Here is a 110186-nt window from a genome sequence, read left to right as displayed (position 1 = left end):
GGTCATGATTTCCTGATATCCGGTCATCGCGGTGTTGAAACACAGCTCGGCCACGGTTTGTCCCGTGGCGCCGAACCCGGTTCCGAAGAAGAGTGTTCCGTCGGCCAGAGCCAGACATGCGGTGGGCTTGGACGTGGCTTGATGGGCCATGGCGCGACTCTCCTATCGGGTAAATCGGCGCATAACTAAGGGGGTTGGTGCCTCGGGTCAACCCTGTTCAAATTTTGGGCTATTGTTGTTTTTCAATGATTTAGCCTTATCTGTCTGCTGTTGTGCCTCGGATTTTGTTTAGATATGTTCGGGGTTCCGTTGCCATGGGGATGGACAGAACAGATGGATATGCGAACTCGGGTGACCACTGCCCTGAAGCAAGCAATGAAGGACAAGGATGCCGAGCGTCTGTCGACGCTGCGGCTGGTCAATGCCGCGATCAAGGATCGGGACATCGCGCTGCGCGCGGCCGGAAACGAAGAGGCCAAGGGCTGCGATGACGCGGATGTTCTTGAGATTCTTGGGAAAATGAGCAAGCAACGCAAGGAAAGCGCGCGGGCCTATGAGGAAGGCGGTCGTTTGGACCTGGCCGAGCGCGAACTGCGCGAGGTGAAGATCATCGAGGAATTCCTGCCCAAGCAGTTGGATGATGATGAGGTCGCAAAGGCCATCCAGACGGCGATCACGGCGACCGGTGCCGGGTCGATCCGGGACATGGGCAAGGTCATGGGCGAGCTCAAGGCCAACTACACAGGCCAGATGGACTTTGGAAAGGTGGGGCCGCTGGTCAAAGACCACCTGTGCGCAGCGTCGAACGGCGACTGCTGACGCGCTTTATTCAAGCGCCGGTTCGCGCAGCCGTTTTACCAGATCATCATACAAGGCAATGCGTTCCTCCTCTGAGAGGAACGCGCCAATCTCGACCACCCGTCCTTCACCCGACAGGGTCACATAGTTCGGGACGGGTCCGCCGGCCTTGTGCATTTCCGGACGGGCCCAGTATCGATTGCAAGTCCATTCCTGCTGGCCGGTCCGGGCGCTGTGATGGATCAGGCGTGCTTGGGTTCCGGTAAGCGTCAGGACCTCAAACACGTTTCGGGACCGATAGTTTGCCTGGATCGCAAGCCATAGGCCTGCCACCGTCAACAGAAGGAACGGCAATAGCCCCCACAGCAGAACCGATCCCAGAACTGCCAGCAGGGGTATCAGTCCAAACAGGAAAACCGATAGCACGACGGCTATCGCGCCGCGCGGTGGCAGGGAATTGTGCGGCCAAAGGCGCAATTCCTGTTCCGAGTTCGAGCTGTCGTTCCAATGGTAGGGCATATTGCAAAAATAGCGCCTGCTGATCCGGTGTCGATTGCCAATTTCAAACGACGTGTCCGACCCTCGCCCAGGACAGCGCGTCCTCAAGCCGGTCGTCGCCCCAGAACACTTCGCCCCGCGTGACAAAGCTGGGCGCGCCGAATACGCCCAGGCCAACCGCCGTTTCGGTTTCAGCTTTCAACGCGGTTTCGATTTCGGGGCTGCGCGCGCGGGCTAGGACCGGCAGCGGGTCCAGCTGGCAGCGGAACAGAGCCTCGGACATGGCGGTTTCACTGCCGGCTTCGATACCGTCCTCAAACCAGATCCTGTAAAGGTTTTGGGTAAAGCTCTTGCCCCATCCTTCCCGGATTCCCAGCAGCGCGACCTGGTTGGCCAATTCGAGGTTCGAAATCGGATAGGGGGCCGGCAGCTTGGCGTGGATATGGTACTTGGCTGCCCGGCGTTCGATGTCGCGCCACATATAGGCCGACTTGACGGGTTTGCCCGCAAACGGAATGTTTTTCTGTTCAGACATGACCGCGCGCACGTCGAAAGGGCGCCAGTTAACCTGCGCCTGATGTTCTGCGCACCAGTCGTCCAGACGCATGATGGTCAGGAAACTGTAAGTGCTGCCGATGGAGTACCAGAAATCAATATCGGGCATGGTGACCTCGGAGATTGGCCGGACATTCGGCGCGCCAAGGATACCCGATTTTCAACGATATTGCGACCGCCCGCGGAATGCGATGGCCGGTAGAGCGCGAACAGAAAAAGAAAAACCCCGCCGTGAAGGCGGGGTTTCCTATTTTCGGGAAGGGATCAGTGCGCGTGGCCCTTGTCCCAGTCTTCCTGCTTGGGCAGCTGCTCAAACGTGTGTTCGGGCGGCGGCGAGGGCAGGGTCCATTCCAGCGTATCCGCGTATTCGTTCCACGGGTTCGGGCGTGTTTCCTTGGCGCCCCGGAACAGGGCGTAGAAAACGATCCCGAAGAACAGCAGGAACGAAGCGAACGAGACGAACGCACCGATCGACGACACGAAGTTCCACTGAGCGAAGGCTTCGGGATAGTCGATATACCGGCGCGGCATGCCCTGACGGCCCAGGAAGTGCTGCGGGAAGAAGGTCAGGTTTGCACCGATGAAGAACATCCAGAAGTGCACCTTGCCCCAGAACTCCGAGTACTGACGGCCCGTCATCTTCGAGAAGTAGAAGTACACACCTGCAAAGATGGCGAAGACTGCACCCAGGCTCATCACGTAGTGGAAGTGTGCGACGACATAGTAGGTGTCGTGGTAGGCACGGTCGATACCGGCCTGCGACAGAACCACACCGGTCACACCGCCGACGGTGAACAGGAACAGGAAGCCGAAGGCGAACAGCATCGGCGTCTTGAACTCGATCGAGCCGCCCCACATGGTGGCGATCCACGAGAACACCTTCACGCCCGTCGGAACCGCGATGACCATCGTGGCCAGCATGAAGTAGGCCTGCTGACGCAGCGACATGCCGACGGTGTACATGTGGTGTGCCCACACGACGAAGCCCAGCGCGCCGATCGCGATGATCGCCCAGACCATCGGCAGGTAACCGAAGATCGGCTTGCGCGAGAAGGTGGCGATCACGTGGCTGATGATGCCGAAGCCTGGCAGGATCACGATGTACACTTCGGGGTGTCCGAAGAACCACAGGATATGCTGGTACAGGATCGGGTCACCGCCACCGGCCGGATCAAAGAAGGTGAAGCCGAAGTTGCGGTCCATCAGCAGCATGGTGATCGCGCCCGCCAGAACCGGCAGCGACAGCAGAATCAGCCACGAGGTGACGAAGATCGACCAGCTGAACAGCGGCACCTTGAACAGGGTCATGCCCGGGGCACGCATGTTCAGGAAGGTGGTGATCATGTTGATCGCGCCGAGGATCGAGGAGGCGCCCGATACGTGCACGGCAAAGATCGCCAGGTCCATGGACATGCCGCCTTCGGTCGTCGACAGCGGCGGGTACAGAACCCAGCCCACGCCCGAGCCGGCCTGGTCGTTGCCGCCTGGGGCCAGCAGCGAGGCGATGCCCAGCGAGGTACCGGCGACATACAGCCAGAAGGACAGGTTGTTCATCCGCGGGAACGCCATGTCCGGCGCACCGATCTGCAACGGCATGAAATAGTTGCCAAAACCGCCGAACAGGGCGGGGATGACCACAAAGAACATCATCAGGACACCGTGATAGGTGATCATCACGTTCCAAAGGTGTCCGTTGGGCGTGCAGGGGTCGGCCATGAAGCCTTCCAGGCACATGTACTGAACGCCCGGATGCATCAGTTCAAGCCGCATGTAGATGGTCATCGCGACCGAGATGAACCCGGCAAAGGCCGAGAAGATCAGGTAAAGGATCCCGATATCCTTGTGGTTGGTCGACATGAACCACCGGGTAAAGAACCCGCGCTGGTCTTCATGATCGTGACCATGAATGGCTGCGTCTGCCATTTAGGTGCCTCCTGTTGCAAATAGACCGCGCAGCCGGACCTCTCCGGCGCGCGGGATTCCTGCTGGTTTTAGAATGCAAGGGGGCGGCCTTCAATGGCCGAGTTTGATCTGGATCAAGATTAATTGTCGCGGGGCAGGAGGACACCCGCGCGATTTCGGCCTTGGATGACCGGTATCTGGGGATGATCAGGCGAATTGCAAGGACAGGGGCCGCTCAAGGGCGGAATCACGCCTTGACCCGCTGCGGGCTTGGCCGCAGAACAACACGCAGCCCCTTTGTCGGAGACCCACCATGACCGCTTATGATCCCGAAAACATCTTTGCCAAGATCCTGCGGGGCGAGATTCCCTCGACCCGCGTCTACGAGGATGAGGACACGCTGGCTTTCATGGATATCATGCCGCGTGCGGACGGGCACCTTCTGGTGATCCCGAAAACGCCTTGCCGCAACGTGCTGGATGCCACACCCGAGCAATTGGCCGCAGTCATGACCTCGGTTCAGAAACTGGCGCGTGCGGTCATGCGCGCCTTTGACGCCGAAGGGGTGACCATCCAGCAGTTCAACGAGACGGCCGGAGGGCAGGAGGTGTTTCACCTGCATTTCCATGTCCTGCCCCGGCACGAGGGCGTCTCTCTGCGCCCGCCCGGAAAGATGGGTGATTTCGACGAGATCGCGAAACACGCCGAGCGCATCAGGGCTGCGCTGGCGTGACGGGTGGGGGCGCCTGATGCGTCCCTGAACAGGCATCGTGATCCCCAAACGCCTGCAAGACTGAGCAGACGTGGTCGTGATGCCCGTCGCAGGCGGCTGCGATCCGGGCAAGTTCGGTCTCGAGCCGGCGCAGCTTTGCAATCCGATCTTGCAGGTCCGCCAGTTGCCGCTCGGCGATTTCGTGTGCCCGGTTCAGATCGGCGCCTTGGGCGCCTTCCAATGACAGCAGGGCCTCGACATCGGCCAATGGCAGTCCAAGATCGCGCGTGTGTTTGACAAAGTGCAGCCGCTCGAGCGCGGCGCGGTCATAACGCCTTTGGTTGCCGGCGGTCCGTTCCGGCGGTGGCAACAGGCCCCTTTCTTCGTAAAACCGGATCGTGGCGACTTTGACGCCTGTGCGCCGGGACAAATCCCCGATCGAGAACATTTTCCGAAATCCCCCTTGAACCTCTAGTCACTAGAGGAATTAGGTATGGACCATGACCCAGACAAGGACACGACATCATGGCGCATGATCATTCCCACGCCGGACACAAACAACACGCCCATATCGACGCCAATGCCGGAGACGCGCGGGTGGCATGGGCCATCGCGGTCAACATGTTTCTGACGCTGGCACAGGTGGTCGGCGGGATCTTTTCGGGGTCGCTGGCGCTCATCGCTGACGCGCTGCACAATTTTTCCGATGCAATTGCACTGATCATCGCGTTCTTTGCCCGCAAGATTGCGCGGCGCCCAGCCGACCCGCGCATGAGCTTCGGATACGGTCGGGCCGAAGTGGTCGCGGCGCTGGTCAACTATACCACACTGATCGTCATCGCCGTGTACCTGATGTACGAAGGGGTGACCCGGTTCTTTCAGCCCGAGCCGATTGACGGCTGGCTTGTGGTCTGGATTGCCATGCTGGCGTTGGTGGTGGATCTGATCACCGCGCTTTTGACCTATAGCATGGCCAAAACCAGCATGAATATCCGCGCGGCTTTTCTGCACAACGTTGCTGACGCGTTGGGATCGGTTGCAGTGATCGTGGCCGGGGTGGCTGTGATCCTGTTCAACTGGACCTGGGTCGACCCGGCCGTCACCATTCTGATTTCGCTGTACATCCTTTGGCATGTCCAAAGCGAGATCGGAGAAACGATCCGTGTTCTCATGCTTGGCGCGCCGCCCGATCTGGACCCCGAGGAGGTCGCCTCGGCCATTGAGGCAACGGATGGCGTGCGCGAGGTTCACCATGTCCACTTGTGGAGCATGCAGGAAAACCAGCCCGCTCTTACCGCGCATCTGGTGGTCGAAGACTGCGCCTGGTCGCAAGCTGAAGAGGTGCGCGGTCTGGTGAAACAGGCAATGCGCGACAGTTTTGGGATCGGCCACCTGACGCTTGAGGTGGAAATGGCTGGTCGGGCCTGCCCACAGACCATGCGGTTCGGCCATGCCACGAACCAATCAGGCGAAAACTGAGGCCCCAAAAACGAGAATTGCCGTTCCGATATGGGGTCGGAACGGCAGACTCGTAACCAAACACTTGATCGATTTTCGCGGGCTTGCCGCGATCACCGGTTAACATACCACTCACTCTTGAACGGTATATTCATGATACCTCAAACTGCGGCTGTTGTGTGGAAGGAAGAAGGAGATTCCCTAAATTTTAAGGCAATTCGCGGCAATCTTCGGAAATTTGCGACCGTATTGAGAAACAGAAGAACCCTGCATCGAGGATTGTCGTTCCGCAGGGTCAGATTCTGCGATTCGAGAACATGGTCGACGCGAAGGGGTCAGGCCACCTCGGGGCCAAAAGCCTCAGTAAAAGTTTTGCGCAGCGCCACATCGACATCGGCCATTGTCACCGGCAATCCCAGATCCACCAACGAGGTCACGCCAAACTCCCGGATACCGCAGGGAACGATGCCCGAAAAATGCTCCAGGTCGGGTTCCACATTGATCGAAATGCCGTGGAAGCTGATCCATTTCCGCAAGCGGATGCCGATGGCGGCGATCTTGTCCTCGGCCGGTTTGCCGCTGACGGTCAGCGGCTTGTCCTTGCGCGGCACCCACACACCGACACGGCCTTCGCGGATTTCTCCGTGGACGTTGAACTCGGCCAGTGCCGAGATCACCCAGGTTTCCAGCTGTTTGACAAAGCGGCGGACATCATGGCCGCGCTTTCCGACATCCAGCATGACATAGACGACCCGCTGGCCTGGTCCGTGATAGGTGTATTCGCCCCCGCGCTTGCTGGCATAGACCGGAAATCGATCCGGGTCGGTCAGGTCTTGGGGTTTGGCTGATGTTCCGGCCGTATAGAGCGGGGGATGCTCCAAGAACCAGACGCACTCATCCGCAGTTCCGGCCGCAATCTCGGCCGCCCGCGCCTCCATGAAGGCGACGGCGGTGTCATAGTCGGTCAGTCCGTCGGTGATCTTCCATTCCATGCGCGCCTCATAGCCGTCCTGCTGTCCAAGCGAAAGAGGTTAGGCGGCTTCGGCTAGGCATCGCTGCAGGACCTGAGTGTAGGTCTCGGTGCCCTGCGCACCCGTCAGCAGGTACTTGCCGCCGAAAACCATTGCCGGAACTCCGGTGATGCCTCGGCTGGTCCAGAATTGTTGCTTTTGCCGTACCGGGCCTGTATGCGCGCCCGACTCCAACGCCGCGCGGGCGGCGTCTGGGTCGAGGCCAGCGGTCTGAGCGGCATCCAGCAATACCTCAATTTTCGAAACATCCCGCTGATCTGTGAAATAGGCCTTGAACAAGGCCAGCTTCAGCGGGTGTTGCCGGCCTTGCGTCTCGGCCCAGTCCAAAAGTTGATGCGCAGCAAAGGTGTTCACTATGCGGCTGTCATCATTGAAATTGAACGTGAAACCCAAATCTGCACCCAGCGCGGTCAACCGGTCTCGGGCCTGCTGACTCTGCTCGGCGGTCGAGCCGTACTTTTCCATGATGTGCTCTCGCAGGTTCTGGCCATCCGGACCCATAGTGGGGTTCAGCTCGAACGGGTGCCACCGGAGCTGCGCCAGCACGTTCTCCTGCTCCAGCGCCAGATCAAGCTGACGAAACCCGACGATGCACCATGGGCATACGACATCGGACACGATGTCGACTTGGATGACGGGGCGGGGATCGGGTGTGGGCATCGGATGCTCCTGCTGCGATGTGGCATCGGGTTTCGTGACCCCACAGATATGGTTGCGGGCCGGGAATTCCAATGCGGTTGCTTTTGCCTCTTCACATCCTTTTGCCAAGCGTCTATACGCCGCCTACCAAGTCACAGGCAGTGCGGCCGTGGCGGAATTGGTAGACGCGCAGCGTTGAGGTCGCTGTGGGGTAACACCCGTGGAAGTTCGAGTCTTCTCGGCCGCACCATTTTCTTCAATATCAATTCACCCGTCGTTCCGTTTTGGGCGAGGGGCATCTTTGTGGCGAATCGTAAAATCTTGCCTGCGGTTTAAACGCGCCAAAAACGGGCACTTGATTTCGTCTGTAATTCGAATATCCATGAATTATGGAAAAAGTGATTCCCGACCGCCTGTCCACCTTGGGTCATCCGGCTCGGTTGGCCGTTTTCCGGCTGTTGATGCGCCGGTATCCCGATCGCATACCCGCGACCGAGATTGCCATGGCGTTGGACCTCAAGCCGAATACGCTGTCCAACTACGTAAACGCGCTGATGCAGGCCGGCCTTGTGACGCAGGAAAGGGTCGGGACGTCCTTGCGCTACTCGGTGGATATGGACGCCGTGCGGCAGACGTTCGATTACCTTCTGCTGGATTGCTGCCGTGGGCGTCCGGAACTCTGCGCGCCCAGTCCGCTCAACGGCGTTGACGCGCATGCGGCCAAGGCCCCGCGTACCTACAACGTATTGTTCATATGCACCGGGAATTCCGCGCGCTCGATTTTCGCCGAGGCCCTGTTGAAGCAGCTTGGCGGCGACCGGTTCAACGTGTTTTCTGCCGGTACACGTCCGCAGTCCCAGTTGAACCCAGCGGCGCTTGAGGTGCTGCGGCAGAATGGGCACGAAATCTCGGACTTGCGCGCCAAGAATGTAGGCGAGTTCCAGGCCCCGGGCGCGCCGAAGTTCGATTTCGTGTTCACCGTATGCAATCAGGCTGCGAACGAAGATTGCCCCGCCTGGCCCGGGCAGCCGGTCAGCGCGCATTGGGGTATGCCCGATCCGGTGAAGGCTGAGGGGACAGAGGCCCAAAAAAGCCTTGCCTTCCAGCAGGCCTACGGCGCGTTGCGCAACCGGATCCTGACCTTTTCCTCGCTGCCGCTCGAAACCCTAGACCGTATGTCCCTTCAGAAGGCCGTGGATGACATCGGCCAGACCCATACCGGAGAAACCGCATGACCGTCTACGCTCTCAACGGCCTTGGCCGCATCGGCAAGTTGGCCTTGAAACCCCTGCTTGTGAAAGGGGCGCAGATCGCCTGGATCAACGACGCGGTGGGGGACCCCGCGATGCACGCGCATCTTCTGGAGTTCGACACCGTGCATGGCCGCTGGGCCGCCGACTTCAGTCATGACGAAAACTCGGTCACCATCGACGGCGTTCGGTTGCCCTTTGTCGGAACCCGCAACCTGTCGGATCTGCCGCTTGAGGGCGTCGACGTCGTCATCGACTGCACCGGGGTCTTCAAGACCGAGGCAAAACTGACCCCTTACTTTGACGCCGGTGTGAAGAAGGTGGTGGTCTCGGCGCCGGTCAAGGATGGTGATGCGGCCAATATCGTCTTCGGCGTGAACGAGGGCACCTATGATCCGGCGCGCCACCGCATCGTGACCGCGGCCAGTTGCACCACGAACTGCCTGGCCCCTGTGGTCAAGGTGATCCACGAGAGCCTGGGCATCCGGCACGGCTCGATCACCACGATTCATGACGTGACCAACACGCAGACGATCGTGGACCGTCCGGCCAAGGACCTGCGCCGTGCGCGCTCGGCGCTGAACTCGCTGATCCCCACGACAACCGGCAGCGCCACGGCGATCACCCTGATCTATCCCGAGTTGACGGGGCGGCTGAACGGGCATGCGGTGCGGGTACCGCTGCTGAATGCCTCGCTGACCGATTGCGTGTTCGAGGTCGAACGCGAAACGACGGCCGAAGAGGTGAACGCCATGTTCAAGGCCGCGGCCGAGGGGCCTCTGGCCGGCATTCTGGGCTATGAGGAGCGTCCTCTGGTCTCGACCGACTATACCAATGACACCCGGTCCAGCATCGTGGATGCACCGTCGACCATGGTGGTGAACGGAACGCAGGTAAAGGTCTATGCCTGGTACGACAACGAGATGGGCTACGCGCACCGTCTGGTGGATGTCGCGATGATGGTCGGGGCATCGCTTTGACAAGCGCTTCCCAACGTCCGGACGGGCTGTCGGCCTATATCTCCGTCACGGCAGCCTATTGGGCCTTCATGCTGACCGACGGCGCCCTGCGGATGCTGGTGCTGCTGCATTTTCACACGCTGGGCTTTTCGCCGGTTCAGCTGGCCTATCTGTTCGTACTGTACGAGATCGCCGGGATGGCCACCAACCTGGCCGCCGGGTGGATCGCCGCGCGGTTCGGTCTGACCGCGACCCTGTACGCGGGGCTGACGATACAGGTGCTGGCATTGCTGGCGCTAGCGCAGTTGGATCCGGGCTGGACCATCGGTGCGTCCGTCGCCTTCGTGATGGTCGTGCAGGGCGCCAGCGGCGTGGCCAAGGACCTGACCAAGATGTCGTCGAAATCGGCGGTCAAGCTGTTGGCCCCCACCGAAGGTGGCGGGTTGTTCCGCTGGGTCGCGGTGCTGACCGGGTCGAAGAACGCGGTCAAAGGGGTGGGCTTCCTGCTGGGAGCGGCCTTGTTGGCAGGGTTCGGCTTCACGGGTGCCGTGGTGGGCATGGCGGGGGTGTTGTTCCTGATCCTGGTGGCGGTGCTGCTGGCGATGCCGCCGGGGCTGCCCAAGGGGCGCAAGGGCGCGAAGTTTTCCGAGGTCTTTTCGAAATCGGCCAATGTGAACTGGCTGTCCGCGGCGCGGGTCTTCCTGTTCGGCGCGCGCGACGTCTGGTTCGTCGTCGGCATACCGATCTATTTCTACGCCGTGCTGTCGGATGGCAGCGAAGCGGGCAACCGCTCGGCCTTTTTTCTGATCGGCGGGTTCATGGCCTTGTGGATCATTCTGTACGGCATTGTTCAGGCTGCCGCCCCGCGTCTGCTGCGGGCAGGGGCGCGGGATGAGGCCGATCTTCTCGCAGCAGCGCGCAGCTGGGCCTGGGGGCTGGCCTGCGTGCCGGCCGTCCTGACGGTGGCTGCGCTGATGTCCTCTGGGCCCGCGCCGTGGCTGACGCTGACGCTGGTGGGTGGCCTGCTGGCCTTTGGCGCGGTCTTTGCGGTGAATTCCTCGCTGCATTCCTATCTGATCCTGGCCTTCACCCGGGCCGAGCGGGTGACGATGGATGTGGGTTTCTACTACATGGCCAATGCGGGCGGGCGGCTGTTGGGTACGCTGCTGTCTGGCCTGACCTATCAATGGGGCGGGTTGCCCTTGATGCTGGGGACGGCGGCCGCCATGGTCGCGCTTTCCGCCTTGGCTGCGGGGCGCTTGCAGCCCCACACAACTTCGGAGATCTCTGCATGAGTGTATTTGAACGGTATCTGTCCCTGTGGATCGCGCTGGCCATGGTCGCCGGGATCGCCATCGGCTCATTCGCGCCGGGTTTGGTCCAGGCCATCGCGGCGGCCGAGGTGGCCAATGTCAACCTGGTGGTGGCGGTGCTGATCTGGGCCATGGTCTATCCGATGATGGTGGGGGTGGACCCAAGCAGCCTGCGCGACGTGGTAAAACAACCCAAGGGGCTGGCGATCACCCTGGTGGTCAACTGGCTGATCAAGCCCTTCACCATGGCCGCGCTGGGCGTGCTGTTCTTCGAATACGTCTTCGCCGACCTGATCGCGCCCGCCGATGCCCAGCAATACGTCGCGGGGCTGATCCTGCTGGGTGCCGCGCCCTGTACGGCAATGGTGTTCGTCTGGTCGCATCTGACCAAGGGGGACGAGAACTATACCCTGCTGCAGGTGTCGGTGAATGACATCGTCATGGTCTTCGCCTTCGCTCCGATCGTGGCTTTCCTGCTGGGCGTGACCGACATTTCGGTTCCGTGGCAGACGCTGGTCCTGTCGGTTGTCCTGTTCGTGGCGCTGCCCCTGGCGGCGGGTGTCTGGACGCGCAACCGGCTGGGCTCGGCCGAGCGGATCGAGGCGTTCCGCGACCGGGTCAAGCCTTGGGGCGTTGTCGGACTGATCACGACCGTCGTCATCCTGTTCGGCCTGCAGGGGCAGGTGATACTGGACCGGCCCGCGGTCATCGCGCTGATCGCCGTACCGATCCTGATCCAGTCTTACGGGATCTTTGCGGTGGCTTATGCGGCGGCCTTTGCCCTGCGCGTGCCGCACCGGATTGCGGCGCCCTGCGCACTGATCGGCACGTCGAACTTTTTTGAACTGGCGGTGGCCGTCGCCATCAGCCTGTTCGGCCTGAATTCGGGGGCGGCTCTGGCCACGGTGGTGGGTGTTCTGGTCGAGGTGCCGGTGATGCTGTCGCTGGTGGCTTTCGCCAACCGGACGCGCGGCAGTTTTGCCCAGCGTTCGGAACAATCTCCAACGGACGTCCGGGCCTAGCAATCCGACGGTGGAAATCTGGCGTCAAACAGTGGTAGACGCCTAGCGCGGACCCAGCTTGGCCGGTCGCCGCACTTTTGTCTGGGCCACAAAAAGGAACGTGCACTGATGGCTGGGTCTCAATCTCGGGCACTTGCTGATCGCAGCGAAGTCACTCGCGCTGCGCGCTTGTCGGTTGCGCCGATGATGGATTGGACCGATCGGCACTGTCGGTATCTGCACCGTTTGCTCAGTGCTGAAACGCTTTTGTACACGGAAATGGTGACGGCCCCTGCTCTGGTACGGGGTGGAGCGCTGCATCTTCTGGACCATAGCCCCGAGGAACATCCCGTCGCTTTGCAATTGGGTGGATCTGACCCGCAGGAGCTGGCTCAGGCGGCCGCATTGGGGGCTGAGGCCGGATATGACGAGATCAACCTGAACTGCGGCTGCCCGTCGGATCGGGTTCAATCAGGAACGTTTGGGGCCGTCTTGATGAAAGAGGCGGGCCGGGTCGCCGATTGCGTGGCCTCCATGCGGGATGCTGTTGACGTCGATGTCACGGTCAAGTGCCGGATCGGCGTGGATGACCAAAACCCAGAGGACGTATTGCCTGACTTTCTGGATCGGATTCGCGCCGCCGGCTGTCAGCGCGTGACGATCCACGCCCGCAAAGCGTGGCTTCAGGGGCTTAGCCCCAAAGAAAACAGAGACATACCGCCGCTGGACTACGATCTGGTCCACCGGATGAAAGTCGGTTTTCCGGATCTCCACATCTCGATCAACGGAGGCATCACGACACTGGCCCAAGCCCAGGTGCATCTGGACGCCGGACTGGACGGGGTGATGATCGGCCGGGCTGCTTATCATCAGCCAACCGATATTCTGGCCGATGCCGACCCGCTGATCTACGGGTCGGGGCAAAAGGCGGATCCGGTTGAAGTCGTGATGAAAATGCTGCCCTATATCGATCGGTATCTTGCCGGCGGGGGGCGGTTGCACCAGATCACCCGACATATGCTGGGATTGTTCGCAGGACGCCCGGGCGCTCGTGGTTGGAGGCGCGCTTTGTCCGAAGGCGCGGTCAAAGACCATGCCGGACCCGAGGTGGTTCTGGACGCGCTGTCCCGCGTGGCACCGGATGCCGAGGCGGCGCAGGTAGTTTAAGACGGCCCGAGGGCCGGGGACCAAGGGGGACGGATGCCCGATACGATGTTGCTGGCCCAGATGCTGGGCCTTTTGCTTGTGATCGGCGCGCTGGCCGGTGTTCTGGCTGGCCTTTTGGGAGTCGGTGGCGGGATTGTTCTGGTGCCGGCCTTTTTCTACGCGTTTCAAACGCTGGGATATGATGGCCCGCAGCTGATGCAGCTGTGTCTTGCGACGTCACTGGCCACGATCATCGTGACTTCGGTTCGTTCGGCGCTGAGTCACAACAAGAAAGGCGCCGTCGATTGGGATATTCTACGCGGTTGGGGTCCGGGTATCGCAGTCGGTGCAATAGTGGGTGTACTGGTCGCCTCGGCCCTGCGCACCGAAGCGTTGCAGGCGCTGTTCGGTATCCTAGGCATGGTGATTGGCGCTTATCTGGGACTTGGCAAGTCCGAATGGCGACTGGGTGATGCCATGCCCGGCGGGCTGAAGCGGTTGGTGATTTCGCCGTTGGTCGGGTTTCTGTCGGTGCTGATGGGAATTGGCGGCGGCAGCTTTGGTGTGCCCCTGATGAGCCTCTACAACACACCGATCCATCGGGCCGTTGCGACCGCCGCGGGGTTTGGCGTGATCATCGCCGTACCCTCGGTACTGGGCTTTCTGTTTCTGCCGATCGCAGCTGAACATCGTCCGCCGCTGACCATCGGCGCCGTCAATCTTGTGGCCTTTGGCGTGGTTGTTGCGATGACGATGATCACCGCGCCCTGGGGGGTGAAACTGGCCCATGCGATGGACCCCAAGCCGCTCAAACGCGTGTTTGCCGTGTTCCTCACGTTGGTGGCGCTGAATATGCTGCGCAAGGCAGTAGGGTGGTAAGGCCTTTCTGGTCACGGGGTTGGGAAGTATTCCCCTACGACCAACCCATAGCCGACTGGGTGGCCCACGCCCTGCCACTGGCGCAGCAGGCCGCCAGTGACCCAGCCCACCGGCAGTGGTTGGATTGCGAAGGCACCTGGTTTATCGGCGTCGATGCTCTGCCCAATGACGGGGCAGGGCGTGTCGGCGCCTCAGCCCCATTGAGCGGGCAGGCTGTCGCGTTTCTGGTTGAACAATATGGTACGATCGAATTGCACAAGGGGCAGGTCTCGGTCGTCTATCCCGGCTATCCGCGCCCGCGCAGGGGCGAGAACGAGGCGGCGGCCCGATACCGGGCCAAGCGCGACGCGGCGCATGTGGATGGTCTGAAACCCGGCGGCCCGGACCGTCGGCGCAAGATCGACGAACCTCACGCATGGGTCCTGGGTATTCCACTGACACAGGCGAGCGCAGATGCCGCGCCTCTGGTCGTTTGGGATGGCAGCCACAGGATCATGGGCGCGGCATTCCTGGCTGCGTTGGCCGGTGTTCCTCGCGCTCAGTGGGCGCAGACCGATATCACCGAGGCCTATCAGGCCGCTCGTCGCGAAGTGTTCGAAACCTGCCCGCGTATCGAAGTGTCGGCCTCGCCCGGCGAAACCTACGTGTTGCATCGTCATTGTCTGCATGGGGTCGCGCCTTGGGGGGCGGGGGCAACAGCGGGGCCGGACGGACGGATGATTGCCTATTTCCGGCCCGAGCTGCCGGGCGGTGTGGCCGAATGGATCGAATCCCCGTAACCTTCTGCCATTCTTTGGCTTTGGAGGCTCAAAATGATTACGGTCCACAAGAATTCCGACGGCGCATTGATCGAAATCGAATTGTCGGGCGAAGTAACCAGCGCCGATTACACAAGCACTCTGGTTCCCGCAATCGAGGCTGCGCTGGCGGAACATGACGCCGTCCGCCTGCTGGTTATCGTCGGCCCCGAGTTCAAAGGCTACGATTTGGGCGCTGCTTGGGAAGATACCAAGCTGGGCCTAAGCCATTGGCGCGGGTTCGATCGCGCCGCGGTCGTCGCAGACAAGGGATGGGTCCAGACCAGCGTGCGCCTGGCTGCGCCGCTGATGCCCTGTCCGGTGCAGGTATTCGAGCTGGCCGAGCTGGAAGAAGCGCGCCGCTGGATCCGTGAATCTCTGGGCGCGATCCACATTGTGGATTTGGGCGGGCCATGCGTTCAGGTCAGCCTGATGGGTAAGCTGGACCCCGAGGAATACGAAAAGGCCGAAGCCGATCTGGATGCCATCCTGGGCGACCGGGATGCGTTCCGGTTGCTGATCGATCTGAGGGAGTTCGATGGCTGGCAAGGGTTGACCGCTCTGGCCGCGCATTTCCGTCTGGCCCGCGGTCACGTGGGAATGCTGGATCGGGCAGCCATCGTCGGCGACAAGGCATGGCAGAACATCGCGCAGCGCGTGGGTGGCCACATTCTGGGTACACGGACCCAGTTTTTCCCGTCCGAAGAGATTGAAAACGCCAAGGCGTGGCTGGCTGCCGGATGACGATGGCGCGCGGCCCGAAGGAATGGGCCGCGCTGCGCGTCCGGGGGCAAACCCTGGATTGACACCTGACGCTGTCGCGGGCCGGTCCAACTTGTTACGTTACGTCTTTTTCGCCCAGCCGCGGGGCGTGAAGGCATTGTAACTGTTGAGTCTCTCCGGCTGATTTGTCTAATTGGTAAAAAAATTGAAGCGCGACGGCAGGTTTTCCCCCTTTCTCAAAAGCCTGACTCCGGTATGCGCAAATCGTCGCTGCGGGCCGCCACTCACTCACGCATAGTCATACGGCTCGATCCCCCTTTTCCCGAGCTCTCGACCGGCCCGCAGCGACGCAGATTTATTCGGGAAGGCTCGTATGCGGCTGATCAAGTTTTTGAAAAGAAAATCCATGACCAGCGCGGCTGTCGAAGTTGATTTTCAGGAATCCAGTCTTCGGCGGTCGCAGACCAGCAAGTCGGAAATCACCCGTTTGTTCCGCAGTGAATTGATGGCCGGGCAACGGTCCGGTGTGAAGACATGCGCAGACACAGCGAAAGATGAAGAAGACAGCCGGAAGACCGACATAGCCCTTTGAAGGTCAGGATTTGTCCAGACGGGCCGCGCGACCACCCCGTCTCTTGGCCAAGCGAGGCTTGCGGGCAGGCAGGTCATTCATGATTTCGGCGCGTTCCGAACTGTCCATTTTCGACCAGCGCGTGATTTCATCGATGGTGCGATAGCAGCCGGTGCAGATACGCTCGGTCGGATGCACGACGCAGATCTGGACACAGGGGCTTTCAACCTCGTTCCTTTTCCAAATCATGTTCGTCATCGCCGGTCTCCGGGCTCGTTAGAGAAAGCGCAGCCTGTCCAGCGCTCCTTGCAGGATATAACCCGCCGCGACGTGGTCGATAACCTGTCCGCGACGTTTTCGTGTCGTATCCGCCTCCAAAAGTGCCTTTTCTGCCGCAACTGTGCTCAGACGCTCGTCCCAGAACCCGATCGGGATGTCGGTCAGTTGGGACAGGTTGCGGGCAAACGCGCGGGTTGATTGGCACCTTGGACCCTCGGATCCGTCCATATTCATGGGCAGGCCAAGAACGATCCCTCCGATCTCGCGGTCGGCAGCGATTTCCAGCAGGCGGGCAGAGTCCAGCTTGAATTTCTTGCGGCGCACGGTCTCAAGTGGGCTGGCCACACCGCGCATGCGGTCGGAAACAGCCACGCCGATCGTCTTTTCGCCCAGGTCCAGACCCATCAGCGCCTGCATCGGGGGCAGTGCGGCTGCGAAATCCTCGAACACGTCCAGGATCATTGCGACAGGCCGGCCTGCTGCGCGGCCGAGTTGATCAGTTCAAGCGCGGCAGGGTCTTCGGCAAACTTGGTCGCGGCTTCATCGCGGATCGCGGCGGCCTGCTCGGTTTCTCCCAGCACCCCAAGCGCCGAGATCAGTCGAGCCCATTCCTGCGGAGAACCACCTTCGGTCGCCAGCCGGTCCGACAAGCCGTCAACCATGCCGCGGATCATCTCTTGACGCTCCTCGGGCGTCATTTCCGCCGCGGCTTCCATATCCGACTGGCTGGGGCCCGGACCTGCCGGAGCATCTGCCATTTCGGGCGCGTTGAACACGCCGGCGCGCCAGGCAAGTTCGTCGATCTGGGCGCGAATGGCGTTGGCCCAAGGCGCCCCCGGTGGCGACGTGCGCAGCGTGTCCATCCAGACGCGATAGGCCTGGTCCGGCCGTCCGATCTGCAGCAGCATCTGGCCCCAGTAATAGCGCGCCGGTCCCGATTGCGGGTCGCGTTCCAGTGCCTGACGCAAGGCCGCTTCGGCTTCGGGCGAGACATAGCCCCCCGCCGCCAGGATCAGCATTTCTGCCAGGTTCGAATAGGCGTCCGCCGGGGCCTCGTCCCCCATCAATTCGATTGCACGGCGTTGGGCCGCATAACCGGCTTGAAAATTGCTCGCGTTGGTTTCGTGCTGCGCCAATAGAATGTGACCCTGAAGATCGTCCGGTCGGTCGGCCACGGTCGTGCGCAGCTGGTTCAGAAGGTTGGCATAGCTGTCTTCAAGCTGAGGCGCTTCGACGGGCGGGGCCATCTGCTCGGCCTCTTCCTGGCCGGGTCTGTTCTCACGCAGTTCGGCGGCCATCTCCATGCGCGCTGAAAGCGGTTGATCAGGGTATCCGGCGGCACCCAGCTGGCGGTACAGAGCAAACGCTCCGCCGATCAGCACGAGGGCAACGAACCCGATGGCGGCCACCCGAGCAGTGGTCGACGGCCCGGTCGTCGCGTCACCGGTACGGATTTGCGCGTCGGCGGCCAGGATACGGCGCGAAATCTCGGTCCGAACTCGCTCGGCGTCGGCTTTGGCGATCACTCCGCGGGCCAGATCGCGGTCAACGCTGGCAAGCTGTTCCTTGTACACCCGCAGATCGTAGGCCGCCGGATGTTCCTGTCGCCGGCGGGTTCGGGTCAGGCCAAAGGCCAGGAATGCGGTGATCGATAGCGCAAAGAGCAGAAGCAGAACCCAGAATGTCATGATCTCTCCGGAATTGTTGCCCTCACTTAGACCTGCGCGCGCCCGGAAAAAAGGGACAAATGGCCGCGAATGGCCTACATGTCGCAATAGTGCGATATTGCGGCGCTGTACGGCAGGGGTAATCTGTCGCCGCACGGCATATCTTCGGCCAATCACGAACCGGACGGATTCGCTCATGAAACACTATTCAGCCTTTGCCGTAGCGCGAGAGGCGCTGCGCTATCACACCGGATGGGAGCGCGCGTGGCGTTCGCCAGAACCTAAGAAACGGTATGATGTGATCATCGTCGGTGCCGGCGGGCACGGTTTGGCGACGGCGTATTATCTGGGCAAGAATTACGGTATCCAGAACGTCGCAGTGATCGAAAAGGGCTGGCTGGGCGGCGGCAATACCGGGCGGAACACGACCATCATCCGCTCGAACTATCTGCAGGACCCGTCGGCGGCGATATACGAAAAATCGCGCAGCTTGTACGAGGATCTGAGCCAGGATCTGAACTACAACGTGATGTTCAGCCCGCGCGGCGTGATGATGCTGGCGCAAACCCAGCACGAAGTGCGCGGCTATCAGCGTACGGCGCATGCCAACGCCCTGCAGGGGGTCAAGACCGAATGGATCGAGCCCGAGCGCGTAAAGCAGCTGGTCCCGATCATCAACATCGACGGCCCGCGCTATCCGGTCCTTGGCGCGCTGTGGCAAGAGCGCGGCGGCACCGCACGTCACGATGCGGTGGCCTGGGGCTATGCCCGGGCCTGCTCGAATATGGGTATGGACATCATCCAGCAGTGTGAGGTTACGGGCGTCCGGTCTGAAAACGGTCGCGTCACAGGGGTCGAGACGACCAAGGGCGCCATCGAATGTGACAAGTTGGGCATCGTTGTCGCGGGTCACTCGGGCCAACTGGCCGAGATGGCGGGCTTCCGCCTGCCGGTCGAGGCACTGGCCCTGCAGGCGCTGGTGTCCGAGCCGATCAAGCCCTGCATGGACGTGGTGGTGATGGCCAACACCGTGCATGGCTACATGTCGCAATCCGACAAGGGCGAGATGGTGATCGGCGGCGGCACCGACGGGTTCAACAATTTCACCCAGCGCGGTTCGTTCCATCATATCGAGGAAACCGTCCGCGCCCTGGTCGAGACCTTCCCGATGATCTCGCGCCTCAAGATGCTGCGCCAGTGGGGTGGCATCGTGGACATGACCGGCGACCGCTCGCCCATCCTGTCCAAGACGCCGCTGGGCGGTTGCTTCATCAACTGCGGTTGGGGGACCGGCGGGTTCAAGGCAATCCCGGGCTCGGGCTGGGGCATGGCGCAGCTGATGGCCACCGGGCATTCCCCGCTGACCGAGGCATTCTCGCTGGACCGGTTCAAAGAGGGCCGCTTCATCGACGAAAGCGTCGCCGCCGGGGTCGCGCACTGATGTCAGTCGCCCCAATGTGCTCCGTGAATGGTCTCAGAACTTTTCGGGCTGTCGGATTTTGGCTTGATGGCCTTCTTTTCCTCAGACCGGAAAATGAAAAACGCGATCAGCCCAAAGAAGGCAAGCGTGCCTGCAACGGTCAGAATTATGGTCAAAATATCCATACCCTCGACTTGGGCGTGTGGTCGAAAGAATTCAAGCAAGGAGTAGCCACATGCTGATCCTGAAATGCCCTTATTGCGGCGTCGACGCCGAAGAGACCGAACTGACCGCCGGTGGCGAAGCGCATCTGAAACGCTTCGGTCCCGGGTCGTCGGACGACGATTTCCATGACTATCTCTTCATGCGCGAAAACCCCAAGGGCGTGCATTTCGAACGCTGGCGCCACAGCAACGGCTGCGGCAAGTGGTTCCATGCCGCGCGCTGCACCGCCACGCTCGAGGTGTTCGGCACCTATTCGGCCCAGGTCACCGAGCCGCCGAAGGAGATCCGCGATGCGATTTCGGCCAAACGGCCGGGTTGGACGTGGAGAGAGTTCTCCTGATGCTTCGTCTTTTCAAGAACACATCTGCCGGAGGCCTTGGCGCCTCCACCTGCGAAAGGTCCGCAACATGAGCACCCGTCTCGCAAATCAAGGTCGCCTGATCGACCGGTCGAAACCGGTCACGTTTTCATTCAACGGTACCGCGATGCACGGCTATCAGGGCGACACGCTGGCCTCGGCCCTGCTGGCCAACGATCAGATGATGGTCGGCCGGTCATTCAAATACCACCGTCCGCGCGGCGTCGTGGCCAGCGGCGCCGAGGAGCCCAACGCGCTGGTCGGTTTGGGGCAGGGCAACCGGTTCGAGCCGAACCAGCGCGCCACTACGACCGAGCTGTTCAACGGCCTGACCGCGATCTCGCAGAACCACTGGCCCAGCCTGGAATATGACATCGGCGCGGTGAACACGGCTCTGGCGCGGTTCCTGCCGGCGGGGTTCTACTACAAGACGTTCATCCACCCCAAGCCGTTCTGGAAACATGTGTACGAGCCGTTCATCCGCCAGTCCGCCGGTCTGGGCAAGGCGCCCGATAAGGACAGCCGCGACGCGGATACCTATGAACACTTCTATGCCTTCACCGACGTATTGGTGATCGGCGGCGGTGTTGCGGGCCTGCAGGCGGCCAAAGCCGCCGCGCAATCGGGCGCCAAGGTCATGCTGATCGAGCAGACCGCCTATTGGGGGGGGCGCGCGCCTGTCGACGGCGGCACCGTCAACGACGAGCCTGTGGATAAGTTCGTGGAACAATTGGTTTCCGAACTCGAAACAATGGGCAACGTCACCATGCGGTCGCGCTGCATGGGGGCTGGGGTCTATGATCACGGTTACGTGCTGGGACACGAGCGTCTGAACGACCACAAACCGGGCACCCAGGGCCCGCGCCACCGCCTTTGGCGCATCCGCGCCAAACAGGTCGTTACGGCGACCGGTGCGATCGAGCGCCCGCTGTCCTTTGCCGGCAATGACGTGCCGGGGGTGATGTTGGCCTCGGCCATGCGCGACTATGTGGTCAACTGGGGCGTGACCCCGGGCGAGCGCGTGATCGTCGCCACCAACAATGACGACGCCTACCGCACCGCGATCATCCTGAAACAGGCTGGCGTGGATGTGTTGCGCGTCGTCGATGCCCGTCCCTCGGCCGGGCCGCTGGCGGACGAGGCGCGCAGCCTCGGTATCCGGGTCGATCCCGGCAAGGCCATCGCCAAGGTCAAGGGCGGCAAGCGGGTCAAGAAGGTCGCGATCTGCAACCAGGAAGGCATCGGCGGCGCTCGGGAAGAGGTCGAATGTGATGCGGTCGCTATGTCGGGCGGCTGGTCTCCGGTGGTGCACATGTGGTCCCATTGCGGTGGCAAGCTGATCTGGGACGAAGCCAACGCCCATTTCCGCCCCGACCCCGACCGTCCGCCGCTGGGCGCGAATGGCGAAGGCTTTGTCGTGGCCGCAGGCTCGACAAGCGGGCCGCTGGCGCTTGGCGAGGTGCTGGCCGACGCCCACGCCGCGGGCAAGGCCGCGGCCAAGGCCGCCGGGTTCAAGCCGAAGAACACCAAGGCACCGCAGGGCGAGGCCGAGACCGAAGCGCCCATGCAGGCCGTCTGGCTGATGCCTGCCAAGGCCGAGGTGCAGCTGCGCATGAAGTCGTGGCTGGACTTCCAGAACGACGTGAAGGTCTCGGATGTGCAACTGGCCGCGCGCGAAGGCTATGAAAGCGTCGAGCACACCAAGCGATATACCACGCTGGGCATGGCGACGGATCAGGGTAAGCTGAGTAATATCAACGGCCTGGCGATCCTTGCTGATGCGCTGAAATCCGAGATACCCAAGGTCGGCACGACCACATTCCGCCCGCCCTATACGCCCATCTCGATGGGCGCCATCGCGGGCGAGGCGCGCGGCGAGGTGTTCCAGCCGATCCGCCGCACGCCCATGCATGACTGGCATGACCGGAATGGTGCCGATTGGGAGCCGGTGGGCCACTGGCGTCGTCCTTACGCCTATGTCCGAGCCGGGGAAACCGTGCATGACGCGGTGAACCGCGAGGTCAAGAACACCCGTGAAAACCTCGGGCTGCTTGATGCCTCGACCTTGGGCAAGCTGATTGTCAAAGGTCCGGACGCGGGCAAGTTCCTGGACATGATGTACACCAACATGATGTCCACGCTGAAGGTCGGCAAATGCCGCTATGGCCTGATGTGCTCGGAAAACGGCTTCCTGATTGATGACGGCGTCGTGGCCCGCATCGACGAGGACACCTGGCTGTGCCACACCACCACCGGCGGGGCTGAGCGCATCCATGCCCACATGGAGGAATGGCTGCAGACCGAGTGGTGGGACTGGAAGGTCTATGTCGCCAACGTGACCGAGCAATACGCCCAGGTCGCCGTGGTCGGCCCCAATGCCCGCAAGGTGCTGGAGAAGCTCGGCGGCATGGATGTCAGCCGCGAGGCGCTGCCCTTCATGGAGTGGCGCGACGGCCAGATCGGCGGCTTTGATTGCCGCGCCTACCGCATCTCGTTCTCGGGCGAGCTGTCCTATGAAATCGCGGTGCCCGCCAGCCAGGGGCAGGCGTTCTGGGACGCTCTGATGGAAGCCGGGAAAGAGTTCGGCGTGATGCCTTATGGCACGGAATGTCTGCACATTCTGCGGGCCGAGAAGGGCTTCATCATGATCGGGGACGAGACCGACGGCACCGTGATCCCGCAGGATCTGGGGCTGCACTGGGCGATCTCAAAAAAGAAAGAGGATTTCCTGGGCAAGCGCGCGCAGGAACGCTCTCACATGACCGATCCGGACCGCTGGAAGCTGGTGGGTCTGGAAACTGTGGATGGTTCCGTTTTGCCCGACGGCGCCTATGCGGTGGGCGAGGGCGTGAACGCCAACGGTCAGCGCAACATGATCGGGCGCGTCACCTCGACCTATTACTCGGCCAACCTGGGCAGGGGCATCGCCATGGGGCTGGTCAAAAACGGGCCGAACCGCATGGGAGAGGTGATCGAGTTCCCGGGCACCGACGACAAAATCTACAAGGCCAAGATCGTGGACCCGGTGTTCTACGACAAGGACGGGGAGAAGCAGAATGTCTGAACCCATCAGCGCACTGAACTACGCCAGCTTTGACGGCATCGCCTGGATCGAGGAATGTGGCCTGCAGGGGATGATCACCCTGCGCGGCGATCTGTCCGACAAGCTGGTGACCAAGGCGGTCAAGGATGCCACCGGCCAGAAGATGCCCGGCCAGCGCGAGGCTTTCGTCGATGGCGAAACCGGCGTCTGCTGGATGTCGCCGGACGAGCTGCTGGTGCTGGTTCCTTACGCCGAGGTCGAGGCCAAACTGGCCGCCATGCAGGACGCGCTGAGCGGTGTGCATGCCTTGGCGGTCAATGTCTCGGACGCGCGGGCGGTGTACCGGGTCTCGGGACCGACCGCGCGTGAGGTGCTGGGCAAGGTTGCGCCCGTCGATTTCTCGTCCGATACGTTCCAGCCCGGCCAGATCCGGCGCACGCGCCTGGCGCAGGTTGCGGGGGCGTTCTGGATGGACGACGAGGAATCCTTTCGCGTGGTGTGCTTCCGATCGGTGGCGGATTACGTGTTCAAGCTGTTGAAGGTTGCGGCGCAGCCCGGCAGCGAGGTCGGATTCTACTGAACCCGACCCCACCTTGGCAGAAAGAACAAGCCCCGGACATCACCGGGGCTTTTCATTTTTTGACGGCCTCGCATCTGCCGGTTCCGTAGGGTTTGTTCGATGCCCCTACATTCACGAAACTGCCGCTCACCTTCAGCCCACCGTCTGTTGCAAGATTCGCCTGATAGCGCATGCGAATGGCCTGACCTTCGGTGCTTTTGAGCGTCACGTTCCAGATCATCCGATAGCCCTTGGACCCACGATCCCGAAGCTGCGCGTTGGTCCAGTCATGGTAGTTGCTGGCGGCTTGGGCCGTGCCGGCCTCGGGGTCGATTTGAAAGGCATATTCGGGTGCAACCCAGCCGTGGATATCCTTTTTCGTGATCGTGCACTTGTAAGCCATGGGGGATGCGGCAGCCGCCTGTGCTGTCAGGACCGCAGCGAGAAACGGAATAAGTCGCAAGTCAATTTTCCTGTAATTTCAATGATCAATACAGGAAAATGAACACCGCGTCGTCGGGTGTTCAAGGGCAAACTCTCGTTTGGATAGAGTTTCCTTTACGGAACTCTATTCCGTGAACAGGACGCTGCGGTACTGGGTCAAAGCGCACGGGCTCAGCAAGTCCTCGGCCGAGATTGGGCGCCCGGCTTCATCGTACATGTTCGAGTAGAAAGACAACGTCGCAAGCAGGGCTTCGACCCGTTCGGCGCGGTTGTTTTCGTCCAGTAGGGGCGCGTGCAGCGACAGATACAGGGCTGGCTTCTGCTCCTGCAGCCAGTCGGCGAGCGTCGGCAGAACCGCAAACTCCGCCCCTTCGATGTCCATTTTGACCAGCGAAATCCCTGTCAGGTCCGTCGCTTTAGCGAACTGGTGCCACGCGATGGTCAGGGCATCGGTGCCATGCGCGCCGTCATGCAGCAGCGAACTGGTCGAGTCGCCGCGCTCGCCCCTGACTGAAGCCATGCGGGCCACGCCGAACCGGTCGGACAAAGCCACGCCAAAGGCCGAGACGTTGCGGATGTCGTTCAGATCGAGGTTCCAGGCCAGGTGGCGATAGGCGGTCGGGTCGGGTTCGAAACACCAGACATGCCGGGCCTTGCGCGCGCCATACAGAACCGTCGGCCCGATCCATGCGCCGATGTCCAGATAGTCGCGGTCTGGCGAAAGATGGCGGTCGAGCACGGCGAAGGTTTCGGGCTCCCAGTTGCCGGCCGAGGCCTTGCGCCAGAATTTCGAATGGTAGGGGTCCAGCCGGAACACCTCGCCATTCAGGTTGCCTGCATAATGACCGCGAGCACGGTAGAACATCTTGCGCGCCTGCGTCAGCATCGCGGACCTCCGGGTTTTCTGCGCTCGGGCCTTGACCTGCGGCGGTTGCCAAAGCATTTAACCTTGGGAACGCAACACAAATTTACAGGGGGCCGAGATGGCTTTTGAACTTCCTGATCTTCCTTATGCACATGACGCGCTGGCAGCCAAGGGCATGTCGGCGGAAACGCTGGAATATCACCATGATCTGCACCACAAGGCCTATGTCGACAACGGCAACAAGCTGATCGCCGGGACCGAGTGGGACGGCAAGTCGCTGGAAGAGATCATCGTCGGCACTTATGACAAGTCGGCCGTCGCACAGAACGGGATCTTCAACAACATCAGCCAGCTTTGGAACCACAACCAGTTTTGGGAAATGATGGGTCCGGGCGAATCGAAGATGCCGGGCGAGCTGGAAAAGGCGTTGGTTGAAAGCTTCGGTTCGGTCGAGGAGTTCAAATCGCAGTTCAGCGCGGCGGGAGCCGGTCAGTTCGGTTCGGGCTGGGCGTGGCTGGTCAAGAATGCCGACGGCTCGCTGGCGGTTACCAAAACCGAAAACGGTGTGAACCCGCTGTGCTTCGGCCAGACGGCACTGCTGGGTTGCGACGTGTGGGAGCACTCCTACTACATTGACTTCCGCAACAAGCGCCCGGCTTACCTCTCGAACTTCCTCGACAACCTGGTGAACTGGGAAAACGTTGCATCGCGGATGTAACTCTTGACCCGACGAGGGTTCATCAAGGGCCTGCTGGCGGTGACGCTGGCAGGCCTTGTTGTTTCGCTGTACGGGTTCTTTATCGAACCGGCTATGCGGCTGCGGGTTCGCAAATGGAAGCTCAAGCGCGCGGACTGGACGGCGCCTCCGCTGCGGATCGCGGTCATCGCCGACCTTCATGCCGGCGAGCCATTCGTTACCGTAAAGCGTATCAAGCAGGTCGTAAGGCGCACAAATGCGCTGGATGCCGATCTGGTCTTGCTGCTGGGGGATTTCACCGCCAGCCACAGGATGGTTTCGAAACCTGTCGCGATGGCGGACATCACCCCGGTTCTTGCCGGACTGACCGCGCGCCATGGGGTTTTCGCGGTGCTGGGAAACCATGACTGGTGGGATGATACGGCCGCTCAACGCCGGGGCGGTGGGCCCAACTTATATGCCGATGCGTTGGCCGCGAGTGGCATCCCGGTCCTGTCCAATTCTGCGCAGAAACTGGATGGTCCGGGAATCTGGCTGGCGGGCCTCGAAGACCAACTGGCCATCGTGGAGGGCAACGGGCGATACCGCGGCCTGGACGATCTGTCCGGCACGTTGCGGCAGATTACCGATGACGCGCCCGTCATCCTGATGGCGCATGAACCGGACATATTTCCCCAAGTGCCAGATCGCGTTGCCTTGACACTGTCCGGTCACACGCATGGTGGGCAAATCAGACTGTTTGGGTGGTCGCCCGTGGTGCCCTCGCGGTTTGGCAATCGCTATGCCTACGGCCCGGTGCGCGAAGGTGAAAAGGATCTGGTAGTTTCCGGCGGCATTGGGTGCTCGATCCTTCCGGTCCGGTTTGGTGTTACACCCGAGATTACGCTTGTCGAAATTTCGGCCTGATCTGCGCTTCGGGTGGAAACTTGCCGATACGTCAACTTTTGCGCGCATGCGCCGTTGCAAGACGCCAAAGAGTGATTAGCTGATAGTTGCGGGAGGAGAGAACCGCCAAAACCAAAACAATGAGGGAATAGCTGCCGGATTGTGCCGTGGGTGCAAGATGTTGGCTGTTCTTGTTCGGGCGGGGGACGGCCACGAAAACCACAACGGGAGATCGCAATGGTCGCACTTGCACAGGGTACTTGGGTCATCATCGCCGACGGGGAAAAAGCACTGTTCACTGAAAACGTGACGGATGCCGAGAACCCCAATCTGGTGGTCGTATCGGTTGAGGAACATGATCATCTCGCCGCGCGGAGCAAGCCCTCGGATCGGGCGGGACGGCGAAATGATACCGGGCCGAACCAGAAATCTGCGGTGGAAGAAGACACCTGGCGCACTCACGCCAAATCCCTGTTCGTCCAGGATGTGGCCAACCTGCTCAACAAAAAAGGGCTGAAGGGCGCGTACAAGCGGCTTGTTCTGGTTGCCAGCCCACAGGTCCTGGGCCTGCTGCGCCGGCGCCTTCACAGCGAAGTTCTGGCCAAAGTCGTAGCCGAAGTCGACAAGACCCTGACCAATCATCCACTGCACAAGGTCGAAAAGGTGCTGCAACGCCAACTGCGCACCTCGACCGCCTGATCTAGCTAGTTCGGGACTCACGGGCGGGGAAGCCGCCCGTGACGCCTATTATTTCAATAACTTGCGCAATTCGTCCATCGCGGACTCGGCGTCGTCGACCCAGGTAATGAAACGGGCCAAGGAGGCATCCGCAAAACCTGCGTCGATCACCTGATCCAAAAGCGTGTGAAGCGCGTCCCAGTATCCGTCCACATTCATCACCAGAATGGGTTTGTCATGCAGGCCCAACTGGCGCCAGGTCAGTGCCTCGAACAACTCGTCCAACGACCCGGGTCCGCCGGGCAGCACGACCACGGCATCCGCATTCATGATCATGACTTTCTTGCGCTCGTGCATCGTTTCGGTGACCACGAAACGCGTCAGATCTGTTTTTCCCACTTCCCGCCGGAGCAGATGAACCGGTATCACGCCGAAGGTTTCGCCTCCGGCCGCTTGCGTGGCCCGGGCGACTTCGCCCATCAGGCCCACGTCACCCGCACCGTAGACCAGCCGCCAGCCTTCGGCGGCCAGCAGCCGTCCAAAGGTGCCTGCGGCCTTTGTGTAGGCCGAATTCGCGCCATTGCGTGACCCGCAATACACACAGATCGATTTCTGGGACATCAAACAGCGACTCCGGGGTTGTGTCAGAGGTTTTGACCCGTGATAGCGGGATTGGTAAATTGGCTCAACCGTTCGGCGGAAAGCTTTTGAGTCAAGGCATTTGCGCTGCGGAGTGAAGGAAAAAACATGGACGCCAAATCGGGAAGCGGTAGGTCGGGTGCATTCGTCTGGGGTATCCTTGCGGGTATCTTGGCTGTAATTGGCGCCGGGGGCTTGTATCTTTCGGGTGTCTTCGGTCCTGCGCCACAGTCTGAACAGTCCACTACGAAAGAGGCCGTCGCCGCAAGCGCCAGCGAAGTGACGACTGAGCCAGCCGCCGCACCGGCACCAAGCCCGGATGCAGAGGACTCGCAGGTCGTTGCGGAACCTGACAACGCGGACGAGGTTCAGACCTCGACCGAGACCGAAGAAACAACCGCGGCGGAAGCCGAAGAGACAACTGCGACCGACGAGCAGACTGCGCAGGACGCGACGGTTGAAGAACAGCCGGCAGAGGCTACTCCCACACCCGAGGCTAACGCGGCCCCAATTGCTCCGACGCTCGACCAGATATTCGTGGAGCCCGACGGCAATGCGCTGCTGTCCGGCAAAGGCGACCCGGGCAGTCAAATTCGTATCCTGCTGGATGGAGAGCCGATCCACAGCTTCACGGTCGATGGCAGCGGCCAGTTCGCCGAGTTCGTCACCATCCCCTTCAGCGAGGCCGCGCGAGGTCTGGTTCTTGAAGCCGGTGACGGTACCCGGTCTGCGCAATCGGATGACTATCTGATTGCCGCGTTGCCCAAGCCGCCTGCGCCACCCGCTACGGACGAGCAAGTCGCCAGCACGGACACCGAAGCGCAGGACGAAACGGCGGAACAGCCGTCTGCGGCCGCAGTCGCAGAGGACACCGAGGTCGCGCAAGCGGACGAGACCGTTACCGGGGCGCAGGACGAAGAAGCAACCTCACCCGAGGCCACGACCGAGACTCAATCCAGCGAAAGCCAGCAGGTGGCCGTTTTGCGGTCCGGTGAGGAAGGGGTTGAGCTTGTCCAGTCGCCGTCGTCCGAAGACGCGTCGCCCGAGCAGGTTGCGCTTGATACGATCGGCTATTCCGACGCTGGCGATGTCCAATTGTCCGGCCGTGTGTCCGAGGGTGCTGCGGTTCGGCTCTATCTGAACAACAAGCTGGTGGCCGATATCACGCCAGGGCAGGACGGTGATTGGCGCGGGGAAATCCAAGAAGTCGATCCCGGTGTCTATACGCTGCGCGTTGACGAAGTCGACACGGACGGAACGGTGCTGAGCCGTCTGGAAACGCCGTTCAAGCGCGAGCCGGTTGAAATTCTGCAGGCGGCCGAGGCGCAGGATGCGGTGCCGGGCGCCGACCAGAGCACGCCGATCCGGTCCGTTACCGTGCAAAAGGGCGATACCCTGTGGGCGATCTCGCGAGAGCGTTTTGGCGACGGTGTTCTGTATGTCCGCCTGTTCGATGCGAACCGCGACCTGATCCGAGACCCCGACCTGATTTATCCAGGTCAGGTCTTCACCATCCCGGAATAAAGGCTTAGGTCTTGCGGGGCCGGGTTTTCGCCCGGCCTCGAAGCTTTCCGGGTCAGACATGAGAAGACTTGCGCCTATGCATTCCGCAGACATGCCACAGATGGACGAACGCAAGTCGGGTTGGCTGACCATCCGAAAAGTGGCTCCGTACCTGTGGCCCGAAGATGAGCCGTGGGTCAAACGGCGGGTGGTCTTCGCGATGGCCATGCTGGTTTTGGCCAAGTTGATCGCGGTCTATACGCCGATCCTGTACAAGGGCGCGGTTGACGCGTTGGCGGGCGAGGGCGTGCCGCCGCTCGCGCTGGGCGCCGTAGGGCTGACCGTGGCCTATGGCGTGGCGCGGATGATGACGGTGGGGTTCCAGCAGTTGCGCGATGCGCTGTTCGCGCCGGTGGGGCAACGCGCGCTGCGGGCGCTGGCGCTGGAAACCTTCCAGCACATCCACCAGCTGTCGATGCGCTATCATGTGACCCGCCGTACGGGCGGCCTCAGCCGGATCATCGAGCGCGGGGTCAAGGGCGTGGAGTTCCTGCTGCGCTTTCTGCTGTTTTCGATTGGCCCGTTGATCCTGGAACTGCTGCTGGTGGCGGTGGTTCTGATGTGGCTGTTCGACGTTTGGTATCTGGTCGTGGTGGCCGTCACCATCGCGCTGTACATCTGGTTCACCTTCACGGTCACCGAATGGCGTGTGAAGTTGCGGCGCGAGATGAATGATCAGGACACCGAGGCCAACCAGCGTGCCATCGACAGCCTGCTGAATTTCGAAACCGTCAAGTATTTCAACGCCGAGCGGCGCGAAGCTGAACGATATGACGTGTCGATGAAAGCCTATGCGCAGGCCGCGTTGAAAACGGCATACTCGCTGGCCTTCCTGAATTTCGGTCAGTCCTTCCTGATCACCTGTGGCCTGATCGGGGTGATGGTTCTTGCTGCGATCGGCGTGCAGAACGGGCAGTTGACGGTGGGCGATTTTGTGATGGTCAACGCCTACATGATCCAGATCACCGTGCCGCTGAACTTTCTGGGCACCGTCTATCGCGAGATCCGTCAGGCCTTGGTTGATATGGGCCAGATGTTCCAACTGCTGGAGCAGCCGGCCGAAGTGGTGGACAAGCCAGACGTCAAACCGCTGCAGATCACCGAAGGCCGGGTCGAACTGGACGATGTGCATTTCGGGTATGATCCGGACCGCGAGATCCTGCGCGGTGTCTCTCTGGTGGTGCCGGGGGGGAAGACCGTTGCCATCGTGGGCGCGACCGGCTCGGGCAAATCCACCATCGGGCGGTTGCTGTTCCGGTTCTACGACGTGACCCAAGGCGCGTTGCGGATCGACGGGCAGGACGTGCGCGACGTGACGCAGGAAAGCCTGCACGCTGCCATCGGCGTGGTGCCGCAGGATACAGTGCTGTTCAACGATACGATCCGATACAACATCGCCTATGGCCGCGAGGGGGCCTCGCAGGCCGAGATCGAAGCCGCCGCAAAGGCCGCTCAGATCCACGACTTCATCACCTCTTTGCCCGAAGGGTACGAGACCAAGGTGGGTGAGCGTGGCCTGAAGCTGTCTGGCGGCGAGAAGCAGCGCGCGGGCATTGCGCGTACGCTGTTGAAGAACCCGCCGATCCTTCTGTTGGACGAGGCCACCAGCGCGCTGGATACCGACACCGAGCAGGACATCAAGGATGCCCTGGCCCGCGCCGGCGAGGGGCGTACGGTGATCACCATCGCCCACCGCCTGAGCACGATTGCCGAGTCCGATCAGATCGTCGTTCTGGAAAAGGGCGAAATCATCGAGCAGGGCACCCACGACGAACTGCTGCGCCGTGAAGGGCGTTATGCCCAGCTGTGGAACCGCCAGCAATCGGATACGCGGGCGGCCTGAATCCGCTTCAGCTAGGGTTTCAAATGAAAACGGGCCGGCTGTACCGGCCCGTTTTTTTTGTTACTCCGCCGCTTTGAGCGGATGCCCCGGTGTGTCGCCCGGGCTTTCCTCGGCATCTGCAGCCTCATCCTCGGTCCAGACGATTTCCGTCGCCTGCATCCGGCGGGCCGAGTCTCCGATCGCCATATCCTGCGCGATCTGGCTGGAACGGCCGGCGGTCACGCGGGCCAACAGCTTGCCCAGCCATATGGCGTACGTGGTCACCCACACCCGCAAGGCCAGGAACGAGGGCGTCACGATCAGCGTCAGAACCGTGGCGATCCCCAGGCCAAACACCACTGCCGTCGCCAGCTGCTTCCACCACAGAGCGGTGGGGCTGTCGATGGAATAGCCGCCATTGATGAAGTCCAGCGACAGGCCGAACATCATCGGTGTCAGGCCGGCCATCGTGGTCAGGGTGGTCAGCAGAACCGGACGGATCCGCGCCTCGGCCGTGCGCACGATGGCGTCGATCCGGGGCATGTAGCGGCTGTATTCCTGATAGGTGTCGATCAGAACGATGTTGTTGTTCACCACGATCCCCGCCAGCGCCACGATGCCGGTGCCGGTCATGATGATCGAGAAGGGCTGTTGCATCACCATCATCCCGATCAGCACCCCGGTGGTGGACAGAACCACCGCCAGCAGCACCAGCACCGAGTTGTAGAACGAGTTGAACTGCGCCAACAGGATCACGAACATCAGACCCAGCGCGGCCAGAAAGGCGCTGGAGAGGAAGGCCTGGCTCTCGGCTTGGTCTTCCTGGTCTCCGGTCCATTCCCAGGTGATCGTGTTGGCAAAGGGCTGAGTGTCCAGCCACTCGGTCAGTACCGCGATCCGCTCGTTCGGGTTGATCAGCGTCAGGCGGGCGTCGCCGTCATCAATAGCGGCCTGCACCTCCTGCAAGCTGTCCGCACCGGTCAACTGAACCAGAGTATAGGCCGTACCATCGGCACCGTTGATCGTCGCACCTTCGGGTTCCGAGCCTTCGGTCACTTCGCGCACCACGGCCAGCCGCTGTTCTCCATCCGGGGTGTCGATCACCACTTTGCTCAGACCGGACTCCACGTCGGCCTTGACGTCGTAATAGCGCTCTTGATCCACGCGGTTGATTTCGGCCAGCTTTGCCACCGGTTTGCGGGTGATGAAGTTCGACAAGGGCACCAGCCCGTCCGGAGTACGAACCTTGAGCGTATCCAACGTGGACAGGACCCGATCCTGATCGGGCAGGCGGACGCGGATCTCGATCTCTTCATCCACGCTTTCGGGGCGCATTTCGCCCAGCAGGATGCCACGGGTCACCAACTGCACCATCGCGCCCACGGTTGCCACGTCGGCCCCGAACCGTCCTGCCTTGGCCACGTCGACGTCGATCTGCCAGTCGATACCGGGCAAGGGCAGGGTGTCCTCGATCTTGATCAGGCCCGGGGTGTTTTCAAACACCTCGCGCGCGGTCAGTGTGGCGCGGGTCAGGTCATCCCAGTTGTCGCCCTTGATCCGCAGGTGCACGGGCTTAGCCGAGGCCGGACCTTGTTCCAGCGGCAGGATCTCGACAACGAAACCCGGCAGCTTGGCAAGCTCGGCGTTCAACTGCTCGATCACGAAATCGCCGTCATACTCGGGCGCGACGGTGTGCTTATCGAACAATCCGCCTGCGACAGGTTCTGACACGTTCGGGCGATCCTCCCACGGGATGATCTCGAACTGCACGCGGCCCACCGTGTCCGCCGGAGCCTGCGCCCCACCGTTGTTCTGGTTCAGGCCGCCTTCACCGGCGAACGAGAACACGTTGATCACTGCCGGATGCTGGCTGATCACCTGTTCGGCCTCGAAAACCAGCGCGTCCTTTTCGGCCAGCGACAGGTTGCCCCGTGCGCGGACATAGGCGGTGGCCTGTTCCGGCTCGCTTTCGACGAAGAATTCAACACCGCGGTTGTTCTGACCGTACATGGTCATCACCGTCATCACCGCAAAGCCTACTGCCACGATCGAGACGATCGGCATGATCGGATTGCCGACCAAGAACTTGATGACATAACCGAAGGGCGTATGCTCCTTGGCCGTGTGGACACGTTCGTCCGGCTTGCGCTCGATCCGGGCTGCGCTTAGCGTGACCGATCCGGCGAAGGCGCCGAACAGGAACAGAACCGCGCCCAGCAAGAACCCACCGCCTGCGCCTTCCGGCAGCAGATACGTGGGGTTCAGCAGCTGCATTGCGCCCAGGAAGATCATGTAGACCGACGGCGGAACCATGACGGCACGCACCCACCAGGGCGTCCGCGCGCGCAACCAATCCGAGCTGCGGTCGAACACGCGGCTCAACCGGCCCGAGACACCGCCCATCACCGGCAGGTAGATCAGCGCCACGATCAGCGAGGCCGACAGAACGAAGATCAGCGTAACCGGCAGCATCCCCATGAATTCACCCGGAATGCCCGGCCAGAACAGCATGGGAAGAAATGCGCACAGCGTCGTGGCGGTTGACGAGACGATGGGCCAGAACATCCGCTGGGCTGCCTCGACATAGGCGTGCATCGGGCCGACGCCTTCCTTGATGCGTTTGTCGGCATACTCCACGACCACGATCGCGCCATCGACCAGCATCCCCACAGCCAGGATCAGGCCGAACATGACGATGTTCGAGATGCTGACGCCCATGATGGCCAGGAACGCGAAACACAACAGGAACGAGGTCGGAATCGCGAATCCCACCAGCAGCGCCGCGCGGGTACCCAGCGAAGCCAGTACCACGATCATCACCAGCGCGATGGCCGTCAGAACCGAGCCTTCCAGCTGGCTGACCATCGAGCCGACGATGCGGCTCTGGTCATTCGACGTGCCGACATTCACGGCAGCCTGCAGCTCGGCCGGCCACTTGGTCTCGGCCTTGGCGACGGTCTCTTTCACCTGGGCCACGGTGTCGATCAGGTTGAAACCCTTGCGTTTGACGACCTGCAGCGCCACGGTCGGTTCGCCGTTGAAGCGGGCGGTCCCTTCGCGGTCTTCGAAGGTATAGTTGATCTCGGCCAGTTCGCCCAAGGTCACGACCCGGTCGCCATTGACCTTGATCGGCAGTCCATAGACATCCTGTGCGGTCTTGAAGGACGAAGGAATCTTGACCGAAAACGCACCCTGTTCGGTTTCGACCTCACCAGCGGCGATCAGCTGGTTGTTGTTCTGCACGACGTTGATCAGCTCGGCCGCGGTGACGTTGTACGCCTCAAGTCGCAGCGGATCGATGACCACTTCCAGCATTTCATCGCGATTGCCGGCAATCCCGGCCTCAAGAACCGAATCCAGCGCCTCGAGCTCGTCCTGGAGGTCCTTGGCGACCCGCGCCATCGTGCGTTCGGGCACGGCACCCGACAGGTTCACGATGACGATCGGGAATTCCGAGAAGTTGATCTCGGTAAGCGTGTATTGCTCGGCGCCTTCGGGGAAGTCGGCCTGCGCACTGTTCATCGCGTCGCGCACGTCAGCGGTAATGGCTGTCTTGTCCCAGCCAAAGTCGAACTCAAGCGCGATCCCGGCATAGCCCTCGGCGGCGGTGGCGGTCATCTCCTTCAGGCCGTCCAGATCCGCAAGCTCGGTTTCCATCGGCTTGATCAACAGATTTTCACTGTCTTCGGCCGAAATGCCCGGAAACTGAACCGACACGAACAGGGCCGGAATCTCGATGTCCGGTTCGCCTTCTTTGGGCAAGCTGACATAAGCAAACCCGCCGATGATCAGCGAGATGGCAATGAATGCCAGAACCATTCGGGCCCTGTCGGCGGCCCAGCTGACTATGCCCGTCATTGGGAAACGTCCTCATAGGTGGGCGCTACGACCACACCCGCAGTCACGAACTCTTGTCCGACCACGATGATGTCTACGGTTTCCGCAAGACCGCCGACCCAAACACCGTCGGCCGTATCGCGCAACAGGCGGATGGGTACGAAATCGACGATATTACCGGCTCCGACCGTCCGAACGCCTAGCTGGCCTTCGTTGTTCAGCGTCAACGCCGATTGCGGCAGCAGGTGAGCCTTGGCGCCTTCGGCCGCGATGCGGATGCTTGCGGTCTGCCCGTCCCGGATCAGAAGCTCGGGGTTCGGGACGGTGACTTCCACCTCGAACGTGCGTGTGGTTTCGTCCGCCGAACGGCTGAGGAAGGTCACACGGCCCTCGACCTGCAATCCGGTCACCAGTTGTGCCTGCGCCGGAGCGCCGACGGTGACACGGTTCACTTCGGTTTCGGGAACAAAGCCGACCAGCTTGATCGGATCAAGCTGGATCACGGTCGCGCACAACGATCCGGGCTGCATCAGACTGCCCAATTCGGCGGCATCGCTTTCCAGAAGGCCCTGAAACGGGGCCTCGATGGTGATGCGATCCAATTCCAGTTCGGCAGCCGAAACCGCCGCTTCCGCAGCCTCGATGCCCGCCTCCGTAGCCTTCAACTCGGCCTCGGCCGCCTTGATACCGGCCTTTGCGGTACTCATCTCGGCCTCGGCCGCGATCCGCCGGGTTTCGGAGCCGAAGCCAGTTTCCGACAGTTTGCGGGCTGCAATCAGGTTTATTTCGGCCTCGGCAACGCGGGCATGTGCTTCCTCCAGCCGTGCTTCGGCTTCGGGCACACGGCTTTCCGCCTCCAGCTTGGCAGCCTTGGCCTGGGCCAGCTGTGCCGGGCGTGAGCCGGGATCCAATTCGCACAGCAGATCGCCAGCCTCGACGAAGGTGCCTTTGCGCTTGGGTTCCGAAATGACGGTCGATGTGGTTTCGGCCAGAACTTCGACCTGACGGATTGCTTTGGTTTCACCGCGCAGCAGAACGGCGCTGTCGATTTCGCGCGCAGTGGAGCGCAACGCGACAACCCCAACGGCCTGCACGGCCGAGGCATCGTTTGCCTCAGCGCCAGCGTCAGACTGGCTCGCAGCATCTTCGCGACCGGCAAATGCAAACAGGGCATCGCGCTCGAAAACCACGAAATACAATGCAACGATGACCAATACGGCGTTGACGAGGGATATCAATCGCATGCCGTCATTCTCCTTAAAATATTATGTCCGCACAAATGCCGGTGGGCACGCAATGACATGGGGGCGTGCGTGCGCGAAGTCCATACTGAACTGAATAGTTTGGTTTGATTTTTTTCGCAAGAGCGCCCTGACGCCGAGCAATTGTGCATTTCGGGTACTTGGCTTGCTGATGGTGCCGGGGTATGACATGGCGCCAGAAAGCTGAATGCAACGCCCGGGGGCAGGAATGAGCGACGTCGACAGTTTCATTGATGAGGTCACCGAAGAGGTGCGCCGCGACCGGCTTTACCTGCAGCTGCGTCGATGGGGTTGGGTCGGTGTTCTGGCCGTTGTTCTGATCGTGGGCGGTGCGGCTTTCAATGAATACCGCAAGGCGCGCGACGCCAGTCAGGCCCAGAAGCTGGGCGACGATATTCTGGCCGCGATGCAGCTGAACGACGCTTCCGCACGTGCGGATGCGTTGGCGCAGGTCACGGCCAGTTCGGCCGGCGAACAGGCGGTTTTGGGCTTTCTCCTCTCGGGCGCATTGTCCGAGTCGGGATCGGTCGAACAGGCCGTAGAACAGCTGAACGCGATTGCGGTTCAGGGTGATCTGCCGGAAATCTACCGCTCGATCGCTGCCTTCAAGGCCCTGTTGTTGCAGTCCGAAACCATGCCCGCCGCCGAGCGCCGCCAACAGTTCGAGGCGCTGGCCGCTCCGGGCGCGCCGCTGCGTCTGCTGGCAGAAGAACAACTGGCCCTGATCGACCTCACCGATGGTGACACTCAGGCCGCGCTGGAACGTCTGCAGTCCATCCGTCAGGATGCAGAGGTCAGTGCCGACATCCAGCAGCGTGCAACCCAATTGATCGTCGCGCTGGGCGGAACGCCCGAACCGATCACCGCACAGCAGGGTTGATACGCGGCCCATTTCAGTGAACCAAGACAGGCGAGTTCGGAGTTTCATGGCAAAAAGACTATTTTCCCGATTTGGTTTGCCGGTCGCAGTTCTGGCGCTGACAGCGCTGAGCGCCTGCGAGGAACCCGAAGTGATCCTGCCGGGCGAGCGTGAAGACATCCGCCCGGCCCAGGATCTGGAAACCGTTCAGACAACCGGTGCCAAACCGATCAGCCTGCCGGCCGCAAAGCGCAACGCCGAATGGGCACAGAGCCCGGGAACCGCGGCTTTCCGTACCACCAACGCGGCGCTCAGCCCCGCGCCGCAGCGCATCTGGTCAACCTCGATCGGGGCCGGCGACGGGCGCAAACAAAGGATCACCGCTGATCCGGTTGTCGCAGGTGGCTTGATCTACACCCTGGACGCGGCGGCAACCGTTTCCGCGGTTTCTCCTCAGGGGCAACTGGTCTGGAGCACAAACCTGGTCCCCGCCACGGATGGCGAAGAGCAGGCGACCGGGGGCGGCATCGCCTATGCAGACAACACGTTGTACGTTTCGTCCGGTTTTGGCCGTCTGACCGCTCTGGATGCGCGCACCGGCGGTATTCGCTGGCAAAAGAAGCTGAACGCGACCGGTAGCGGAGCACCGCTGGTTTCTGGCGGCCTGCTGTACCTTGTGGCCGGGGATCAGACTGGCTGGGCGGTTGATGCAAAGGACGGGCGCATTGCCTGGCAGATCGAGGGCACGCCCAGCGTCGGCAATGTCCTGGGAGCTCCGGCGCCGGTATTGGCGAACGAGTTTGCAGTCTTTGCGTTTGGGTCCGGTGATGTGGCGGCCGCTTTCCGCAAAGGCGGTATCCGTCGCTGGAACGCGTCGGTCGCCGGCGGCCGCAGGGGGCGGGCCGCAGCGCAGATCGTGGATGTGACGGGCGGCCCGATCGTATCCGGAAACTCAATCTACATCGGCAACCACTCAGGACGCACGGTCGCCTTCGACGCCAGCTCGGGCGAACGGATCTGGACCGCTTTCGAAGGCGCGGTCGATACCGTCTGGCCGGTCGGCAACAGCGTATTCCTGATCAGCGACCGCAGCCAGTTGGTGCGGTTGGACGTGTCAGACGGGTCTGTGGTCTGGGCCATCGACCTGCCGGGCTTCGTCAAGGACAAGCCCAACCGTCGGGGACCGATCTTTGCGCATTACGGCCCCATCATGGCTGGCGGACGCATCGTCATCGGCTCGAACGACGGTTATCTGCGGTTCTATAACCCTGTCGACGGCATGCTGGTGCATCAGGTCGAGGTTCCGGGCGGGGCGACAACGGCACCGGTGGTTGCGAACCAGACCCTCTACGTGGTTTCGACCAAAGGGCAACTGCACGCTTTCCGTTGACGACAAGATGCGTTAAAGGGCGCGTCTGAGTCTTGAAAGTTGAGTATCATGTCTTTGACCCTCGCCATCGTGGGGCGCCCCAATGTGGGCAAATCCACCCTGTTCAATCGCCTTGTGGGCAAGCGCCTTGCTCTGGTGGACGACCAGCCCGGCGTTACCCGCGATCTGCGTGAGGGCGAAGGGCGGCTGGGTGACCTGCGCTTTACCGTGATCGACACGGCCGGGTTGGAGGATGCCACCGACGACAGCCTGCAGGGCCGGATGCGGCGCCTGACCGAGCGTGCCGTGGACATGGCCGATGTCTGCCTGTTCATGATCGACGCCCGTGTGGGCCTGACCCCGACCGACGAGATGTTTGCCGAGATTCTGCGCAAGCGGTCCAAGCATGTGATCCTGGCGGCCAACAAGGCCGAGGGGGCGGCGGCGGATGCCGGTGTGCTCGAGGCGTACAACCTGGGTCTGGGCGAGCCGATCCGCCTGTCGGGTGAGCATGGCGAAGGCATGACCGACCTTTACGCGGCGTTGATGCCTTTGGCTGACGCCATGGAAGAAAAACAGCCAGAGGACGTTCCGCAAACGGATATCGATCTGGACGAGGATGGGGAAACCGAGGGCGAAGCCCCTGCAATTACGCCGGACAAGCCGCTGCAAGTGGCCGTTGTCGGGCGTCCGAATGCTGGCAAGTCCACGCTGATCAACAAGATCCTGGGCGAAGATCGTCTGCTGACCGGTCCCGAGGCCGGCATTACCCGTGACGCCATCAGTCTGAAGTTGGACTGGGGTGGCACCCCCATGCGCATCTTTGACACCGCCGGTATGCGCAAGAAGGCCAAGGTACAGGAAAAGCTGGAGAAACTCTCGGTTTCCGACGGCCTGCGCGCCGTCAAGTTCGCCGAAGTCGTGGTTGTTCTGCTGGATGCGGCGATCCCGTTCGAGCAGCAGGACCTGCGCATTGCCGATCTGGCCGAACGTGAAGGCCGTGCCGTGGTGATCGCGGTGAACAAGTGGGATGTCGAGGATAACAAGCAGGAGAAGCTGCGCGAGCTCAAAACCTCGTTCGAACGCCTGCTTCCCCAACTGCGCGGCGCGCCTCTGGTGACCGTGTCGGCAAAGACGGGCAGGGGGCTGGAGCGGCTGCGGGATGCGATCCTGCGCGCCCACGATGTCTGGAACCGTCGGGTTCCCACCGCGGCCTTGAACCGCTGGCTGACCGCCATGTTGGAGCAGCACCCACCGCCAGCCCCCCAGGGGCGCAGGATCAAGCTGCGCTATATGACTCAAGCAAAGACGCGCCCGCCGGGTTTTGTCGTCATGTGCTCGCACCCGGACAAGATGCCGGAAAGCTACTCGCGGTATCTGGTCAACGGTCTGCGCGAGGATTTCGACATGCCCGGAACCCCGATCCGGCTGACGCTGCGCGGGCAGGGGGACAAGAACCCCTACAAGGGGCGCCGCAAGAAAAACGCGGGTGCGCTGGCCAAACATCTCAAGGGCAAGGCGTAACTGCGCCAATTTTCAGCATTTTCGGGCTTGGGGCGTGACAGCCCCCAAGCATCGCGCTAGCATTCGCATGCGTGCATTCATTTCGCGCGCGATTTGCGCGTGCCAGTGACGTGCAAAATTTCGCAAGGACTATTGAACCGGACCATCGTGGGGAGCGGGCTGGATGGACCTGAGAGAATATACGAGACAGTACGCGGTGCAGGACAATCGGCTGGCCGCGCTCAGCTATTTCGGGACGTTCGTGGTGTATTTCGCATCGCTGACGCTGGCGATCGTCTATGTGGATCAGTGGTTCATCATGATCCCGGCTGGTATCGTGTTCGCCTTTTCGGCAGTGCGTCTCTATGTTCTTCAGCATGATTGCGGTCATCATTCTCTGTTCGAAACCCGACGGCAGAATGAATGGGCTGGCCACGTGCTGTCGCCGTTCACCTTCGCTCCGTTCGAAGTGATGAAACAGAACCACAATCTGCATCACACCGGCATCGGCAATCTCGAGCATCGGGAGACCGGTGAAATTAACACGATGACATTGCGGGAATGGAATGAAGCGGATTGGAAAACACGTCTGTTCTACAGGCTTTACCGCAATCCCTTCATCCTGGTGCCGGTCGGGGCCCTGTTCACGTATTTTATCCGCTATCGCTGGCCCAAAAACACGGTGCGGTTCGGCGTCCGTGGGGTCGTGCTGCACAACCTGTCCATCGTGGTTTTCCTCGGGCTGTTGTATTGGATTGCAGGCATGACAGGCATACTCGTCTGGCTGGCCTTCTCGTTCCTCGGCGGAATGCTGGGTGTGTTTCTGGTGTATCTTCAGCACAATTTCGAGGACACCTACTGGGATCGCCGCCCGGATCTGGACCCGCAACTGGCTGCGCTTCAGGGTTCGTCAGCGCTGGATTTCGGATGGTGGTTCGACAATGCGGTCGCCTGCATCACGCTGCATGACATCCACCATTTCAATGCCCGCATCCCGTCCTACCGGCTGCGCGCCTGTCACTACAACCTGCCACCCGAATACACACCCCGCCGGATCAAGTTTCCCGAGGCGGTGGCCGCGCTGAACCTGAAGCTGTGGGATGAAGATGCCAAGCGGCTGGTTCCCTTTCCGCGGCAGGGTGAAACCGGTGAGCTGGCCCGGGGCAGTTAAGGACGGTTTTCCAAAGGTTGTGCAGACCGAAGCCTTGTCTTACGGCCTGTCGGACGTAGTTTTTAAGTTGGATCGTTTAGGAGTTTTGGAATGACAGCGGTGACCAAGGTTCGCGGCATTGGAGAAGCACTTGGCCGCGCTCTCAACGACAATGGCTTCAAGACGGCCGAGGACCTGGCCAAGGCCAAACCGGCTGCGCTGGTCGCCGTTCCCGGTATCGGAGCGCGCCGGGCGCCCGGATTGATCGCCGCCGCCAAACAGGCCACGTCCGGCGCGGCACCCGTGGCCAAGACCCGCCCACCGAAGGCCCCAGCGCGGAAGGCGGCGCAACCTCGGACCTCAGCTGCTGCGCGCAAGGCCGAGGCAGAGGCCAAGGTGGCAGCCGAGAAAGCCGAAGCAGAGGCCAAGGCCCGGAAGAAGGCCAAGGCCAAAGCCAAGGCCGAAAAGGCAGCAAAGAAAAAGAAAGAGATGGAAGCGGCGATCTCGAAGGCGAAGGAAAAGATAAAATCCAAGGCCAAGTCGAAAAAAGACAAGAAGTCCAAGAAGGCAAAAGAAAAGGCCGACGGTAAGTCCAAGAAAGACAAAAAGGACAAGAAGGCCAAGAAAAAGGCAAAGAAATAGTCACTTCCTTGCCTTGATCTGAAGCAATGCGGTCGCGGCTGGGGTGACCGCCAAAGGTTACGCCAGCGTGCCGTCAGCCTGCAGGGTCAGCTTGCCGCCAAGATACGGCGAAAGAACCTCGGGTAGGGTCACGGTGCCATCGGCGTTCTGGCCGTTTTCCAGGACCGCGATCAAGCAACGCCCCACCGCCAGGCCCGATCCGTTCAGTGTGTGCACGAATTCAGGTTTGCCCCCACCTTCAGGCCGGAAGCGCGCATTCATGCGACGGGCCTGGAAATCTCCGCAGGTCGAAACCGAGCTGATCTCGCGATAGGTGTTCTGGCCGGGCAGCCAAGCCTCGATGTCGAAAGTCCGGCGCGCGCCAAACCCCATGTCGCCGGTGCACAAGACGACGGTACGGTAGGGAATGCCCAGCTTTTCCAGGATGCCTTCGGCACAGCGCAGCATGCGCTGCTGTTCGTCGTCCGATTTGTCGGGATGCGTGACCGAGACCATCTCGACCTTTTCGAACTGGTGCTGGCGCAGCATGCCGCGCGTGTCCTTGCCGGCCGAGCCCGCCTCGGAGCGGAAGCACAGCGAATGTGCCGTGTAGCGGCGCGGCAGATAGCTTTCCTCGATGACGCAACTGTTGACGATGTTGGTCAGCGACACCTCGGAGGTCGGGATCAGCCACCACCCCTCGCGGGTTTGGTAGCTGTCCTCGCCGAACTTCGGCAGCTGGCCGGTGCCCTGCATCATCTCGGAGAGCACCAGAACCGGACCATTCACTTCGGTCAGACCGTTCTCGTTGGTGTGCGTATCCAGCATGAACTGCGCGAGCGCCCGATGAATGCGCGCCACACCGCCCGACAGCAGCACGAAACGAGATCCTGCCAGCTTGGCGGCAGTCTCGAAATCCATGCCGTTCTGTACCGAGGCGATCTCGAAGTGTTCCTTCGGTTCAAAGTCATAGTCCCGCGGCGTGCCCCAGCGTTTGACTTCGACATTGTCATTCTCGTCTTTGCCGTCGGGTACGTCCTCGGCCGGCAAGTTCGGGATGCGAACCAACTGGTCAGTCAGAAGGGCGTCGATATCCTTGGCCTCGGTCTGCATACGGGCGATTTCGGCCTTTTTCTCGGCCACAAGTGCCCGAAGACGCTGGAACTCGGCTTCGTCGCCGCGCGCCTTGGCTGCGCCGACTTCCTTGCTGGCCTTGTTCTGTTCGGCCTGCGCCGTTTCGGCTGCCAGGATCTTGGCCCGACGGCTTTCATCCAGGCGCAGCAGGTCTGACGATACCGGAGCTTCCCCCCGGCGCGCGAGCGCGGCGTCGAAAGCTGCTGGGTTTTCGCGAATTGCGCGGATGTCGTGCATAGGTCAGATCCTTGGCAAATGAATCACTAGGGCCGCTTATGCACCATCTGACGGGCAGGGTGTAGCACCGGGTTGGAAAAACGGCCTAGTTGTCCGTGTCTTCAACCGTGTCATGTGCCAGTCGACCGTCCCATGGATGGGTCGGGATCTTCGGCTCGGGAGGGTCGGCAACGTAGGACGGCGTCATGATCTGAACACCGTTCTCGTTGAACACGTCAACGATGTTGCGGTGCAGGTCGGACTTGATCCGCGGGATCGAGTTGCCACGGGTCGTGTAGGCGTTGATCTGGTAATTGATCGCGTAATCGGCCAGCGCGGTCCACAGGACAAAGGGCTCGGGGCGGGCGCGAAGCCCATCGGTGCGACGGGCTGCCTCGATCAGCATCGCTTCGACCTTTTCGGGGGGCTCTTCATAGCCGATCCCAACGGTCGTGTGCAAAAGCAGGCCCTTGCCGTCGGTCTGCTTGGAAAAATTGACCACATCCGAGTTCATCAATTGGGCGTTGGGGATCGAGATCAGCTCGTTCTTGATGGACTTCAGGTGGGTTTCCATAAGTTTGATCTGCACCACATCACCGATGTGTTCACCGATTTGGATGCGGTCACCGATCGAGGTCGACCGGCGATAGATTACGAACAGTCCAGCCAGCATGTTGCTGACAACCGAGTTCGCGCCAAGAGAGAGCATTGCGCCAACCAGGATGGTCAGACCCTGAAAGGCCGCCGAATCCGAGCCCGGAATGTAGGGAACCGCAAAGACAAGGGCGATCAGGATCACCACGACACGCGCGATATTGAACGTGGGATTGACCCAGTGTTTCTCGAAATCGCCCATGTCGAAAGTGCCGGCCTCGACCGCGTCGAAGAACACCCGCATGCCTTTGATGATGTACATCGTCACCCAGGCGATCAACGCCAGCATGATCATGTTCGGGATGTAGCTGAGGATACCCCGGAAGATCAGCAGAACCGGTTCGGTCAGGTAGGTCAGTAGCAGCTGCGCAAAGTACCGCGACTCGGCAAATGCCAGCAGGACGAACGACAGATAGTAATAGAAACCCAGAAAGAAGATGATCAGCAGGCCAAAATTCAGCCCGTATCGGATCAGTGCGGCAATCGCCTCGGCCTGTACACTTTTCGCGGTGGCTTCCTCCACGTCCCTAAGGTATCGCCGGACAAAGATCAGCGTGCGTCGCCGAATGCGCCTGTGCAGCCAAAGGATCACCAGGACGAAGACGATGAACCCCAACGTCCACGCCGCCGCTTCGATCGCACCGGACACACGTGCCTCGTCCGTGCGGTTTGCCCGGTAAGCCATGATCGCGTCCCGGATGGCGTCGCCATGCAAGACCGTCAGGACGCTCAGTTCCATTTGCTCCAGCTCGGCATCGGCCTCGGTGACGATGGTGACCATCTGACCGTCCGCCAGAATGCGGGTGCCTATCTCGGTGTCCTGATAGGTGATGTCGACATCCGTGGCATCCGAGGATTCGGCGACCTTGATGATCGCGTCCTGAATGTTCTCGGCCCTTTCCGGCGCGGGCAGGGCGCTGGAGCCTCGAATGTGGAACAAGGTGTCGCCGTCAACGATGACCGGAGCCATGAAGGTCTCGGCGGCGGCGCTGTCGGCTTCGGGTCCGTCCTGCGGGGCATCCTGCGCCATGACAGGCACCGAAAAGGCCCAAGCCGCAAACAGCATGGACAGCAAAACACCCAATGGAAATGGGGCCTTGACGATACTCCGCATGGGTCCTCCCTGACTTTGACTATACCCAAAGCCCCGCACCATCCTAGTGGATATCTGCGGTGTAATTCATCATCTTCGGGGATCGTGACACTGTTGCACGGCATGCCAAGTCGGCCATCGCTTGCAAAGGTTGATTTCAAGGCATAGTTTCCCGGCAAATTCGCGGTGCTCACTCCGCGACCTCAAGAAAAAAGGAATGTCCCATGGAAGGTGGCGCAATCGCCCAGTTTCTCCCGCTCATCCTGATCTTCGCGATCATGTACTTCCTGCTGATCCGTCCGCAGCAGAAGAAGATGAAGGAACATCAGGCCATGGTCGAGGCAGTGCGCCGCGGCGATCAGGTCGTCACTCAGGGTGGCCTCATCGGCAAAGTGTCGAAGGTCAAGGAAGGCGAAAACGAGATCGAGGTCGAGATCGCGGACGGCGTCCGGGTTCGTGTGGTCAAGTCGACCATCGCTCAGGTGCTGAACAAGACCGAACCGGCGAAGTAATTTCGCGTCGCAACTTCCTGAAAAGGCAGGGTAATGCTGCAAATTGACACCTGGAAACGGGTCCTGATCTGGCTGGTCTGCGTGGTTGGCCTGCTGATGGCCCTGCCGAACGCGTTTTACACGCGGGTCGAACAATCGAACGACGCCAAGGCCGCCATCGAACTGGGCCTCGACACGCCCGAGATGCAGGCTCAAGCGGGGCAATGGCCCAATTGGTTGCCGTCGTCATTGGTCAACCTGGGGCTTGATCTGCGCGGTGGGGCGCATCTGTTGGCCGAAGTTCAGGTTGGCGATGTCTACGAGACACGGATGGAGGCCATGTGGCCCGAAGTTCGTGATGCCCTGCGGGACGAACGGGCGACGGTCGGAACCATCCGCCGTCAACCCTCGGCCCCGGATGAGATTCGTGTTCGCATCAGCCAGCCGGACGGTATGCCAAGCGCTCTGGAAGCGGTGCGCGGGCTGGCCCGTCAGGTGCAGACGCTGACCGGGGTCGGCGCCACGGATATCGAAGTCAGCGCAGACGGTGACACCCTGATCGTAAAACTGTCCGAGGCGGAGAAACTGGCCTCGGATGATCGCACGGTGCGTCAGGCTCTGGAAATCGTGCGCCGCCGGATCGACGAGGTCGGCACTCGTGAGCCGACCATCCAGCGTCAGGGCACCGACCGGATCCTGATTCAGGTGCCGGGTATCGGAAGCGCCAGCGAGTTGAAGGACATCATCGGTACCACCGCGCAACTGACCTTCAATCCGGTCGTGGCCCGCGGCACCGATCCGGACGTCGTGCCCGGCGTCGGTGAAGAGGTCGTGCCGTCGATCGATGAAAACGGCGTGTACTACACCATCGAATCCGCACCCGTCGTGACGGGCGAGGAATTGGTCGACGCGCAGCCTTCATTCGATCAGAACGGACGCCCGGCGGTCAGCTTCCGGTTCAACACATCCGGCGCCCGCAAATTCGGCGATTACACCCGTGACAATATCGGTGCTCCGTTTGCGATCGTGCTGGATGACGAGGTGATCTCGGCTCCGGTGATCCAAAGCCATATCCCCGGCGGTTCCGGCATCATCACCGGCAACTTCACCGTCGAAGAAAGCACGAACCTTGCTGTTCTGCTGCGTGCAGGCGCGCTGCCGGCGGGTCTTGAGTTCCTCGAAGAACGTACGATCGGCCCCGAACTGGGCCAGGACAGCATCGACGCGGGTAAGGTCGCCACCACGGTCGCTTTTGCGGCAGTCTTGATCTTCATGGCGCTCAGCTATGGTCTTTTTGGCATCTTCGCCAACATCGCTTTGCTGATTAACGTCGGGCTGATCTTTGGGCTGTTGTCACTGATTGGCGCGACCCTGACCTTGCCAGGCATTGCCGGGATCGTGTTGACGGTCGGTATGGCGGTGGATGCCAATGTGTTGATCTTCGAACGTATCCGAGAAGAGCTGAAATCGGCCAAAGGCCCCGCTCGGGCAATCGACCTGGGCTATGAAAAGGCCCTGTCGGCCATTCTGGATGCCAACATCACGACTTTCATCACCGCCGTTATCCTGTTCGCCATCGGCAGCGGCCCGGTTCGCGGCTTTGCCATTACGCTTGGCCTGGGCATTCTGACGTCGGTCTTCACCGCGATCTTCGTGACGCGACTGATGATCATCATGTGGTTCGAACGGCGCCGCCCGAAAACGATCGAGGTTTGACATGAGACTGAAACTCGTACCCGAAAACACCTCGTTCGATTTCTTCAGCCGCTGGAAGGTCTGGCTGGGCATTTCGGGCCTGATGATGGTCATCGCATTCGCTTCGTTCATGCTGCAGGGTTTGAACTTCGGGATCGACTTCCGGGGCGGTACCACGATCCGGACCCAGAGCACGCAGGAGCTGGACGTCGGTGTTTACCGCGACGCCATTGCGCCGCTGGGCCTCGGAGATGTCACCATCACCGAAATCTTCGACCCGACATTCGGGCCTGATGAGAACGTGGCCATGATCCGCATTCAAGCGCAGGACGGTGCCGAGTCGGTCACGGCCGACACCATCGCGGCAGTCGAAGGCGCCTTGCAGGCTGTAATCCCAGATATCCAGTTTGTTTCGGTGGAATCCGTGGGCCCGAAAGTCTCGGGCGAGCTGATCCAAACAGCCGTGATTGCCGTGGTTCTGGCGATCGGAGCGGTGCTGGTCTACATCTGGCTGCGGTTTGAATGGCAGTTCGCGCTGGGGGCGGTCGCCGCGCTGGTGCATGACGTGTTGCTGACGATCGGTATTTTTTCCGAGTTGCAGATCCGGTTCGACCTCGCGATTATCGCCGCGCTTCTGACGATCGTCGGTTACTCGCTGAACGATACCGTGGTCGTATTCGACCGGGTGCGTGAGAACCTGCGTAAATACAAGAAGAAGGACCTGAAAGAGGTTCTGAACCTCTCGATCAATGAAACGCTCAGCCGAACCGTCATGACCTCGGTCACCACGTTGCTGGCGCTTGTCTCGCTGTATGTGCTCGGCGGTGACGTGATCCGCGGGTTCGTCTTCGCGATGATCTGGGGCGTGATCGTGGGGACCTATTCGTCGGTCTTCGTGGCCTCGACCATCCTGCTGTGGCTGGGCGTCAAACGCGATTGGTCCAAGCCATCGAACACGGCCGGCAACCAGTTTGCCAATATTGATGCCTGATGTGTTCGGCCAATCCCCAACGGGATTGGCCGTCATCATTTTTGCAGCCCTCGCGGGTGGAATCGTTCGAGGGTTTTCCGGGTTCGGCACTGCGCTGATCTTTCTGCCGCTGTCGACGCCGTATCTTGGTCCGTTCGGGGCTTTGATCGCGTTGACCTGCATGGATGTCTTCGGACCACTTCCCAATCTGCGCCGCGCCTGGGTTGATGTCGACAAACGCGATCTGGTGCGACTTGTCATCGGGTGTGCGCTTTTGCTGCCGGTCGGACTGTCGATATTGACCCGAGTCCAGCCTGAGGTTTTTCGCTACGCCGTCAGCCTCGTGACCCTGTTCATGCTGGTCGTGCTGATTTCGGGGCTGCGGTACAACGGCGCAGTCCGGCGCAACATGGTAACTGCCATCGGCGCTGCGGCCGGCTTTTTGGGGGGCGTTGCAGGCATTCCGGGTCCGGCGGTAATCCTGTTCTACATGTCTCGCCCGTTGCCTGTGGCAGTTGTTCGGGCCACGATCCTGCTGTTCCTTCTGGCCTTTGATTTTCTGATCTTCGGGTATCTCGCTGTGTTCGGGCAATTGACTTGGTCAACGGTTGGGTTGGGCCTGGCGCTTGCCGTTCCGAATCTGGCAGGAAATTGGCTGGGCGGCTGGATGTTTCAGCCTGCCCGGGAACGGGTCTACCGCGTGATTGCGTATGCAGTCATCGCTGCTGCGGCCTTGTCGGGCTTGCCGCTTTGGGGATAGAAGATCACATGCGCCTGAACGAGATCACATATACCAACGCAGTTCCGATCGATGGCTATGGGCCCGGGTTCTTCCGCATCGGCGGCGAGGTTCACGAAGGCAGTGTTCTGACAGGCCCCGGAGGCACGGGACCGTGGGGCGGTTTTGCGGACAGCGAGAGCCTTCTAGGGCTGGCCAATCAGGTTGACGTTCTGTTCATCGGCACCGGCGCTGATCTGTCTCACATACCCTCTGATTTGCGGTCGACCCTCGAAGACGCCGGCATCGGGGTCGAGATCATGAACTCGCCCGCCGCCTGCCGCACCTACAACGTGCTGTTGTCCGAAGGCCGCCGCATCGCTCTGGCCCTGTTGCCGGTCTGACCGCTTCATATGGCCTCAAATATCCCGGGGAGCGTGAGGGGCTGGCCCCTCACATCCAGCCCCGCCAACAGGCCCTGCGGCAAATCCGTCCTTTTTCCCCCGCAACCAATCGGATAAGCGGGTCTCATGACTCTGACCGTGACCGACCTTGCCATCGCCCGAGGGGGCGTGCCCGTGCTCGAAGGCCTCAGTTTCGCGCTGCCCCCGGGCAAGGCGCTGATCCTGCGCGGCCCGAACGGGATCGGCAAGACCACCCTTTTGCGCACGCTGGCCGGTCTGCAACTGCCGCTCTCGGGCCGGGTCGAGGGGGCCGAGGACCGGATCGCCTATGCCGCCCATTCCGACGGACTCAAACCCACCCTGACCGTGACCGAGAACCTGACCTTCTGGGCCTCGGTCTTTGGCACGCGCGACATCCAGCCCGCGCTGGAGGCCTTTGCCCTGAACGAACTGGCCGATCGTCACGCAGGCAACCTGTCTGCGGGTCAGAAACGTCGGCTGGGTCTGGCGCGGATGCTGGTGACCGGCCGACCGATCTGGATGCTGGACGAACCCACCGTGTCACTGGACAAGACCGCCGTGGCAATGTTCGCCGATGCGGTGCGGGCGCATCTGGGGCAGGGCGGCTCGGCCCTGATTGCCACTCATATCGACCTGGGCCTCGATGGTGAGGTCCTGGATGTCGGCCTCAACAAGGCGCGCCCCAAGGCGCTGGATGACTTCGACGGAGGCTTTCTGTGATCGCCCTGCTGTTGCGTGACCTGAAACTGTCCTTCCGCGCGGGGGGCGGGTTCGGCCTGGGTCTGGCCTTTTTCCTGATCGTCACCGTTCTGGTGCCGTTTTCTGTGGGTCCGCAATCCTCGCTGTTGGCGACCATCGCGCCGGGGGTGCTGTGGCTGGGCGCATTGCTGGCCTGCCTGCTGTCGCTCGATCGCCTGCTGGCACTGGATTGGGAGGACGGGTCGCTCGACCTGCTGGCCACCGCGCCGCTGCCGCTGGAATCGGTGGTCACGATCAAGGCGTTGGCGCATTGGATAACCACCGGCCTGCCGCTGGTGCTGGCCGCGCCGGTGCTGGGTGTGCTGCTGAACCTGCCCGGCCCCGGTTTCGGCTGGTTGGTCGTCTCGCTGCTGATCGGCACGCCCGCGCTCAGCGTGATCGGCACTTTCGGCGCAGCCCTGACCGTTGGGCTCAAACGCGGAGGCCTGCTGCTGTCGCTGCTGGTGCTGCCGCTTTACGTGCCCACGCTGATCTTCGGGGCCGAGGTCGCGCGCCGTGGTGCCACCGGGATGGAGGTCCAGACCCCGCTGCTGATGCTGGCCGGGATCACCGCCGCCACGGTCGCCCTTCTGCCTTTTGCCAGCGCGGCGGTGCTGCGCATCAACCTCAGATGATTGGGGCACGTTGACCGATGTCAATTGAGAACGCCCCCGACTCGGACTAGATAAGGCCCATGTCGATAGCAGCCAAAGCCAACGCCCTGTGGGAATACGCCAACCCGCGCAAGTTCCTCGCCACCAGCGAGCGGGTCCTGCCGTTCTTCTGGATCAGCTCGGCCCTGTTTCTGGTCGTCGGGCTGGTGTGGGGGTTCTTCTTCACGCCGGATGACTACAAGCAGGGGTCGACCGTCAAGATCATCTATCTACACGTGCCATCGGCGCTGATGGCCATCAATTGCTGGCTGATGATGCTGGTCACCTCGCTGGTCTGGCTGGTGCGCCGGCACCATGTCAGTGCCCTTGCCGCACGCGCCGCAGCGCCGATCGGCATCGTGATGACCCTGATCGCGCTGGCCACCGGCGCCATTTGGGGGCAGCCGATGTGGGGCACCTGGTGGGCCTGGGATCCGCGCCTGACCTCGTTCCTGATCCTGTTCCTGTTCTATCTGGGCTACATCGCCCTGTGGGAGGCGATCGAAGACCCCGACACGGCGGCGGACCTGACCTCGGTCCTGTGCATCGTGGGCTCGGTCTTTGCCATTCTCAGCCGCTATGCGGTGAATTTCTGGAACCAAGGCCTGCATCAGGGCGCATCGGTGATGCGCGCAGGTGCGATCACCGGCACGGACACCACCGAGAAGGTCAGCAACGTGTTCTTCTACCCGCTGCTGACCTGCATCATCGGCTTCGTGCTGCTGTTCATCGCGCTGGTCCTGTACCGAACCGGCACCGAAATCCGCGCGCGGCGCATCAAGGCGCTGCTGGCACGGGAAAGGGTAAACGGATGATGCCTGATCTGGGAAAATACGCCGAAACGGTTCTGTCCTCCTACGCGGCCTCGATCGCCCTGCTGGTGGCGCTGGTGGTTTTCAGCATCCTGCGTGGCCGCAAGGTCCGGGCCGAGATGGAAAAGATCGAACAGAGGATGTCGCGCAATGGCTAAGATCTCGCCGTTGATGATTGCTCCGCCGCTGATCTTCGGTGCCTTCGCCGTGCTGGCGGCCATCGGCATGTTCCGCGAAGACCCCAACGCGCTGCCCTCGGCCCGCGAAGGCCAGCCCGCGCCGCCCGTTGTCCTGGCCGAGTTTCCAGGCAAACAGGGGTTCGACGACGCAACCCTGCGCGACGGCCAGGTCAAGCTGGTGAACTATTGGGCCAGCTGGTGTGCTCCCTGCCGCGCCGAGCATCCGAACCTCGAGAAACTGGCGCAGGAAGGTATTCCGGTCTACGGCATCAACTACAAAGACAAACTGGCCAACGCCGACGCTTTCCTTAGCGAACTGGGTGATCCTTATGCCGCCATCGGGCGCGATGAAAATGGCCGCATGGGATTGGACTGGGGCGTCTACGGCGTGCCCGAGACCTACGTGATCGACGGTGACGGCACGATCATCTTGCGGTTTGCCGGCCCGATCACCCAGCGCGTGATCGAGAGCACTATCCGACCCGCATTGGAAAAAGCCGCCGCGCAGTAACGCCGGGGTTAAAGGCGATACCCGCCAGAGACGGTCAGCACCTCTCCGGTGATGAAGGACGCGTCTTCGGATGCTAGAAAGCGAACTGCGCGCGCTATGTCCTCGGGTATCCCAACACGCCCCAGCGCTGTGTTCTGAACGAACAGGTCGGTCAGATCGTCGGACCTGGGGGCTTCGGGGATGTTGATCGCTCCGGGTGCCACCGCGTTGACGCGAATGCCGTCCGGACCCAATTCTTTCGCCATGGCGCGGGTCCACAAGTTCAGCGCGGCCTTGCTGGCCCCATAGGTCGCGGCGTCGCGTGGCGGAAGTTCGGCGTTGACTGACGAGATATTGACGATCGACGCTCCCCGCTGCAGGTGAGGCAACGCGGCAGCCAGCAGCGCGGCCGGAACCAGCAGGTTTAGATCAAGAATGGCCCTGTGGTCCTTTTGGCTGAACCGGTCCTTCGGCGTGGCCTGAACCAGCCCGGCATTGTTGATGATGACATCCAGCCGGCCGTATCTGTCGATGACGCGGCGCACCACGTCTTCGGGCTGGTCTTCTTGCGTCAGATCGCTTTGCAGGGTCAGGGCCGGTCGGTCATCGGGCAGGGGCTGCGGTTCGGTCCTGTGCCACGTCAGGGCGACGCGATGATCCACGGCCAGATCAACCGCGATGGCCCGGCCAATTCCGCGAGCACCACCAGTTATCAAGGCAACTTTTTCCATGCCCCCAGCAGACCGCTTATCTGCACGGAACACAACGCGATAGTGGCCAGACGTGAAACGAAAAAGGGCGCCCGTTTGGGGCGCCCTTGCGTTCTTGGCTTTGTACCGGCTTAGCTGGCCTTGGCCAGGTTCCGCAGCACATAGTGCAGCACGCCGCCGTTTTCGATGTATTCGATCTCGGGTGCGGTATCGATGCGGCACTTGAGTGTGATGGTCTTCTCGATCCCGTCCGCATAGGTGATGGTGCAGGGCACCTCTTGCAGCGGCTGGATCGTGTCCAGACCGTGGATCGAGAAGGTCTCGTCGCCTTTCAAGCCCAGCGTCTTGCGGTTGTCGCCGGCGGTGAACTCGAACGGGATGACGCCCATGCCCACCAGGTTCGAGCGGTGGATACGCTCGAAGCTTTCTGCGATCACGGCTTTGACGCCCAGCAGCGCGGTGCCCTTGGCCGCCCAGTCCCGCGAGGAACCGGCGCCATACTGCTCGCCGCCGATCACGACCAGCGGAGTGCCTTCTGCCTGATAGGCCATCGATGCGTCATAGATTGAGGTCTGCTGACCATCGGGGCCTTTGGTGTAACCACCCTCGACGCCGTCCAGCATCTCGTTCTTGATGCGGATGTTGGCGAAGGTGCCGCGCATCATGACCTCGTGGTTGCCCCGGCGCGATCCGTACGAGTTGAACTCGCGCGGTTGCACCTGGCGCTCCAGCAGGTATTTGCCCGCGGGGCTGGTGGTTGCAAACGAACCAGCCGGGGAGATGTGGTCGGTGGTGACCATGTCGCCCAGAACGGCCAGAACCTTGGCGCCTTCGATGTTCGAGATGGTGCCCGGCTGTGCCCCCATACCCTGGAAGTAGGGCGGGTTCTGGATGTAGGTCGACGTAGGCGGCCAGTCATAAGTCTCGGCATCGGTGGTTTCGACCGATTGCCATTTCTCGTCGCCCTTGAAGACATCGGCGTATTTCGACTGGAATGCCTCGCGGGTTACGGTTGCCTCGACCAGTTCGGCGATCTCTTTCTGGGTCGGCCAGATGTCTTTCATGTAGACGTCGTTGCCGTCCTTGTCCTGACCGATGGGTTCCGAGGTCAGGTCGATGTCCAGCGTACCGGCCAGTGCATAAACCACCACCAGCGGCGGCGAAGCCAGGTAGTTGGCGCGCACGTCCGGCGAGATCCGGCCTTCGAAGTTGCGGTTGCCCGACAGGACCGAGGTCGCCACCAGGTCGCCCTCGGCGATGGCCTCCGAGATCTCTTTCTGGATCGGGCCCGAGTTGCCGATGCAGGTGGTGCAGCCGTAACCAACGAGGTTGAAGCCGACCTTGTCCAGATCTTCCTGCAGGCCAGCGGCCTCAAGATATGCGGACACGACCTGCGATCCCGGCGCCAGCGAGGTTTTGACCCACGGTTTGCGGTCCAGGCCCAAAGCCGCCGCCTTGCGTGCGACAAGGCCCGCACCGATCATCACATAGGGGTTCGAGGTGTTGGTGCACGACGTAATCGAAGCGATCACGACCTTGCCCGATTCCATGGTGTAGTCTTCGCCTTTGACCGGCACTTCTTTGCCCATCGGGCGCTTGAAAGTGTTTTCCATCTCCTGGCGGAAGGCGGCCTTGGCGTTGGTCAGCGGCACATAGTCCTGCGGACGCTTGGGGCCCGAGATCGCGGGAACGATCGTGCTCATGTCCAGGGACAGCGTGTCGGTGTAGACCGGAGCATAGTCCGCCCCACGCCAGAACCCGTTTTCCTTGGCATAGGCTTCGACCAGCGCGATGCGGTCCTCGTCACGGCCGGTGTTGCGCAGGTAGCGCAGGGTTTCGTTGTCGATGGGGAAGAAGCCGCAGGTCGCGCCGTATTCGGGCGCCATGTTGGCGATGGTTGCCCGGTCGGCCAGCGGCAGACGATCCAGGCCTTCGCCGTAGAATTCAACGAACTTGCCCACCACGCCCTTGGCGCGCAGCATCTCGACGACCTTCAGAACCAGGTCGGTTCCGGTGGTGCCTTCGACCATCTCGCCGGTCAGTTCGAACCCGATCACTTCGGGGATCAGCATCGAGATCGGCTGACCCAGCATCGCGGCCTCGGCCTCGATCCCGCCAACGCCCCAGCCCAGAACGGCCATGCCGTTGACCATGGTGGTGTGGCTGTCGGTGCCGACCAGCGTGTCGGGATATGCGACTTCTTCGCCGTTCTGGTCGGTGTCGGTCCAGACGGTCTGGGCCAGGTATTCCAGGTTCACCTGGTGGCAGATGCCGGTGCCCGGCGGTACCACGCGGAAGTTGTTGAACGCGCTCTGGCCCCATTTCAGGAACTGGTAGCGCTCCATGTTGCGCTCATATTCGCGGTCCACGTTCATCTGGAAGGCGCGCGGGTTGCCGAATTCATCGATCATGACCGAGTGGTCGATGACCAGATCGACGGGGTTCAGCGGGTTGATCTTCTGCGGATCGCCACCCAGCGCCTTGATGCCGTCGCGCATCGCGGCCAGGTCGACAACGGCCGGAACGCCGGTGAAGTCCTGCATCAGCACGCGGGCTGGGCGGTAAGCGATCTCGCGCGGGTTCTTCCCGTTGTTGGCACCCCATTCGGCAAAGGCCTTGATGTCATCGACCGAGACCGAAAAACCGCCGTCCTCGAACCGCAGCATGTTTTCCAGCACCACTTTCAGCGCGGCGGGAAGCTTGGAGAAATCGCCCAGGCCGGCCTCTTGCGCGGCGGGGATCGAGTAATATGAGATGGACTTGCCATTCACGCTCAGGCTGCGGCGTGTCTTGGCGGTATCCTGTCCGACTTTGATGGGCATCTGTGGCCTCCCTCTCAAATGACGTGGAATTGGGATTCGCTGAGCGGTATCTGCATCACCATGGCCTGCGGTTCAAGGTCCAACAGGGCGGGTGCGGCAATTTTTGTATACCATTGCACACATTTTTGCGGATTGCCGCCGAAACCTGTCTCAAGAAACCTTGATTGGCGCTTGATCCGGTGGCGGAGTACACCGGTGCTTGCAGGCCCTTCAAACCGAGAGTGAAATGAAAAGATCAGCCCTGACCACAGTTCTTGCGTCCGTATTCCTGTCGGCGTCTTCGGCCTGGGCGGACAGCCCAGTGGTGGTCGAATTGTTTACCTCGCAGGGGTGTTCGTCCTGCCCGCCGGCAGATGCGATCATGCACGATCTCGCCAAGCGCGACGACGTGATCGGCTTGGCGCTGCACGTGGACTATTGGGACTACATCGGTTGGAAGGACGAGTATGCCGATCCGGCGCATACGGACCGTCAACGAGCGTATGCGCGGCGCGGCGGCCGTTCGATGATCTATACCCCTCAGATGGTGATCAATGGACAGCAGGATGTCGTCGGTGCCAAAACCCGCGATTTGAACCGATTGATCGACGCGCATTTGACCGCCGCGCCCACCGCGTCGGTTTCGGCGCAGAGGTCCGGGAACATGGTAACGGTCCGCGTTGCTCCGGTCGATCTCGCCGCTGCGAAAAACTATGACGTGGTGGTCGTGCAATACACGCCCTTGCGCCACGCGTCGATTCGACGGGGCGAGCTGGCCGGACACGATCTGGACTACGCGAATGTCGTTGAGGAATGGCACAATGCGGGCCGATGGAACGGGTCGGCTGAACAGGATTTTCAGATCGAACTGTCTTCGGACCTGCCTGCGGTGGTTCTGATTCAGGGTACCGGCAATGGCCCGATCATCGCCTCAACAAGGGTAAAATAGACGGCGGCTCAGGGCATGTCCTGAGGCTGAACACCCAGCCCATTCCAGGCTTTCCACCGTCTGTGAATCCAGAACCATTGGCCCATGTGTTTCCGCACCATGCCTTCCAGGTCATCGTTGATGAACTGGGTCATGGTCTTGGGGTCCGTATGCGGCACCGGATCATGCAAAACGATCTCGAAATCGATACCGTTGGCTTGGCGCACCGCATAGCAAGGAATGAGAACGGCATCGTATTTCATGGCCAATTCCGCGTTCAAAACCGACGTGACTGCGGGTTTGCCAAAAAACGTCAGCTCTTCACCGCCATGGGCGTGCAGGTCAGATACGATGGCGATGATGCCGCCCTTCTTGAGGGACCGAACCATTTCCACCATGCCGCGCCGGCCTTGTTCGAACATCGGCTCGCCGGTTTTGTGGAAGGCGTCGACATACATCTCGTTGAAATACGGATTGGCCATGCGGCGGTACAGGCAACCAATCGGCTTGCCGCTGCGCGCCTGCAATGCGATCCGCGCAGCAAGGTAGTGGCCGAAATGTGCGGTGATCATCATCACCGGCCGCCCGTTGGCCACCGCTTGTTCAAAGGCGGCGATTCCTGAACCTGATATTTTTGCGTTCTTCTGCCGTTCGGTGAAATCCTCGGGCGAGAAGTGTTCCATGATCGCGCGGCCCGCGTTGTCGGGCACTGCACGGCAAATGCGTTTGACTTCGGTTTCAGGCAGGTCAGGGCAGGTCAGTTTCAGGTTGCTTCGCACACGTTTGGTGAACCCGACCGCCGGGGCCAACCCGCGCACGATCGCCCCCATCGTCGAAATGCGCCGTTCATAGGGCAAAAGACGCATTGCGCCGATCATGCCTTTCAGGAACAGGTTGGCGACATAGTATTGACCAAGCTCAAAACGGCTCAGTTCCGACTTTTCGACGGGCATCGGGGGATCTCACCGGGTGTTGTGAATTGCGGATTCAGACATACAGCCGGCGCGCAACAACCACAAGCATTGTCCCGAGCCCTGGTTCCGCGGCATCCGAGCCGACGACGACCAGCCCTTAGTCGTCGTTGCCGTCGGCATCCGCTTCGACAAGGGCTATTGTGCCGGCGTCCACGAGTGTGCGGATCGCACTGACAATCTGGGTCATGGCCTCCTCTGCTTCGGCCTGCTTGACCTTGCCGCGTTCAGCAATTTCCTCGCGCAGGTTGTCGGCCATCCGTGCGGATATGTTGGACAGCAGATGGTCGACCGAGGCCTTGTCATCCTCGGTTCTGGCGCCAGCCAGAGCGGCTATCAGAATTGGCTGATCGACTTCGCGCAGGATGGCCGGCACATCCCGTGCAGCAATGCGCGTGGCGATGTGCGCAAAGGTGAAGATGGACTTTCGAACGGCGCTGGCGAACTCAGAATCCTCCGCATTGAGCGCGTCCAGCAGCCCGTCACGCGTGGATGGGGGGGATTGGTTCAAGATCGCCCCGACGCGCGTGTCGGGTGAATCGGTGAAGGCCGGAACTGGGCGTTGATCGAGTTGCGCGGCCAGGGACCAGCCGATCCGCTCCACCGCCTCGGGCGTCACGTTGGCGGTTTTTGATACGGCATAGGTTATCCGTCTGGCCACCGGCCCGGGCAATTGCGCCAACAACTGTGCTGCCTTCGCCGTATCCAGCTTGGATAGCATGACGGCTGCAACTTCGGTGCTTTCGGCCTGAGCCATACGCGCAAGGTCTTCGGCAGGGGTGTCACGCAGGCGCAGCCATGGATCGCCGACCTGGCGCACACCCGCGACCTTGCGCAGCCGGGCGGCGGTCGCCGGGGTAATCTTGCCATTTACCGCGTCCAGCGCCCCGGCCAAGCCGTGCGGAAAGGCAAGTCCGACGCTGTCCAGCGCATCTGCGAATTCTTTCGCGACCGCTGCGAGGGTTACGCGGTCAACCAGCCCCATCCGGCCCAGTTGGAGGGTCAGCCGTTCCTGCAGTTCGTCGGGCAACTCCTCCAACGGAAGATCGGCCCCCTCGTTCAACAGCAGGCGTACGATGATGGCGGCCTTCTGGCCGGGCGTGAGTTGGCGAGGAACGACGCGACGGGCGTCATCCGTCTGTTTCTCGGCCGGATCAGAATTGCCCGGCGCGGTCTGTACCAAAGCATGTGAATCTTGCATCTGCCTGCGGTGTCAATTTTTGTTCCGCAGGCAGACTAGCGAGAGTCGAGTAAAGAAAGACTGAACCTAGTAGCTGTAAGTCAGCCCCGTGCGGATCGCCTCGCGCAGAGACGCTTCGGCCCAGGTGCCTTCGCCTCCGCGTGCCTTGATCTCGCGCCATTGCGCGATGGCCAGTTCGGTTTTCCCTTCGGTGACATATCCCTGACCCATGTAGCTGCGGGCCAGAATGTTGTCAGGATTGGTTTTGATTGCGCGTTGGTAATAGGTGTTGGCCAGCTCGGCTTCGCCCATTTTGCGGTAGGTGAAGCCCCAATACGTCAAAACGCGATCATCGTCTTGATCCATGACCCGCAACACGTTCTGCGCATTTTCGAACTGGCCGTCATAAGCAAGCTCGCGCACGGCCTGATACAATTGCTCTTCGCTGAAATTGGTCTTGTTCGGTTTGACGCACCGGCCGGCTGCTTCGTCATAGACGCGGCCGAACAGGCATTTCTTGGTGGTATTCGTCGGTTTTGGGGGGCTGCTGTCACCGCCGGCGGCACTGACCGCGGGGGCAAAGGCAAAGGTCTGAAGGGCTAGTGCCGTGGCCATCAAAAGGCGCATTGTCCTACTCCGTTCCAAGGGCTGCTCGCAAGAAGCATAGTGCGTTCTTCAAAAAAGCTAACAGCCAATGGCTCGCTTTTATTCACAAGTAGGACAAGAAATCAGCTGCTGGCGTTTTTCACGCAGCTTTCCGAGGCCGAATCCCAAGTCGTACCGGGCGCACAGGATTGCGATTGCTTGCTGTGGCCTTGGCATGCGAAAGCGGACGAGGCGGACAGGGCAAGGGCCAGTGCGCAGAGTGTCGTGCGGATCATGGTGGGCTCTCCTTGAACGGAAATTGCCCATTCAGCATAGCCGATTTCGGACGTTTCCGCAAAAGACAGGGGCCCGGATCGCGCAGCGCGACCCGGGCCCCGGCAAAAGCCGTTCCTGCGTCGAGGGTTACTCGCCGAACACCCGCTCGAAGATCGTGTCGACATGTTTGGTGTGATAACCAAGGTCGAATTTTTCTTCGATCTCTTCCTTGCTCAGCGCTGCGGTCACATCCGGGTCGGCCAGCAGTTCGGTTTTGAAGTCCTTGCCTTCTTCCCAGACCTTCATCGCGTTGCGCTGCACCAGGCGATAGGCGTCCTCGCGGCTGACGCCGGCCTGAGTCAGGGCCAGCAGCACGCGCTGGCTCATGACCAGACCGCGGAACTTGTTCATGTTGGCCAGCATGTTGTCCGGATAGACCACCAGCTTGTCGATCACCCCGGTCAGGCGCGACAGGGCGAAATCCAGGGTAACGGTGGCGTCGGGGCCGATGTTGCGCTCGACCGAGCTGTGGCTGATGTCGCGCTCGTGCCATAGGGCCACGTTCTCCATCGCCGGGATCACGGTCATGCGCACCAACCGGGCCAGGCCGGTCAGGTTCTCGGTCAGCACCGGGTTGCGCTTGTGCGGCATCGCCGACGAGCCCTTCTGGCCTTTCGAGAAGAACTCCTCGGCCTCCAGAACCTCGGTGCGCTGCATGTGGCGGATTTCGATCGCGATGTTCTCGATGCTGCTGGCGATCACGCCCAGCGTGGCAAAGAAGGCCGCGTGGCGATCGCGCGGGATGACCTGCGTGCTGATCGGCTCGGGCACCAGGCCCAGCTTTTCGCAGACATGCTCTTCGACGCGGGGGTCGATATTGGCGAAGGTGCCGACCGCGCCGCTGATGGCGCCGGTGGCGATCTCGGCGCGGGCGTCGCGCATCCGCGACAGGTTGCGGTCCATCTCGGCGTAGAAGCGCGCGAAGGTCAGGCCCATGGTGGTGGGTTCGGCATGAATGCCGTGGCTGCGGCCGATGCGGACAGTGTCCTTGTGCTCGTAGGCGCGGCGCTTGAGCGCGGCCAGCAAGCCTTCGAGATCGGCGATCAGGATGTCGGCGGCGCGGGTCAGTTGCACGTTGAAGCAGGTATCCAGCACGTCCGAGCTGGTCATGCCCTGGTGGACAAAGCGGGCCTCATCGCTGCCGACATGCTCGGCCAGATGGGTCAGAAAGGCGATGACGTCATGCTTGGTCACGGCCTCGATCTCGTCGATGCGGGCCACGTCGAATTCCACGTCCTTGGCCTTCCAGACGGCCTCGGCGTTTTCGCGCGGGATGACGCCCAGATCGGCCATCGCGTCGCAGGCATGGGCCTCGATCTCGTACCAGATGCGGAACTTGGTCTCGGGCGACCAGACGGCAACCATTTCGGGGCGGGAATAGCGGGGAATCATGGGCGGCGGCACCTTTTTCGGTTGGCAATGGGTGTTGGCGCGGGTGATAGACTCGCCGGACCGTTGGGACAAGGCAGGAGACGCGGGATGAGACGGTTTGCCCTGATTTTGTTGGTTTGGCCCGAAATTCTGGCGGCCGACACGCTCCAACCGCTGACGGGCGCGCAGATTCTCGACGCCTTGTCAGGCCGGACGCTGGCTTATGACAACGGAGCCACACAGGTCTTCGAGCCGTCTATGGCTACGCAGTATTTCTCGGGTCGACCCAGCTCGGGGCGCTGGGCCGTGCGGGATGACAGATATTGTTCGATCTGGCCACCGTCTGACTTTTGGGCCTGTTACGATGTCCAGTCGGACGGTAAGCGGATCCGATTTGTGGGAGAGCCCGGCGATGCGACAGTCGGCGTATATGCAGACTAGGCGGCAATACAGGTCAGGCGGGCCCCTGAGCAAAACTCTTTAAAAACTAGACAAGCGCGGGTTGCATCGCTCATCCTTGGGACGATGACACCAACAAATAGAGATATCAGCTTGTTTAAGAGAAACCTTTTTGCCATCGGCGCGGCTTTTTGGGTCGGGATGGCGGGTGCGGGGCTGAGCGATACGCCGGTCACCTACACCGAAGGGGGGCGTGCGCTGTTTCAGTTCGATGTCCCGGATTTCTGGATGCTGCGCACGGGCGGCCCACGCGATCTTGAGGATACACAACTGGGCGATACCCGGTCCGTAAGCCGGGTGATGGCTGCGCGCCCGGTCACAGATGACTCGGTCTGGATCGGGTTCGTTTCGCCGTTCGGCGTTGCCAGCATCGAGGACGGGGTCCGTTACTTGCAGGATGTCGACAAGTTTCTGGTGAAAAACCCAGAGGTGACAAGTGATGCGAACATGCGCATCGGCGGTTTGCCGGCCCGGGTCATTCGCGGCACCGGCACCCGTGACGGGCGCGGGATCAACTTCACCGCGACGGTGATCGACCTGCCGCGAAACCGTGTTGCGGTTGTGGTGACCATCCTGCGCGACGGTGCAGATCCTGGCTATGTCGAGGATCTGAATGCCATCTTCGCGTCATTCCGGTCAGTGCAGTGAGGGCGTGAAAATGGCAGGAACCTTTTTGAAGCGATCCGTCATCGTTCTGGGGCTTGGGGCCGGGGGATTCACCCTCTCGGGCTGTGAAGGCGTCACGGTCGGTGTAGGATACGGATATGACCCGTTCTATGACTCGATGCTGTGGAACGACTATTACCGCAACGTGAATGTCGACATTGACGTGGACCGCCCACCGCCGCCGGGTAAACCGCCGGGTGGAAAACCGCCGCCCAAACCCAAGCCGCCAATTGCGAAACCGCCTGCGCGGCCGAAACCTCCGATCGCCAAGCCGCCGGCGCGTCCTCGACCGCCCGTGGCCCGCCCACCAGCGGCACGGCCCCCGATCCACAGGCCTGCGCCTCGGCGATAGGTCGTCCGGAACCGGTATCGGTTCACGCCGGAGCCGCAACAGGTTCCGGCGGCAGTAGTTCGGTGGTGATATGTGCCGAATTCTCAAGCGTGCGGTGCACGGGGCATTTGTCGGCGATTTCAAGAAGTTTGGTCCGCTGGGCGTTGTCCAGCGGTCCGTCCAGTCGGATCTTGCGGCGGAACTGGTCGATCTTTCCATCCCCCGCCAGCCCCGCGTCCTGCGCGTGCACCTTGTTGTGACAGACATCCACGCTGATCCCGGTCAGGGGCCATTGCTTGCGTCGCGCATACATGCGGATCGTCATCGAAGTGCACGCCCCAAGCCCGGCGGAAACGAAGCCATAAGGCGACATGCCGCGATCGGTCCCGCCGTAAGAGGCCGGCTCATCGGCCACGGCATGATGGCTTGGACCTGATTGAATGTCCTGAAGAAAACCGCCCGGGTCCACCTCGGTCACGCGCACAACGCCTTCGGGGGCGCCCGGCGGCGGGGCGGGCGGCGACAGCGGCACATAGCGCGATACCCATGCGGCGATGACGTCAGCGGCGTATTCTGCATCCTTTGAACGGGTGATCAGGTGGTCTGCGTCGTCCAGCGTGACAAAGCTTTTGGGGTGCTTGGCGGTCAGAAAGATCGTGCTGGCATTGTCGATGCTTACGGTTTCGTCGCGCGGCGCATGCAGGATCAGCAGCGCGGCCTTCAACTCGGCAATCGAGGGCGTCAGTTTGGATTCAGAGATGTCGCGCACAAACTCTCGACCGATGCGGATGGGGCGCCCACCCAGCAAAACTTCGGCGCTGCCATCCTGTTCGATCTGGCCCCGCGCGTCTTCAAAGTGATGGGCCACATGGCCGGGGTCGGCCGGGGCGCCGATCGCAACCACCGCCTTGACAGATGGGATTCCGGCCCGCGCCCGCAAGACCGCGGCCCCGCCCAAAGAATGCCCGACAAGCAGGTCGGGCGCCATGTTCCGGCCCGCAAGAAACTGCGCAGCGGCGATCAGATCCTCAACGTTCGAAGTGAAAGTCGTGTTGGCGAACTCGCCTTCGGAATGGCCCAGCCCGGTGAAGTCGAACCGTAGAACGGCAAATCCCATCGCGGCCAGCCGCGCGCTGACGCGCCGGGCCGCGGGAATGTCCTTGGAGCAGGTAAAGCAATGCGCAAACAACGCAGTTGCCAGCACCGGCCCATCGGGGAGATCCAGCCGAGCAGCCAGCTTGCCACCATCGTGACCGGAAAATGTGACGCGTTCTGTGGGCATGTAGGGTCCTCAGGCTGTGATGCTAAGCGCAATACTGTGAATAAGGCAGTGCAGTCTCAACCCTTGTGACAGGACCGTCACGGGAAGGTGAGGGCGCAGGCGGTGATCGTGAGGCGCCCTTTGTCAGACGTAGATCACAATTTGTGAAGTCTAAGCGAACAACAATTCGTTTTAATAATGATTCAGAAGCTCCCATGTTCGGCCTAACCGAAACAAAGGATCAAGGAGCGCGGAGATGACACATTCGACAAACGTGGCGCATTTCGAAGTTGCACAGGTCGGTACGGCGGTTGCCGTCTTTCTGGCCACGGCCATCGGATTTGCCGCCGGACTGCACTGGCCCCAAGACACGTTTTCGCCAGGCGCATCGGCAGAGCCGGTGCTTGAGGATTGGCACGGAAATGTGCGTCGCTCTCACTGGGCGGATTGAGGCCTAGTCGAGCCCCATAAGCGCGGAATCGAACGGATAGCGGGTCAGGTTCTCAAAGCCGTCTTCGGTAATCAGAACCTGATCTTCCAGCTTGATCGAGAAGTCGCCGCCCACTTCGCCCACGGCGGCCTCGACGCACAACACCATGCCGGGTTCCAGCGGATAATCATATGAGCCTGGCACTGCCTTGTCGGGGTAGGCCACCAGCGGCCATTCATCACACAGCCCGACACCATGCATCAGGCAGCCGTATTTCTGCGCCTGAAACTTGTCGTCCAGTCTGTGGCAGTTGGCGGTCAGGTCGGGGATCATCACACCGGGCTTCAGCATCTCCATGTTGGTCATGATGTGCTCATGCGCGTGCTGCATGGCATAGACCATGTCGGGGCGCGGCTTTTCATCCCCGATCCACCAGGTGCGCGAGATGTCGACGCAGATGCCGTAGCTGCCGATCAGATCGGTATCAAAGGCGATGATCTCGTTCTTCTGAGTAATCCGCGGCCCGCATTCCTGAAACCACGGGTTGGTGCGCTGGCCTGAGGCCAGCAGGCGGGTTTCGATCCACTCGCCGCCGCGCTTGATGTTCTCGGCGTGCAGAACGGCCCAGATGTCATCCTCGGAGGTCTTGCCGTCGCCCACATGGGCGCGGGCGAATTTTTCCATCTCGGCCACGGCGGTCTCGCAGGCGTGGCTGGCGCAGCGCATGGCCAGAATCTCGTCAAGGCCCTTGATGGCACGGGTCTTTTCGGTGACCTCCTCGCCCTCCATGATCTCGAAGCCCTGCGCCTCGAGCGCGCGGAGGCCGTGCAGCATGATCTTGTCCACCGCCAGCCGGGTGTGGCCGGGGGCGTGGTCCTGCATCAGCACGCGCACCTCGTTGGCGAACACGTCCGCCTGTACATCCACCTTGTCGCCCCGGTCGAAATAGAACAGGTCCGCGCCCGAGCGCTGCTCGCGCACCAGCGGGTTGAATTTCGACAGGAAGGGCGAGTTCTTGTAGTCCCAGATCACCATGTAGCCATCGGCGCATAGCAGCACCGCACGGAACGGGTTGTGCGTGTTCCACAGCTGCATGTTGGTGCTGTCGGTCGCATAGCGAATGTTGAGCGGGTCGAACATCAAAAGCCCGCCATAGCCCCGGTCGACGATCGCCTGGGTCAGCCGTTTCCAGCGATATTCGCGCATCCGGTCCAGGTTGGGCAGTTGCAGCCCAGCGGCGGCCCATTCGCTGAATGCAAGTTGGGTGGGGCCGATCTCGATCCGGTCATTGTCGTTCGGCGTGCCGTCGCCCAGCGTCGCGCCGCGGCTGGGGTCGATCTTGCGGGTGTCTCGGTAGTGGTGGTTCACGGCGCGCCTCCCTGCATGCCGGTTCAGCCTGACGGGGCAGGGCGGCGCCGTCTGGGTGAATTGCGACGATTTGCCAGTCGCTTTTTGACCGACAAGGCCTGTTTCGAGTGCTAACCCAAGGCCATGACAGCCATTCTGCAACAGACTCTGCCCTACGATCCGACCCAACAGCGTCCGCTGCCGGGCATCGCGCCGACCACTATGGAGGACTGGCTGCATCGCGATGATGCCTTCGCCGCGCAGATGCGCCACCGCCAGCACCTGCTTGAATCCCGCCGGGACGACGTTCTGGCGCTGGACGCGCAGGCGCACCCGGCCGCCGTCGAGCTGCTGGATCTGGTTCTGGCGCAGGTCTATCCCGAGGCGGCCGACACCGCGCAGCGCCCGGATGGGGCCGCCGTGCCGATTGACCGCGACAATCCTTTGGATACGCTTTGCCTGCTGGCGCAGGAGGATTTCTGCATCCTGCAGAAACAGGGCGACGAGCATGTGCTGACCGGGGCCATCCTGTGCTTTCCCGCCAGCTGGCGTCTGTCCGAGAAATTCATGCGACCACTGATCGAAATTCACGCGCCGGTCGACAGCTATGATCCCAACATCGCGCGCCGGGTTCAGCGCCTGTTCGACGGGATTCAGGTCGGCCGGCCTTTGTGGCGGTTCAACGCGCTGTGGTATGACGACCCCGAACTGCACCAGCCCCGCAGCGCCAGCGCCCCGCGCGAGATCCGGGACCGTGGTACCACCCGGTATCTGCGCAGCGAGCGGCAAACGCTTTTGCGGTTGCCCGAGACACGGGCCGTGGTGTTCTCGATTCACACCTATGTCGTGCCGGTCGAGCACCTGCCAGAAATGGAAAACCCCGCCTGATGGCGGGGCCTCCAAGGAGGGTCTTCTGGTAATTCAGTTACAGTCCGATCGCATTGGCGACATCGGCAAACGCACCACTTGAGTTCAGCGATACGATGGCGACCGTATAGGCCAGGACCTGAGTGTTCAGACGAAAGTCCTCGCCCCGGATGAGGTTCACAGCGGCCATCGACAGAGCGATCGGCGCCGACAGGCTGGCAACGGCACCGGTGAGGGCCCAGCTGGTCAGTCGCAACGCGTCACTGGGCCGGTCTTCATCGCCATCCCTCGCGGCCGGTGCGTCGGAAACGGGTGCGTCGGCCTCGTCGGAACGGAAGGCGATGCTGAGCAATTGCTCATCGGTCAATTGAATCGGGCGCGGCGGCTTTGCCGGTGATTTGACGGCTTCATGGTCATCAGTTGCAGCGGGCTCATGGCCCGCGAAGGGTCCGCTGACCGCCTCGAACGCCTCGCGGCGGTTCCGCTGCTTGCGTGGCATCAACGAGTCAAACGCGCCCATGAACTGTTCAATCGTCAAAACGGTTTTCGGCGATAGCCATTCCACTCGTTGCGTCGAGCAGATGTCGACCATCCGATACAGCATGACGACAAGCATCAACTCGGAAATCTCGGGGTCATCCATCAGGCCGGAAACAGGCGAGACCGAGATCACCAATCGGTTGCGCGGTCGTGCCGCCGATGGGCGCACCATGGTCTTCAGGCCAACCGTACGGTCCAGACGCCCATAGCGGTCGCTGGTCTCTCTGGGTTCGGACTCGAGGGTCAAACGGACAAGGTACTGGCTGGACACGATGGTTGCCTCGGTCTGGCTCAGCAGGGTCTTGCGTTCCACAAGATGCCCGTAGTCCTCAAGAGTTGCCACCACGATATGGCCGAACCGCTCCAACGCGCCGTTCGTGTCGCCGTTGAATTGCAGGCCACCGTGGTATCTGTGCTTCGTGGTCACAGTCTTGCCCTCTGCCGTACGAATACTGAACCAACACTCTAGTTGGTGATGAGGGTCAAATTTTGACCATATTGCAAAAAAATGAATTTTTGCGACGATTGATTACGCTTTGGAAACCAAGAAATTAGAGCGTTCCGCCTGACACTGTGGCAGCAATGTGGCGGAATTGAGTGCGGCGGTCAGGTTGCCGACAAAGCCTCAGTTGTCGATTCTAGCGGCCATGATCGCAATTGATTTTTGGTAAACCGATGCGGCGTTCCATTGTTGGATCACCGCAAAATTCGGTTCGCCGGGTTGATAGCCCCGGCCGGGTTTCCACCCTTTCTGCCGAAGAAAATTTGCGGTTGAGGCCAACGCATCCGTCATGTTGTAGAAGTCTACGCGCCCGTCACCCGTGGCGTCCACGCCATAGGTCAGAGCATTGCCGGGCAGAAACTGGGTGTGGCCCAACTCGCCATGTTTTGCCCCTTTTGTTGCCACCGTGATCGCCCCCTGATCGACCAGTTTCAGCGCTCCGATGGCATGGGGAACAAAGAAGTCGGACCGGCGACAATCGTAGGCCAATGTTGTGATTGCGGAAACAACCTGGCTGTCGCCCATGAAGTTTCCGAACCCGGTTTCCATGCCGTGAATGGCAATCAGAACGCCAGCCGGGACACCGTACTGACGCTCCAGCGCCGCGTAGAATTCCGGGTTTCGCGCCTTGCGCTTGCGCCCCTGGGCCACGATCGTATCCGCCCCTCGAACCTTCATGAACTTGTCGAGGGAATATTTGAAGCTTTTCTGCCCCCGATCCGCGGCGATGGTTCGCTTGGCGTATTGGGTTTGCGCCAGAGCCTGCAGCCCTTTTTTCTTTACTCCGGCTTTGCGCGCCTGCTTGGCAAAATCGGCCTTCCAGGCTTCAAAACCAGCGCCTGTGTTCCCGCAGGGAGCGGACTGCGCCGCCATGGGTGCACTCAGTGCAATGAAAACGGACAGGACCGTAAGGCGCATGGGGACCTCCTGGAAATCAGGGCAGGGTGGGTGCGATAACGTACAGGGCTTTCAGGGCCTCGCTGGGTTCAATCCCGGGCAGTGCGGCGCGAAAGATCTCTTCCATCGTGCCTTGGGCATACATCTGCGACAGGATCTCATCGACCATCAGGCGAAAGTCATCATCGCCGCGCGCAAGGGCCAGGCCTTGCTTTTCAATCGTCAGAATCTCTTGCGAGATTTTGAAGTCGTCCTTCAATCCGGCTGCCAGATAATTCACCAAAAGGATGGATTGGTCGGCGAAATAGGCGTCGATCTCTCCGTCCCTCAAAGCCTTGATCCCGTCGGGATGCGAGTTGAACCGAACGAGCTTTGCCTCGATCCCCGCTGATCCGAACGAGTTGAACACGGCTTCTTCGGTGGTCGTGCTGCTGCGCATGCCGACTTTCTTGCCGGAAAGCGATGCCATCGTGGTTTCCGCATCTATCGGCAGCAAAACCGATGTTCCGTCTACGAAGACCGGGATCGAAAAATCGACGGTTTCCCGCCGCGACAGTGTGATTGTCGCCGCGCCGCACAACAGGTCGATCTGGCCAGAGGCGACCATGTCAAAGCGCGTATCCGACTGCACCGGAATGAACTGTGCGGTGAGGTCGTCCGCACCCAGTCGGCTGGCGATGGCTCGGGCAACCTGATCGCAGACCATCACGGACAACCCGTCGGGTCGCTCCTGGTCGTTGATGTAAGAAAGTGGGGCGGCATCTGTCCGAAACCCAAATCGGATTTCGCGGGTTTCTTTGATCCGGTCGATCGTCTGCGCCGCAGCGCCTGAAACAAGAAGTGCAGCAGAGAGGGTCAGGGCGAGAAGGCGCATGAAAAATCCTGATAATTGAATTGATCTTCAGCCTAGCGGCAAAGGCGCCTGTCACAAAGGGAAATATCGGGGCCTTGCACCACTGAAAAGGGGCGCCCGACAGGACGCCCCCAAGGTCTTTTGATTGGACTTCCGACCGGGGTCAGCAGCTGTAGTACATGCCGTATTCGACCGGGTGCGGAGTGTGCTCGTAGGTTTCGACCTCTTCCATCTTCAGTGCGATGTAGCCGTCGATCTGGTCTTTGGTGAACACGTCGCCCTGCAGCAGGAAGTCGTGATCGGCCGCCAGACATTCCAGCGCCTCGCGCAGGCTGCCGCAGACGGTCGGGATACCGGCCAGTTCTTCGGCGGGCAGATCGTACAGGTTCTTGTCCATGGCTTCGCCCGGATCGATCTTGTTCTTGATGCCGTCCAGGCCGGCCATCAGCAGTGCCGCAAACGCCAGGTAGGGGTTTGCCGACGGATCGGGGAAGCGGGCCTCGACGCGCTTGGCCTTCGGCGATTCAGTCCACGGGATACGGACGCAACCCGAACGGTTGCGGGCCGAGTAGGCGCGCAGAACGGGGGCTTCGAAGCCCGGGATCAGGCGCTTGTAGCTGTTGGTCGACGGGTTGGTGAAAGCGTTCAGGGTCTTGGCGTGCTTGAGGATACCGCCAATGAACCACAGGGCTTCGTCCGACAGATCGGCATATTTGTCGCCTGCAAACAGCGGCTTGCCGTCCTTCCAGATCGACATGTTGACGTGCATACCGGTGCCATTGTCGCCTGCGATCGGCTTCGGCATGAAAGTGGCCGACTTGCCGTAGGCGTGCGCGACGTTGTGGATGACGTACTTGTATTTCTGCAGCTCGTCGGCCTGCTTGGTCAGGCTGTCGAAGATCAGGCCCAGCTCGTGCTGGCACGAGGCCACTTCGTGGTGGTGCTTGTCGACCTTCATGCCCAGACGCTTCATGGTCGACAGCATTTCCGAACGCAGGTCCTGTGCCTCGTCGATCGGGTTGACCGGGAAGTAGCCGCCCTTGACGCCCGGACGATGGCCCATGTTGCCCATCTCGTATTCGGTGTCGGTGTTCCAGGACGCATCGGTTGCATCAACTTCGTAGGATACCTTGTTGATGCTGTTCGAGAAGCGCACGTCGTCGAACAGGAAGAACTCGGCCTCGGGGCCCATGTAAGCCACGTCGCCAACGCCCGAAGACTTCAGGTAGGCTTCGGCCTTCTGCGCTGTGCCGCGGGGGTCACGCTCATAGGCTTCGCCGGTATCGGGTTCCACGACCGAGCAGTGCAGGCAGATAGTCTTTTCCGCATAGAAGGGATCGACATAAGCGCTTTCGGTATCGGGCATCAGTTTCATGTCCGATGCTTCGATCGACTTCCAGCCGGCGATGGACGAGCCGTCGAACATGAAGCCTTCCTCAAGGAAGTCTTCGTCGACCTGGTCGGCCATGACGGTCACGTGCTGAAGCTTGCCACGCGGATCGGTGAAGCGGATGTCGACATACTCGGCACCCTCGTCTTTGATCAGCTGAAGAACTGCGTCCTTGCTCATTACTATGTTCCTCTAGATTGCAGAATTGGTTTTACAGCGCGTCCGAGCCGGTCTCGCCGGTCCGGATGCGAATGGCTTGTTCAACGGACGAGACAAAGATCTTGCCGTCCCCGATCTTGTCGGTCTTGGCGGCCGACACGATGGCTTCGATGGCCGCATCGACCTGATCGGCATCCAGAACGACCTCGACTTTGACCTTGGGCAGAAAGTCCACCACATATTCCGCGCCGCGGTACAGTTCGGTGTGTCCTTTCTGGCGGCCGAAGCCCTTGACTTCGATCACGCTGAGGCCCTGGACGCCAACGTCCTGTAGGGCCTCTTTCACTTCGTCCAATTTGAACGGCTTGATGATCGCTTCGATCTTTTTCATCCGGGCTCACCTCGCATGGTTGTCAGAATGGCAGTGATCACGTCTAAGATCGGGCGGCAATGCGATTGCCGAATTGACCGTCTGCTGGTGAAGGGATTCTGGGCGGCGGGCCAATTTTTAGGCAAGTTGCACAAAAAGTAATCAGGTTTGAATCGCGCGAGGGTTTCGGATGCCAAAACTGTTGAGTTCGTCCCAGATGAGGGCGGCTGAACGCGCCGCAATTGAATCCGGCCTTGTCACCGGCCTGGAACTGATGGAGCGCGCAGGTCGCGGTGTGGTCGAGGCCGTCTTTGAAACCTGGCCTGACCTCGCGGCCGGGTCCGGCCGGGCCGTTGTGTTCTGCGGGCCGGGCAACAATGGCGGCGACGGTTTTGTAGTGGCGCGCATTCTGAAAGAGTGGGGGTGGACCGTGGACCTTTTCCTGTTGGGCGACCCCGAGAAGTTGCCTGCAGACGCGCGGGCGAACTACAAGCGTTGGTGCGCGATGGGTTCGTGCCATGTGCTGTCTGATGACGCGCTCGACGCCTACGCCGCGGCCTGTTCGGATACTGTTCTGGCGGTTGATGCCTTGTTCGGAACCGGACTAACGAGACCGGTAGCCGGACTGCCCCGCACAATGCGTAAATTGGGCCAGTGGAAAGCGTCACTGTCGGAAGGTGGTTGCCCACGTGTCGTCTGTGTGGACATTCCCAGCGGCCTATGCGCGGACAGTGGTCGGCGTCTGGTGTCAGAGGGATTTGCCCCCGAAGACTGCGCCGTGTCGGCCAACCTGACGGTGACGTTTCATACCGCAAAGCCGGGCCATTATCTGGCCGAGGGACCAGAGTGCTGTGGCAGGATGTCCGTTGTCGATATCGGTCTGCCGGCTCTGTCAGTTGAAGAAACGCCAGATCAACGGCCGAGCGTGTTGTTGGGCCCCGAAAATCTGCCTGATCTGCGGAAATCGGCTTTCCATCACAAATACGGCCACGGTCATGCGCTGATCCTGACAGGCGACACAGGTAGAACAGGTGCCGCGCGATTGGCTGCCCGCGGAGCGTTGCGCGTGGGCGCTGGTCTTGTCACGCTGGGTGTCCCTCCCGCCGCATTGCAGGAAGTCGCCGGCCAAGTCACCGCGGTCATGATTGAGCAGATCGCAGGCGCGGAAGGGCTGGCCATTGCATTGCGGGACCAACGTCTGAACGCGCTGTGCCTGGGGCCTGGATTGGGCCTGGACAGGGCCCGATCGTTGGTCCCCGTGGCATTGGAGTCCGGCAGGGCAACCGTGCTGGATGCTGACGCTCTTTCGGCATTTGCTGAAGATCCAGCGTCACTGATGGCGATCCTGCATAAAAACTGCGTCCTGACACCGCACGGCGGTGAATTCGCCCGTCTGTTCCCCGACATCTCGGCCAAGCTTTCCTTACATCCCAAGAATGGACCAGCTTTCTCAAAGGTTGATGCCGTGCGCGAGGCGGCCGGCAGGGCAGGGTGCGTGGTTCTTTTCAAGGGACCGGACACTGTGATTGCGGGTCCGGACGGTCGGTGCTCGATCCATTCAGCCCACTATGATCGGGCCGCGCCGTGGCTGGCGACCGCAGGAGCGGGCGACGTGTTGGCGGGTTTTTTGACCGGGCTGCTGGCACGTGGATTGCACCCGCTGAATGCCGCCGAAACCGCCGTCTGGCTTCACGTGGAGTGCGCGCGCGCTTTTGGCCCGGGATTGATCGCGGAAGACCTTCCCGAGCAACTGCCCGGTGTGCTCAAACGTCTTCAGATATGAAGTTCTTGCGTGTTCCCAAGGCGCAAGGCTAGAATATCGGCAGGATTTTGCTGTCAAGACTGCGCAAATGCATAGCGAGTGTTTGCCAAACGCATGGCCGGATGGCAGAATTCTCTTGCGGGCCGTCTGAAGCCTGCATGCGTTTGTTGTTAAAATATTGATAACACGGAAATTTTGCTTTGCTGCCACTCTGTCTTTGTGGCGGATTTGCAATGATCGAGCTGAATGGCGTAGGGGCCTCTGGAACCGGACAGTTCCACTGAACATCTGGGCAGTACCTGAAACCCGAACCTTTCATGGTGAGTGCTATGACATTGAATATCAAACTCTCCTCAGTCGCCGCTGTTCTTGCGGCCACCACGGCCATCCCCGCCGCGGCAGAGCTGAAATACGAGAACAACAGCGGTGGCTATGTTCTGCTATATGGGCAGTTCAACCCGGCAATCATCTCGGTTGACGACGGCCAAGAGACCGATACCCGCCTGTTGGACAACGACCTGTCCAACAGCCGCGTCGGCCTGAGCCTGATGCAGCCGTTTGGCCAGAACGAATTCACCTTCCGCTTTGAAACCGCGCTGGGTCTGCCGAACTCCAGTGAATGGAACCAGTTGGGCACCGATTTCAGCGGCTGGACCCGGGAAGACATTCGTCACGTGGATTTTGCGCTGAAAGGTGGCTGGGGTAAATTCTCGGCCGGTCAGGGCAGCATGGCGTCTGACGGTGCAGCGGAAACTGACCTGTCTTATGTCGGCACCGCGCTTTATTCGTTCACCAACGATGAAAACTCGGGCTTCTTCTACCGCGGAACCGACGGAACCCTCAGCGACATCACCGTTGGCGACTCCAGCAGCAACTTTGACGGCGCGCGTCGTGGCCGCGTGCGGTATGACACGCCGGATTTCAGCGGCTTTTCGGCAAGCTTCGCCTATGGTCAGAACATCCTGTCCAGCAGTGATGACGACGACTATTACGACGTTGCTCTGAACTACAACAACACCTTTGCCGGTGGAGTCGAGTTCGCGGCAAGCGTGGCCTATGCAGTGCGTGATTTCGACGATGGTTCCGGCGACCGTGAAGACACGATCGGCTCGGCATCGGTGCTGCTGCCCAGCGGCTTCAGCTTCACCGCTGCTGCCGGTACCCGAAACAACGTGTCGGGCGAAAGCGATCCCAACTTCTGGTACACCAAGATCGCCTACGAGGATAATTGGGTGTCCTGGGGTAAGACTGGTATCGGCATCGACTACTATGATGGTTCCGATTTCAACACGGACGGGTCCAGCACCGAGTCTTGGGGTATCGCGGTGGTGCAGCGCATCGACAGCATCAACACCGATGCCTACCTGAAGTATCGCAACCACGACTTCAACGACGGAACGTCGTTTGACAAGAACGAAGCTTGGGTCCTGGGGGCCCGCTGGAAGTTCTGATCCAGTTGTTGTTGTGAATTCATGGCGCCCCGGCTCTGTCCGGGGCGTTTTTTGTGGGGCAGGGTGGCAAAACAAGGCCAATCTGGCACCTTGCCCCTTGCCCTTCGGCGGCTAGGCAAATAGAAGGCGTCAAATTTGCCCGGCGCGCCCGTTTTGCGCGCCCCGAATCCTATGGGGACTACCAGAATGCAGGTTACCGAGACGCTGAACGAGGGTCTGAAACGCGGCTACAACATCGTTGTTACCGCCGCCGAGCTGGACGAGAAGGTCAATGAGAAACTGATCGAAGCTCAGCCGGAAATCGAGATGAAAGGCTTCCGCAAGGGCAAGGTTCCCATGGCACTGCTGAAAAAGCAGTTTGGCCAGCGCCTGTTGGGCGAAGCAATGCAGGAAACCATCGACGGTGCGATGAACAAGCACTTCGAAGACAGTGGTGATCGTCCGGCGCTGCAGCCCCAGGTCAAGATGACCAACGAAGACTGGAAAGAAGGCGACGACGTTCACGTAGAAATGTCCTATGAAGCCCTGCCGGAAATCCCCGAAGTTGACCTGAAATCGGTCGAGCTGGAAAAGCTGGTCGTCAAGGCGGACGACGCAGCCGTGGAAGAAGCCCTGCAGAACCTGGCTGAAACCGCTCAGGATTTCAAAGCCCGCCGCAAGGGATCGAAGGCGAAGGAAGGCGATCAGGTCGTCATCGATTTCGTCGGCAAGGTTGACGGCGAGGCCTTCGAAGGCGGTTCGGCCGAGGATTACCCGCTGGTGCTGGGCTCGAACAGCTTCATCCCCGGTTTCGAGGATCAGCTGGTTGGCGTGAAGGCCGAGGAAGTCAAAGACGTCACCGTTACCTTCCCCGAAGAATACGGCGCCGAGCACCTGGCCGGCAAAGAGGCCGTGTTTACCTGCACGATCAAAGAGGTGAAGGAACCTGTTGCCGCCGAGATCAACGACGAACTGGCACAGAAGTTCGGCGCTGAGGATCTGGCTGCGTTGAAGGCACAGATTGCCGAACGTCTGGAAGCCGAATACGCAGGTGCGTCGCGCGCGGTGATGAAGCGCGCTCTGCTGGACGCGCTGGACGAGAAAGTGTCGTTCGACCTGCCGCCGACCCTGGTCGAAGCCGAAGCCAAGCAGATCGCACATCAGCTGTGGCATGAAGAAAACCCCGAGGTGACCGATCACAACCACGATGAGATCGAGCCGACCGAAGAGCACAACAAACTGGCTGAGCGCCGTGTACGTTTGGGCCTGTTGCTCGCCGAGTTGGGCCAGAAGGCTGAAGTCGAAGTCACCGACGCCGAGATGACCCAGGCGATCATGAACCAGGCTCGCCAGTACCCGGGTCAGGAGCGTCAGTTCTTCGAGTTCGTTCAGCAGAACGCTCAGATGCAGCAGCAACTGCGCGCGCCGATCTTTGAGGACAAGGTTGTAGACTACGTGGTCGAGCTGGCCAAAGTGACCGAAAAGGAAGTCAGCAAGGAAGAGCTGCAGAAGGCAATCGAAGCCCTCGAAGAGGAATAAGCCGCGTTTTCAGGTCGGTCCGGGTGCCGCTGCACCCGGGCCGGTCAAACGGCGATTGTCCGGACAGAAAGAAATGAAATCAGGTCCTCTTCGGAGGGCCTTTTTTGTTGCTGCCGAGAACCGGAACGTATGGCGCCAGCGGCGGATCGGTTGCCGAAATTAGAGCGGAGCCGCCTGGAATGAGACGGCTCCGCATGGGTGGCTTTTGGACTTATGAGGTGAGGGGGTCAGGCCTCATGAGCAAAAGCACGGGGGGTTTGCAACAGAGCGGTTTTCTGCTCTGGGGTGAAGCGGTCCGACAGGCTCTCGATCAATTTGAGTACGGCCTGGACTTCTTCTTTCGTCGTCGCAGCGTGCATCTGCTCGACGAAGTATTTCTCAAGATCGGTCAGTGGCTGGTGGTCAAGATTGGCGGCACCGGCCTGTGCAAGCTTGGCTTGCTGACCCGAATTGAACAGTTCGAGCGCCTGATCGTCGGTCAGGAACACGTCGTAGTCGATGCTCGAATACTCGCGGATCGATTGGATACGCTCGTCCGAACAATCCATCAGGGCGGCCATTGCGACCACTTTGCCCATCGGCTTGGCCGTTCCGACATAGTCGTACGGAGCATTTCCGGACCGTTGCAGCACCCGGTTCATAACCGGATCAATGACCGCGACCGAGTCGAGCACTCCAGCTTCCTGGGCGTATTCGAATGACCCAATCATGACCTCGCTGGTCACGTAGGATACTGAATTCTTGCCACGTCCCCGGCCGAGCCGTTTCGTGTCGACACAGAACCGCGTAGCTTCCCAGACTTGGGCGCTGCGGATTGGCGGCTCGCCATCAAGGATCGAGCTGAACACATCGGCCAGCATGTGCGGGCCGGTCGTCTGCAAGAGGCGCATGCACCCAACGACGTCCCCCTCGTCGTTGATGCTGACCACGTGTGCAGGATTGAGCGAGTCGAACTGATCGAATTCGCGCCCGTCCTGGATGTTCACTTCCCAGCCCAAGCGATCCCCGAACACGCGTGCTCGCAGCTTGAACATCTCATCCAAGACGTCTTTGAACTTATGCTGGTTGATGCCATCAATAACGATGATCATTCCATCCCCCTACAGTTTGGTTACCGTAAGGAGCAGATTAACCAAGTTTCGAAACAAGACTATTGGGGATATCCCGTATTTTTCTGCCTTAATTGTTAACCGGGGTAAATTAACCCCAGACCAATGGCACGGCCGATCGCCTGGGCGGTCGTAAGTGCGCCCAGTTTCTCTCGTCCGGAACGCATATGCACCTCGACCGTCCGGTGCGAAATGCACAGAATATCTCCGATATCCTGCTGGGACTTGCCCTCGGCGACCCATTGCAGGATTTCTTTTTCGCGCGAGGACAGGGTCGGAAGGTATAGAGCTTTGGCCAAAAGGCCAGATTGCATGACGGTGTCATGTGCGTGAACCGCGGCCATCTGCAGGTCGCCCATCACATGCTTTTTAAGCTTTTTCCATTCATCGTCCGTGCAATCCTTGGTCACGCTGAGCAAGCCAGTTTCGCCATAAGGCCCCCGAACCGGAACCGTCAGGCCGCGGTCGGTGATCCCGAAATCATGAGCGTCACGGAACACCGCGTTGAACTTGTCGTCGTGATTGAAGCGGCCCCAGTCCACCGGCGCGATGCTGAGCGCCGACTGATACAGGGTGGGATCAAGGTGATGGTAGCCTTGCGTGGCGTAGTGGATCTTCCACTCGTCCGGGTAGTTCGCGTAACCTTGGACGTCACCATTCACGGGATGGGTCGTCGCATAGGACGCATAGTCGAACCCAAGTTCGTTGCAGACAGAATTGATGATGTCGTAAGCCGACCGTTCATCATGATCAATTGTGGCCAAGTCAATAAGTTTCACTCGTCCAACCTTTGTCCCATCGGCATTTCCCCCGAAAAATGCCGTATCTGTCCGTATCACAGCCTACGTTGCGTCAATCTGAACAGATTGCGCAACCCATTTGTACATATCACATGGAGTTATTGAGTGCTAATGGCAACAGACAACCTCCGGATTATTTCATACTGTGAGGTATTCTCGGTCAAATTGAACGCTGTATAGACCGGTGTCGATTGCCCCTTTCAAGCTATTCGGACCGCAAGCCGGTTTCAACCAGCATTCCGCGAGCCTTGGCTTCGGGGTAGTACCCCTTTGCATAGAGGAAGATCGCGCGCTGCTGGTCGCCGTCGGCCAGCATCCATGCGCCGCGAAGATACTTGCCCGCATACTCCAGGTTGGTGTCAGCATCCAGAAGACCTTTGGCGTCGCCCTTGTAGCCCATCGAACGAGCGGTGGCGGGAAGGATCTGCAGCAGGCCGTAATATGGCCGGTTCGTCGCCCAGGGGCGATGCGTGCTTTCGCGGATCGCCAGCTTATGGACCAACTCTCGCGGAAGTTCGTAGTGATCAGCCCATTTGTTGATCGATTCGCGCAATTCGGGCGTTTCGTTGGGGTGGAGCGGCGGCTCGAATGCCTGTTCCTTCGTCGCTTTGCCAGATGGGTCGCTGCAGGCGGCAATCGGGGCAGCCAGAAGCACTGAAAGCATTATTCGACGCAGGACCTTTGCCATGCAACTTCTCCGGATTGTTACGCGGCTGGATGATACGAAAGTGGCCCGGGGTCGCAAGTCCGGCGCGCTGTGGTGGCCAAAAATTGCCAGTCGAAAGAAAAAGGCCGCGCAATGCAGCGCGGCCTTTGAGATTAACAGACCTGATCGGATCAGGCTTTGGGTTCGTCTTCCTCGGTCGAAGCATCGGCGGCAACCAATTCTTCGTCTTCCGAAGCGGCCGAGCCGATGTCGTCGAACAGTTCCGCGATTTCGAAATCTGCGGCGGCCTCTTCTTCAGCGGCCAGTTCCTGGATCGACTTGCCCGATGCCTGAAGCTCGGCTTCTTCTTCCGAGCGGGCAACGTTCAGTTTGATTTCGACCTCGACTTCGGGGTGCAGTTTGACGGAAACCGTGTGCAGGCCCAGCTCTTTGATAGGCGAGACCAGAACGACCTGCTTCTTGTCAACGGTGAAGCCAGCAGCGGTTGCGGCATCGGCTGCGTCACGCGGGGTGACCGAGCCGTACAGCGCGCCGGCGTCCGATGCCGAGCGAATCACGATGAACTGCTGACCGTCCAGCTTTTCAGCAAGAGCTTCGGCTTCTTTCTTGGTTTCCAGGTTGCGTGCTTCCAGCTGTGCTTTCTGGGCTTCGAACGAGGCGATGTTGGCCTCGGACGCGCTCAGCGCTTTGCCTTGCGGCAGCAGGAAGTTGCGGGCGTAGCCGGGCTTGACGTCGACGACATCGCCCATCTGACCCAGTTTCGCAACGCGTTCCAGAAGGATAACTTGCATGTCAGTCTCTCCTTACTTCACGGCGTAGGGCAGCAGGGCGAGGAAGCGGGCGCGCTTGATGGCGCGGGCCAGTTCACGCTGCTTCTTTGCCGAAACGGCGGTGATGCGCGAAGGCACGATCTTGCCACGCTCGGAAATGTAGCGCTGCAGCAGACGGGTGTCTTTGTAGTCGATCTTCGGCGCGTTCTCGCCCGAGAACGGGCAGACCTTGCGGCGGCGGAAAAACGGTTTTGCGGCCATGGTTTGGTGTCCTTTCCTCAGGCGTTGATCAACGGCGCTCGCGGCGGCCATCGCGCTCATCGCGCTTCTGCATCTGGACCGAGGGGCCCTCGGGATGCTCGTCGACCTTGATGGTCAGAACGCGCATCACGTCTTCATGCAGGCGCATCAGACGCTCCATTTCCTGAACGGCGCCCGACGGTGCGTCGGTCTTCAGGAAGGCATAGTGGCCCTTGCGGTTTTTGTTGATCTTGTAGGCCATCGTTTTGACGCCCCAATACTCGCTGTCGACGATCTTGCCGCCGTTGTCAGCCAATACGGTGCCAAAGTGTTCGATCAGGCCCTCGGCCTGCGCGTTGGACAGATCCTGACGCGCGATCATTACATGCTCATACAGTGGCATGTTCACTCCTGTTTATATCAAGGCGCATTTCATAGGCAGGGCCAGCAACCCTTCGCGACCCTGCCACGAGAGGCTGCGCGGTTCATGCGTATAGCGAAGGATGGCCCCGTATACACGTTTCTGGATGGGGGGCAAGCCCTGCCATGAATGCCTTTCTCACGCCGCCCAATTACCTTTGGGCTGCCCAAATCCTGACGCTTTTCGGCTTGAGGTTGTTTGCAAGCCCGGCGTTACCCGGGGGGTCTCAAGAAACTTGGACAGGGCAAAAGCGATGGCCGTCATGAACACGAACACATTTCAACAGTCCGCAGCCGGCGCAGCATACGACAAATCCGTGCCCGTGCTTATTTCCTTTGCACCGAACTGGAAGGCCCGGTTGGTCCTGTTCCGCGTGCTGGGTGCATTTCTGATCGTATCGGCCTTTTCGATGTGGCTGATGCCGGGTTCGGTCATCGGGGCCGAAGTCTGGACCATCAAGCTGGTCGCGTCGCTGATGTTCCTGATCCTCGGGGTAAGCCTGCTGACCATCGAGGTTCTGGATCCGCGCCCCGACGCATATTTTGACCCGATCCGCCGCGAGGTTCGGGTGCTGCAGAAGAACGAAAACGGGCGTCCGCAGACCGTACTGCGCCGCAGCTACGATACGTTGGGCGGAGCGCGGTTCGTGGACGACCAGGTTGAACTCTTTGAAGTCGATGGCAGCCTTCTGATGAAGCTGCCGCTGGAATCGGCGGATGTCAGCCGAGCGCTGAAAGGGCAACTCAGCGGAAGCGTAACAATTTTCGCCTGAATTTTATTCTGTTCATTGAGGAACAGAATTTGTGAGAGAATGAAGGTTGTGTGCCGCCCATGGGCGGCACATCTTTGTTTTGGAGCAACCCAACCGGTTTGCGCTTTGAAAACTTTCGGAGATTGTCATGAAATCCACCCTTATTGCAGCAGCACTTGCCACGGCGGCGACCTCGGCCATCGCGGCCCCGGAAAAATACGTTCTGGACCCGAGCCACAGCCAGGTTGTTTTCAGCTACAACCATCTTGGCTTTTCGACCACCACCGGCATGTTCTCGGGTTTCGAGGGCGAAATCATGTTTGATCAGGAAGATCCAGCAGCGTCGAGCGTGACGGTTTCGATGCCCGTGGTCGAGATGATCACCGGCTGGAAACCCCGTGAAGATCATTTCATGTCCGAGGATTTCTTCGCGGCGACCGCTGAGGAAATGGTGACATTTACCTCGACCTCGATCGAGGTGACGGGTGAGAACACCGCAAAGATCACCGGGGACCTGACCTTGAATGGTGTGACCAAGCCGGTGGTGTTGGACGCCAAGCTAAATCAGGTCGGCGAGCATCCGATGGCGGGCAAGCCTTGGGCCGGGTTCGATGCCACCACCACCCTGGTGCGCAGCGATTTCGAACTGGGCAAGTTCGCGCCTTTCGTCGGAGACGAAGTTTCCATCGCGATTTCGATCGAGGCGCAGAAGGCCGACTGATCCGGGCTTCAGAACTAAAGAAACCGCCGGTGGCCGATGCCCCGGCGGTTTTTTTTGTGTCGTCGGCTTACTGAGCATTGCGTGTTGCTGTCAACTCGACCGAAACGGTGACGGCGAAGGCCAGCGAATCCTCTTTTGGCATTGACTGGCCAACCCCGAAGTCGAGGCGGTTGAGGTCCATCGCGCCGGACATTTTGGCGATCTCGCCTTGGATGTCCAAAGAGAAGGGCAATACAACGTCCAGTGTTTGATCGCGGATGGTCAGCGGACCCCTTGCTTCATACCCCGTCTCGGTTTTGTAGATCTCCGCATCGAATTGGGCCGTCGGGAATTGCGCCTTGTCGAAGAAATCAGCCCCCATGGCCTGATCCGTCACCGTACCCAGGCTCAAAGATCCGATAGAGACCGTGACCTCTACCGACCCGGCCGGACCGGGTTCGACGGGGTCGTCAAAGGTGATTGCTGCGGTCCAGTCTGAAAACTGACCGATAACAGGGCTGCCCAACTGTGTGATCGTGATGGCAAGCGTGCCTTCTTCCACCTGCCAATCCGATTGAACGGCCGCCAACTCGGCCGTTTCAGCCTCGGCATCAGGCTTGTCTGAAAAACTGCCGGTCAAAAGGCCGGCTGACAAAACTCCAACCCAGACAAGCCCAGCAGCGGCGGCGGGAACCATCGAGTGCTTCTGTTCCGGCGGAATCGGCGCAGCGGACGCCCCGGGCAACATTCGCCGTAGGGTGCTGTCCTTGTCGATGACGTGGTGTTTCAGTGCTCCGGCGATGTGCAAGGTCAAAGCTGCGACGAGAACCAGCATGAAAAGCCAGTGCAGCGTTGCCATCACCTCGGCCAGATGCTCCGACTTGGGCACTAGAGGCAGGTTTTGCCCAAATGGCCAAAGGATGGGCGCAAAGCCTTCGGTAGCAGCGTGGTCGATCCAACCAGACAGCGGAACCAGAACCAAGGACCCGTACAGCAGCCAGTGGACCGTTTCAGCCGCAAAGGCCTCGGGCTTGTTGTCAGCGTTCAGCAGTCCGGGCTTGGTTTGAGTGAGCGACCAGAGAATGCGAGCCAGCGCAACGAAGAAGACGGTGATCCCTACGGTTTTGTGCAGGGAAAACAGCCGAGCGGCTTGGGCAAGATCGGCTTCGGTGGTGGGGATGGTCGGGTCATAGATTGCATGGGCCAGGTTGTTGGCGAACCACCCCAAGGGCAAGGCGGTGAAGATCAACAATGCGGTCAGCCAGTGGAATGTCTTGGTCACGCTGCCATAGCTGACATTGGTGTTGGTTAGGGACATTGATCTTGCGCTCCGGGTTTTCTGCTGTGGCCAAGGTAACCGTGTGACGCAGATAGACAATAGCGAGTGGCGCACAGACCCGGTGCCGTCACGCAGAGTGCAGGCAGTGCTTGTGCCGGACCCTCACTCGGTTTACACCCCGGCGCAACCTAACGTCATCCAAGAGGTTGCAATGACACTTGCGTTCGTTTTTCCGGGGCAGGGCGCCCAGACCATCGGCATGGGCAAGGCGCTGGCCGACGCTTATCCGGCCGCCAAGGCCGTGTTTGACGAGGTGGACGAAGCGCTGGGCGAAAGCCTCAGCAGCCTGATCTGGGATGGCGACATCGAGACTCTGACTCTGACGCAGAACGCGCAGCCGGCGTTGATGGCCACATCGATGGCGGCGATGCTCGCGCTTGAGGCCGAAGGGGTCGATGTGACACGGGCCGCTTTCGTGGCCGGTCATTCGCTGGGCGAATACTCGGCCCTTGCCGCAGCCGGCGCGCTGAGTGTCGCGGACACTGCTCGCCTTCTTCGCACGCGCGGTCAGGCAATGCAGAGCGCTGTTCCAGTGGGCGAGGGTGCGATGGCCGCGATCCTGGGGCTCGACCTGGATGCCGTGCGAGCCGTGGCCGAAGAGGCCGCACAGGGCGAGGTCTGCCAGGCTGCCAATGACAATGACCCCACGCAGGTCGTGGTTTCGGGTGCCAAGGCCGCTGTTGAACGCGCCGCTGAAATCGCCAAGGAAAAGGGCGCCAAGCGGGCCGTAATGCTGCCGGTCAGCGCTCCGTTTCATTGTGCCTTGATGCAGCCCGCCGCCGAGGTGATGGCCGAAGCTCTGGCGGGTGTCGAAATCAAAGCGCCGGCGGTTCCGCTGGTTGCCAATGTCCGCGCCGAGGCGGTCACCGATCCCGACCTGATCCGGCAATTGCTGGTCGAGCAGGTCACCGGTTCGGTCCGGTGGCGCGAATCCGTTCAGTACATGGTGGCGCAGGGTGTGACCGAAGCGTGGGAGATCGGTGCAGGCAAGGCTCTGTCGGGCATGATCCGCAAGATCGACCGGTCCATTGCCTGCTCCGCCGTTGGTACGCCGGAAGACGTTCAAAAAGCGCTGCAGGCAGGCGATTAACTCAAAGCTGGTCCGACAGGACACTCGAAAAGGATACCGGTATGTTTGATTTGACTGGAAAATGCGCCCTTATCACCGGGGCTTCGGGCGGGATCGGGGGCGAGATTGCACGCACCTTGCACGCCGCAGGGGCTACTGTTGGTCTGTCCGGCACGCGCGTCGAACCGCTGCAGAAGCTGGCGGATGAACTGGGCGAGCGCGCTCATGTCCTGCCGTGCAATCTGGGTGATCCCGAGGCCGTGGCCGCGTTGCCGAAACAGGCCGCCGATGCCATGGGGTCCGTTGATATTCTGGTCAACAATGCAGGCATCACCCGCGACAACATCTTCATGCGCATGTCCGACGAGGAATGGCAGAGCGTGATCGACGTGAACCTGACCGCTACCGCCAAGCTGTGCAAGGGTGTGCTGCGGGGCATGATGAAGGCACGTTGGGGCCGCATCATCAACATCTCGTCCGTTGTCGGAGCAACCGGCAACCCGGGTCAGGTGAACTATGCCGCGTCCAAGGCGGGCATGGTCGGCATGACCAAGTCGCTGGCCTACGAGGTCGCGAGCCGTGGCATCACCGCCAATGCCGTCGCGCCGGGTTTCATCACGACCGCGATGACCGACAAGCTGACCGATGAGCAAAAATCCGGCATCCTGACGCAGGTTCCCGCCGGTCGGATGGGCGAGCCATCTGAAATTGCGGCGGCCGTTCTGTACCTTGCAAGCCCCGAAGCGGGCTATGTTACCGGAACCACCTTGCATGTGAACGGCGGCATGGCCATGTTGTAGGCGCAGCCAGAGGCAGATGCGAAAGCGTTTGCCTCTTGCGTCGTCTGTGCTATAGGCGGCGCATGTAATTAGGGGCCGGTCGTTCAGGTCGGCCTTCTACTTTCCCGGGGACCCGGGACCCAAACCGCCCGGATCGGGCAAACCAAGGCCACCCCGAGCGGGCAAGGGCAGAACCGGGCAGACCGCCCTGAAATGGAATGAGGAATAGACATGAGCGACGTCGCAGATCGCGTTAAAAAGATCGTTGTTGAGCACCTGGGTGTTGAAGAGGACAAAGTCACCGAGAACGCGTCCTTCATCGACGATCTGGGCGCGGACAGCCTGGACACCGTTGAGCTGGTCATGGCTTTCGAAGAAGAGTTCGGCATCGAGATCCCCGATGATGCAGCCGAGACCATCCAAACCTTCGGCGACGCCGTGAAGTTCATCAGCGAAGCTTCCTGATCGCTTCGAATTTGACCGAAAACGGCGCTTCCGGGCAACGGAAGCGCCGTTTTTTATTGCCCGCTCGAATTCCCGCTTGCCTCGTGGAAAATCGGTTTGCACTGTTTGCGATGAGGCAACAAAACACCGGGTAAGGGCATGAAAAGATCCGCCCCGATGATCAACACCGCGCGCCTGATGATGTGCGCAATGCGCCCCGAGGACTTTGAACGGTTCGCGGAGATTTGGCGTGACCCCTGCGTGGTGCGTCATATCGGGGGCAAACCCCGCACCCGTGGCGAGGCGTGGGACGCGTTCCTGCGCAATGCGGGACACTGGCAGATGGCTGGATTCGGGCAATGGGCCGTGTTCTTGCAGGCGAATCGCAAATTGATAGGTCAGGCAGGGTTCTTTTACGGCAACCGCTGTCTGGGCGAGGATTTCGACACCTTCCCCGAGGCCGGTTGGGTGTTGGCGCCCGAGGCGCATGGCCTGGGATACGGGCACGAGGCCGTTCAGGCCGCGCATGACTGGTTCGACCGGATCATGCCCGGGCCGTTGGTGTCGATGATTGACGCGGATCATGAGGCCTCGCAAAAGTTGGCGGCCAAGCTTGGGTATAAATTGCTGCGCGAGACAGAGTATCGGGACAGCCCGGTGAAACTGTTTCGACGCGACGGCCCTCCGGCCCGGAACTGAAACGCTTCTTTTTTCGCGGTGACGCAAACGGATCGTCGTTTGCCGAAACTGAGAAACGCGAACCTGCGCGCGACCAGTATGCTATTGTGGATATCCGGAACGATTGAGCGGAGGAGTGTGCTCATGAGGGTTTATCCTACAATGGAATTGCAGAACGGCCGCTGTGTCACGCTGGACAAGGGCCGTCTGGACGAACCGATGATCTGGCATGTCGATCCGGTGGAAACGGCCCAAGGCTGGGCCGCCGCAGGTGCCGAGTGGATGCACCTGACCGATTTCGATGCGATCGAGGGGCGGGACACGAACTCTGCGCTGGTCGAACAGATCATCCGCAGCGCCGAGCTGCCTGTTCAACTGGCGGGCGGGTTCCGCTCGCGCGAGCAGGTCGAGCGTTGGATCGACAAAGGGGCGGGCCGCATCGTGATCGGCACCTTGGCGGCGCGTGATCCCCATCTGTTCAAAGAGTTGGCCAAGCTATACCCAGACCAGATCGTGTTGGCGGTGGACGTGTGGCAGGGCTACGTGATGACGGATGGCTGGCGCACCCAAAGCGCGTTCACCCCGGAGGCTTTCATCGAAGCGTTTGCCGATGCTCCACTGGCTGCCATTCTGGTCACCGATATCGATAGCGACATGGTGGACGTCGAGGCGCAGCTGGGCCTGATTTCGGGGCTGGCCGCGCATTCGCGCACACCGGTGATCGCCAGCGGCGTCGTGCGCAGCAGCGACGACATCTCGCGTCTGGCCTACATTCCCAATATCTCGGGCGCGTTGGTCGGGCGGGCACTGTTTCGCAAAACGGTCGACCTGTCCGAGGCATTGGCAGTGGCCAAAACCGCCCATGAACCTGTGGCACAGTTCCAGTAACGCAGCCTGATCCGTCCGAGCCGCCCCTGACAGGTCGTCGGGGGCGGCTCGTGTGATTCTGCTCTGGCCGGGCGCGGCGTGCGGCGCGGAGGCAGGCGGCAAGCTGCCGGTGCGGAATACGCTGTTGCTCTTGCCCCCGGACCCCGGGCCGGGGTATGAGCGTTTCTCAAACAGGAAGCAGGCAAGAGGCATTTCATGCGCAGAGTCGTTGTAACCGGTCTGGGATTGGTCACTCCACTGGCCAGCGGGGTCGAGGAAACCTGGTCGCGGCTGCTGGCCGGGGAGTCAGGTGCCGGCCCGATCACCTTGTTCGATGCCGAAGCTGCAGGGGTCACCACGACCTATGCCTGCGAGGTGCCTCGCGGTGACGGGACCAACGGGACTTTCAACCCCGATGACTGGATGCCGCCCAAGGAACAGCGCAAGATCGAGGACTTCATCCTGTATTCGATCGCCGCAGCCGAGATGGCCTGCAAGGACGCGAACTGGCTGCCCGAGGACGAGGAAGAACGTCTGCGCACCGGCGTTCTGATCGGGTCGGGCATCGGTGGTCTGGGCTCGATCGCGGAAACCGCCAACCTGATCCGCGACAAGGGTCCGCGCCGCGTTTCGCCGTTCTTCATCCCCGGCGCGCTGATCAACTTGGCCTCGGGTCAGGTCTCTATCCGCTTTGGCTTCAAGGGTCCGAACCATTCGGTGGTGACCGCCTGTTCGACCGGTGCCCACGCGATTGGCGATGCCAGCCGCATTATCCGGTCGGGCGATGCCGACGTGATGATCGCCGGCGGCGGCGAAGGCTGCATCTGCGAGATCGGGATTGCCGGCTTCAACGCCTGCAAGGCGCTGTCGACCAAATATGCCGACAACCCAAAGGCCGCGAGCCGCCCCTATGACGTCGACCGCGACGGTTTCGTGATGGGCGAGGGCGCCGGTATCGTGGTTCTGGAGGAATACGAGCACGCCGTGGCCCGCGGCGCCAAGATCTATGCCGAGGTTCTGGGCTATGGGATGTCTGGCGATGCCTATCACATCACTGCGCCGGCCGAGGATGGCGACGGGGCGGAACGCTCGATGAAGGCAGCGCTGCGCAGCGCAGGGCTCGAACCGAAGGACCTAGACTATATCAACGCGCATGGCACATCGACCATGGCCGACACGATCGAGCTGGGGGCCGTTGAACGGCTGCTCGGCGAACATGCCAGCAAGGCGACGATGAGTTCGACCAAATCGGCCACAGGACACCTGCTGGGGGCCGCGGGCGCGATCGAGGCGATCTTCTCGATCCTGGCGATCCGCGATCAGGTCGCCCCACCGACGATCAACCTGGACAACCCAGCCGTGGAAACGCCGATCGACCTTGCGCCGAACGCCAAGCGCGCGCGGGAAATCAACGTGGCGCTGTCGAATTCGTTCGGCTTCGGAGGCACCAATGCCAGCGTGATTTTCGGGAAAGCATCGTAAATGTGGCGGGCTCTGGCATCCAATGCGCTGACCTTTCTTGTGGTCGCTATGTTTCTTCTTGGCGGTCTGATCCTTTGGGGGCAGTCGCAGTACAAGGCCGAGGGCCCGCTCGATACCGCCATTTGCCTTCGGGTGAAGGGTGGTTCGAACATGAACAAGGTCAGCCGTGATCTTGAAGATCAGGGCGCGATCAGCAGCGCAACCATCTTCCGTATGGCGGCAGACTACACCGACAAGTCGCAGCAGCTGAAAGCGGGTAGTTTCCTGATCCCCGAAGGCGCTTCGATGGCGGAAATCATCGACGAAGTCACTCGCAGCGGCGCCAGCACATGCGGAACCGAGGTAGAGTACCGCATCGGTGTGACCCGCACTCAGACACGGGTTCGCGAGCTGGACCCTGCAACATTGAATTTCGTCGAGGTTGCATCTTTTATCGTTGGTGAGGACGAAGTCCCTGAAGTCTATCAGGAAAAGCGGAACCAAGCTGATACGCGATACCGCGTTTCCTTGGCCGAAGGTGTCACCAGTTGGCAGGTCGTCGAGGGGCTGAAGGCTGTGGATGCCCTGACCGGAGAGGTCTCGGAAATTCCGCCTGAAGGCATGTTGGCCCCGGATAGCTACGAAATATCACCGGGTGATGAGCGAACGGCTTTGCTGCAAAAGATGAAGGACCGGCAGCAAGAGCGGATTGCGCGGGTTTGGGAGACGCGTCAAGACGGGTTGCCCCTGTCCAGCCCCGAAGAAATGCTGATCCTCGCCTCGATCATCGAGAAGGAGACAGGCATTCCGGAAGAGCGCGGTCAGGTTGCCAGCGTCTTTGTGAACCGCCTGAAGCAAGGCATGAAGCTGCAGACAGATCCCACGGTGATCTACGGCGTGACCAAGGGTCAGGGCACGCTGGGCCGAGGCCTTCGCCGCAGCGAGCTTCGGCGGAATACGCCGTGGAACACGTATTTGATCGATGGGTTGCCGCCCACACCGATTGCCAACCCGGGTCTGGCCAGCTTGCAAGCTGCCGTGGCGCCAGACGAGACCGATTTCGTGTTCTTCGTCGCAGATGGAACCGGCGGCCATGCCTTCGCCAAGACGCTGCAGGAACACAACCGAAACGTTGCCAAATGGCGTGAGATCGAAGCCGAGCGGAACAATTCGGGTAACTGATCCGCTCGCTGGTCGAGAGCAGAGCCGGCATAAATCAGGCGGACAACCCGCCTGAGAAATAAAAAGTCAAAATCCTGGAAAAAAACTGCGCGCATGGAGACATGCGCGCAGTTTTTTTATGCGGCCGATTTGCGGCGCGGACGGCGCCGACGGTTGGCGGGGCCATTTGTGCCCTGCGGTTTCGGGCCACGGCGTCGATTGCGCTGGCGATTGCCGGGCTTGGCGGCCTCTGCGGCTTCGGGTGCCGCTCCGCTGGCGACCGGGATCTCGATCTTCATCAATTTCTGAATCTGACGCAGCAGATCAAATTCATCTGGTGCACAGAAGGCGATGGCTTCGCCTTCGCGGCCGGCCCGAGCGGTGCGGCCAATGCGGTGCACATAGTTGTCAGGAACGTCCGGCAGGTCATAGTTGATGACATAGGCCACCCCGGGAATGTCGATGCCACGGGCTGCCACGTCGGTGGCAACCAGAACTGTGATCTCGCCGGCGCGGAAGGCCTTGATGGCGCGATCCCGCTGGCCCTGGCTCTTGTTGCCATGGATCGATGCTGCGTTGTAGCCGTCGGCCACCAACCCTTTCATCAGCTTTTCCGCACCATGCTTGGTCCGGGAGAACACAAGCGTCAGGGCGTCGGTATCACGCGAAAGGATCTCGCGCAGCTTGGCGGGTTTTCCCGGCTTTTCAACGAAATGCACCGACTGGGTGATCTTGTCGGCCGCCTTGCCCGGAGGCGAGACCTGTACCCGTTGCGGGTTGGTCAGGTAGGCGCGGCTGAGTTCCTCCATCTGCTTCGGCATGGTGGCCGAGAACAGCATGGTCTGGCGCGGAGTGCCCAGTTGCGGCGCGATTTTGCGCAGAGCGTGGATGAAGCCGAGGTCCAGCATCTGGTCGGCCTCATCCAGAACTAGGTGCCGAACCGAGCCGAGATCGACCGCGCCACGTTCCATCAGGTCGATCAAACGACCGGGGGTCGCGACAAGAATATCGGTCCCACGCGACAGGAACATGATCTGTTTGTTGATCGACTGTCCGCCAACAACTGTGGCCACGCGCAGTTTCGTCTTTTTGGTAAGCGTGCGGAGGCTTTCAGCGATCTGGTTCACCAGTTCGCGGGTTGGGGCGAGGATCAGGGCCTTGGCAGTCTTCGGCGCCGGTTTGCCGGGCTGCGCCAGAAGGTGGTCGATCAGCGGCAGGCCAAAGGCCAGCGTCTTGCCGGTGCCGGTCTGGGCAAGGCCCAGAATGTCATGTCCTTCCAAGGCCAACGGGATGGCCTGGTTCTGGATCGGTGTGGGTTGAGTGAAATTTGCGCGCTCGAGCGCGTCGTTCAGTGCCGGCGCGAGGCCGAGCATGTCGAAATCGAACAAGTCGTCTTCCTTTGTGATCCGCGTCGGCATTGGCCGTGCGCGAAAAAGAATAGCTGGCCGTGCGGATTGCACGACCGGCAGGGAGTGTGCGCAGCCTCAGGATTTGCGGGCGAGTCCCGCAACATCCGGCTTTTGCGTCAAGAACCCTGCGTGAATGGGAACTGGGAAAATTGGGCGCTATCTCGGACCTCGGTTCGGTCCGCGTGCTCACGCGGCAGCGCTGTGGCGTAGATGAGCGCTGCTGAGGCGAATGTCAAGCCGACACCGGCAGTCAAGGCTGCCGGTGTCCTATTCGTTGCAAATGGATGGTCAACGACGAGGCGTCGGTGCGGCGGCAGCCAGCGCCTTTTCGACTGCCTGTGCGGTGGAGGGGTGCCCGGCCTTGGACAGGCACGAAGCAATTATACCCGCGTCAGGGCGCTCGGGGCGCTTGCCGGGCTTGGGACGATCGCCTAGGCAGTTTTGGAGCGCAGATTGCGGAATGCCAATCTCGCTGGCGATCTTGCCAAGATCAGGTCCGCGGTGCCCTGTCTGAGCCTGCGCCACTGTGCCGAAGAGCATCAGGCCTCCCAGACAGATTACCGAGACATAGCTGAGGGGATGGTACATTTTTTGTCCTTCAGAAATTTTTCGTATGCTTGCGGTTCTTGGTGTTTATGCAGATTGCGTGTGCAATCCGTTTTTGAAACGCACGACGGAAATTACTCCGTCGCGGAAATCTTGCCGATCACAGAATTGGTTGCGGTCCCTGATCTGGATTAGGATTTTGTTAACACTGGCAGTGCGTTACTTGTTGCGCGTTGTTGCGTTGGAGCTTGACTGAGCGCCCGATTTCGCGTATAGGTTGTGTCATGCTAGAAGAAGTGGGCAACGGCCCCGGGGCGACCCGGCGGCCGTTTTTCATTTCTCTCGTGCGGAGATCACTCACGCATGAGGTCACAGGCAAACATGACTTTGATTACCCCGGAAGAGCGGATGTCCCGGACGGCCGAGCTGTTGCAGTCGTTGGAGGTGTCCATTCGCGGTTTGCGGCAAGCGGCGGAAGACCTGCGCAAGCGGATCGAGACCGGGGAGGATGCAGACCTGGCGAGTTCAGCCAGACAACTCGGGCAGCTAGAGGGGCTGATCCGAAGTTGCCAGAAAGTGGAGACAAGCTTTGTCGAACAATGTCACAGACAAGCGGGAATTGCCCAAGGGGGCTATGCGCTCGACCTGGAGCGGGCCCGATCTGAGATCGGGTGCCGATTGGCTCGCCTCCGCGCCTGCTGCGGTGCGGGACAGGTTTCTGAGTGAGATCGGGGAGGGAGGGCTATGTGCCCTCCCTTTCCTGTTCGAGTTCTGGGCGCTGCCGCATCAACTGCCGCCCGGGGGCGACTGGCGGTCTTGGGTTGTCATGGGCGGGCGTGGCGCGGGCAAGACGCAGGCCGGGGCAGAGTGGGTGCGATCCGTGGTCGAGGGGGCCAAGCCGTTTGATGAGGGTGAGGCCCGGCGCGTGGCGCTGGTGGGTGAGACCTTTGACCAGGTGCGGGACGTGATGATCTTTGGCGACAGCGGAATCATGCAGTGCTCTCCGCCTGACCGGCGACCGCAGTGGAAGGCGTCGGAACGCAAGCTGGTCTGGCCCAACGGTGCCGAGGCACAGGCCTTTTCGGCTCATGACCCCGAGGGGCTGCGGGGGCCGCAGTTCGATGCGGCTTGGGTGGATGAGCTGGCCAAGTGGAAAAAGGCAGGCGAGACCTGGGACATGCTGCAATTCGCGCTGCGACTGGGCGAGCGGCCGCGGGTCTGCGTGACCACGACGCCGCGCAACGTGAAGGTGCTGAAGGACCTGTTGGCGGCACCGTCGACGGTGATGACCCATGCGCCGACCGAGGCGAACCGGGCCAACCTGGCGGAGTCCTTTTTGCAGGAGGTGCGCGCGCGTTATGGGGGCACCCGGCTGGGGCGGCAGGAGTTGGACGGGGTGCTGCTGGCCGATGCCGAGGGGGCGTTGTGGACTGGCTCGATGCTGGATGCGGCGCGGGTCAAGGCGGTGCCCGAGCTGGACCGCGTGGTGGTGGCGCTGGACCCGGCGGTGACGAGCGGATCGGGCGCGGATGCCTGCGGGATCGTGGTGGTCGGCGCGCAGGTGCAGGGGCCGCCCGAGGACTGGCGCGCTTATGTGCTGGCCGACCGGACGGTGCAGGGCGCTGGCCCGGCGGGCTGGGCGCGCGCGGCGATCGACGCGATGGACGAGTTCGGGGCCGAACGGTTGGTGGCCGAGGTCAACCAGGGCGGGCAGTTGGTGGAAGAGGTGGTGCGGCAGGTGGACCCTCTGGTTCCGTTCCGGGCCGTGCGGGCCTCGCGCGGGAAGGTGGCGCGGGCCGAGCCGGTGGCGGCGCTGTATGAGCAGGGGCGGGTGGTCCATGTGGCCGGGTTGGACGCGTTGGAGGAACAGATGTGCCAGATGACCGCGCGGGGGTTCGAGGGGCAGGGCTCGCCCGACCGGGTCGATGCGTTGGTCTGGGCGTTGCATGAGCTGGTGGTGGGGCCGGCAGCGGCCTACCGGCGGCCTCGGGTGCGGGTCTTGTGATCAGCCCTCGGGCTTTTCGAACTCTGCGAAGGCCTCGGCATAGTCGGGATGCCAGCGCGAGAGGGCGGGGCGGTTGTGGATGATGTCCTCGGCGGCCCATTGAACACGGCGGCGGTCGCGTTCGGCATCGACGTCGTTGTCGGGGCAGAGGATGTAGAAATCGCCCTGGGCCATGCGGTCCAGGAAATAGTCAACGGTCTGCTCGCTGGTCCAGGCGGCGGCCGGTTTTTCAGGCAGGAATGACGCGATCATGCCCGTATAGGTGAAGCCCGGAACAAAGAGATGCGCGGTGATGGGCGCGCCGGCCTCGCGCAGCTCGTGCGCGAGCTGTTCGGTCAGCGTTTTGACGGCGGCCTTGGACACGTTGTAGCCGGGGTTGCCCGGCGGGGAGGTGATCCCCTGCTTTGACCCGGTGTTGACGACGACCGCCGGGCGGTCAGCCTCGATCATGCGAGGCAGGAAGGCGTGGATGCCGCGCAGGACCCCCAGAAAGTTCACGTCGAGAAGCTTCCGCCAGTTGTCGAATGACTCCCATGTTTTTGTAGGCAGGCTGATCCCTGCATTGTTCATCAAGACGGCAACCTGCCCGGCGGCGAAAGCTGTGTCGGCCAGGTTTTCCATGTCGGCTTGAGAGGTGACATCCGTCGGCACCGCGGTGATGTTGACCACGTCAAAGCCTGCCTTCAGGTCTTCCGTTGTTGCGTCGAGCACCTGTCCCGGAAGGTCGGCGAGTATTACGTCCAGCCCGGCCTGGGCAAAACGTTGTGCCGCGACGCGCCCGACTCCGCTGGCGGCGCCGGTCACGACGGCGATCCCTCCGATCTTCACTGCGCTTTCATACATGGCTGGTCCCTCGTGATGCTCAAATGCAGAGGGTAGCGCATTTCCGTCGGATGCCGAGGTTTATCCTGCGGGCACACGATCCAAAGCTGTTGCGCAACCGCCGTACGCTCCATTCCCGAGGCTTAAAGATCTTTCCGTCATAACTCCTTTCAACAAGCCGGGCAGAGCGGCGGCAGAAAGGAGCATCTGGACATGGTATTCGATTTCTTGCGTCGTGGATCGGCTGAGAAAGCCCCCGAGGCAAAAGCAAGCGCGGCCGGGCCGGTGGTGGCCTGGCAGACCGGTGGGCGCGTGGCCTGGAGCCCGCGGGACACCGTCTCGCTGACGCGCACGGGGTTCTCGGGAAACCCGGTGGGGTTCCGGTCGGTCAAGCTGATTGCCGAGGCCGCGGCGGCGCTGCCCCTGGTTCTGCAGGACGATGCGCAGCGGTACGAGACGCACCCGGTTCTGCGCCTGATGCGCCGTCCGAACGCGGCGCAGGGCAAGGCCGAGCTGCTGGAGGCGCTGTTCGGGCAGCTGCTGCTGTCGGGCAACGCCTATGTCGAGGCGGTGCAGGACGAGGGCGGGCTGCCGGTCGAGCTGCATGTGCTGCGCTCGGACCGGATGAGCGTGGTGCCGGGGGCGGATGGCTGGCCCAGGGCTTATGACTATACCGCCGGGGGCAAGACGCACCGGTTCCCGGCTGAAGCCATCTGCCATATCAAGTCGTTCCACCCGCAGGATGACCATTATGGGTTCTCGCCCATGCAGGCGGCGGCGATGGCGATCGACGTGCACAACAGCGCCTCGCGCTGGTCGAAATCGCTGTTGGACAATGCCGCGCGGCCTTCGGGTGCGCTGGTGTGGAAGGGCGGCGACGGGCAGGGCGTGATGGCCGAAGAGCAGTTCCGCCGCCTGAGCGACGAGATCGAGGCGAACTATCGCGGGGCGCGGAATGCCGGGCGTCCGATGGTTCTGGAAGGGGGGCTGGATTGGAAGCCGATGGGCTTTTCCCCCTCGGACATGGAGTTTCAGAAGACCAAGGAAGCCGCCGCCCGCGAGATCGCGCTGGCCTTCGGTGTCCCGCCGATGCTGCTGGGGATCCAGGGTGACGCGACCTATTCGAACTATCAGGAGGCCAACCGGGCGTTCTATCGCCTGACCGTTCTGCCCCTGGTGACGCGGGTGGCGGCGGCGTTGTCGGACTGGCTGTCGGGCTTTACCGGCGAGGATCTGGTGCTGAAGCCCGATCTGGACCAGGTTCCGGCGCTGGCGGTGGAGCGTGACGCGCAATGGGCGCGGGTGGCCAACGCCGATTTCCTGACGGATGCCGAAAAGCGTGCTCTGCTGGGCCTTCCGTCGCTGGCGGAGACGGCGGATGGCTGACACGCCGGGATATCCGCCCTTTGACTGCGCGCCGGGCCTGCGTCTGGCCGCGCATGAGAGGGTGGCCGAGATCCAGCATGCGCATCTGTGCAGGCGACAGGATCAGATCGAGGAAATGATGGAACGGCTGGAGCGGCGGTTGTGGCTGACGGTCTATGGCGTGGCGGCGGTGATCCTGGCGCAGGCGTTCCAGTCTTTCCTGACGGTGGCGCCATGAATTCAGTGGCTTACGAGGAGTTGTTCATGGATTTGGAACGCAAGTTCGCGCGGTTCGGCGATGGGCTGTCGGTGACCGAAGACGCGGTGATCGAGGGCTATGCCAGCCTGTTCGGCCAGGTCGATCAGGGCCGCGACGTGGTGCAGAAAGGTGCCTATGCCGCATCGCTGGCCGGGCTGAAGGCGGCCGGTCAGCGGGTCAAGATGCTGTGGCAGCACGATCCGACCCAGCCCATCGGCGTGTGGGACGAGGTGCGCGAGGACGAGCGTGGCCTGTGGGTCAAGGGGCGGTTGCTGGAAAGCACCCAGAAGGGGCGCGAAGCGGCCGAGCTGATCCGCGCGGGCGCGCTGGACGGGCTGTCGATCGGCTATCGCACCAAGCGGGCCGTGAAGGATGACAAGGGCCGGCGGCTCTTGACGGAACTGGAGCTGTGGGAGGTGTCGCTGGTGACCTTCCCGATGCTGCCCAGTGCGCGGGTGGCGGCAAAGGGGACGGACCCCGATGCCGAGGACACCTGGCGCAGTATTGCCGAGGTGTTCCAGAGCGCCCGGCAGGAGCTGGCGCGACCCTAGCGCGCCTCAACCCCCACCCAGAAAGGAAGTGCTGATGAGCAAGACCGAGACCGCGGCCTTGACCGGAGAGGGTGTGCCCCTGGTTCAGGAGGTGAAGCAGGCGATGGCTGGCTTCGCAAGAGAATTCAAGGGCCTGAAGGCTGAAGTTCAACACAAACTGCAACAGACAGAAGAGCGACTGACCATGCTGGATCGTAAATCAACCATCGCGGCGCGCCCGCATCTTGCGGCCTCGACCCTGGAGGAGGCGCCGCACCAGAAGGCCTTTGATGCTTATGTGCGCTCGGGCGATGACGATGCCCTGCGCGGGCTGGAGATCGAGGCCAAGTCGCTGTCGACGGCCGTCAACAGCGATGGCGGCTACCTTGTCGATCCGCAGACCGCCGAGATGATCAAGTCGGTGCTGAAATCCACCGCGTCGATCCGTTCGATCGCGTCGGTCGTGAATGTCGAGGCGAATTCGTTCGACGTGCTGATCGATCATACCGATGTGGGCGCGGGCTGGGCTGCCGAGAACGCCACCGCCGCCGAGACCGGCACCCCGTCGATCGACCGCATCTCGATCCCGCTGCACGAGCTAAGCGCGCTGCCCAAGGCCTCGCAGCGGCTGCTGGATGACAGCGCATTCGACGTCGAGGGCTGGCTGGCCGGCCGTATCGCTGACAAGTTCGCCCGCGCCGAGGCGGCGGCTTTCATCAACGGTGACGGCATCGACAAGCCCAAGGGCATCCTGAGCCATCCGGCGGTGGACAATGATGTCTGGACATGGGGCAACCTGGGCTATGTGCCCACTGGTGTCGCGGGCGGCATCGACGCGGATGCGATCGTGGACGTGGTCTATGCGCTGGGCGCGCAGTACCGCGTGAACGGCACCTTCGTGATGAACTCAAAAACCGCCGGCGTGATCCGCAAGCTGAAGGATGCCGACGGCCGCTTCCTGTGGTCGGACGGCCTAGCCGCGGGTGAGCCCGCGCGCCTGATGGGCTATCCGGTGCTGATCGCCGAGGACATGCCCGATCCGGGCACCGACAGCTTCTCGATCGCCTTCGGTGACTTCTCGGCCGGCTATACCATCGCCGAGCGCCCCGACCTGCGCGTGCTGCGCGATCCGTTCAGCGCCAAGCCGCATGTCCTGTTCTATGCCACCAAGCGCGTGGGCGGCGACATCAGCGACTTTGCCGCTATCAAGCTGGTGAAATTCGGCACCGCCTAAGCGGTGACGGATCCGGGGGGCCGGTGAGCCGGTCCCTCGGGCGGCGGGCGCGGGCCGGGGTGAGATCCCCTGCGTTGTCTAGCTGCTCCCCTCCGTCCGAGCAACGTGGGGCGGCACGTGCCCGCCATTTTCCAAGGATGCGGCCCCCGGAGGGGTCCGAGATTGCGGAGTGAATGGATGATGTTGATCGAAGAAACCGCCATCGCGGATGCGGCGCTGCCGGTGGATCAGTTCAAGGCGCATCTGCGGCTGGGCACGGGATTTGCCGAGACCAGCCTGCAGGATGACGTGTTGAAGGGGTTCCTGAGGGCGGCGATGGCCGCGATCGAGGCGCGCACGGGCAAAGTGCTGATTTCACGCAGTTTCACCTGGACCCTGAGCCGGTGGCGCAACGACGCGGGCGAGGTTCTGCCGGTCGCGCCGGTGACGGGCATCGACGCGGTGACGCTGACCGACGCGCAGGGCGCCCAGCAGGTGGTGGCGCCCGGGACCTATCGCCTGGCGCGCGACAACCAGCGCCCTTGCCTGCGGCCGATGGGGGCTTGCTTGCCCGCCATTCCCACCGGTGGAGAGGTGACCATCGCGCTGACGGCTGGGATGGCGGAGGACTGGGGCGGGCTGCCGGCGGATCTGGGGCAGGCGGTGCTGCTGCTGGCGGCGCACTACTATGAGTATCGCGACGAGACCAGCCTGAGCGACGGCTGCATGCCCTTTGGCGTGACCAGCCTGATCCAGCGCTATCGCATCGTGCGCTTCGGCGCGGGGGTGATGCAATGAGCGCGCCCCGCCTGAACCGGCAGCTGGTGCTGGAGGCCCCGGTGCGGGTGGCCGACGGTGCGGGCGGCTATGCCGAGACGTGGGCGCCGCTGGGCACGCTGTGGGCCGAGGTGACCGCCCGGACCGGCACCGAGCGCGCAATCGCGAATGTGGCGGTCTCGCGCGTGAGTTACCGCATCGTGGTGCGTGGCGCGCCCGAGGGGTCGTCGATGCGCCCGGCACCCGATCAGAGGTTTCGCGAGGGCAATCGTCGCTTCGTGATCCGCGCCGTGGCCGAATACGACGCGGTCGGGCGCTATCTGACCTGTTTCGCGGATGAGGAGGTGGCGGCATGAGCTATGGCGTTTCGGCGGCGCTGCAGGCGGCGGTGTTCCAGCAACTTGTCAATGACAGGGGCATTTTGGCCCAAGTGGGCGATGCGGTTTATGACGCGGTGCCTTCGGGGACATTGCCGCAGACCTACATCACCTTGGGTCCGGAAGAGGTGCGCGAGGCCTCGGACAAGACGGGACAGGGGACTTTGCATCGGTTCACCGTATCGGTGGTCTCGGAGGCCGCCGGGTTCGGCGCGGCCAAGACTCTGGCCGGGGCCGTGTGTGACGCGCTGGACGGGGCCGCGCTGACGCTGGATCGGGGGCGGCTGGTGGGGCTGTGGTTCGAGCGGGCCTCGGCCCGGCGCACCGGGACCGGCGGCGCGATCCGGCAGATCGACCTGAGGTTCCGCGCCCGCGTGGAAGACAACTAAGCAATCAATGGAGAGAGCATATGGGTGCCCAGAACGGTAAGGACCTGCTGGTCAAGGTGGACATGAATGGCACAGGCCTGTTCCAGACCATCGCGGGGCTGCGGGCCACGCGGATCAGTTTCAACGCGGAAAGCGTGGATGTCACCTCGTTGGAGAGCCAAGGCGGCTGGCGCGAGCTGCTGTCGGGGGCGGGGGTCAAGTCGGCCTCGATTTCCGGATCGGGCGTGTTCAAGGACGCCGGCACGGATGAACGCGCGCGGCAGTTGTTCTTTGACGGCGAAACGCCCGCCTTTCAGGTGATCATCCCCGATTTCGGCATCGTCGAAGGACCGTTCCAAGTGACCGGGATCGAATATGCCGGCTCGCACAATGGCGAGGCGACCTATGAGATGAGCCTAGCCAGCGCCGGCGCCCTGACCTTTACGGCGCTGTGATGGCCAATCCGTGGGCGGGAGAAGTGGCGCTGGTGGTCGATGGCCAGCGCCGGGTGCTCAAGCTGACGTTGGGCGCGCTGGCCGAGCTGGAGCAGGAGCTGGGCGCAGGATCTCTGGTGGAACTGGTGCAGCGGTTCGAGGGCGGCGCCTATTCCAGCGGCGACCTGCTGGCGCTGATCCTGGCGGGGCTGCGCGGTGGCGGCACGGATGTGACCCGCGCCGACATGCTGCGGGCCGAGATCGAGGGCGGACCGATGGCCGCCGCGCGGGCGGCGGCCGAGCTGCTGGCGCGGGCCTTCATGGTGCCGGGTGAGTCATGAGCGGCTTTGACTGGCCCGGCTTGATGCGGGCCGGCCTGCACGGGTTGCGGCTGACGCCGGATCAGTTCTGGCGTCTGACCCCGGCCGAACTGCGGCTGATGCTGGGTCAGGGCCGCGGGATTCCGGCGATGAACCGGGCACGGCTGGACAAGTTGCTGGCCGCCTGGCCCGACAAGATACAAGGAGAGCGTGATGACGGATCGGGACGGGTTTGACGACCTGCAGGAGCGCGGCGAGGCGCTGGGCGATGCCCTGGGCGATGCCGCCACGATGGCGGCGGCCTTCGACGCCCAGATGAAGCGGATCAGCGCCGCCTTCGAGGAGACCGGCAAGGATGTCGCCACGTTGGAGCGCGGAATGTCGAGCGGGCTGCGAAAGGCCTTCGACGGCGTGGTTCTGGACGGCATGAACCTGTCGGATGCGCTGGACGTGCTGAAGAACTCGATGATCCGCACGGCCTATTCGGCGGCGATCAAGCCGGTGACGGATCACTTCGGCGGCATGCTGGCCAATACGGTCGGCGGCCTGGTGCAGGGGCTGCTGCCCTTTGCCGACGGCGGCAGTTTCGCACAGGGGCGCGTCATGCCCTTTGCCAATGGCGGCGTGGTTACTGGGCCCACCACCTTTCCGATGCGAGGTGCTACCGGGTTGATGGGCGAGGCCGGCCCCGAGGCGATCATGCCGCTGGCGCGCGGACCTGACGGCAAGTTGGGTGTGCGCAACTCGGGCGGCGGACGGGCGGTGAACGTGGTGATGAACATCACCACACCCGACGTTCAGGGCTTCCGCCGCAGCCAGGGCCAGATCGCGGCCCAGATGAGCCGCGCCCTGGGGCGCGGCAATCGCAACCGCTAGTTTAGGGAGCAGGACATGAATTTCCACGAAGTCAGATTTCCCGCCAGCCTGAGTTTCGGCTCGGTCGGTGGACCCGAGCGGCGCACGGATATTGTGACGCTGGCCAACGGGTTCGAGGAACGCAACACGCCCTGGGCACATTCGCGGCGGCGCTATGATGCCGGATTGGGGATGCGGTCGCTGGACGACATCCAGACGCTGATCGCCTTCTTCGAGGCGCGTCAGGGTCAGATGTACGGGTTCCGCTGGAAGGACTGGTCGGACTACAAGTCCTGCGCCGCATCCGCCGGGGTCGACAAGGGGGACCAGGTGATCGGGCAAGGCGACGGGGTCACGACCGAATTCCAACTGGTCAAGACCTATGCCTCAGGCGGGGTCAGCTATGTAAGGCCCATCGTCAAGCTGGTGCTGGGCACGGTCAAGGTTGGGCTGGAGCAGGATGAGGCCCGAGAAGGCGTCAATTTCGAGGTGGACCTGAATAGCGGTCTGGTCCAATTCGCGGTCCCGCCGGGCGAAGGGGTCGAGGTGACCGCAGGGTTCGAGTTCGACGTGCCGGTGCGGTTTGACACCGACAGGATCCAAGTCAGCGTGGCCAGCTTTCAGGCAGGCGACGTACCCAATGTTCCGGTGGTGGAGGTGCGGGTCTGATGAGCGGCGACAAGCAGGCATTGCTGACCCATCTTCAGTCCGGCATGACTACGGTCTGCCGCTGTTGGGCGATCACCCGAACCGATGGCATGTCCTTCGGGTTCACCGACCATGACCGCGAACTGGCCTTTGACGGGCTGGTTTTCAAGGCAAGCACCGGTCTCACAGCCTCGGCCATCGAACAGGCGACGGGCCTGTCGATCGACAATTCCGAGGCCATGGGGGCGCTGTCTGATGCGGCCGTGCGCGACGAGGATATCGAAGACGGCCGCTTTGACGGTGCCGATGTCCGAGCATGGCTGGTCAATTGGGCCGCGCCGGAACAGCGCATGTTGCAGTTCCGTGGCTCAATCGGCGAGCTGCGCCGCGCAGGGGGCGCGTTTCACGCCGAATTGCGCGGGCTGACCGATCTTCTGAATCGCCCCTTGGGGCGGATCTACCAAAAACCCTGTACGGCGGTTCTGGGTGACAAAGCCTGCGGCTTCGACAGGTTGACACCCGGCTACTGGACCGAGGCCGGGATTGCCGAGATCGACGATGGGCCGATCCTCAGACTGCAGGGGGCGGAGGCGTTTGAGGACGGCTGGTTTGAACGCGGCCGCGTCGATGTGCTGACCGGCCGCTCTCAGGGTCTTTGGGCTTCGGTGAAGACGGACCGAAGCATCAAGATCGGGCGGGAATTGAACCTTTGGACCCCTCTGGGCTCGGGACTCGCCGTCGGTGACCGTGTGCGGGTGCTGGCGGGCTGCGACAAGCGGATGGAGACCTGTCGGTTGAAATTCAACAACATCATAAATTTCCAAGGTTTTCCGGATCTGCCGAGCGAAGACTGGGTGATGGCCGTGCCGAAACAGGGCAACGCGAACAATGGAGGCAGCAGGCGGTGATGGTGAAGGCGCAGGATATCGTGGGCGAAGCGCGAGGCTGGCTGGGAACGCCCTATGTGCATCAAGCCTCGGTCAAGGGAGCGGGAACCGATTGCTTGGGATTGCTGCGCGGCGTCTGGCGATCCGTCATCGGCCACGAGCCCGAGGCGGTGCCTACCTACAGCATGGACTGGTCCGAACCGCAGGGCGAAGAGCGCATGTGGGCGGCTGCGCGGCGCAATCTGGTCGAACGTCCGCGCAACTTTCTGGCCCCCGGGTGCGTGCTGCTGTTCCGGATGCGCGATGCCGGTGTGGCCAAACACCTTGGTATCGTGAGTGAAGCCGGCGCCGTGCCACGCTTCATCCATGCCTATTCCGGACATGGCGTTGTCGAAAACGCACTGAGCGACCCCTGGCGCCGCCGGGTGGTCGCCTGTTTTGAATTTCCTTTGGAGGGCAACTGATGGCGACGATACTTTTATCTGCGGCGGGGGCTGCGCTGGGCGGGTCCATCGGTGGAACCGTTGCCGGGCTGTCAACGGCCATCGTGGGCCGAGCAGTCGGCGCGACGCTCGGGCGGGTTATCGACCAGCGATTGATGAGCCAGTCGGTCATGGGCGCCGGAAGCGAGGTGGTCGAGTCGGGCCGGCTGGACAGGTTCAGACTTACGGAAACAGGCGAGGGCGCGCCGTTGTCCGCCGTGTTCGGCCGAATGCGGGTCGGTGGGCAGGTGATCTGGGCGTCGGATTTCCTTGAGACCCGCAAGACCACGACGTCTACGCAGTCTGCTGGCGGCAAAGGAACGCCAAAACCAGCCGAAGTCACCACGACCACCCATAGCTACAGCTACTCGATATCACTGGCGATTGCTGTCGGCGTCGGAGAGATCGCGGACATCGCGCGGATATGGGCCGATGGGGAAGAGCTTGAGCGCAACAGTCTGAACATGCGGGTTTATACCGGTAGCCAGGATCAGCTGCCGGATCCATTGATCGAAACGATCGAAGGTGCCGGAACGGTTCCGGCCTATCGCGGCACTGCGTATGTTGTGATTGAAGACCTGCCGCTGGCGCAATTTGGCAATCGCGTTCCCCAGTTCTCTTTCGAGGTTGTTCGGCCTGATCAGAAATCCGCACCAGACTACGAATCCGAATTGCAACAGATTGTCCGGGCCGTGGCCCTGATGCCTGGCACCGGGGAATACACGCTGGCCAGCACGCAGGTAAACTATTCCAAAGGGTCGGGCCAAAGCTGGGCCGCCAACGTCAATTCGCCCTCGGGCGAGCCCGATCTGGTGGCCTCGGTGCGTGCCCTGAACAAAGAACTTCCGGGCTGCAAGGCTGCGTCGCTGGTGGTCTCTTGGTTCGGAGATGACTTGCGTTGCGGCGCTTGCAGCGTTCGACCCAAGGTGATCCGCGACGACGTGGACGGCGCCAACATGCCGTGGAAAGTCTCTGGGCTAAAGCGCAAATCGGCCCAGGTCGTGCAACATGTGGACGGGCGACCCGTCTATGGCGGTACCCCGGCCGATGCGTCGGTGGTTCAGGCCATTCAACACCTCAAGGGCTCCGGCAGCCGGGTAATGTTCTATCCTTTCATCCTGATGGATCAGATGCAGGGTAATGGTCTTCCAGACCCATGGTCGGATGCCGGCGATCAGCCGCATCTGCCGTGGCGCGGCCGGATCACGCTGGACGTGGCTCCAGGGCGTCCGGGGTCGTTGGACGGAACCGCAGGTGCGGACGCTCAGGTGGCAAGCTTTTTTGGTGCAGCCCAAGCCTCGGATTTCATCATCGGTAATGGCACTGTCACCTATACCGGACCGGAAGAATGGAGCATGCGCCGTTTCATTCTTCACTACGCGGCGTTGTGCAAGGCAGCAGGCGGGGTCGAGGCGTTCTGCATCGGCTCGGAAATGCGTGGCCTTACCCAGATACGCGGCGCGTCCGGGTTCGCGGCCGTCGCTCAGTTGAAGGCATTGGCGGCGGAAGCACGGCAGATACTGGGACCAGACACCAAGATAGGCTACGCCGCGGATTGGACAGAGTATTTCGGGTACCAGCCTGCCGATGGCAGCGGTGACCGATACTTCCATTTGGACCCTCTGTGGGCAGACGAAAACATCGATTTCGTCGGGATTGACAACTACATGCCGATCTCGGACTGGCGGGATGGCGACGATCATCGGGATGCGCTGGATGGTGCCCGGTCAATCTACGACCTGGATTACTTGCGCGGCAACATCGAAGGCGGTGTAGGATACGACTGGTACTATCCAACGCCCGAGGAACAGGACGCGCAGATAAGGTATCCGATCGAGGACGGTGAACATGCAGAGCCATGGGTGTGGCGATACAAAGATATCCGCAACTGGTGGTCGAACTTGCACCACGAACGGATCGGAGGAGTGCGCCAAGCTGAACCGACCGATTGGGTTCCGGGATCAAAGCCGATCTGGTTCACGGAATTGGGCTGTGCGGCCATAGACAAGGGAACGAACCAGCCCAACAAGTTTTTGGATCCGAAATCCTCGGAATCCGATCTGCCCAAATACTCGAACGGTCAACGCGACGATTTCATTCAGGTTCAGTATTTGAAGGCAGTTCTTGGATATTGGGCCGATCCGCAGATCAACCCGGTTTCGGAGATCTACGATGGTCCGATGGTGGACGTTTCGAACGCCTATGTATGGGCGTGGGACGCGCGACCTTACCCGACATTCCCGAACCTGCGTTCGCAGTGGAGCGACGGCGAAAACTACGCCCGTGGTCATTGGTTGAACGGACGTTCTGGTGCTAGGACATTGGCCTCGGTGGTGGCCGAGATTTGCCAGGCTGCAGGCGTTTCCGATTTTGATGTGTCTGCGCTGGACGGAGTTGTCCGTGGATACGTGATCGAAGATGTTTCGGACGCGCGGGCGGCCCTGCAACCGCTGATGCTGCGCTACGGATTTGATGCGATCGAGCGAGACGGTGTCCTGACATTCCGCATGAGGGCCGGGCGCCAGGCATTTGATCTGTCGCTGGATCAGGTCGCGGAAAGTCCCGAGGTCGATGGCAGGGTCCAGTACCAGCGCGAAGCCGAGGCCGAAATGGTCGGCCGCGTGCGCCTGCGCTTTGTTCAGTCGGATGCGGACCACGATGTGGTAGCGGAGGAGGCCGTGCTGCCCGATGATCGGACCCATTCTGTAGCCGTGAACGAAATGCCTCTGTCGATGACCCGCGCCGAAGGACGGCAGACGGTCGAACGGTGGCTGGCCGAGGCCCGCGTTGCGCGCAATACCGCTCGGTTCGCGCTGCCGCCGTCGCAGATGCATCTGGGCGCCGGCGACATTGTTCGACTTCCATCCTGGAATGGGGGAGCCGGTGCGCTGTATCGCATAGACAGGTTGGAACAGGCTGACACCCAGCTGGCAGATGCCGTGCGGATCGAACCCGGGGTCTATTCGCCGTCCGACATGGCGGATGATGGGTTTGTCTCCCAACCCTTTGTGGCCCCAGTCCCGGTTCTTCCGATTTTTCTGGATCTGCCACTTGTTACCGGCGCCGAAGAGCCGCACGCCCCCTATCTGGCCGTCACGGCCGATCCCTGGCAAGGCAGCGTCGCCGTCTATTCTTCGGACAGCGACGAGGGCTACGCGTTGCGCGATCTGGTGACTGGTCAGGCTGTGATCGGGTTCACCGAATCCGCCTTGCCGTCCGCGAGCGCAGGGGTATGGGATGAAGGTGCGCCGCTGCGCGTGCGCCTTGTCGATGGCGTCTTGCAATCGCGGTCGCGTGACTCACTTCTGACCGGCGCCAGCTTGGCGGCGATCGGAGACGGCACACCCGGAAATTGGGAAGTGTTTCAATTCGCGGATGCCGCCCTGCAGGAACCCGGGGTCTATGCCTTGTCTGGCCGCCTGCGCGGTCAATTGGGTACGGACGCAGTCATGCCCGAAATCTGGCCGGAGGGTTCCGTGTTCGTGTTGTTTGACGAGAGGGTTCTTCAGACCAGTCTGCTGCGGACCGAACGCCGAATTGCCCGGCACTACCGGATCGGGCCTGCAACCCGCGGATACGACGATGATTCCTATGTCCATAAGGTCGAGGCCTTTGATGGAAACGGTCTGCGCCCCTACGCGCCAGTTCATCTGAAGGTCGAAAGACAAGGGGGCGATGACCTGTTCACCTGGGTACGCCGAACCCGGATCGACGGCGACGATTGGGACGTGCTGGATGTGCCGCTGGGCGAGGAGTCCGAGACCTATTTGATCCGGATTCGGTCAGGTGGCACCCTTGTTCGGGAAGAGATCACCATGACGCCAAGTTGGACCTATTCCGCGGTAACAAAGTATTCGGACGGTGTCGCGGGCCTCTACGAGGTCGAGGTGGCGCAGGTTTCGGCCAGCTACGGGCCGGGCGCGGCCGCGCGGCTGAGTGTGGGGTAGAGGGACCATGCGCCCTGTTTTGCACGGCGATGTCAGTTCTGCGGCGCGGGTTTTGCTGACCGTGCCGCAAGCCCAGCGTGAGCGGCTCTGCGCGCGCATGATCGCCGAGGCCGAGTTGGCTGGCCGTCACGTGACCGCGACGGGTCGTTTGCATCCTGTTTACGGGAACGGAGCATTGATGGCAGCGGCACGCAGCCGCCCGCTGGCAGACGAGCCGAGTTTCAGCGACACCGAGTATTGCCGGTGTTTCGAGACGGTACTGCGCCATCTTATCCGGTTTCAACTCAACCGGCCGCGCAGCTGACGCATTTACTGGCGGCCGGGTCCAGGTCCAGCCGTCTGCGCGGAATGTCGTCACCGCAATCCTCGCAACACCCGAATTCGCCCTCGGCCATCCGGTCGAGGGCGGCTCTCAGCCGTCGGGCTTCGAGATCTCGCCGCGTTTGTTGCGCCTTGGCCATGGCCTGATTCTGCAGCGCATCCATTCGGCTGAGCCGCCCGACTGCCTGCTGGTCAAGCTCGACCACGGATTGAGCGTCCTGACCGGCGAGGGAATTGCGTTCCAATTCCTCCAGCCGTGACAGGATAAGTGTTTCAAATTCCCTGAGTTCGGACCGGTTCATTTTCTGTTGTGTTGCACATCAAGGGTTTGCGTTTGGCCTTTTTGGGCCTAGATGGCTATTCTAGGCGCAGCAGAGGATCAAAAGCCATGTTTGAAACGCGCACCCAATTAACGTCAGTTGACCCCGTCTGGGACCGGATCACGGCCGAAGCACAGGCCGCCGTCGAAAAAGAGCCTTTGATGGGCGGACTGGTGCATGCCTGTATCCTGCACCACAAGTCTCTGGAACGTGCGTTGTCCTATAGGATCTCGGCCAAGCTGTGCTCGAACGAGATGTCGATGATGGTTCTGCGTGAAATCGTCGAAGAGGCCTATGCCGATGACAAGGCGCTGATGAATGCAGCCCGCGCGGACCTGATGGCCGTGTACGAGCGCGACCCGGCCTGCCATCGTCTGCTACAGCCGATCCTGTATTTCAAAGGCTACCAGGCCATGCAAGCCTATCGCGTGGCCCACTGGCTGTGGCAGAAGGGCCGGCACGATCTGGCGTATTTCTTCCAGATGCGCAGTTCGGAGATTTTCGGGATCGACATTCACCCTGCCGCGAAGATCGGCAAGGGCATCATGATCGACCACGCGCACTCCATCGTGATCGGTGAAACTGCGGTTGTGGGCGACAACGTTTCGATGCTGCATTCGGTGACCCTGGGCGGGACCGGCAAGGAAGAAGAGGACCGCCATCCCAAAATTGAGGATGGCGTTCTGATCGGGGCCGGGGCCAAGGTTCTTGGCAACATCCGCGTGGGTCATTGCAGCCGCATCGCCGCCGGTTCGGTGGTGCTGCAGGATGTGCCCCCCTGCAAGACCGTGGCCGGCATCCCCGCCAAGATCGTGGGTGAGGCGGGATGCGACCAGCCCTCGATCTCGATGGATCACATGCTGGGCAAGGATCAGTAAGCCTGTTCTCAGGTGCGACAAAAGCCGGCTCGGGGTCCGAGGCGGCTTTTTTTGATTTTTGTGACGTGGATCAGGCCAGCATGACCATGGGGTTTTCCAGGTTGTCCACGATGGCCTGCAGGAGCTGTGCTCCAAGCGCGCCGTCGATCACCCGGTGATCGACCGACATGGTAACCGACATCACGGTCGCCACGGTCAGCTCGCCGTCCTCGCCCACGACCGGCTTCTTGGCGCCGGTGCCGACGGCCAGAATGCCCGCATGCGGCGGGTTCACGATGGCGTCGAAATTGTCGATGCCATACATGCCCAGGTTCGAGATCGCGAAGGTGCCGCCCTGGTATTCATGCGGGGCCAGCTTGCGCTCGCGCGCACGCGCGGCCAGGTCCTTCATCTCGGTCGAAAGGGCCGACAAAGATTTGGTGTCGGCGTCCTCCAGGACCGGGGTGAACAGGCCGCCTTCGATCGCTACGGCCACGGCCACGTCCGAAGGTTTCAACTGCAGAACCCGGTCGCCCGCCCATACGGCGTTGCACTCGGGCACTTGCTGCAGCGCGTTGGCGACGGCCTTGATGATGAAGTCGTTGACGCTCAGCTTCACGCCGCGGGCCTCCAACTGCTTGTTCAGCTGGCTGCGGAATTTCAGCAGCGCGTCCAGCTTGATGTCGCGGCGCAGGTAGAAATGCGGGATGGTCTGCTTGGCCTCGGCCAGACGGGCGGCGATGGTCTTGCGCATGCCGTCCAGCTTGACCACCTCGTACTCGCGGCCTTCGTACATGCGGGCCACCATGTCGGCCGAGGGGCCTGCAGGAGCAGCGGCAGGGGCCGGCGCCGCGCTTGCCGAAGCAGCCGGTGCCGGTGCCGGAGCGGTTGCGCCTTCGACATCCGCTTTGACGATGCGGCCATGCGGGCCCGAACCCTTGATCTGTGCGAGATCCAGACCTTTCTGAGCGGCAATGCGACGGGCCAGCGGAGAGGCAAAGATGCGACCGCCATCGGCCTTGGTCGGAGCCGCCGGAGCCGGGGCAGCGGCGGGCGCTTCGGATACCGCAGGGGCGGCAGCCTCGTTGCCCTCGTCGGCTGCGGGCGCAGCCTCGGGTGCCTTGGTCGGGGCCGCGGCGATGTCATCGGCGCTTTCGCCTTCTTCCAGCAGCACGGCGATGGGGGTGTTCACCTTGACCCCCTCCGTGCCTTCAGGAACCAGGATCTTGCCAACGATACCTTCATCGACGGCTTCGAACTCCATCGTGGCCTTGTCGGTTTCGATCTCGGCCAGCAGGTCGCCGGAGGAGACAGTGTCGCCTTCCTTGACCAGCCATTTGGCAAGCGTGCCTTCCTCCATGGTCGGCGAAAGGGCGGGCATCAGAATTTCGGTGGGCATCTGTCAGTCGCTCCTTACCGATAGGTCACTTGTTTGACGGCGGCGATCACCTCGTCGGTGGTAATCAGCGCCAGCTTTTCCAGGTTCGCCGCATAGGGCATGGGCACGTCCTTGCCGGTCAGCGTGATGACGGGCGCGTCCAGATAGTCGAACGCTTCCTGCATGACCACGGAGCTGATGTAGCTGCCGACCGAGCCTTGCGGCCAGCCTTCTTCCACTGTGACCAGACGGTTGGTTTTCATCACCGAGTTGATGATCGCACCGGTGTCCATCGGGCGGATGGTGCGCAGGTCGATCACCTCGGCGCTGATGCCATCCTCAGCCAGCTTGTCGGCGGCTTCCAATGCGTATTGCATACCGATCCCAAAGCTGACGATGGTCACATCGGTGCCTTCGCGCCAGATGCGGGCCTTGCCCAGCGGCACGGTCAGATCATCGACCTGCGGCACGTCGAACGACCGACCATAAAGGATTTCGTTTTCCAGGAACACGACCGGGTTGGGATCGCGGATGGCAGATTTCAGCAGGCCTTTGGCATCGGCTGCCGAATAGGGCATCACGACCTTCAGGCCCGGGATCTGCATGTACCAGGCGGCATAGTCCTGAGAGTGCTGGGCCGCCACGCGCGCGGCGGCGCCGTTGGGGCCGCGGAACACGATCGGACAGCCCATCTGACCGCCGGACATATACAGCGTCTTGGCGGCAGAGTTGATGATCTGGTCGATCGCCTGCATGGCGAAGTTGAATGTCATGAACTCGACGATCGGCTTCAGGCCGCCAAAGGCGGAACCCACGGCAATGCCGGTAAAGCCATGCTCGGTGATTGGCGTGTCGATCACGCGTTTTGCGCCGAATTCGT

The 110186-nt window shown here is 61.4% G+C and carries 117 protein-coding genes and 1 tRNA gene (2 of these 118 only partly in view); 73 read left to right on the top strand and 45 right to left on the bottom strand.

Annotated elements, in window-relative coordinates; all coding sequences use genetic code 11:
• Positions 1-150, bottom strand: partial view of a glutamine-hydrolyzing carbamoyl-phosphate synthase small subunit gene (gene carA / locus ACR0MM_RS05005; protein WP_170358610.1) — the 5' portion only. 1017 nt of this gene lie to the left of the window's left edge; 150 of the gene's 1167 nt are visible here — the first part of the coding sequence; the start codon lies at positions 148-150; the stop codon falls past the left edge of the window.
• A gap of 183 nt (positions 151-333) precedes the next feature.
• Between carA and ACR0MM_RS05000 the strand changes: the two genes are divergently transcribed.
• Positions 334-819 (top strand): GatB/YqeY domain-containing protein, encoded by a 486-nt coding sequence (locus ACR0MM_RS05000; protein ID WP_170338416.1) that lies wholly within the window; start codon positions 334-336, stop codon positions 817-819.
• Positions 820-825: 6 nt separating this feature from the next.
• On the opposite strand, the gene ACR0MM_RS04995 is transcribed toward ACR0MM_RS05000, so the two are convergent.
• From ACR0MM_RS04995 to ctaD, 3 genes are all read right to left on the bottom strand, one after another.
• Complete coding sequence (locus tag ACR0MM_RS04995; RefSeq protein WP_170358612.1) at positions 826-1317, bottom strand: DUF2244 domain-containing protein; 492 nt, start codon at positions 1315-1317, stop codon at positions 826-828.
• 43 nt (positions 1318-1360) lie between these two features.
• Positions 1361-1960, bottom strand: a complete 600-nt coding sequence (locus tag ACR0MM_RS04990) for a 2-hydroxychromene-2-carboxylate isomerase (protein ID WP_170358614.1) — start codon at positions 1958-1960, stop codon at positions 1361-1363.
• Positions 1961-2115: 155 nt separating this feature from the next.
• Positions 2116-3774 (bottom strand): cytochrome c oxidase subunit I, encoded by a 1659-nt coding sequence (gene ctaD / locus ACR0MM_RS04985; protein WP_170337942.1) that lies wholly within the window; start codon positions 3772-3774, stop codon positions 2116-2118.
• 292 nt (positions 3775-4066) lie between these two features.
• Between ctaD and ACR0MM_RS04980 the strand changes: the two genes are divergently transcribed.
• Positions 4067-4486, top strand: a complete 420-nt coding sequence (locus ACR0MM_RS04980) for an HIT family protein (protein ID WP_170528978.1) — start codon at positions 4067-4069, stop codon at positions 4484-4486.
• Here the strand turns inward: ACR0MM_RS04980 and ACR0MM_RS04975 are convergent.
• Positions 4467-4913, bottom strand: coding sequence for a MerR family transcriptional regulator (locus ACR0MM_RS04975; RefSeq protein ID WP_480694765.1), 447 nt, complete (start codon positions 4911-4913; stop codon positions 4467-4469). The two genes, ACR0MM_RS04980 and ACR0MM_RS04975, sit on opposite strands and share 20 nt — an antisense overlap.
• 77 nt (positions 4914-4990) lie before the next feature.
• Here ACR0MM_RS04975 and ACR0MM_RS04970 point away from each other — a divergent pair, with 77 nt between their 5' ends.
• Positions 4991-5944, top strand: coding sequence for a cation diffusion facilitator family transporter (locus ACR0MM_RS04970; RefSeq protein WP_480694762.1), 954 nt, complete (start codon positions 4991-4993; stop codon positions 5942-5944).
• A 314-nt stretch (positions 5945-6258) separates the two neighbouring features.
• Here ACR0MM_RS04970 and lipB read toward each other — a convergent pair whose 3' ends face one another.
• Complete coding sequence (lipB, locus tag ACR0MM_RS04965) at positions 6259-6915, bottom strand: lipoyl(octanoyl) transferase LipB (protein WP_480694760.1); 657 nt, start codon at positions 6913-6915, stop codon at positions 6259-6261.
• Positions 6916-6954: 39 nt separating this feature from the next.
• Entirely contained in the window at positions 6955-7614 is a 660-nt protein-coding gene (locus ACR0MM_RS04960) for a DsbA family oxidoreductase (RefSeq protein WP_480694758.1), read from the bottom strand.
• Positions 7615-7756: 142 nt separating this feature from the next.
• Here ACR0MM_RS04960 and ACR0MM_RS04955 point away from each other — a divergent pair.
• The 10 genes from ACR0MM_RS04955 (at position 7757) to ACR0MM_RS04910 (ending at position 16253) form a co-directional block, all read left to right on the top strand.
• Positions 7757-7843: transfer RNA gene (locus ACR0MM_RS04955), tRNA-Leu, on the top strand.
• 139 nt (positions 7844-7982) lie between these two features.
• Positions 7983-8828 (top strand): arsenate reductase/protein-tyrosine-phosphatase family protein, encoded by an 846-nt coding sequence (locus tag ACR0MM_RS04950; RefSeq protein WP_170449514.1) that lies wholly within the window; start codon positions 7983-7985, stop codon positions 8826-8828.
• Positions 8825-9823, top strand: coding sequence for an ArsJ-associated glyceraldehyde-3-phosphate dehydrogenase (locus ACR0MM_RS04945; protein ID WP_480694756.1), 999 nt, complete (start codon positions 8825-8827; stop codon positions 9821-9823). Before ACR0MM_RS04950 ends, ACR0MM_RS04945 begins: the two co-directional genes overlap by 4 nt.
• Positions 9820-11097: an organoarsenical effux MFS transporter ArsJ gene (gene arsJ / locus ACR0MM_RS04940; RefSeq protein WP_480694754.1), complete on the top strand. Its 1278-nt coding sequence runs from the start codon at positions 9820-9822 to the stop codon at positions 11095-11097. The genes ACR0MM_RS04945 and arsJ overlap by 4 nt, the downstream gene beginning before the upstream one ends.
• Positions 11094-12137, top strand: coding sequence for an ACR3 family arsenite efflux transporter (gene arsB, locus ACR0MM_RS04935; protein ID WP_480694752.1), 1044 nt, complete (start codon positions 11094-11096; stop codon positions 12135-12137). The genes arsJ and arsB overlap by 4 nt, the downstream gene beginning before the upstream one ends.
• 108 nt (positions 12138-12245) lie before the next feature.
• Complete coding sequence (dusA, locus tag ACR0MM_RS04930) at positions 12246-13283, top strand: tRNA dihydrouridine(20/20a) synthase DusA (protein ID WP_480694750.1); 1038 nt, start codon at positions 12246-12248, stop codon at positions 13281-13283.
• A gap of 33 nt (positions 13284-13316) precedes the next feature.
• Positions 13317-14141, top strand: a complete 825-nt coding sequence (locus ACR0MM_RS04925; RefSeq protein ID WP_480694748.1) for a sulfite exporter TauE/SafE family protein — start codon at positions 13317-13319, stop codon at positions 14139-14141.
• 59 nt (positions 14142-14200) lie between these two features.
• Entirely contained in the window at positions 14201-14920 is a 720-nt protein-coding gene (locus ACR0MM_RS04920; RefSeq protein ID WP_480694746.1) for a hypothetical protein, read from the top strand.
• A gap of 33 nt (positions 14921-14953) precedes the next feature.
• Positions 14954-15682: a SpoIIAA family protein gene (locus ACR0MM_RS04915; RefSeq protein WP_170337963.1), complete on the top strand. Its 729-nt coding sequence runs from the start codon at positions 14954-14956 to the stop codon at positions 15680-15682.
• A 352-nt stretch (positions 15683-16034) separates the two neighbouring features.
• The gene (locus ACR0MM_RS04910) at positions 16035-16253 is read left to right on the top strand and encodes a hypothetical protein (protein WP_480694744.1); all 219 of its coding nucleotides are present in this window, start codon (positions 16035-16037) and stop codon (positions 16251-16253) included.
• Between the two features lie 3 nt (positions 16254-16256).
• Here the strand turns inward: ACR0MM_RS04910 and ACR0MM_RS04905 are convergent, their stop codons facing one another.
• The 3 genes from ACR0MM_RS04905 to ccmI are packed head-to-tail and all read right to left on the bottom strand — an operon-like array spanning position 16257 to position 18199.
• Positions 16257-16490, bottom strand: coding sequence for a DUF1289 domain-containing protein (locus ACR0MM_RS04905; RefSeq protein WP_170337967.1), 234 nt, complete (start codon positions 16488-16490; stop codon positions 16257-16259).
• Between the two features lie 18 nt (positions 16491-16508).
• Positions 16509-16973, bottom strand: a complete 465-nt coding sequence (ruvX, locus tag ACR0MM_RS04900) for a Holliday junction resolvase RuvX (RefSeq protein ID WP_475144363.1) — start codon at positions 16971-16973, stop codon at positions 16509-16511.
• Positions 16970-18199 (bottom strand): c-type cytochrome biogenesis protein CcmI, encoded by a 1230-nt coding sequence (gene ccmI / locus ACR0MM_RS04895; RefSeq protein ID WP_480694742.1) that lies wholly within the window; start codon positions 18197-18199, stop codon positions 16970-16972. Before ccmI ends, ruvX begins: the two co-directional genes overlap by 4 nt.
• A gap of 175 nt (positions 18200-18374) precedes the next feature.
• Between ccmI and ACR0MM_RS04890 the strand changes: the two genes are divergently transcribed.
• Positions 18375-19619: a sarcosine oxidase subunit beta family protein gene (locus tag ACR0MM_RS04890; RefSeq protein WP_170446577.1), complete on the top strand. Its 1245-nt coding sequence runs from the start codon at positions 18375-18377 to the stop codon at positions 19617-19619.
• Positions 19620-19621: 2 nt separating this feature from the next.
• Here ACR0MM_RS04890 and ACR0MM_RS04885 read toward each other — a convergent pair whose 3' ends face one another.
• Positions 19622-19822: a hypothetical protein gene (locus tag ACR0MM_RS04885; protein WP_480694739.1), complete on the bottom strand. Its 201-nt coding sequence runs from the start codon at positions 19820-19822 to the stop codon at positions 19622-19624.
• An 11-nt stretch (positions 19823-19833) separates the two neighbouring features.
• Here ACR0MM_RS04885 and ACR0MM_RS04880 point away from each other — a divergent pair, with 11 nt between their 5' ends.
• From ACR0MM_RS04880 to ACR0MM_RS04870, 3 genes are all read left to right on the top strand, one after another.
• Positions 19834-20163, top strand: a complete 330-nt coding sequence (locus ACR0MM_RS04880; RefSeq protein WP_170446575.1) for a sarcosine oxidase subunit delta — start codon at positions 19834-19836, stop codon at positions 20161-20163.
• 67 nt (positions 20164-20230) lie between these two features.
• Complete coding sequence (locus ACR0MM_RS04875; RefSeq protein WP_480694737.1) at positions 20231-23245, top strand: sarcosine oxidase subunit alpha family protein; 3015 nt, start codon at positions 20231-20233, stop codon at positions 23243-23245.
• On the top strand, positions 23238-23804 hold the full coding sequence (locus ACR0MM_RS04870) for a sarcosine oxidase subunit gamma (RefSeq protein WP_480694735.1): 567 nt from the start codon (positions 23238-23240) through the stop codon (positions 23802-23804). The genes ACR0MM_RS04875 and ACR0MM_RS04870 overlap by 8 nt, the downstream gene beginning before the upstream one ends.
• Positions 23805-23856: 52 nt before the next feature.
• On the opposite strand, the gene ACR0MM_RS04865 is transcribed toward ACR0MM_RS04870, so the two are convergent.
• Positions 23857-24246 (bottom strand): hypothetical protein, encoded by a 390-nt coding sequence (locus ACR0MM_RS04865; RefSeq protein ID WP_480694733.1) that lies wholly within the window; start codon positions 24244-24246, stop codon positions 23857-23859.
• A gap of 105 nt (positions 24247-24351) precedes the next feature.
• Positions 24352-25113, bottom strand: a complete 762-nt coding sequence (locus ACR0MM_RS04860) for an FkbM family methyltransferase (protein ID WP_480694731.1) — start codon at positions 25111-25113, stop codon at positions 24352-24354.
• A 97-nt stretch (positions 25114-25210) separates the two neighbouring features.
• Between ACR0MM_RS04860 and ACR0MM_RS04855 the strand changes: the two genes are divergently transcribed.
• From ACR0MM_RS04855 to ACR0MM_RS04845, 3 genes are all read left to right on the top strand, one after another.
• Positions 25211-25810 carry a superoxide dismutase gene (locus ACR0MM_RS04855; protein ID WP_093962459.1) on the top strand — a complete coding sequence of 200 codons (600 nt, stop codon included), beginning with the start codon at positions 25211-25213 and terminating at the stop codon, positions 25808-25810.
• 3 nt (positions 25811-25813) lie between these two features.
• The gene (locus tag ACR0MM_RS04850; RefSeq protein WP_480694729.1) at positions 25814-26695 is read left to right on the top strand and encodes a metallophosphoesterase; all 882 of its coding nucleotides are present in this window, start codon (positions 25814-25816) and stop codon (positions 26693-26695) included.
• 216 nt (positions 26696-26911) lie between these two features.
• On the top strand, positions 26912-27373 hold the full coding sequence (locus ACR0MM_RS04845; RefSeq protein WP_170338489.1) for a host attachment family protein: 462 nt from the start codon (positions 26912-26914) through the stop codon (positions 27371-27373).
• Between the two features lie 48 nt (positions 27374-27421).
• Here ACR0MM_RS04845 and ACR0MM_RS04840 read toward each other — a convergent pair whose 3' ends face one another.
• Positions 27422-27973 (bottom strand): LOG family protein, encoded by a 552-nt coding sequence (locus ACR0MM_RS04840; protein WP_170338492.1) that lies wholly within the window; start codon positions 27971-27973, stop codon positions 27422-27424.
• Positions 27974-28099: 126 nt separating this feature from the next.
• Here ACR0MM_RS04840 and ACR0MM_RS04835 point away from each other — a divergent pair, with 126 nt between their 5' ends.
• Both ACR0MM_RS04835 and ACR0MM_RS04830 read left to right on the top strand, forming a co-directional pair.
• Complete coding sequence (locus ACR0MM_RS04835) at positions 28100-29515, top strand: LysM peptidoglycan-binding domain-containing protein (protein WP_480694727.1); 1416 nt, start codon at positions 28100-28102, stop codon at positions 29513-29515.
• Positions 29516-29591: 76 nt separating this feature from the next.
• Positions 29592-31397 carry an ABCB family ABC transporter ATP-binding protein/permease gene (locus tag ACR0MM_RS04830; protein ID WP_480694725.1) on the top strand — a complete coding sequence of 602 codons (1806 nt, stop codon included), beginning with the start codon at positions 29592-29594 and terminating at the stop codon, positions 31395-31397.
• A gap of 60 nt (positions 31398-31457) precedes the next feature.
• Here ACR0MM_RS04830 and ACR0MM_RS04825 read toward each other — a convergent pair whose 3' ends face one another.
• Both ACR0MM_RS04825 and ACR0MM_RS04820 read right to left on the bottom strand, forming a co-directional pair.
• The gene (locus ACR0MM_RS04825; RefSeq protein WP_480694723.1) at positions 31458-35234 is read right to left on the bottom strand and encodes an efflux RND transporter permease subunit; all 3777 of its coding nucleotides are present in this window, start codon (positions 35232-35234) and stop codon (positions 31458-31460) included.
• Entirely contained in the window at positions 35231-36457 is a 1227-nt protein-coding gene (locus ACR0MM_RS04820) for an efflux RND transporter periplasmic adaptor subunit (protein ID WP_480694721.1), read from the bottom strand. The genes ACR0MM_RS04825 and ACR0MM_RS04820 overlap by 4 nt, the downstream gene beginning before the upstream one ends.
• Positions 36458-36683: 226 nt before the next feature.
• Here ACR0MM_RS04820 and ACR0MM_RS04815 point away from each other — a divergent pair, with 226 nt between their 5' ends.
• The 5 genes from ACR0MM_RS04815 (at position 36684) to ACR0MM_RS04795 (ending at position 41998) form a co-directional block, all read left to right on the top strand.
• Entirely contained in the window at positions 36684-37355 is a 672-nt protein-coding gene (locus tag ACR0MM_RS04815; RefSeq protein ID WP_480694719.1) for a hypothetical protein, read from the top strand.
• A 46-nt stretch (positions 37356-37401) separates the two neighbouring features.
• Positions 37402-38724 carry a PQQ-like beta-propeller repeat protein gene (locus tag ACR0MM_RS04810; protein ID WP_480694717.1) on the top strand — a complete coding sequence of 441 codons (1323 nt, stop codon included), beginning with the start codon at positions 37402-37404 and terminating at the stop codon, positions 38722-38724.
• A 48-nt stretch (positions 38725-38772) separates the two neighbouring features.
• Entirely contained in the window at positions 38773-40227 is a 1455-nt protein-coding gene (gene der / locus ACR0MM_RS04805; RefSeq protein WP_170338000.1) for a ribosome biogenesis GTPase Der, read from the top strand.
• A 163-nt stretch (positions 40228-40390) separates the two neighbouring features.
• A complete protein-coding gene (locus tag ACR0MM_RS04800; protein WP_480694715.1) occupies positions 40391-41377 on the top strand; it encodes a fatty acid desaturase in 987 nt (328 codons plus the stop codon).
• A gap of 90 nt (positions 41378-41467) precedes the next feature.
• Positions 41468-41998 carry a helix-hairpin-helix domain-containing protein gene (locus tag ACR0MM_RS04795; protein ID WP_480694713.1) on the top strand — a complete coding sequence of 177 codons (531 nt, stop codon included), beginning with the start codon at positions 41468-41470 and terminating at the stop codon, positions 41996-41998.
• A 57-nt stretch (positions 41999-42055) separates the two neighbouring features.
• Here the strand turns inward: ACR0MM_RS04795 and serS are convergent, their stop codons facing one another.
• Positions 42056-43348, bottom strand: coding sequence for a serine--tRNA ligase (serS, locus tag ACR0MM_RS04790; RefSeq protein ID WP_170338006.1), 1293 nt, complete (start codon positions 43346-43348; stop codon positions 42056-42058).
• A gap of 85 nt (positions 43349-43433) precedes the next feature.
• Entirely contained in the window at positions 43434-45095 is a 1662-nt protein-coding gene (locus ACR0MM_RS04785; RefSeq protein WP_170358699.1) for a mechanosensitive ion channel family protein, read from the bottom strand.
• A 203-nt stretch (positions 45096-45298) separates the two neighbouring features.
• Here ACR0MM_RS04785 and yajC point away from each other — a divergent pair, with 203 nt between their 5' ends.
• From yajC to ACR0MM_RS04735, 10 genes are all read left to right on the top strand, one after another.
• Positions 45299-45586, top strand: a complete 288-nt coding sequence (gene yajC, locus ACR0MM_RS04780; protein WP_093962445.1) for a preprotein translocase subunit YajC — start codon at positions 45299-45301, stop codon at positions 45584-45586.
• 33 nt (positions 45587-45619) lie between these two features.
• Positions 45620-47281, top strand: coding sequence for a protein translocase subunit SecD (secD, locus tag ACR0MM_RS04775; RefSeq protein ID WP_480694710.1), 1662 nt, complete (start codon positions 45620-45622; stop codon positions 47279-47281).
• Position 47282: 1 nt separating this feature from the next.
• Complete coding sequence (gene secF, locus ACR0MM_RS04770) at positions 47283-48251, top strand: protein translocase subunit SecF (RefSeq protein WP_170363199.1); 969 nt, start codon at positions 47283-47285, stop codon at positions 48249-48251.
• Entirely contained in the window at positions 48244-48990 is a 747-nt protein-coding gene (locus ACR0MM_RS04765; protein ID WP_480694708.1) for a TSUP family transporter, read from the top strand. Before secF ends, ACR0MM_RS04765 begins: the two co-directional genes overlap by 8 nt.
• An 8-nt stretch (positions 48991-48998) precedes the next feature.
• The gene (locus ACR0MM_RS04760; RefSeq protein ID WP_170599460.1) at positions 48999-49352 is read left to right on the top strand and encodes an Mth938-like domain-containing protein; all 354 of its coding nucleotides are present in this window, start codon (positions 48999-49001) and stop codon (positions 49350-49352) included.
• Between the two features lie 126 nt (positions 49353-49478).
• Positions 49479-50093 (top strand): heme ABC exporter ATP-binding protein CcmA, encoded by a 615-nt coding sequence (gene ccmA, locus ACR0MM_RS04755; RefSeq protein WP_480694706.1) that lies wholly within the window; start codon positions 49479-49481, stop codon positions 50091-50093.
• Positions 50090-50746, top strand: a complete 657-nt coding sequence (ccmB, locus tag ACR0MM_RS04750; protein WP_093962439.1) for a heme exporter protein CcmB — start codon at positions 50090-50092, stop codon at positions 50744-50746. The genes ccmA and ccmB overlap by 4 nt, the downstream gene beginning before the upstream one ends.
• 59 nt (positions 50747-50805) lie before the next feature.
• On the top strand, positions 50806-51579 hold the full coding sequence (locus tag ACR0MM_RS04745) for a heme ABC transporter permease (protein ID WP_005982368.1): 774 nt from the start codon (positions 50806-50808) through the stop codon (positions 51577-51579).
• Entirely contained in the window at positions 51576-51734 is a 159-nt protein-coding gene (gene ccmD / locus ACR0MM_RS04740) for a heme exporter protein CcmD (RefSeq protein ID WP_170338523.1), read from the top strand. The genes ACR0MM_RS04745 and ccmD overlap by 4 nt, the downstream gene beginning before the upstream one ends.
• A complete protein-coding gene (locus ACR0MM_RS04735; protein WP_170338525.1) occupies positions 51727-52266 on the top strand; it encodes a DsbE family thiol:disulfide interchange protein in 540 nt (179 codons plus the stop codon). The genes ccmD and ACR0MM_RS04735 overlap by 8 nt, the downstream gene beginning before the upstream one ends.
• A gap of 8 nt (positions 52267-52274) precedes the next feature.
• Here the strand turns inward: ACR0MM_RS04735 and ACR0MM_RS04730 are convergent, their stop codons facing one another.
• Together ACR0MM_RS04730 and acnA are read right to left on the bottom strand one after the other, a co-directional pair.
• Entirely contained in the window at positions 52275-52976 is a 702-nt protein-coding gene (locus ACR0MM_RS04730) for an SDR family NAD(P)-dependent oxidoreductase (RefSeq protein WP_480694703.1), read from the bottom strand.
• Between the two features lie 110 nt (positions 52977-53086).
• On the bottom strand, positions 53087-55777 hold the full coding sequence (acnA, locus tag ACR0MM_RS04725) for an aconitate hydratase AcnA (RefSeq protein ID WP_480694701.1): 2691 nt from the start codon (positions 55775-55777) through the stop codon (positions 53087-53089).
• A gap of 226 nt (positions 55778-56003) precedes the next feature.
• On the opposite strand from acnA, the gene ACR0MM_RS04720 reads away from it, so the two are divergent.
• Complete coding sequence (locus tag ACR0MM_RS04720) at positions 56004-56705, top strand: DUF1223 domain-containing protein (protein WP_480694699.1); 702 nt, start codon at positions 56004-56006, stop codon at positions 56703-56705.
• 8 nt (positions 56706-56713) lie between these two features.
• Here the strand turns inward: ACR0MM_RS04720 and ACR0MM_RS04715 are convergent, their stop codons facing one another.
• The 5 genes from ACR0MM_RS04715 to purB all read right to left on the bottom strand — a co-directional run bounded on the left by ACR0MM_RS04715 (position 56714) and on the right by purB (position 61148).
• Positions 56714-57637, bottom strand: coding sequence for a lysophospholipid acyltransferase family protein (locus tag ACR0MM_RS04715; protein ID WP_480694697.1), 924 nt, complete (start codon positions 57635-57637; stop codon positions 56714-56716).
• A gap of 118 nt (positions 57638-57755) precedes the next feature.
• Positions 57756-58856 (bottom strand): flagellar motor switch protein FliG, encoded by a 1101-nt coding sequence (locus ACR0MM_RS04710; protein ID WP_480694695.1) that lies wholly within the window; start codon positions 58854-58856, stop codon positions 57756-57758.
• Positions 58857-58922: 66 nt separating this feature from the next.
• A complete protein-coding gene (locus ACR0MM_RS04705; protein WP_170338029.1) occupies positions 58923-59462 on the bottom strand; it encodes a tetratricopeptide repeat protein in 540 nt (179 codons plus the stop codon).
• Positions 59463-59563: 101 nt separating this feature from the next.
• Entirely contained in the window at positions 59564-59716 is a 153-nt protein-coding gene (locus ACR0MM_RS04700) for an adenylosuccinate lyase (protein WP_141138470.1), read from the bottom strand.
• A 127-nt stretch (positions 59717-59843) separates the two neighbouring features.
• Positions 59844-61148, bottom strand: a complete 1305-nt coding sequence (gene purB / locus ACR0MM_RS04695) for an adenylosuccinate lyase (RefSeq protein ID WP_170338031.1) — start codon at positions 61146-61148, stop codon at positions 59844-59846.
• An 87-nt stretch (positions 61149-61235) separates the two neighbouring features.
• On the opposite strand from purB, the gene ACR0MM_RS04690 reads away from it, so the two are divergent.
• The 3 genes from ACR0MM_RS04690 (at position 61236) to ACR0MM_RS04680 (ending at position 62604) form a co-directional block, all read left to right on the top strand.
• On the top strand, positions 61236-61568 hold the full coding sequence (locus ACR0MM_RS04690) for a hypothetical protein (protein WP_480694693.1): 333 nt from the start codon (positions 61236-61238) through the stop codon (positions 61566-61568).
• A 111-nt stretch (positions 61569-61679) separates the two neighbouring features.
• Positions 61680-62234, top strand: coding sequence for a hypothetical protein (locus tag ACR0MM_RS04685; protein ID WP_254440788.1), 555 nt, complete (start codon positions 61680-61682; stop codon positions 62232-62234).
• Between the two features lie 10 nt (positions 62235-62244).
• Positions 62245-62604 carry a hypothetical protein gene (locus tag ACR0MM_RS04680; RefSeq protein WP_170338034.1) on the top strand — a complete coding sequence of 120 codons (360 nt, stop codon included), beginning with the start codon at positions 62245-62247 and terminating at the stop codon, positions 62602-62604.
• A gap of 22 nt (positions 62605-62626) precedes the next feature.
• Here ACR0MM_RS04680 and ACR0MM_RS04675 read toward each other — a convergent pair whose 3' ends face one another.
• On the bottom strand, positions 62627-63865 hold the full coding sequence (locus tag ACR0MM_RS04675; RefSeq protein ID WP_480694690.1) for a bifunctional alpha/beta hydrolase/OsmC family protein: 1239 nt from the start codon (positions 63863-63865) through the stop codon (positions 62627-62629).
• 235 nt (positions 63866-64100) lie between these two features.
• On the opposite strand from ACR0MM_RS04675, the gene ACR0MM_RS04670 reads away from it, so the two are divergent.
• Positions 64101-64295 (top strand): hypothetical protein, encoded by a 195-nt coding sequence (locus tag ACR0MM_RS04670; protein ID WP_170338541.1) that lies wholly within the window; start codon positions 64101-64103, stop codon positions 64293-64295.
• Between the two features lie 3 nt (positions 64296-64298).
• On the opposite strand, the gene dddP is transcribed toward ACR0MM_RS04670, so the two are convergent.
• Positions 64299-65642, bottom strand: a complete 1344-nt coding sequence (gene dddP / locus ACR0MM_RS04665; RefSeq protein WP_480694688.1) for a dimethylsulfonioproprionate lyase DddP — start codon at positions 65640-65642, stop codon at positions 64299-64301.
• 123 nt (positions 65643-65765) lie between these two features.
• Here dddP and ACR0MM_RS04660 point away from each other — a divergent pair, with 123 nt between their 5' ends.
• A complete protein-coding gene (locus ACR0MM_RS04660; RefSeq protein WP_170458693.1) occupies positions 65766-66509 on the top strand; it encodes a heme-dependent oxidative N-demethylase family protein in 744 nt (247 codons plus the stop codon).
• A gap of 37 nt (positions 66510-66546) precedes the next feature.
• Here ACR0MM_RS04660 and ACR0MM_RS04655 read toward each other — a convergent pair whose 3' ends face one another.
• From ACR0MM_RS04655 to ACR0MM_RS04635, 5 genes are all read right to left on the bottom strand, one after another.
• Complete coding sequence (locus tag ACR0MM_RS04655; protein WP_480694685.1) at positions 66547-67455, bottom strand: hypothetical protein; 909 nt, start codon at positions 67453-67455, stop codon at positions 66547-66549.
• A gap of 198 nt (positions 67456-67653) precedes the next feature.
• Complete coding sequence (locus ACR0MM_RS04650; protein WP_480694683.1) at positions 67654-68448, bottom strand: lytic murein transglycosylase; 795 nt, start codon at positions 68446-68448, stop codon at positions 67654-67656.
• 16 nt (positions 68449-68464) lie between these two features.
• Positions 68465-69301 (bottom strand): amino acid ABC transporter substrate-binding protein, encoded by an 837-nt coding sequence (locus tag ACR0MM_RS04645; protein ID WP_480694681.1) that lies wholly within the window; start codon positions 69299-69301, stop codon positions 68465-68467.
• 142 nt (positions 69302-69443) lie between these two features.
• The gene (glnA, locus tag ACR0MM_RS04640) at positions 69444-70850 is read right to left on the bottom strand and encodes a type I glutamate--ammonia ligase (RefSeq protein WP_093962421.1); all 1407 of its coding nucleotides are present in this window, start codon (positions 70848-70850) and stop codon (positions 69444-69446) included.
• Positions 70851-70881: 31 nt separating this feature from the next.
• Positions 70882-71220, bottom strand: a complete 339-nt coding sequence (locus ACR0MM_RS04635) for a P-II family nitrogen regulator (RefSeq protein ID WP_093962420.1) — start codon at positions 71218-71220, stop codon at positions 70882-70884.
• A 169-nt stretch (positions 71221-71389) separates the two neighbouring features.
• On the opposite strand from ACR0MM_RS04635, the gene ACR0MM_RS04630 reads away from it, so the two are divergent.
• The 3 genes from ACR0MM_RS04630 to tig all read left to right on the top strand — a co-directional run bounded on the left by ACR0MM_RS04630 (position 71390) and on the right by tig (position 75930).
• Positions 71390-72982 carry an NAD(P)H-hydrate dehydratase gene (locus tag ACR0MM_RS04630; RefSeq protein WP_480694679.1) on the top strand — a complete coding sequence of 531 codons (1593 nt, stop codon included), beginning with the start codon at positions 71390-71392 and terminating at the stop codon, positions 72980-72982.
• A 308-nt stretch (positions 72983-73290) separates the two neighbouring features.
• Entirely contained in the window at positions 73291-74412 is a 1122-nt protein-coding gene (locus ACR0MM_RS04625; protein ID WP_093962418.1) for a porin, read from the top strand.
• 186 nt (positions 74413-74598) lie between these two features.
• Positions 74599-75930 (top strand): trigger factor, encoded by a 1332-nt coding sequence (gene tig / locus ACR0MM_RS04620; protein WP_170340026.1) that lies wholly within the window; start codon positions 74599-74601, stop codon positions 75928-75930.
• A gap of 227 nt (positions 75931-76157) precedes the next feature.
• On the opposite strand, the gene ACR0MM_RS04615 is transcribed toward tig, so the two are convergent.
• From ACR0MM_RS04615 to rpsF, 6 genes are all read right to left on the bottom strand, one after another.
• Positions 76158-77021, bottom strand: a complete 864-nt coding sequence (locus ACR0MM_RS04615) for an acyl-homoserine-lactone synthase (RefSeq protein WP_170366325.1) — start codon at positions 77019-77021, stop codon at positions 76158-76160.
• Positions 77022-77116: 95 nt separating this feature from the next.
• Complete coding sequence (locus ACR0MM_RS04610; protein ID WP_480694677.1) at positions 77117-77818, bottom strand: helix-turn-helix transcriptional regulator; 702 nt, start codon at positions 77816-77818, stop codon at positions 77117-77119.
• Between the two features lie 226 nt (positions 77819-78044).
• Positions 78045-78527 carry a lytic transglycosylase domain-containing protein gene (locus ACR0MM_RS04605; protein WP_170338057.1) on the bottom strand — a complete coding sequence of 161 codons (483 nt, stop codon included), beginning with the start codon at positions 78525-78527 and terminating at the stop codon, positions 78045-78047.
• A 149-nt stretch (positions 78528-78676) separates the two neighbouring features.
• Entirely contained in the window at positions 78677-79297 is a 621-nt protein-coding gene (gene rplI, locus ACR0MM_RS04600; RefSeq protein WP_093962414.1) for a 50S ribosomal protein L9, read from the bottom strand.
• A gap of 12 nt (positions 79298-79309) precedes the next feature.
• Positions 79310-79537 (bottom strand): 30S ribosomal protein S18, encoded by a 228-nt coding sequence (gene rpsR / locus ACR0MM_RS04595; protein WP_005608650.1) that lies wholly within the window; start codon positions 79535-79537, stop codon positions 79310-79312.
• 28 nt (positions 79538-79565) lie between these two features.
• The gene (gene rpsF, locus ACR0MM_RS04590) at positions 79566-79919 is read right to left on the bottom strand and encodes a 30S ribosomal protein S6 (RefSeq protein ID WP_093962413.1); all 354 of its coding nucleotides are present in this window, start codon (positions 79917-79919) and stop codon (positions 79566-79568) included.
• A 280-nt stretch (positions 79920-80199) separates the two neighbouring features.
• Between rpsF and ACR0MM_RS04585 the strand changes: the two genes are divergently transcribed.
• Positions 80200-80709, top strand: coding sequence for a hypothetical protein (locus tag ACR0MM_RS04585; protein WP_480694675.1), 510 nt, complete (start codon positions 80200-80202; stop codon positions 80707-80709).
• Positions 80710-80836: 127 nt separating this feature from the next.
• On the top strand, positions 80837-81409 hold the full coding sequence (locus tag ACR0MM_RS04580; protein WP_480694673.1) for a YceI family protein: 573 nt from the start codon (positions 80837-80839) through the stop codon (positions 81407-81409).
• Between the two features lie 67 nt (positions 81410-81476).
• Here ACR0MM_RS04580 and ACR0MM_RS04575 read toward each other — a convergent pair whose 3' ends face one another.
• The gene (locus ACR0MM_RS04575; RefSeq protein WP_480694671.1) at positions 81477-82706 is read right to left on the bottom strand and encodes a cytochrome b/b6 domain-containing protein; all 1230 of its coding nucleotides are present in this window, start codon (positions 82704-82706) and stop codon (positions 81477-81479) included.
• 172 nt (positions 82707-82878) lie between these two features.
• On the opposite strand from ACR0MM_RS04575, the gene fabD reads away from it, so the two are divergent.
• From fabD to mltG, 7 genes are all read left to right on the top strand, one after another.
• A complete protein-coding gene (gene fabD / locus ACR0MM_RS04570) occupies positions 82879-83817 on the top strand; it encodes an ACP S-malonyltransferase (RefSeq protein WP_480694669.1) in 939 nt (312 codons plus the stop codon).
• A 41-nt stretch (positions 83818-83858) separates the two neighbouring features.
• Entirely contained in the window at positions 83859-84596 is a 738-nt protein-coding gene (fabG, locus tag ACR0MM_RS04565) for a 3-oxoacyl-[acyl-carrier-protein] reductase (RefSeq protein ID WP_170338567.1), read from the top strand.
• A 210-nt stretch (positions 84597-84806) separates the two neighbouring features.
• Positions 84807-85040 carry an acyl carrier protein gene (locus ACR0MM_RS04560; RefSeq protein WP_005982462.1) on the top strand — a complete coding sequence of 78 codons (234 nt, stop codon included), beginning with the start codon at positions 84807-84809 and terminating at the stop codon, positions 85038-85040.
• A gap of 138 nt (positions 85041-85178) precedes the next feature.
• On the top strand, positions 85179-85718 hold the full coding sequence (locus tag ACR0MM_RS04555; protein ID WP_093962408.1) for a GNAT family N-acetyltransferase: 540 nt from the start codon (positions 85179-85181) through the stop codon (positions 85716-85718).
• 123 nt (positions 85719-85841) lie between these two features.
• Complete coding sequence (locus ACR0MM_RS04550) at positions 85842-86585, top strand: 1-(5-phosphoribosyl)-5-[(5-phosphoribosylamino)methylideneamino]imidazole-4-carboxamide isomerase (RefSeq protein ID WP_170363221.1); 744 nt, start codon at positions 85842-85844, stop codon at positions 86583-86585.
• Between the two features lie 195 nt (positions 86586-86780).
• Entirely contained in the window at positions 86781-88046 is a 1266-nt protein-coding gene (fabF, locus tag ACR0MM_RS04545; RefSeq protein ID WP_480694667.1) for a beta-ketoacyl-ACP synthase II, read from the top strand.
• Complete coding sequence (mltG, locus tag ACR0MM_RS04540) at positions 88047-89207, top strand: endolytic transglycosylase MltG (RefSeq protein WP_480694665.1); 1161 nt, start codon at positions 88047-88049, stop codon at positions 89205-89207.
• Positions 89208-89323: 116 nt separating this feature from the next.
• On the opposite strand, the gene ACR0MM_RS04535 is transcribed toward mltG, so the two are convergent.
• Both ACR0MM_RS04535 and ACR0MM_RS04530 read right to left on the bottom strand, forming a co-directional pair.
• On the bottom strand, positions 89324-90574 hold the full coding sequence (locus ACR0MM_RS04535) for a DEAD/DEAH box helicase (RefSeq protein WP_170340027.1): 1251 nt from the start codon (positions 90572-90574) through the stop codon (positions 89324-89326).
• Positions 90575-90883: 309 nt separating this feature from the next.
• Positions 90884-91183, bottom strand: a complete 300-nt coding sequence (locus ACR0MM_RS04530) for a hypothetical protein (RefSeq protein WP_480694663.1) — start codon at positions 91181-91183, stop codon at positions 90884-90886.
• A gap of 592 nt (positions 91184-91775) precedes the next feature.
• Between ACR0MM_RS04530 and ACR0MM_RS04525 the strand changes: the two genes are divergently transcribed.
• Entirely contained in the window at positions 91776-93146 is a 1371-nt protein-coding gene (locus ACR0MM_RS04525; protein WP_480695330.1) for a DNA-packaging protein, read from the top strand.
• Here the strand turns inward: ACR0MM_RS04525 and ACR0MM_RS04520 are convergent, their stop codons facing one another.
• A complete protein-coding gene (locus tag ACR0MM_RS04520; RefSeq protein ID WP_480694661.1) occupies positions 93147-93989 on the bottom strand; it encodes an SDR family NAD(P)-dependent oxidoreductase in 843 nt (280 codons plus the stop codon).
• 192 nt (positions 93990-94181) lie between these two features.
• Here ACR0MM_RS04520 and ACR0MM_RS04515 point away from each other — a divergent pair, with 192 nt between their 5' ends.
• The 16 genes from ACR0MM_RS04515 to ACR0MM_RS04440 all read left to right on the top strand — a co-directional run bounded on the left by ACR0MM_RS04515 (position 94182) and on the right by ACR0MM_RS04440 (position 106734).
• Complete coding sequence (locus tag ACR0MM_RS04515; RefSeq protein ID WP_480694659.1) at positions 94182-95354, top strand: phage portal protein; 1173 nt, start codon at positions 94182-94184, stop codon at positions 95352-95354.
• Positions 95347-95571: a GTA head formation protein, RCAP_rcc01685 family gene (locus tag ACR0MM_RS04510; RefSeq protein WP_480694657.1), complete on the top strand. Its 225-nt coding sequence runs from the start codon at positions 95347-95349 to the stop codon at positions 95569-95571. The genes ACR0MM_RS04515 and ACR0MM_RS04510 overlap by 8 nt, the downstream gene beginning before the upstream one ends.
• Before the next feature lie 26 nt (positions 95572-95597).
• Entirely contained in the window at positions 95598-96143 is a 546-nt protein-coding gene (locus ACR0MM_RS04505) for an HK97 family phage prohead protease (protein ID WP_480694655.1), read from the top strand.
• Positions 96144-96177: 34 nt separating this feature from the next.
• On the top strand, positions 96178-97356 hold the full coding sequence (locus ACR0MM_RS04500; protein WP_170449604.1) for a phage major capsid protein: 1179 nt from the start codon (positions 96178-96180) through the stop codon (positions 97354-97356).
• Between the two features lie 177 nt (positions 97357-97533).
• Positions 97534-98133, top strand: coding sequence for a head-tail connector protein (locus ACR0MM_RS04495; protein WP_480694653.1), 600 nt, complete (start codon positions 97534-97536; stop codon positions 98131-98133).
• Complete coding sequence (locus ACR0MM_RS04490) at positions 98130-98468, top strand: phage head closure protein (protein ID WP_480694651.1); 339 nt, start codon at positions 98130-98132, stop codon at positions 98466-98468. Before ACR0MM_RS04495 ends, ACR0MM_RS04490 begins: the two co-directional genes overlap by 4 nt.
• A complete protein-coding gene (locus tag ACR0MM_RS04485; protein ID WP_170455672.1) occupies positions 98465-98878 on the top strand; it encodes a DUF3168 domain-containing protein in 414 nt (137 codons plus the stop codon). Before ACR0MM_RS04490 ends, ACR0MM_RS04485 begins: the two co-directional genes overlap by 4 nt.
• A gap of 20 nt (positions 98879-98898) precedes the next feature.
• The gene (locus ACR0MM_RS04480) at positions 98899-99312 is read left to right on the top strand and encodes a phage major tail protein, TP901-1 family (RefSeq protein ID WP_170402432.1); all 414 of its coding nucleotides are present in this window, start codon (positions 98899-98901) and stop codon (positions 99310-99312) included.
• A complete protein-coding gene (locus tag ACR0MM_RS04475) occupies positions 99312-99632 on the top strand; it encodes a gene transfer agent family protein (RefSeq protein ID WP_480694649.1) in 321 nt (106 codons plus the stop codon). Before ACR0MM_RS04480 ends, ACR0MM_RS04475 begins: the two co-directional genes overlap by 1 nt.
• Positions 99629-99847, top strand: coding sequence for a rcc01693 family protein (locus tag ACR0MM_RS04470; protein WP_170390416.1), 219 nt, complete (start codon positions 99629-99631; stop codon positions 99845-99847). Before ACR0MM_RS04475 ends, ACR0MM_RS04470 begins: the two co-directional genes overlap by 4 nt.
• Positions 99825-100487 (top strand): phage tail tape measure protein, encoded by a 663-nt coding sequence (locus tag ACR0MM_RS04465; protein ID WP_005982489.1) that lies wholly within the window; start codon positions 99825-99827, stop codon positions 100485-100487. The genes ACR0MM_RS04470 and ACR0MM_RS04465 overlap by 23 nt, the downstream gene beginning before the upstream one ends.
• Before the next feature lie 15 nt (positions 100488-100502).
• Positions 100503-101135: a phage distal tail protein, Rcc01695 family gene (locus ACR0MM_RS04460; protein ID WP_480694647.1), complete on the top strand. Its 633-nt coding sequence runs from the start codon at positions 100503-100505 to the stop codon at positions 101133-101135.
• Positions 101135-102022: a DUF2163 domain-containing protein gene (locus tag ACR0MM_RS04455; RefSeq protein WP_480694645.1), complete on the top strand. Its 888-nt coding sequence runs from the start codon at positions 101135-101137 to the stop codon at positions 102020-102022. The genes ACR0MM_RS04460 and ACR0MM_RS04455 overlap by 1 nt, the downstream gene beginning before the upstream one ends.
• On the top strand, positions 102022-102465 hold the full coding sequence (locus tag ACR0MM_RS04450) for a C40 family peptidase (RefSeq protein WP_170587195.1): 444 nt from the start codon (positions 102022-102024) through the stop codon (positions 102463-102465). The genes ACR0MM_RS04455 and ACR0MM_RS04450 overlap by 1 nt, the downstream gene beginning before the upstream one ends.
• Complete coding sequence (locus ACR0MM_RS04445; protein WP_480694643.1) at positions 102465-106430, top strand: baseplate multidomain protein megatron; 3966 nt, start codon at positions 102465-102467, stop codon at positions 106428-106430. The genes ACR0MM_RS04450 and ACR0MM_RS04445 overlap by 1 nt, the downstream gene beginning before the upstream one ends.
• 7 nt (positions 106431-106437) lie before the next feature.
• Positions 106438-106734, top strand: coding sequence for a DUF7742 family protein (locus ACR0MM_RS04440; RefSeq protein ID WP_480694641.1), 297 nt, complete (start codon positions 106438-106440; stop codon positions 106732-106734).
• Here ACR0MM_RS04440 and ACR0MM_RS04435 read toward each other — a convergent pair.
• On the bottom strand, positions 106715-107053 hold the full coding sequence (locus ACR0MM_RS04435) for a TraR/DksA family transcriptional regulator (protein WP_480694639.1): 339 nt from the start codon (positions 107051-107053) through the stop codon (positions 106715-106717). The genes ACR0MM_RS04440 and ACR0MM_RS04435 overlap by 20 nt on opposite strands.
• A gap of 86 nt (positions 107054-107139) precedes the next feature.
• Between ACR0MM_RS04435 and cysE the strand changes: the two genes are divergently transcribed.
• On the top strand, positions 107140-107949 hold the full coding sequence (cysE, locus tag ACR0MM_RS04430; protein ID WP_480694637.1) for a serine O-acetyltransferase: 810 nt from the start codon (positions 107140-107142) through the stop codon (positions 107947-107949).
• Between the two features lie 70 nt (positions 107950-108019).
• Here the strand turns inward: cysE and ACR0MM_RS04425 are convergent, their stop codons facing one another.
• Both ACR0MM_RS04425 and ACR0MM_RS04420 read right to left on the bottom strand, forming a co-directional pair.
• Complete coding sequence (locus ACR0MM_RS04425) at positions 108020-109327, bottom strand: pyruvate dehydrogenase complex dihydrolipoamide acetyltransferase (protein ID WP_480694635.1); 1308 nt, start codon at positions 109325-109327, stop codon at positions 108020-108022.
• Between the two features lie 14 nt (positions 109328-109341).
• Positions 109342-110186: the 3' portion of a pyruvate dehydrogenase complex E1 component subunit beta gene (locus ACR0MM_RS04420; RefSeq protein ID WP_170363244.1), read on the bottom strand. 529 nt of this gene lie beyond the right edge of the window; 845 of the gene's 1374 nt are visible here — the last part of the coding sequence; the start codon falls outside the window, past its right edge — the gene reads right to left on this strand; its stop codon occupies positions 109342-109344.

The sequence above is a fragment of the Ruegeria sp. BC6 genome (genome assembly GCF_056539185.1).
Note: the sequence above shows the minus strand (reverse complement) of the source record. Positions and strands in the feature narration are given on the sequence as shown.

Coding starts and splice junctions, on each gene's coding strand:
- ctaD (WP_170337942.1), bottom strand. CDS start 3,774: ATGGCAGACGCAGCCATTCATGGTCACGATCATGAAGACCAGCGCGGG.
- ACR0MM_RS04505 (WP_480694655.1), top strand. CDS start 95,598: ATGGATTTGGAACGCAAGTTCGCGCGGTTCGGCGATGGGCTGTCGGTG.
- ACR0MM_RS04995 (WP_170358612.1), bottom strand. CDS start 1,317: ATGCCCTACCATTGGAACGACAGCTCGAACTCGGAACAGGAATTGCGC.
- ACR0MM_RS04525 (WP_480695330.1), top strand. CDS start 91,776: ATGCGCTCGACCTGGAGCGGGCCCGATCTGAGATCGGGTGCCGATTGG.
- ACR0MM_RS04855 (WP_093962459.1), top strand. CDS start 25,211: ATGGCTTTTGAACTTCCTGATCTTCCTTATGCACATGACGCGCTGGCA.
- dusA (WP_480694750.1), top strand. CDS start 12,246: ATGGCTGGGTCTCAATCTCGGGCACTTGCTGATCGCAGCGAAGTCACT.
- rpsR (WP_005608650.1), bottom strand. CDS start 79,537: ATGGCCGCAAAACCGTTTTTCCGCCGCCGCAAGGTCTGCCCGTTCTCG.
- ACR0MM_RS04905 (WP_170337967.1), bottom strand. CDS start 16,490: ATGACGAACATGATTTGGAAAAGGAACGAGGTTGAAAGCCCCTGTGTC.
- ACR0MM_RS04605 (WP_170338057.1), bottom strand. CDS start 78,527: ATGGCAAAGGTCCTGCGTCGAATAATGCTTTCAGTGCTTCTGGCTGCC.
- ACR0MM_RS04785 (WP_170358699.1), bottom strand. CDS start 45,095: ATGCGGAGTATCGTCAAGGCCCCATTTCCATTGGGTGTTTTGCTGTCC.
- ACR0MM_RS04500 (WP_170449604.1), top strand. CDS start 96,178: ATGAGCAAGACCGAGACCGCGGCCTTGACCGGAGAGGGTGTGCCCCTG.
- cysE (WP_480694637.1), top strand. CDS start 107,140: ATGTTTGAAACGCGCACCCAATTAACGTCAGTTGACCCCGTCTGGGAC.
- ccmD (WP_170338523.1), top strand. CDS start 51,576: ATGATGCCTGATCTGGGAAAATACGCCGAAACGGTTCTGTCCTCCTAC.
- ACR0MM_RS04720 (WP_480694699.1), top strand. CDS start 56,004: ATGAAAAGATCAGCCCTGACCACAGTTCTTGCGTCCGTATTCCTGTCG.
- ACR0MM_RS04970 (WP_480694762.1), top strand. CDS start 4,991: ATGGCGCATGATCATTCCCACGCCGGACACAAACAACACGCCCATATC.
- arsB (WP_480694752.1), top strand. CDS start 11,094: ATGAGTGTATTTGAACGGTATCTGTCCCTGTGGATCGCGCTGGCCATG.
- ACR0MM_RS04980 (WP_170528978.1), top strand. CDS start 4,067: ATGACCGCTTATGATCCCGAAAACATCTTTGCCAAGATCCTGCGGGGC.
- ACR0MM_RS04480 (WP_170402432.1), top strand. CDS start 98,899: ATGGGTGCCCAGAACGGTAAGGACCTGCTGGTCAAGGTGGACATGAAT.
- tig (WP_170340026.1), top strand. CDS start 74,599: ATGCAGGTTACCGAGACGCTGAACGAGGGTCTGAAACGCGGCTACAAC.
- ACR0MM_RS04710 (WP_480694695.1), bottom strand. CDS start 58,856: ATGCAAGATTCACATGCTTTGGTACAGACCGCGCCGGGCAATTCTGAT.
- ACR0MM_RS04715 (WP_480694697.1), bottom strand. CDS start 57,637: ATGCCCGTCGAAAAGTCGGAACTGAGCCGTTTTGAGCTTGGTCAATAC.
- ACR0MM_RS04910 (WP_480694744.1), top strand. CDS start 16,035: ATGCGGCTGATCAAGTTTTTGAAAAGAAAATCCATGACCAGCGCGGCT.
- ACR0MM_RS04560 (WP_005982462.1), top strand. CDS start 84,807: ATGAGCGACGTCGCAGATCGCGTTAAAAAGATCGTTGTTGAGCACCTG.
- ACR0MM_RS04555 (WP_093962408.1), top strand. CDS start 85,179: ATGAAAAGATCCGCCCCGATGATCAACACCGCGCGCCTGATGATGTGC.
- serS (WP_170338006.1), bottom strand. CDS start 43,348: ATGCACGACATCCGCGCAATTCGCGAAAACCCAGCAGCTTTCGACGCC.
- ACR0MM_RS04975 (WP_480694765.1), bottom strand. CDS start 4,913: ATGTTCTCGATCGGGGATTTGTCCCGGCGCACAGGCGTCAAAGTCGCC.
- ACR0MM_RS04645 (WP_480694681.1), bottom strand. CDS start 69,301: ATGCGCCTTCTCGCCCTGACCCTCTCTGCTGCACTTCTTGTTTCAGGC.
- ACR0MM_RS04435 (WP_480694639.1), bottom strand. CDS start 107,053: ATGAACCGGTCCGAACTCAGGGAATTTGAAACACTTATCCTGTCACGG.
- ruvX (WP_475144363.1), bottom strand. CDS start 16,973: ATGATCCTGGACGTGTTCGAGGATTTCGCAGCCGCACTGCCCCCGATG.
- yajC (WP_093962445.1), top strand. CDS start 45,299: ATGGAAGGTGGCGCAATCGCCCAGTTTCTCCCGCTCATCCTGATCTTC.
- ACR0MM_RS04660 (WP_170458693.1), top strand. CDS start 65,766: ATGACAGCCATTCTGCAACAGACTCTGCCCTACGATCCGACCCAACAG.
- ACR0MM_RS04730 (WP_480694703.1), bottom strand. CDS start 52,976: ATGGAAAAAGTTGCCTTGATAACTGGTGGTGCTCGCGGAATTGGCCGG.
- ACR0MM_RS04470 (WP_170390416.1), top strand. CDS start 99,629: ATGAGCGGCTTTGACTGGCCCGGCTTGATGCGGGCCGGCCTGCACGGG.
- ACR0MM_RS04460 (WP_480694647.1), top strand. CDS start 100,503: ATGAATTTCCACGAAGTCAGATTTCCCGCCAGCCTGAGTTTCGGCTCG.
- secD (WP_480694710.1), top strand. CDS start 45,620: ATGCTGCAAATTGACACCTGGAAACGGGTCCTGATCTGGCTGGTCTGC.
- lipB (WP_480694760.1), bottom strand. CDS start 6,915: ATGGAATGGAAGATCACCGACGGACTGACCGACTATGACACCGCCGTC.
- ACR0MM_RS04735 (WP_170338525.1), top strand. CDS start 51,727: ATGGCTAAGATCTCGCCGTTGATGATTGCTCCGCCGCTGATCTTCGGT.
- ACR0MM_RS04815 (WP_480694719.1), top strand. CDS start 36,684: ATGAGCGACGTCGACAGTTTCATTGATGAGGTCACCGAAGAGGTGCGC.
- fabG (WP_170338567.1), top strand. CDS start 83,859: ATGTTTGATTTGACTGGAAAATGCGCCCTTATCACCGGGGCTTCGGGC.
- ACR0MM_RS04960 (WP_480694758.1), bottom strand. CDS start 7,614: ATGCCCACACCCGATCCCCGCCCCGTCATCCAAGTCGACATCGTGTCC.
- ACR0MM_RS04475 (WP_480694649.1), top strand. CDS start 99,312: ATGGCCAATCCGTGGGCGGGAGAAGTGGCGCTGGTGGTCGATGGCCAG.
- ACR0MM_RS04820 (WP_480694721.1), bottom strand. CDS start 36,457: ATGCGATTGATATCCCTCGTCAACGCCGTATTGGTCATCGTTGCATTG.
- acnA (WP_480694701.1), bottom strand. CDS start 55,777: ATGCCCATCAAAGTCGGACAGGATACCGCCAAGACACGCCGCAGCCTG.
- ACR0MM_RS04830 (WP_480694725.1), top strand. CDS start 29,592: ATGCATTCCGCAGACATGCCACAGATGGACGAACGCAAGTCGGGTTGG.
- ACR0MM_RS04450 (WP_170587195.1), top strand. CDS start 102,022: ATGGTGAAGGCGCAGGATATCGTGGGCGAAGCGCGAGGCTGGCTGGGA.
- ACR0MM_RS04520 (WP_480694661.1), bottom strand. CDS start 93,989: ATGTATGAAAGCGCAGTGAAGATCGGAGGGATCGCCGTCGTGACCGGC.
- ACR0MM_RS04635 (WP_093962420.1), bottom strand. CDS start 71,220: ATGAAAAAGATCGAAGCGATCATCAAGCCGTTCAAATTGGACGAAGTG.
- rpsF (WP_093962413.1), bottom strand. CDS start 79,919: ATGCCACTGTATGAGCATGTAATGATCGCGCGTCAGGATCTGTCCAAC.
- ACR0MM_RS04530 (WP_480694663.1), bottom strand. CDS start 91,183: ATGTACCATCCCCTCAGCTATGTCTCGGTAATCTGTCTGGGAGGCCTG.
- ACR0MM_RS04840 (WP_170338492.1), bottom strand. CDS start 27,973: ATGTCCCAGAAATCGATCTGTGTGTATTGCGGGTCACGCAATGGCGCG.
- ACR0MM_RS04860 (WP_480694731.1), bottom strand. CDS start 25,113: ATGCTGACGCAGGCGCGCAAGATGTTCTACCGTGCTCGCGGTCATTAT.
- ACR0MM_RS04650 (WP_480694683.1), bottom strand. CDS start 68,448: ATGCGCCTTACGGTCCTGTCCGTTTTCATTGCACTGAGTGCACCCATG.
- ACR0MM_RS04455 (WP_480694645.1), top strand. CDS start 101,135: ATGAGCGGCGACAAGCAGGCATTGCTGACCCATCTTCAGTCCGGCATG.
- fabF (WP_480694667.1), top strand. CDS start 86,781: ATGCGCAGAGTCGTTGTAACCGGTCTGGGATTGGTCACTCCACTGGCC.
- rplI (WP_093962414.1), bottom strand. CDS start 79,297: ATGCAAGTTATCCTTCTGGAACGCGTTGCGAAACTGGGTCAGATGGGC.
- ACR0MM_RS04745 (WP_005982368.1), top strand. CDS start 50,806: ATGTCGATAGCAGCCAAAGCCAACGCCCTGTGGGAATACGCCAACCCG.
- ACR0MM_RS04515 (WP_480694659.1), top strand. CDS start 94,182: ATGGTATTCGATTTCTTGCGTCGTGGATCGGCTGAGAAAGCCCCCGAG.
- ACR0MM_RS04880 (WP_170446575.1), top strand. CDS start 19,834: ATGCTGATCCTGAAATGCCCTTATTGCGGCGTCGACGCCGAAGAGACC.
- ACR0MM_RS04990 (WP_170358614.1), bottom strand. CDS start 1,960: ATGCCCGATATTGATTTCTGGTACTCCATCGGCAGCACTTACAGTTTC.
- ACR0MM_RS04795 (WP_480694713.1), top strand. CDS start 41,468: ATGACAGCGGTGACCAAGGTTCGCGGCATTGGAGAAGCACTTGGCCGC.
- ACR0MM_RS04915 (WP_170337963.1), top strand. CDS start 14,954: ATGATTACGGTCCACAAGAATTCCGACGGCGCATTGATCGAAATCGAA.
- ACR0MM_RS04845 (WP_170338489.1), top strand. CDS start 26,912: ATGGTCGCACTTGCACAGGGTACTTGGGTCATCATCGCCGACGGGGAA.
- ACR0MM_RS04825 (WP_480694723.1), bottom strand. CDS start 35,234: ATGACGGGCATAGTCAGCTGGGCCGCCGACAGGGCCCGAATGGTTCTG.
- ACR0MM_RS04445 (WP_480694643.1), top strand. CDS start 102,465: ATGGCGACGATACTTTTATCTGCGGCGGGGGCTGCGCTGGGCGGGTCC.
- ACR0MM_RS04465 (WP_005982489.1), top strand. CDS start 99,825: ATGACGGATCGGGACGGGTTTGACGACCTGCAGGAGCGCGGCGAGGCG.
- ACR0MM_RS04550 (WP_170363221.1), top strand. CDS start 85,842: ATGAGGGTTTATCCTACAATGGAATTGCAGAACGGCCGCTGTGTCACG.
- ACR0MM_RS04575 (WP_480694671.1), bottom strand. CDS start 82,706: ATGTCCCTAACCAACACCAATGTCAGCTATGGCAGCGTGACCAAGACA.
- ACR0MM_RS04425 (WP_480694635.1), bottom strand. CDS start 109,327: ATGCCCACCGAAATTCTGATGCCCGCCCTTTCGCCGACCATGGAGGAA.
- ACR0MM_RS04890 (WP_170446577.1), top strand. CDS start 18,375: ATGAAACACTATTCAGCCTTTGCCGTAGCGCGAGAGGCGCTGCGCTAT.
- ACR0MM_RS04690 (WP_480694693.1), top strand. CDS start 61,236: ATGAGACGGTTTGCCCTGATTTTGTTGGTTTGGCCCGAAATTCTGGCG.
- glnA (WP_093962421.1), bottom strand. CDS start 70,850: ATGAGCAAGGACGCAGTTCTTCAGCTGATCAAAGACGAGGGTGCCGAG.
- der (WP_170338000.1), top strand. CDS start 38,773: ATGTCTTTGACCCTCGCCATCGTGGGGCGCCCCAATGTGGGCAAATCC.
- ACR0MM_RS04950 (WP_170449514.1), top strand. CDS start 7,983: ATGGAAAAAGTGATTCCCGACCGCCTGTCCACCTTGGGTCATCCGGCT.
- ACR0MM_RS04630 (WP_480694679.1), top strand. CDS start 71,390: ATGCCAAAACTGTTGAGTTCGTCCCAGATGAGGGCGGCTGAACGCGCC.
- ccmA (WP_480694706.1), top strand. CDS start 49,479: ATGACTCTGACCGTGACCGACCTTGCCATCGCCCGAGGGGGCGTGCCC.
- mltG (WP_480694665.1), top strand. CDS start 88,047: ATGTGGCGGGCTCTGGCATCCAATGCGCTGACCTTTCTTGTGGTCGCT.
- ACR0MM_RS04615 (WP_170366325.1), bottom strand. CDS start 77,021: ATGATCATCGTTATTGATGGCATCAACCAGCATAAGTTCAAAGACGTC.
- ACR0MM_RS04495 (WP_480694653.1), top strand. CDS start 97,534: ATGATGTTGATCGAAGAAACCGCCATCGCGGATGCGGCGCTGCCGGTG.
- secF (WP_170363199.1), top strand. CDS start 47,283: ATGAGACTGAAACTCGTACCCGAAAACACCTCGTTCGATTTCTTCAGC.
- ccmI (WP_480694742.1), bottom strand. CDS start 18,199: ATGACATTCTGGGTTCTGCTTCTGCTCTTTGCGCTATCGATCACCGCA.
- ACR0MM_RS04810 (WP_480694717.1), top strand. CDS start 37,402: ATGGCAAAAAGACTATTTTCCCGATTTGGTTTGCCGGTCGCAGTTCTG.
- ACR0MM_RS04870 (WP_480694735.1), top strand. CDS start 23,238: ATGTCTGAACCCATCAGCGCACTGAACTACGCCAGCTTTGACGGCATC.
- ACR0MM_RS04925 (WP_480694748.1), top strand. CDS start 13,317: ATGCCCGATACGATGTTGCTGGCCCAGATGCTGGGCCTTTTGCTTGTG.
- ACR0MM_RS04580 (WP_480694673.1), top strand. CDS start 80,837: ATGAAATCCACCCTTATTGCAGCAGCACTTGCCACGGCGGCGACCTCG.
- ACR0MM_RS04510 (WP_480694657.1), top strand. CDS start 95,347: ATGGCTGACACGCCGGGATATCCGCCCTTTGACTGCGCGCCGGGCCTG.
- ACR0MM_RS04760 (WP_170599460.1), top strand. CDS start 48,999: ATGCGCCTGAACGAGATCACATATACCAACGCAGTTCCGATCGATGGC.
- ACR0MM_RS04700 (WP_141138470.1), bottom strand. CDS start 59,716: ATGATCCGCACGACACTCTGCGCACTGGCCCTTGCCCTGTCCGCCTCG.
- ACR0MM_RS04585 (WP_480694675.1), top strand. CDS start 80,200: ATGAACACGAACACATTTCAACAGTCCGCAGCCGGCGCAGCATACGAC.
- fabD (WP_480694669.1), top strand. CDS start 82,879: ATGACACTTGCGTTCGTTTTTCCGGGGCAGGGCGCCCAGACCATCGGC.
- ACR0MM_RS04875 (WP_480694737.1), top strand. CDS start 20,231: ATGAGCACCCGTCTCGCAAATCAAGGTCGCCTGATCGACCGGTCGAAA.
- ACR0MM_RS04835 (WP_480694727.1), top strand. CDS start 28,100: ATGGACGCCAAATCGGGAAGCGGTAGGTCGGGTGCATTCGTCTGGGGT.
- ACR0MM_RS04485 (WP_170455672.1), top strand. CDS start 98,465: ATGAGCTATGGCGTTTCGGCGGCGCTGCAGGCGGCGGTGTTCCAGCAA.
- ACR0MM_RS04765 (WP_480694708.1), top strand. CDS start 48,244: ATGCCTGATGTGTTCGGCCAATCCCCAACGGGATTGGCCGTCATCATT.
- purB (WP_170338031.1), bottom strand. CDS start 61,148: ATGATTCCCCGCTATTCCCGCCCCGAAATGGTTGCCGTCTGGTCGCCC.
- ACR0MM_RS04800 (WP_480694715.1), top strand. CDS start 40,391: ATGGACCTGAGAGAATATACGAGACAGTACGCGGTGCAGGACAATCGG.
- ACR0MM_RS04490 (WP_480694651.1), top strand. CDS start 98,130: ATGAGCGCGCCCCGCCTGAACCGGCAGCTGGTGCTGGAGGCCCCGGTG.
- ACR0MM_RS04680 (WP_170338034.1), top strand. CDS start 62,245: ATGGCAGGAACCTTTTTGAAGCGATCCGTCATCGTTCTGGGGCTTGGG.
- ACR0MM_RS04670 (WP_170338541.1), top strand. CDS start 64,101: ATGACACATTCGACAAACGTGGCGCATTTCGAAGTTGCACAGGTCGGT.
- ACR0MM_RS04705 (WP_170338029.1), bottom strand. CDS start 59,462: ATGCGCCTTTTGATGGCCACGGCACTAGCCCTTCAGACCTTTGCCTTT.
- ACR0MM_RS04675 (WP_480694690.1), bottom strand. CDS start 63,865: ATGCCCACAGAACGCGTCACATTTTCCGGTCACGATGGTGGCAAGCTG.
- ACR0MM_RS04625 (WP_093962418.1), top strand. CDS start 73,291: ATGACATTGAATATCAAACTCTCCTCAGTCGCCGCTGTTCTTGCGGCC.
- ACR0MM_RS04440 (WP_480694641.1), top strand. CDS start 106,438: ATGCGCCCTGTTTTGCACGGCGATGTCAGTTCTGCGGCGCGGGTTTTG.
- ACR0MM_RS04945 (WP_480694756.1), top strand. CDS start 8,825: ATGACCGTCTACGCTCTCAACGGCCTTGGCCGCATCGGCAAGTTGGCC.
- ACR0MM_RS05000 (WP_170338416.1), top strand. CDS start 334: ATGGATATGCGAACTCGGGTGACCACTGCCCTGAAGCAAGCAATGAAG.